The sequence below is a fragment of the Nocardia rhamnosiphila NBRC 108938 genome (assembly GCF_000720425.1).
GTDB classification, from domain to species: domain Bacteria; phylum Actinomycetota; class Actinomycetes; order Mycobacteriales; family Mycobacteriaceae; genus Nocardia; species Nocardia rhamnosiphila.
The window spans coordinates 339,977-455,319 of sequence record NZ_JOAJ01000001.1 but is presented as its reverse complement, the minus strand read 5'-3'; the positions used below and the strand labels follow the sequence as shown (position 1 = coordinate 455,319).

The following is a 115,343-nucleotide window of genomic DNA, read 5'->3' as shown; positions in this document are numbered from 1 at the left end:
CCTCGGGGCGCCACGACGATTCTCACCGGGTCCCAGGACACCGCCTCGGCGGTGGCCCGGCGCCTGCTGCACGGACTGCCTCCGGTCATCGTTCTGCAGCACAGCGATGTTCCCGACAGCGTTCTCGAGATCTTGGCAGATGGTGCTGCCGGAGACCGGCCCGTCCGCAACCTCGTACTGCACCACCTATTGGAGCTGGTTGTGGCCGGTGCGCTGCGCGCCCGGCTCGTCCACCACGACGCGCCTGCCTGGTATCACGCCTACAGCGATCCATTGGTGGGCAGAGCGCTGCGCCTGCTGCAGCACAATCCCGGGCATCGGTGGACCGTCGCGTCTCTGGCGGATGCGGTGGGTGTCTCGCGCGCCGCCATTGCACGGCGGTTCAATGCGCTCGTGGGCGAACCCCCGATGTCCTTCCTCACCGGGTGGAGACTGTCGCTGGCAGCCGACCTCTTCCGGGAAACCGATCACACCGTCGATGCCATCGCACGCCACGTCGGGTACAGCAACGCCTTCGCGCTGAGCGCGGCCTTCAAACGCCATTTCGGTGTGCCGCCGAGGGATTACCGGACCGGTATTCGCCGCGATCTCGCCTACGACACTCCGGCGCCGGGCAACCGCCGGGCCACGCGTCATTCGATTGTCGGTGACAGGCTGTTCCCGCACCCGAAGCCTTCCGGCGGGCACGCCGACCCGCATTCTCCCGCGCCGGGTATTCGATGACACGCTGAACAGCGGCAGTGAGGCCGCACAAGCAGCTGGACGCACCCGTGCAGCCCCCGGCTCGTGTCAGTGACGGACACGGTAGCGCACGTGCGTCACCGTGGGGGAGGCCGTGGTCTCCATCGGCCGAAGCTCGATTCCGGAGAGACCGGTGAAAAGGTTCTCTCCTGCGCCGAGTACGACAGGGACCACGTGCAGGACGAGTTCGTCGAGCAGGCCCGCAGCCAAGTACTGGCGAATCGTCGCCGCGCCGCCGGCAATCCCCACATCCTTTCCGTCCGCGGCCTCGTGTGCCTGGACCAGGGCCGCTTCGATACCTTCGGTGACGAATGTGAACGTGGTGCCACCCTCCATGGTCACCGGTTCGCGCTCGTAATGGGTGAGTACGAACGTCGGCGCGTGATAGGGCGGCTCGGTTCCCCACCAGCCATTCCAACCGAGGTCCCACGGCCCGCGACCGGGGCCGAACATGTTGCGGCCCATGATGTGCGCGCCGATACCGGCGTGGATGTCGGCCAGGATCTTTTTATCCGCTTCCCGTCCTGGCTGCTCGGTTTCGAACATCCAGGCAGTCAGCGCTTCTGCGCCGACACCGAAGGGGTGGTCGAGATCCTGCCCGGGTCCGGCAGCGAATCCGTCGAGAGAAACGGCGAGGTTGGCGGTAATCATGGTCATTCTCCTGAGTCGGATGAGATGAGCTCGAATCGACACGGACGAATCGTGTCGCTCGAGTAAGGGCGGTGTTCGGTCAGCCGATCGAAGTGGTACGCACGTGGGAGTGCGCACGTTGCGCGCCGGTAGGAAAGTCATTGCGGGGCCATGAGCCCATTACATAGGCGTCCGAAACAACCGAACATGGTTCACAGGCTCACCCTCATACGTGATCGTCTACACACCGGTACGACCGGACACCGGAGGTGATCGATCAGGGACCCGCCGATCGGTAGTCGTCGATTACGATCCAGCCGTCGGCAGTGGCCGGGTTCGACGACCGGTACAGCGATGATCTCGACAGTGTCGAAGACAAGCCCGTGGGTAATCCTGACGTCCCTCGCGGCCGCGAGCTTGAGTATGCCGCTACGGCACAGTGTTCGATCAGAGGCGCAAGTGTGAGCCGGAGCCGAACGAAGTGGAGACAGACCGTGACCGGAAAGCCGACCAATCAGCGCCCCGAGCTGATCGACATCGAGGCGTTCTTCGCCGACCCGCAGTTCGCGAATCCGTCGATCTCCCCCGACGGCACCCGTATCGCCTACCTCGCCCCGCATCGAGGCCGCCGCAACGTCTGGGTCCGCGGTATCGACGCGACCCATGACGACGCTGTTCCCGTCACTCACGACACCCGCCGCGGGATCACCACCTACTACTGGACCGACGACACCCGCTGGTTGCTCTACCTCCAGGACACCGACGGTAACGAGGACTGGCATCTGTACCGCGTCGACCTCGACGAACCCGACGCACCCGTTGCCGACCTCACGCCGATGGACCCGGGGTCACGTGTGGTGGGTGTGGAGCCGCTGCCGTCGGTCTCCGGCAGCGTGCTCGTCACGATGAACCGGCGCCCACTGTTCTTCGATACCTTCCGGATCGCCGTCGCGACCGGCGAGACGACCCTGCACCTCGAGCAGGACGATCCGACGTCCGCCGTCCTGCTCGACCACCGCGGCGAGCCCGCCTTCCGCACCGCCCTGGCCCAGGACGGCACCGTCGAGATCTCCGCGATCGACCCCGCCACCGGAGGGACGCGGCCGCTCCGCCGCCCCGGCGGGGCCGAGTACCCGATGAGCATTCAGCCCCAGCAGGTCACTGCCGACGGGAAAGGGCTGCTCGTCGGGTCCTACCAGGACGGCGACAACCTGCGGCTGGTCCGCATCGACCACGAGACCGGCGCCGAGACCGTCGTCGCCGCGGTCGACGGCCACGACCTCGACATCAGCGGTATGCTGCTGCCCGGTGTGCTCCCGCCCCCGGTCTACACCCATCGGAGCACCGGCGAGATCCTCGCCGCGCGCTTCGTGGGCGATCGCCCGCGTATCGAGGTTCTCGACCCGCACTTCGCCGAAATCCACGCCCGGCTGGAGAAACTGTCCGACGGCGTGCTCGGCACCCTGTCCTGCGACGACTCCGGGCAGCGCTGGGTCGCCACCTTCGTCCACGACCGCGATCCCGGTGTCACCTGGTTCTACGACCACACCACCGGCGATGCCCGCCTGCTGTTCCGGTCCTACCCGGACCGGGACCCGAACGCCATGGCCCCCATGCAGCCTGTCGGGTTTTCCGCCCGCGACGGGCTGCCTCTGCACGCCTACCTCACCCTGCCGGTCGGGGTGGAGCCGCGGAACCTCCCGCTGGTGCTGGTGGTGCACGGCGGGCCGTGGTACCACGACTCGTGGGGCTACAGCGACGACGCCCAGTTCCTCGCCAACCGCGGCTACGCGGTACTGCAGGTCAACTTCCGCGGCTCGCTCGGTTACGGGAAACGGCACGTCACCAGCGCGATCGGCGAGTTCGCCAAGGCGATGCACGACGATCTGATCGACGCCGTCGACTGGGCCGTCACCGAAGGTTACGCCGACCCCGATCGCCTCGGCATCTACGGCGGTTCCTACGGCGGGTACGCCGCACTCGTCGGTATCACTGTGACTCCGGACCGTTTCGCCGCCGCCGTCGACTACGTCGGCATCTCCGATCTCGCCAACTTCCTGCGCACCCTGCCGCCGTTCACTCGGGCCTACAACGTCAACAACTGGTACCGCTATGTCGGCGACCCCGAAATTCCCGAGCAGGAGGCCGATATGCTGACCCGCTCCCCGATCACCATGGTCGACAAGATCCGCACTCCGCTATTGGTCGCCCAGGGCGCCAACGATGTCCGCGTCGTCAAGGCCGAATCCGACAATATCGTCGCCCGGCTCCGCGAGCGCGGTGTGCCGGTCGAATACCTGGTCGCCGAGGACGAAGGCCACGGATTCGCGAATCCGGAGAACCGGGTCATGCTGTACCGCGCGATCGAGCGGCATTTCGCCCGCCACCTCGGCGGCCGCAGCATCGGTATGCCCGACTCCTCGAGTATGGGCTGACCGACCCCGGTGCACCAGTCGGCTCGAACGCCCCGAAAGCCCGGTTCGAACACCCTCCGCACGAAGCTGTGCCCTGGTCCGGGCACGGGTGCGCGGGCCCAGCGCGAGCAGGTGCCGGGCATGGAACGCGCACGCATTGATCTGCGACGCACGCAGCTTGATGAACTCGGACTCCTGGACCGAGAGTCCGCGCTGTAATGCCGCGTCTCGATTCGCCGACGCGAAGGCGCTCGCAGCCTTCCATGCCTCGGGCATCACCTTGTCCGAGGACGGACGCATCGTGTCTCCATTTCCGCGGCGACAACGCACACCCGTCTTCCGCTCCCGTCCGACGGTCCCGGATGACGCGGGCTGCTGCCCTGGGTCACCGTGCGCGCGAATTCAATGCTTGTTCGACGTCTCCGATGACGGTGACTCGGCCGCCATCGCCGGGATCGGGATCGGGCATGATCGATTCCGGGTCGACGAGGTAGACCTCATGACCGTCCAACGTGAGCCGGCGCGCGACCTCCAGCAGCATGCGCCGTGCCACGTCGTCGATCGAATAGACCATCGTGAGGTCCAGAGCCACCCCGGCTTCCGGGGGCGCAGTGTCCAGGGTTTCCCGGACAACTCTCTCGGCTCCGGCGAAGCCGATTCCACCTTGCAGTTGGATGACGCGGATCGCGTCGGATCCGTGGCCGGCGACATGATTGGATCGCACGACCGCGCGCGCGGCGGCCGGGACCTCCATCACATGCAAACCCATATCGGAGGAGAATCGTTCGAACAGCGACACCCCGCGCACGCTGTTTCCGTGAGAGTCCAATCGCGGTGAGAACGTGGCGATGCCGATCTGGCCGGGCAGTGCGCCGATCAGACCGCCGGCCACACCGCTCTTCGCCGGAATCCCGACCTGGGTCGCCCAGTCACCGGCCGCGTCATACATTCCGCAGGTGAGCATGACGCTCAGCACCTGACGCACTACCGGTTCGCGTATCACTTGCTCGCCCGACAGAGGATTCACCCCGCGGTTGGCCAGCGTCGCGGCCATCATGGCCAGATCTCGCGCGGTGACGAGCACAGAGCACTGGCGGGTGTAGCCGTCGACGACGGCCCGCGGATCCTCGGTGAGGATGTTGTGACTGCGGAGCATATGTGCGATGGCGAGGTTGCGGTGCGCGTGTTCCATTTCTGAAGCACACACCGCCTCATCTATTTTCAGCCGACGACCGGCAAACGCCGAAAGGCCCTGGACCACGCGCTCCACGCGCTCTGCCGGGTTCAGTTCCGCCGAGCCGGCCAGCGAGTGGGCGGTGATCGCACCGGCATTGATCATGGGATTGAGGGGGCGACCGGTGTCGCTTTCGAGGGAGATCTCGTTGAAGGCCTCGCCTGACGGCTCGACACCGACTCCGGCGAGCACCGGGCCGAAGCCACGATCGGCCAATGCCAGCGCGTACGTGAACGGTTTGGAGATCGATTGGATCGTGAACTCGGTATCGATATCGCCGGCGCCGTAGACTCGGCCGTCGACGGTGGCGAAGACCGCGCCGAGGCGCTCCGGGTCTGCTGCTGCGAGCTCGGGGATGTACCCCGCCGGCTCTCCGGAGTTGTCCGGCGCTACCGCTCCGAGTGCCTCGGTCAGATAGTCGGGAATGATCGACCGCATTCGTCCTCCTCTGCAGACGTGCAACTTCCGCGCTGTGCGCAGCGCCGAGGTCGGCGTAGTGGCGTGCCTTCGTGACGCCTCACCAGATCACAACGTCGATGCACCAGAGACCAGAGGTCATGCTCTGTTCCGTGTAGCACGTGTGACCAGTGCGATATCGGCAGCTGCCGACCGGCGGAACACACCGCCCTTCGCGGCGAATTCATCACCGTGCCTCCGCAGATGGCGAGCGAACAGCGGGCACACCGGCACGACGATGAGGTTCTTGCGAATTCTGTCCGCGAGCGCCGCACGCACCAGCAGCCCGGCCAGACCTCGTCCGCCGAACTCCTGATCGACTTCGGTGTGGAAAAAAATCCGCTCGGCGTCGACTCCGGAGTCGACGAAGTCGGCCCTGCCGACGGGCGATCCGTCGGCGAGTTTCACGGTGTACGAGCCGATCGGGCCGGCGATATCGAGCTCGACCGTCACGGACGCACCGGTGTCGTCGATCAACCCCTCGGTCATCCGGCTGCCCTTTCGTGGGACGGCGTCGCGGCGAGGGCAACCAGGTGCGTCAGCTGTTCGGCGGCGACTGCCGGGCGCACGGAGACGTCGCCGGCCTTCCCGGCCCTCAGGGTGGCGACCGGGGTGGTCATCGTGTCGTCCCCACCGTGACAGTGGGCTGTTCGGCCAGAATCTCGCGGACTCGAGGGATGACCGCGGTGCCGTACAGTTCGACCGAACGTAGCCGGGCGGTGGCGGAAACGGTGCCGGCGGCGGAGTAGACCATGTCGAATCGGCCCACATCCAGCACCCGGACCGCCTGGGCGATCTTGTTCGCGACCGTCTCGACCGAACCGACGTACAGCGACCCGTGTTCCACCTCGGCGTCGAATTCTTCCCGGCGCAGCGGTGGCCAGCCGCGCAACGCACCGATGCGGTCACGGATCTCCCGGTACCCGGGGTAGAACAGCTCTTTGGCCTCCTCGTCGGTGGCGGCCACGAAGCCGGGTGAGTGCATACCGACCGGGTGCGCGGGCGTGCCGAGCTCCTGATTCGCCCGCCGGTACAGATCCACATAGGGGGCGAAGCGACCGGGAGCGCCGCCGATGACGGCAAGCATGAGCCGGAACCCGTAGCGGGCCGTGCGGAGCACGGACTCAGGGGTACCGCCGACCCCGACCCAGGTAGCGAGACGTCCCGATTCGGTCTTCGGGTAGACATCCGCATCGCGCAGGGCGGGACGGGTGGTGCCCTCCCAGGTGACCGGCGTCTCGTCCAGGAGCCGATGGAACAGATCGATCTTCTCCTCGAACAGCACCTCGTAATCCTTCAGGTCGTACCCGAACAGTGGGAACGACTCGGTGAACGAACCCCGTCCGAGGATCACTTCGGCGCGGCCGCCGGAGAGCGCGTCGACGGTGGCAAAACGTTGGAACACCCGGACCGGGTCGTCCGAGGACAGCACCGTCACCCCTGAGGCGAGCCGGATACGCTTCGTGGCGGTGGCGATCCCCGCCAGCACCGTCTCCGGGCTGGAGATCGCGTACTCCGGCCGGTGGTGCTCCCCCAGCGCGATCACGTCGATGCCGGCCTGATCGGCCAGCACCGCCTCGGTCACCGCGGCGCGGATCGCCTGGGCGTGCGAGACGATCTCGCCCCGGTCGTTGCGGGGCCGGTCGCCGAAGCTGTCGATGCCGAACTCGATCTGCGAAGCATCCATCATGTGCTGTTCCTTCGAGGTTTGCCTCGTACGGTCACGGTGATGCGTGGCCTGGAAACGACCGTACGGTGGCCATCCGGCAGGCGTCCAAGACTTGTTCGGACGCGAAACGATAGGATTCTTCTATCGATATCAGCCCCCGCGTCCTCCGCTACTTCGTGGCCGTAGCCGAGGAACTCCACTTCGGCCGCGCAGCCACGCGTCTCTACATCGCCCAGCCGTCCCTGAGTCATCAGATCCGCAAGCTCGAAGAAGCTCTCGGGACCCCTCTGTTCGTGCGTTCCAGCCGTCAGGTGCAGCTCACCGCCGCAGGCCGGACGCTGGCTCGCGAGGCGCCGAGAGCGCTGGCTGCGCTGGAACACGCCGTGCAGCTCACCCGGCTGGCCGGGGCGGGGATCGCGACGACCATTCGGCTGGGCTACACCCCGGTCGCCGGGTTCGACACGCTCACTGCACTGCTGGATGCTCTGCGGGAAGACCACCCCGATCTGATGGTCGACGCTCGAGAGTTCTTCAGCGCCGAGATCCCCGAACGCCTCCGCGCCGGTGACCTGGATATCGGTCTCGCCCTCTCACCACAGCCCCTCGCCGGGGTAGGCGGCGAAATCCTGCGCGAAGAACCGGTTTCCGCACTCCTCAGCACTCGCCACCGCCTCGCCGACACACCGAGGATCCCGGTGCCGGCCCTCCGCGACGAGACGCTGCTGCTGTTCCCTCGCCATCTCGCCCCGGCGTACTACGACGGCATCGTCGCCGCGTGCCACGAAGCGGGCTTCTCACCCGCGATCTGCGCATTCGAGGAACCGCCGGTGAACGCCATGCTCGCCCGGCTCGCCGGCGGACGCGAGGTAAGCCTGGCCCCGGCATCGTTCGCCGAGCACACCGCGAAGGCCGGGGCCGGCATCATTGTTCGCGACCTCGTCGATCCGCCGATCCTGGCAGAACTCTCGATGCTGTGGCCCACGAACGATTCCTCGCCTGCCATTGCCAGCGCCCTCGCCACCGCCCGGCAATGCGCTGAACACAATAAATGGCTACGAAACCCATCACGTAGCGCGTGAAGCCACCACTGTGGCCTCGATCACCGAAAACCATTGTCGAACCGCCACCGGACCCGACGAACACCGGCCGGCACCCTGCCCCTGACCACCGAGCAGGCCAGTCCGAGGCTTATCGGCGTACGCGACCTTACATCGAATCCCACTGCGCCAGAGCCGTACGCACCGTCGCTACGAGAGGAAGCGGTTGGTCCATCATCGGGTGATGGCCCGCCTCGGCCAATTCGACAACTGCCGCCCGCCGCTTGAACGACCCCGCTATTGCCGATGCGGTCTCCGGCTCGACCAACCCGCGCTCACACCGGATGTACAGCGCGGGGGTGTCCACTGCCCGGAGTAGTCCGGGCATATCGATGGTCTCCTGTTCGAGCCGCTTCCGGAACATCTCGGGATCGAACTTCCAGACCCATCCGTCGTCGGTGCGGCGTACCGATTCCTCCGCCACATGCCGGGCCACGTAAGGCAGCACCGTAGCCTGGGCCGGCTCGGTACGAAACCGGCCGCAGATTTCTTCCTTGGTCCGGTAGGCCTTCGGCTTACGTTCGAGCTGCCGGATAATGGTCTCTTCCGGCGGCTCACGGAACATCGGCGAGTCGATGATCACCAGGCCCGCGACAGCATCCCGGTGCCGAGCACCCACGGCAGCGGTCACTCCTCCGCCCATACTGTGGCCGACAATGTACGGTCGAGCCGATATACCGCCGGCCTCGGCGGCCGCGATCACCTCGTCGGCCCAGCCGTCGAGCGGGTACCGGGATCGTACGGCGCTGTCTCCGTGGCCGGACAGATCGAGCGCCACCACGCGATATGTTGTCGCGAGCAATGGTGCAATATGGTCCCACCAGCCCGAATGCGCCGATCCGCCGTGTACAAGGACTACGCCGGGCGTGTCGGCCCGACCCCAGCACCGCAGATGGATGCGGCCCCCGGCCACCTCGACCTCACGATGTTCGGGCGACTCCGCGATGGCTTCCGTGAACCATCGCGGTGCCGCCACTGCAGACGTCACCGTCACTGTCACTGTCCACTCCTTCGCAGCAGTCCTACTCCATGGACCATATCCATCGGCACCACCGCCTATTCGTGCGGATTGCGCAGGACGGACGGGAGCCCGGGATATACCGGTGCAGCCGGCCGCGTAGGCGAGGATCGTGACACGCGCCGGCGCAGCAGGTAGTAGATCGGCCTCCTCGAGCGGAAAGCTCTCTGCCGCCGATTCGGCGAGCCCCGAACCCCGGCATCGCGACGTTGATCACAATCGTCACCCGGCGCTCGACTCGGGATGGTGAACACTGGTTCACTCATCGGGGTGAACAGACGTTCACCCCGATCGAAAGGTTCCCGTGTGAGCGCCCCGGATCGCGTCGCAACCGAAGGCTCACGGAGCTGGACCGTGATGGCGACCCTGGCGCTCACCGGCACCGTCGTCTCCCTCCAGCAAACGCTCGTCCTCCCACTTCTGCCCGAGCTTCCCGGCCTCCTGAACACCACCGCCGACAACGCGTCGTGGCTGGTGACCGCGACCCTGCTCTTCGGTGCGGTCTCGATTCCCACCGTCACCAGGCTCGCCGATATGTTCGGTAAGAAGCGGATGATGATGGTCGCACTCGCCATCATGGTGCTCGGCTCGGTCCTCGGCGCCGTCAGCACCGCCCTCATCCCGATAATCATCGCTCGCGCGCTGCAGGGTGTCGGGATGTCCCTCATACCCGTAGGTATCGCGATCCTCCGGGACGAGCTGCCGCGCGATCGCATGCCGCTCGGTGTCGCACTGATGAGTGCCAGCCTGGCGATCGGTTCCGGGGCGGGGCTCCCCCTGTCCGGTCTGATAGCAGCGCATTTGGACTGGCATGCCATCTTCTGGGTCACCGGCGTAGTGGGAGTGGTCGTCCTCGCCGCCGTCTGGCAAGTGATCCGCGAGTCACCGGTCAAGACCGGCGGATCGTTCGACTATCGGGGCGCGATCATCGGATCGGTCGCCCTGACTGCAGTGATGCTCGCATTGTCCAAAGGGGCACATTGGGGCTGGACCTCGGGTGTCACCCTGACCATTGTCGGCGCGGGCGCAGCCCTCCTGATCGCCTGGGTACCGCTCGAACTCCGGGTCCGGAACCCGCTTGTCAATGTGCGAATCGCGGCCCGCCCGGCTGTTCTGCTGGCGAACGCGGCCTCACTGCTGCTGGGCTTCGCCATGTTCGCGAATATGCTCGTCACCACGCAATTGCTCCAATTGCCGGTCAGTTCCGGTTACGGGCTCGGATACGACATATTGAACACCGGGCTGTGGATGGCGCCGATCGCGTTGGTCTTCGGCGCGATGGCGCCGGTATCCGCGAAGATCCTTCGCCGATACGGCCCGGTGGCGACACTGCTCACCGGAACACTCGTCATGGCGGGTTCCTATGTGGCTCGCGTGTATCTCAGCGCCGATCTCTGGCAGATAGTCGTGGGCTCGGTCCTGGTGGCCGCCGGAACATCCATGACCTACGCTGCCCTCCCCACGCTGATCATGCGTGCCGTTCCGCTGACGGAATCCGCGTCTGCCAATGGGCTCAACACCCTGTTGCGCTATATCGGCACGGCCTTGTCCAGCGCAGTCATGGCCGCGGTGGCCACCATGAGTACGACCCGGGTCGCCGGCGAGGTATTTCCCGCCTTCGAGGCCTTCGCCGTACTGTTCTGGATCTCCGCGGGCGCCTGCGCCGTCACCGCGATCATCGCGCTGGCCATGACCAGACTTCGCGAGAAACCGGACGAGAACACCGAAGAGCTCGACAAGTCCGAGCAGTCACATGAGGCGGTGGCCGGCGGAAAGGTGATCAGCCGGTCGAAACGCCCGATCGGTCACGCGGTCGTCACCGTGTTCACACCGTCCGCGGACCATGTCGACTGGAGTCAGGTGGACTCGACGGGCCACTTCTCGGTCGCCCTTCCCGGGCCCGGCCGCTATCTTCTGGTCACCGCAGCCGATGGATGGACACCGGACTCCCGTCTGGTGGACATCGACACCGGTGGCAGAATCGATGCGATCGTGCTGACGGAACGTTTGATGATGGCGGGCACTGTGGTCGATGCGACCGGACCGGTGAACGGTGCCCATGTGGTCCTCACCCGGCAAACAGGCGAAGCCGTCGGAACGACCCGGACCGGTGCGATCGGAGATTATCAGCTGCCCCTTCCGCAGAACGGGAGATACATCATCACCGCGTTCACACGTTCCTCGTCCACCGCACGCGCGATTACGATCTGGGGCTCGGCTCGCCGGTTCGATATCGAACTTCTCGAACCCTGCGCGCACATGCACGCCGACACGGTATCCACGCGGTGACCCGAGCCAGGGATGCCGCGCTGGCCGCGGCGTCGAAGTTGTTCGCGGAGCGCGGATACCGCCAAGTGACCATCCGCGACATCGCGCTGGCCGCAGGGCTGTCGCCCGCCATGGTGATGAAAGCGGTGGGAAGCAAGGAGAAACTCTTCCACGAGGTGGCCGAGGTGCAGCCACTCGAACTCGACGGAATACCTCACGAAGAACTCGGCCGGGCCCTGGTCGGGAACATCATCGACCGGATGCAGGCCGACGCGGTGGAACCCTTGGGACGCGCGATCATGCTGCGGCTCACCGCCCCCGATCCCGAGACGATTCAAGAGAAGTTCACCAGTGGCTACTTCGATGCGGTGGCCGAACGGCTCGGGGGCGGTGACGATGCCGAGCTGAGGTCCGAGTTGGCAGTCGGTGCGCTGATGGGCCTCGCCGCCGCGCTGCGCATTTTCGAAGCCCCCCACTCGGCCGCACGTTCCGAGCAGGTGGTGCGGCACTTCGGCGCTATCGTCCAGGACCTGCTGGACGGAGTCCACCGAGGCAGCACATCAGCGCAGGAGACCATCCACGACGGCAACGTCTCCGGCCCGTGACGACCGGCCGAAGAGCACGACGAAGGCAGCCGACGTAGCATGAGCCGAGACCCGGCACGTGCCGACGAACGCTTCCGTAGAGCCGTCGACCGGCGGTCGTCAGGGGCTACGCTCCGGCTCGGGTCGTCTCGGCTGCGCACTGCGACCTTGCGGACCGGCCGGGTGTAGGGGTGAGTCGTATCCCGACCCCATCGGCGCGAATCACCGGATCGAACCGGACAAAAACGGACAAAATCGGACCGCGGAACCTTTGCCGAAGTGCCGTCGCCGGAGGCTTACTGGATATGTAGCGATTGCCGCAGAAATGTCGGCATCCGTTGCAAGGCAACCCTTTTCATTCTATTTCGGCTTGGAGGCCGACCATGGCAGCTGTCCTCACCTCCCTCACACCCTCTTCCGGCCCTGCGACCACTTTCAACACTGTGGTGATCACCGGCTCCGGATTCAGCAATGTCGGTCCTTTGACCGTGCGGTTCGGTACCAAGGCGACCACATTCACCATCGATTCCGACACCCAGATCACGGCCATTTCCCCGACGGGGACAGGCACAGTGAACGTCACCGTCACCATAGAGCTGGACGGCACCAGCAACGCACTGCCCTACACCTATGTCTGACGGACCGATCGCGTTGCGGTCGTCGCCATGAGGGCCACCTGTCGATGTTCGAAGTCGCCGGCACGGCGCCCTCTCTGCGCCTGAGGCAGCGGCCGCGCGCCACGGCCTCGGTAGCACCCGACAACAACAGAAAAACCGGCAGCAGTGAGCCCCGGAAGTCTCCACCGACCGCCGGGGCACACCGCTTCTCCGGGTCGGGCACGGTTCTTCGTCGAATTAGGACGATAACTGTCCTGAATCCGCGGCACACTACGAATCATGAGCGAAACCAACTCGACTGTGGAACAGCCGGAGCAGACCGACATCACCGACTACGACGATCCGAACGCGCCGTGGAACCAGGCTTGGGACCAGGAGGGCGGCATCGCCGACTGGAACGATGATGTGATCAAAGAGTTCCGGGAGAACTCGGGCAAGGTGGGCGGTGCCTACGCGGGCGGGGACCTCATCCTGCTCACCACCACGGGCGCCAAGAGCGGCAAGCGGCACACGACTCCGCTGGGCCCCCTGTACCGGGACGACACCATGTACGTGAGCTCGTTCATCGAGGACAAGTACCCGGCCTGGTGGTACAACATCAAAGCGAATCCGCAGGTCACCATCGAGCTCCGGGACAAGACCTACCAGGCGACCGGCAAGGTGCTCGAAGGCGCGGATTACGACGAGTTCGCGGCCTGGGTACTGGCCAACAACCCCCTGCTGGCAGACTTCCAGTCCAAGATCGACCGGCCCATACCGCTGGTCGTGCTGACCTTCGACGACGAGGGCTGAGCGCTCCCAGGAACTTCCGGCCACGGTGCGTCGACTGGTGGGCACCGGGCTGCGCAGCAGAACCAGGATGCCGCCGGAGGTCACACTCCGTAGCCGCGTCCTGCACGCCTCGCATTTCGTTCACCAGGCCCCGAGAACGGTGCCGGGTGGGCGAAATGCTCTGGGAGAGAGACATATCGACTCGCATACCGAGAGCTCCGTCCACCCAACTCGCATACACTCGCCGGGTGAGCTCGCATCTCGATACATATCTACTCGACCTCCCGAAGACCCGCGCCTTGGTCGGATCCGGAGACGAACAACTCCTCGAGGTGGTCCACCGGCACTTCGGCGACCGGATGGCCGCCGCAGACGAACAATTCGCCTATCTGATCGAGGCCGGAGCGCCCACGGCGTACGAAGCACTTCGCGCCGTGATCAATGGTGGGCCGTACGGACACCATGCCTTCCAGTACCGCCTGGCCTATCAGCGCTTGTGCGAACTCACCGGCCTCGATCTGAGCGCCAACGTCTTCTCACATTTCCGCGGCGACTTCCTCGATGAGGTGGACAAGGGTCTGGCATCACTCAATGTGACTGCGACATCGCTGTTCTACTTCACACTGCCGCAAGTCCCAGTACCCGTAGAGCAGTCCCCAGAGGTCGGCTACGGAGAGTGGTCCACCGACGAGATCGCGCAGGCTCTACACCAATTCCGTACTTCCGTGTCGAACGGGACGGCACGGCAGGGCGACCCCGAGGTCACCGCGGCAGTAGCCGAATGCCTCTCGTGGATGCACATCGCAGAGTCGAAGCCGGGGTTGGGAATCGCCGGATTCTTTCACCTGGGCTGATGTCCGCTGCGAGCACAGGTGGAGGCGACCCGTGACGAGCACGGGAGCCGAAAGATTCCGACCAGCGCAGGTCCGCGGTGTTCGACCACCGACCGGTGCCTCCTCGGGGGCGGCCGCACCGTGATCAGGATATGCGCAGGGGCGACGACGCCGGGAAATCCACCCGCAACGAGGTCAGCGACCGATGGAACGGCCCGGGTCGCCAGGTCGGGGGTTCGGTCAACCGGATCTCGGGAAGAGCGTCGAGCAGTTGGTCGATAGCGTCCTGCGCGATCAGGTACGCCATGGACTGGGCGGGACAGGTGCGCGGGCCGACACCCCAGGCGAGATGGGAGCGGTTGCCGGTGCGATCACCACTGCGGACCCTCGGATCATCGTTGCAGGCCGCGATGCTGACGACGATCGGTTGATGGGCGGGCAGCCAGGCGTCGTCGATGAGGATCGGCTGCCGCGGGTAGGTGAGCAGATAGTTCGCCAAGGGGGGATCGTTGAAGAGAACATGGTCGAGTGCCTCCCGGGTCGACAGGCTCCCGCCCAGCACACCGCCACCCAGCCGGTCGTCGGTGAGGATGAACAGCAGCGTGTTGACGACGAAGTTCTGCTGGAATTCGATTCCCGCACCGTACTGACTGGCCAGCTGGTGGACCATCTCCAGATCGTCGAGCTCGGCCGGATGCCGCAGCAGCGCCGAGGTTATATCGTCGCCGGGTTCGGCCCGCTTCAGGGCCACCAGCTCCAGCATCGCCTCGCTGATCATCATATTCCCGTGATCGGCATCGATCCCCTCGACGATCGCCGCCATCCCGGCCGCCATCTTCTGGCCCACCTCCGGCGGGCAGCCGAACAGGACATTGAGCACTCCGAAGATCAGCGGAAAGGTGTATTGGCTGATCAGATCGGCGCTGCCGTCCTCGCAGAAGGCGTTGATCAGCGAGATGGCGATCTCTTCCACCGTGGTGTGCAGGGCGTAGAGATCGACCTCATCGACACTCTCGGTGGTGGCCCGACGAAAGCGTGCCGCTTCCGCCCCGGCGCTGCGGGTCGCCATCGGACGCCATTCCATCATCGGCAGGACGGGGCAATCGGCGGGCACACCCTGCTGCCAGGTGCGCGGATCGGCCGGGAAATGCTCAGGGTCGTTCAGGATCCGCACCGCGGTGCGGTAATCGATCACCAGCGTCGCGGGCACGCCGGGCGCCAGCTCCACCGGCATCAGAGACTGGTACTGCTTTCGCATTTCGCGGTAGTAGGCGTGGGGGTCGGCGGCGAATTCCGGTGCGAACAGCGGCATCCGCGGATCGTCGGAATCGAACGGCGAGATCGGGCGGGCGGGGCAGGACGGGGCAGGCGTTCCGGGTGGGACGTTGCTCAAGAAATGAACTCCAGACAGCGGTTGCGGACAACGAACGAGGGACCAGGTCTGCGGTGGCGCTCCCGGGCGCGGGAACAGTGGGCGCGAACCCTATGGGACGGCTTCCGGGCCACCGGAAAACGGACAGCTACACTCTGTCCGGTGCTGTCCGTGCGGAAGGTGTACCCGCCGCGAGTCGTCGCTCCAGGAGTTCGCCCGGGGCGGTGTGCCGGGCGGCGACAGCACCCGGGAAGCGGCCGACGAGAGGTAGCGCGGTGATGACCGGCCCGGCAGCGCGACCCCGTCGTGGCCGCGGGCGCCCGCCGGGATCGGATGGAGCGCAAACGCGGGACGCCATCTTGCGGGCGGCGCGTGAACTGTTCAGCGAAGTCGGCTACGACCGCGCGACATTCTCCGATATCGCGACCCGTGCCGGGGTGACCCGCACCAATGTCAACCACTACTTCCGGAGCAAGGACGAGCTCTACCGCACATTGTTCGAAGCCGATAAGGACAGTGTGATCACCGCCGGTATCGCCGACGCCGGGGTGGCGACCGACCTGGCCGACCGGATGGCCGCGTTCCTGCGCATCACCATGCGGGCCGATTCGGAGAACCGCACCTACGTAAGGTTTCTCGCGGCCTCGCTGTTCGACGCGCTGCGCAATCCGGAGCTCGCCGACTGGGCCGAGGGACAGATCGACAATGTGCGCGGCTTCATCCGGCCGGCACTCGAGGCCGCCGCGGCCGACGGGACCATCGGACCGGATGTCGATATCGCGACCGCCACCGAGGTGCTCATCGCCGTGGTGTGGGGAATGAGCATGTACGCGGGGTTCGTCGGAGCCGAGGACCGGCTCGAGCCGATGATCGACCAACTCACCGCCCTGCTGCGCGGCGCTCTCTGGTAGCCGCGGCCGGTGCGCACCGTACTCGCCCCGCCGGCCGCCGGGGCGGATCCGGTACCGCACCGTCCGGCTCATCCGAGGACGATGACAGTGCCCGCATCGCCGTCCAGGCGGATGTGCTGGCCGTCGCGGATCCGGTAGCTGCCGTTCTCGGTGCCACAGACACAGGGAATTCCGAGTTCGCGGGCCACGATCGGCCCGTGGCTGAGCAGGCCGCCGTAGTCGGTGACGACTCCGGCGGCGACGAGGAACAACGACACCCAGCTCGGGTCGGTCGTCTCGCAGACGAGGATATCGCCGTCGTCGAGTTCGGTGGTCGACGGATCGCGGACCACCCGGGCCCGGCCCTCCACCACACCACCACTGGCCGCCACGCCGGTCACGACGCCGGAGACATCCAGGGCCGGGGCCTCGGTCTCGCCGGACCTGATCAGCTGCGGTACACCGGCCCAGGCCTGCGGCAACCGGTAATCGCAACGCTGGTCGTACTGCGCCCGGCGAGCCGCGACCAATGCGCGCCGGTCACCGGTGACCCCTGCGCACACGTCGTCGTAGGACAGGTGGAAGACGTCGTCGACGTCGTCGAGCACGCCCGCTTCGACCAGCAGGGCACCCTGCCGCCGCATGGCGGCCCGGGCGATATCGAAGGTCAGCAGATACCCGGCCTTACCCTGCTCGCGTAGGGCGATCCAGCGGGCGGCCCACCGCACGTACCGGGCCGCGCCGCGGCGTTTGCGCCGGGGCAGAGCCGCCTGGAGTTCGGCCAGGGCACGCCGGCGGGTCTCGATCTGTTCCCGGCTCCGATTGCGCGGCGCCCGCGGGCTGTCCGCGGCGACAGCCCGGTAGTCGGCGAGCCGGTTGAGTACCGGGGTGGGGTCCTCGCGCCAGGTGACACCGGACAGCTGTCCCTCGTTGGTGCCGTGGTAACCGTGCCGGTCGGTGAACTCGCGCAACGGGATCTCGTCATGCGCCAGCGCCCACAGATCGTGCGCGATCTCGCTCTCGTCCGATCCGACCCCGGACAGCAGCGCCGGCGCGAGGTGGGCCAGGTCGAGTCCGGCCAGCATATCGGTGACCCGGTCCGCGAGCCCGGAGCTGACGAACGCGACGAGCATATGCGCGGTCAGCATGCGCTGGAAACGCTGTCGCGCGTCGTCGAGCAGTTCGACGCATCCTGCGTGGTCGAGCGTGTCGATACCGTCCAGATGGGCGAGCCGCCAGCGGCGCAGTCCGGCGAATTCGGCATCGTGGCGCCTGGGTAGCCGGAGCACCGCCGCCGGTGCTTTCACCATGATGACGGGGTAGCGCCGGGCGCTGTTCGCGTCGACCGTCTCCGGCCGCACATAGCCGAAGAGCTGCTGTTCCACCGCCGTCGCCGAGGTACCGGGGGTAATGTTCGCGATCTCCCGGAACTTGTCGATATTGGCCGCGGCCCGCCCGGCGAACAGTGTCCAGAACATATCCTCCGGCTGATCCGGAACATAGACCTGTTTCCCGGTGAGGACACCCAGATTCCGGAATGTCGTGCGGGTCGCCAGTTCCACCGACGCGTTGACGAAGGTGAAGCCCAAGGTGGTGAACACCCCCGGAAACGCCTCCGCGACATTGCCGGTGGTCCAGGTGACCGCGGGATCGATCGTCGTGTTGTCGAGCGTTTCCTCGACGATTTCGCGGGTGCTCATCGAACTCTCTCCATCGTGCGTCGCAGGAGCAGATCGGGTAGCGAACCCGGTGCGCCGTATGGGGATTCCGCACGTGCCCATCGGGTGAGCAGCGCGATATCGGGATCGTCGGCCGGGGCGCCGGGGATGACGGTGAGCTCGCCGGGATACACCGCTCCGGCCGTCGCGTCGACGGTGACCGTCTGTCCGGCCAGCACGGTGAGTGATCCGGTACCGCAACCGACCACGCACGGTACGGCCATCTCACGGCAGACCACCGCCGCGTGCGAGGTCGACCCGCCGAGTTCGGTGATCACCGCCGCGGCCACCGACATGGCCAGCACATCGTCGGGGTCGGTGGTGGGCCGGGCCAGGATCACCGCTTCGCCCCGGTCCGCGCGTTCCTCGGCTTCGCCGGAGTCGGTGACGACGCGACCGGTGGCAATACCCGGACACGCCGGTTTGCCGGTTGCCACCGCAGCGGTCGCGGCCGGCTCGGCGCGGTCGAGCCGTGGGTCCAGCACGGCGCGAGCCTGCTCGGGTGTCACCCGGTCGAGCGCTTCGCCGTCGGTGATCAGGCCGGCCTGCCGAAGGAGTACCGCATGCCGGATCGCGGCCTCCGGGGTGCGTTTGGCGACCCGTGACTGCAGCAGCCACAGCGTGCCGCTCTCCACCGTGAACTCGATATCCTGCACGTCGCGGGCGTCGGCCTCCAGCCGGGCCGCAGCGGCGAGCAGGTCGGCGTGTACCTCCGGCATGGTGGCGGCCAGCTCCGCGAGCGCGAGCGCGTCGGCGCGGCCGGACACCACATCCTCACCCTGGCCACGCGGCAGCCATTCACCGTAGGGTTCGGCATCGCCGGAGAGCGGGTTGCGGGTGAACAGCACGCCGGTCCCCGAACGGTCGTCGAGATTGCCGAATACCATCGCCTGCACGGTGACCGCTGTCCCGGCATCGTGTGACAGACCACGGCTCTCGCGATATCCGACAGCGCGCGGTGCACGCCAGGAATCGATCACCGCCTCGATCGCGCGACGTAACTGCTCCCACGGGTCCGCGACCGGAGGCCGGCCGACCACCTTTTCGAACTGTGCGCGGAATCGGCGATGGGTGTCGGCGGCGAATGCGGTATCCCCGAACCGTTCGGCCAGTGCCCGTTCGACCTCGTCGTTCGTTCCCAGGTTGAGGACGGTATCCATCATCCCGGGCATGCTGGTCGCCGCGCCCGAGCGCACCGAGACGAGAAGCGGCCGCGGCCCGGCGCCGAATCGGCGGCCGGTGGCCGTCTCCAGCTCCGCCACAGCGGCGGGCACCGCGTCCCATACTTCGGGAGGTAGCGACTCCCCCGCGCTGTGCATCCACCGGCACACCTCGGTGGTGATGACGAATGCCGGTGGGACCGGGATCCCGAGCGCCGACATCCGCTGCAGGCTCCAGGCTTTACCGCCCAGCAGATCCGGGCCCGCGGTGGTCGCGGGACCGAGCGGGAGAACCGACGGGTGTCCGGCAGTGCTCACTCGGCCCTCCCCGCGGCCTCTTCCCGCACCCGGGACATACCGCCGAGACCGATCAATTCCTCGTGCAGTTCGAACCACACGGTGTGATAGCTGTCGACCAGCGGCCGGGCCAGCCAGGCCGGATCGCCGGAGCGAATCCTCGCCAGGGCCCCGGCGAACCGGTCCGGGTACTGCGCCAGGCGCGGCGCGAGTTCGACGAACTCCGCGAGCAGTGGTGCGAACCGCTCGTGCAGCTCACCCAGCCGCGCCATGATCCGTGCGTCGTAGTCGGCGTCGGTGTGGTCGTTCGGACGCGTACCGTCGATCAACTGCCAATCGGTGACCAGCTGTTTGAGGTCGTCGTTCACTATGCCGAAGCCGAGGTACCGCTGTCGCAGCCGCGCCCGGTCGACAGTGGCTCGCTCGGCTGCCAGCATTTCGTCGAGTCGCGCCCGGCCCGCCGCGGTGATCTTGACACGGGTGCCCGCGCGCTGCAGTTCCCCCGCTGCCAGGAGCGGCTCCAGCACACTCGACAGCGCGGCATCGCTGAGGCCTGCCGCGGCGGCGAGATCGGACTCGGTGGGACGACCTTTGAAACGCGCAGCCTGAAGAACGCGCAGGACATATGGCATGGCGTATCCGCTCTCTCTCGTCGCCGATCAGGCGACCCGGTGCAGGATCGCCTGCTCGAAAATGCCCTCGCCGCCGCGGCCGTCGGTATCGAACGACAGGAAGTCGTCGTAGACCCCCAGCGCCGGTCCGTCGGTCTCGGCCGGTCCCGCCGGCACCCGGAATCCGCCGAGGCGTGCACCCAGCGATACCAGCCGGGTCGTATCGTCCTCGAGGTGGAGCCGGGCCCAGCGGAATCGGGCGGCCGCGTCCCGGGCAAAGGTGATCGCGGTGATCGCCGTCGAACCGGCACTGTCGATGACGAATCCATCCGCGGTCAGCGAATCGTCGGCGTGCCGGAACTTCATCGCCGTGACGAAAGCCGACTCGTCCACCGCGAACAGGGCGGCGAATTCGACCCATTGCGAGGACTCGTCCCGGAATCCCCAGGTGCGGTCGCGCATACCGCGGCCGGCGGTGGTCACCGTCGTCCCATCCACCGTGACATTGCCCGTGACGGTGCACGCCTGCTGGAAATGCTGAAGCGGCGCGGCGGCCCCCAGAGCCGGGATAGCGTTGTTGGCAGCGTAATCGGCGGCGGCGAACAGTGGGGCGTTGACCAGTTCGGCGGAGACGAGCGGGTGGTCGACCCGCACCCGGCCGTCCAGGCCGAAATGGATACTTTCGCTGCTGAAGGTCCCCACCTCGAGCGTTTCGACCACTTCGGTGACCCGGCCCGCCACGGACACGCTGAACCGGGCCCGGCGGGTATCGGGCGCGTTCGGTGATGTCGAAACATGCACCGTGCCGAAAACCGCTGCGTCGGAATCCCAGAACGAGAGATAGGCGTTGTCCTTCCACACCGGGTCATCGACGCCGGCAGCGTCGGAACGTATCGGCTCGGACAGCTTGCCCCAACTCTGTGCGGTCGGGGTGGCGATGGTCATCGGGGGTCCCTTCTGTTCAAGAGGCGCGAGGATCCGGATTCGGCCCGCGGCCGGGCCGACCGAACGTACATCGGCGCCCACCGGCTCTTTACCGGCGCGATATACGGTGCGCGGACGTGGACAGTGAACGACCGCACAGGACCGCGGCGGCGACACCCGGTCACGGCGCCGGATCACTGTGCAGATGATGAGGCTATACGAAATGACGGTCGTGTCAATTTATGCGACGGCGATCGATCGACAGACCGAGATGCGTTCGACGTCAGCGGGTTCCGACACCGCGTGTTGCCCTGTTGGCGATCCGCCTGATGAGCAGACCGGTCCCACGGGCGTCCGCCGAATAGATGGATCTGCCAGAATTCAGGCTCCTCCTGGGGACAGCGCGACAGCGCGCCCGAGCGAGGTCGGTTGTCCGTCGGGGGACATCATGCGGGTGACCTCGTGTGCGGACACTTCGCCGGTGTGGGTCGAGACCACGATCCGGCACCTGACTTCTCGGTGCCGGTCGATCCGCTCGACGTCGTTGCGACCGCGAGCGGCCTTGCCGCAGCCCCGGCCGACCTCGTGCGGACCGATGAACTGATCGACCGGCTCGCGCTCATCCGGCCTGCGTGATCCATAGGAATGTGGGGGCGGAGCGCAGCGCTTCGGGTCAGCGCAGCCCAGGGCCGATGGACGCGGTCATGGCGGCATTGCGGGCGACGTGGGCAAGGCATCTGATCGCCTATCGGGTCAGGTGTCACCGCCGGATGCGGCGGCCGCTGCCACGCTCCTGGAGCACCGAGCGAGCCCAGAACAGCTGCCGCGAGGATATCGGCAACTTCCTGCGCGCCGGAGTCCGCTCCGCCGTCGACCAGCGGCTACGACCACAGGGCCGCCGAAGCCGCTTTGATCGAGCACACCGATGGCGGCGACCTGATATCCAGCGCTGCCGCGTGTATTCTCTCACTGGGGCGGGTGGTACGGCACGAAGTGACTGTGGATGGGATCTGACCCTTTCGCAACGCAACGCAACGCGGATGTAGATGCGGTCGCGGAGCTGAGAGGCGTCGGGCTGGAGGGCGCCGAGGAGATCGGCCGAGGTGGGTCGGGGGTGGTGTACCGCTGCATCCAGCCCGTCCTCGACCGTCTGGTAGCCGTGAAGGTCCTGACCTTCGAGCTGAATGGTGATCGGGAACGATTTCTTCGCGAGCAGCAGGCGATGGGCCGGCTGACCGGGCATCCCAATATCGTCGAGGTGCTGGACGTCGGCGAGACGGAGTCCGGCCGGTTGTACCTGGTGATGCCTTTCCACCCGCAGGGCTCACTGGAGGCCCGGATTCGCCGCGATGGCCCGCTACACCTCGGCGAGCTGCTGCGGCTGGGGGTGAAGTTGGCGGGCGCGCTGGAAACCGCGCATCGTGCCGACATACTCCACCGAGACATCAAACCGGGCAATATCCTGCTCACCGACTACGGAGAACCGGCGCTGACGGATTTCGGCATCGCCCACCTCGCGGAAGGCTTCCGTACCGCCACCGGTGCGGTGACCGCTTCACCCGCGTTCACCGCACCCGAGGTCCTCGGTGGTACTCCATCGACCCGTGCTTCCGACGTGTACAGTCTCGGCGCCACACTGTTCTGTGCTCTGACCGGGCACGCCGCGTTCGAGCGCCGACGCGGAGAACAGATCATGGCGCAGTTCGTGCGGATCACCACCCAGCCGGTACCGGACCTGCGTGAGCAAGGGATTCCCGACGACCTGGCCGACGTCATCGAGACGGCGATGTCTCGCGACAGCGAGCAACGTCCCACCGCGGCGGCGCTCGGCGAGCAGCTGCAGCGCCTGCAAGCCGCCCATGGAACCGTCGTCGATCACATGGCCTTGCGTGGCGAGCCCGGCGAGCAACCCCGGCCGATGGCCACGACTGCACCCGTTCCGGCCCGCGGCCCGGACCCTGGAGGAACTGGGCTGCGGACTACTGCCGGGAACCTGCCGCAGGAACTGACCAGCTTTGTCGACCGGCGCAGCCAGGTCGCAGAGGTCAAGAACCTGCTGTCGCGGTCGTCTCTGGTCACGCTGACCGGGACCGGAGGGGTGGGCAAGTCGCGCCTCTCGCTACGGGCCGCCCACGCATTGCAGCGGAGCTACGCCGATGGTGTCTGGCTGGTCGAGCTGGCCGAGTTGCGCGACCCGTTGTTGTTGGTCGACGTGGTAACCACCACCTTCGGCCTACGACCGGTCGGTCGGCCGGCACTGGAAGCCCTGGTCGAACACCTGTCCGGCCGCGAAGTCCTCTTGGTCGTCGACAACTGCGAACATATGCTCGACGCGGTGGCGGAACTCGCAGAAATTCTCCTGCGATCGGCGCCGCGGCTGAAGATTCTGACCACCAGTCGCGAACCTCTGGGAATCGGTGGTGAAGCCGTCATCCTGGTACCGCCGTTGAGCTTCGCGGAACCGTCGGTTCGCGGCGCCACCGGTAACGAGGCCGTGACGCTCTTCGTCGAGCGTGCTGTCGCGGTAGTGCCGGATTTCCCTCTCGATGACGACAATCTGAGCACTGTGGCGACCATCTGTGCACGGTTGGACGGATTGCCCTTGGCGATCGAGCTGGCCGCAGCGCGACTGCGCACTTTGTCCGCAGACCAGATCTCGGAGCGGTTGTCCGACCAATTCGCCGTACTGACCCATGGCAGCCGCAGTGCCCCTACGCGACAACAGACGTTGCGCTGGTGCATCGACTGGAGCTACGACCTGTGTACCGCTACCGAACAACAGCTATGGGGCCGGATGACGGTGTTCACCGGAACCTTCGACCTCGCTGCCGCCGAGGATGTCTGCGGGACCGGCCTCAACGGACAGAGCTTTCTGGACGTTTTCTCCGGGCTGCTCGACAAGTCCATCCTCGTCCGCGAACAAACAGGTGCTGAGCTGCGTTTCCGCATGCTGGAAACATTGCAGGCATACGGCGCAGAGAAGCTCGCCGAATTCGGCGAACAGGCAGAACTGGATAAACGCCATCGCAGCTGGTACGACCGTCTGGTCTTGCGGGCAGAGACCGACTGGGTGAGTCCACGGCAACTCCAGTGGATCACCCTGCTCGAGCGGGACCTACCGAATCTCCGTAAGAGCATGGAGCACAGTGTCTCGGAAGGCGATACCGGCGGCTTACACACTGTTGCCCACCTCTTCAGTTTCTGGTTCTCGACCGGCCGGATCAATGAAGGGCGCCGATGGTGCGATCGCCTGCTCGACGCGGTATCCGGTGCACCGGCCGCCGACCGGGCCAGAGTGCTCAACACAGCAATCGTATTCGCCGGACAGGTAAACGATCTCACGTCCGCGACGGAGCGAGTCGCCGAGCTCGATGACCTCGCGGAACAGGCTGCCGACCCGTCGATCGATGCGCTACTCGCCTACGCGTCCGGATGCACCGCGCTCCACAGTGGCGATTCGGATCTCGCCTGTATAAGACTGAATGACGCGGTCGAAGCGTTCCGTGCCCGAGAAGATGTCCTGTTCGAATTGCGGGCACTGGTCGTCCTCGGCTGGGCTCTCGTACTCCGAGGCCGCATACCGAGCGGCATCGCCTGCCTCGAGCGACTACTGACCATTGCCGACGCTCATGGTGAGGCGGAAATCCGATCCCTGGCATTGCGGCCCTTGGCGCTCGCGGTCTGGCGCCAAGGGAACAGCGGACGAGCGATTCAGCTGTTGAAGGAGGCACTCGCCACCTCACGCCGCCTGGTCGACCCGCTCGTCGCCGTCGTCGCGCTCGAGGTCTTGGCCTGGGTCTCGATCGAGGACAATCAAGCCCAACGAACAGCCGTGTTACTCGGCGCAGCGCAGGGCCTCGGTCACTCCATCGGCACCAGTATCGTGTTTCCTGGCATGGCCGCGTTCCATACCGACTGTGAACGGAGAACCCGAGACTCTCTCGGAAGAAGGCGATTCGAGTCCGCCCACCGCAAAGGTTGTGCCATGACATTGGAATCGGCGGTCGACTTCGCACTGGAACAGCAGAGCCGGGACATGGCACCGGAACACAGCGAGGTGCCGCTCACCAAGCGCGAGCGGGAAGTCATGAACCTCATCGCCGAGGGAATGACCAATAAGGCGATAGCTGCCCGATTGGCGATTTCCCCGCGCACAGCACGGGGACATGTGGAGAACATACTCACCAAACTCGGATTCAACTCACGAGCCCAGATCGCGGCCTGGGTGGTGGAACACTCCGGCGACACACATTCTTGACGGCCTCGTCTATGTCGTAACGGATGAGTTCGATACCGATGCCGTCTGTGGACTGCGGAGTGCAGTCACCGGATTGCGTCGACCACCTGGGTGGCGACGGGCTGCCAACGATGGCTTCCCTGTTCGCTTACCACAACACGACCGAAAGTGACGTCGGCGAAATGTATTCCGAATCCCAGCGTGTTGTCCTGGACCAGGTGCTGGAGAATTGCGTGGCGGCTTCGAGTGCTCAGCACGGTATCCAGGTCCGGTTGCGCGGACCAGTGCGGGTTCTCGATCTGCACCGGTGAGTGGAACAGATCCCCGAAAGCGATAACGCGTCGGCCCTTCGAGGCGATCTCGTAGACCGCATGGCCGGCCGAATGCCCCGGAGCGAATATCAGCGTGATCCCGGGAAAGAATTCGCTGGCGTCCTCGACCAGCTCGAGCCGCGGTCGCAGCATTCTCATCGTCTCTTCGAAGGGACCGTGCACGTCGGAGGTACCGTGGTTCCATTCGGCGGCGGTCGTTACCGCTCGGGCGTGGGCGAACGGCGTGTGTCCGGTCGCGGGGTCGCGAGCGGAAACCCATCCGATGTGGTCGAGGTGCAGGTGGGTGAACGCCAGAACATCGACCTGATCAGGACTGACACCGAGCGCTGCCAGACTTGCGAGTAAGGAACCGCCCGTGGTGGCCCCGAGTCGAGGCACGGCCGGGTCGGCCGGTATCCGACGTGGCCCGAAGCCGGCGTCGATCAGCACAGTGCCGTCGGGTGTCTCCGCGAGCACCCCGCCCATTCCCGCCCGAAGGTAGCCCTCGTCGTCGAGGTACCGAGTGTGCTGGGCCCAGTATTCGGCCGAACTGTCCGGCAGCCACGATGTGGGGGCGAGCTGCACCCATCCGTCATGGACATAGCTGACCCGAATATCGCCGATATGGACTGAACGCAGCTTCGGCGTGCTGTGCAGGCGCGCCTCGCCGGGCGTGATGTCGTCGATGCCGTTCATAGCGTTGTTCCGCTATTCCCTCCGGAGAGGTTCGATGGCAGATCTTCTTCTTGCATCGGCCGGCCTTCGAGGCTACGGCATATCCCTCTGCTTTGTTCCGGCTTCGTCGACCGGCCACCCCTCCGGCAACCCGTCATTGTCCGGCCCCGATGCCACCCACCCGGCGGCCCTACCTGCCGATCGCCACGAGCGCGGCGCCGTACGCATGGGTCAACTTTACCGTCCCCGCCGGCTTCGAAGCAGAAGGTGACTCTCCATGCCCGCCCGCTCAGGCAACGCCGGTGGCCGGCCGACGGCGCCGTGCAAGAGCGATGCAAGCCTCGGGGGCGACAGTCGGTGACATGAAATCGGATCTATTCGCGTCGGCCAGCGGCAGGACAGTCTTGGTCACCGGCGCCAGCGCCGGCATCGGGTACTTCGTCGCCGAGCAGTTGGCCACTGCCGGCGCTGCGGTCGTGCTCGGCTGCCGCGATCCCGGCAAAGCCGAACTCGCCATGACATCGATCCGTTCCCGGGTGCCCGGGGCCGTCCTCCTGCCGGTGCCGCTCGACCTCGCGGATCTGTCATCGCTACCGGCGGCTGCCGCGGCGCTGAGCAGCGATCGACTCGATGGCGTCGTCCTCAACGCGGGTGTGCTCTCGAGCGGGCCGCAGCGATTCCTCAGTGCACAGGGCCATGAGTTGATGTTCGCGACAAACCATCTCGGACACTTCGCGCTCATCCATCATCTGGCCCCGGCGTTGTCGGCGACGGCAGGTAGCCGGGTCGTCACCGTCGGCAGCTACGCCGCCCGCTCCGAGCGCCTGGACCTTTCGGATCTGCAATCCGAGCGGGATTATCGGCCCAAACGCACCTATGGGCGATCGAAACCGGCTCAGATGCTGTTCGGATTCGAACTCGACCGGCGCCTGCGCGGGGCGGGCGCCGAGGTCATCAGCGTCGTGGCCCACCCGGGCGGTGCGCTGGATTCCCTGAGCCCGGCGCGGCCGCCGCTGTTCGCCCCGACCGACGCGGAGCGCCTGCGCGGGCTCCCCGCACGAGCTGTGCTCCACGGCAAACACGCCGGAGCACAGCCGATCGTGCGAGCACTCCTCGGCTCCGACGTTTCCGGCGGACAGCTGTGGGGGCCCAGGGTGGCCGGTCTCCGTGGGCACCCACATCCGGAATCACCCCATGCGCATATGACCGACCGCGATACTGCCGCTCGACTCTGGCGGGTCAGTGCCGCACTGGCCGGCCTCGGCCCGGGCCCGTGGGATCGCGGCCGCTGTGATCGTGCCCACACCCCGCCGGTGGGCACGATCACCGGATCGGAACGATGGTGATGGCGACAATCGCCGCACCATCCCCGGGGGATCGACGCGCCGCGATGCCCTCCGCATCCGATCCCGGTGGCTTCCCGTGCTCGAAACGCTCCACCGGTCAGCGGGCCACGGCACCCACCCGGAGCACCCCGGCCGGGTCGTGTTGAGCGCCGAGTGCGGCCAACCAGGCATAGGTGTCCTGGTCGTAACACCGGCGCAGACGGGCCGGGTCGGTCGACGTACCGAAGTTGGGAAGCTCGCCACCGGTCGCCCACGGTGACAGTGCGGCGATGAGACCTTCGGCATGCGCGGGTACCACGTCGGCGATGGGTGGGACCAGCGCCCCGATCACCATGACATTCGCCGCCGCCCCGCGATGGTCGAAGGCCGACGGCACCGACGGCGGGTCGGCCAGCGCACCGCCGAGCAGCCGCAACTCGACGACAACCTGCGGCGATCCCGAGTCCGGCCCGGCCTGCCGCAGGAGTTCGGCGATCAACTCGGGGGATACCTCGGAGAGGAGGGCGCTGCGCTCGAAAGTGGGCATCGGGTCGACCGGGTCGGCGTGCACCGCACCCATCGCCGCGTAGGGCAAGGTGCCGATCGCGTCGAGAAGCACCGGCCCTGCCGCACGGACCTCGTCGAGCAGCGCGGCCGCCGCGCCGGGATCGTCGAGGCTGGCCAGCCGCACGGACACCGTCGTCCGGCCGGCCAGCACCGGCGGCATACCCGGCTGGGCCGGAAGCTGGAGCAGCGCGATGGACGTAGTGGCCGAACGCGGCAGATCCGCCGCCAGACGCAGCCACGCCGCGTACACATCCGTTGCCGCAGCGCCGTCGAAATAGAGTGCACCGCCGTAGAATTCGGTGATCGGAAGCAGATCGATGACCACCTCGGTAACGATCCCGAGGGTGCCCTTGCCGCCGCGCAGCCCCCAGAACAGTTCGGCATTGGTCTCCGGCGTCACCTGGTGGATGGTGCCGTCACCGGTGACGACCTCGAACGAGCGGATGTAATCGGAGGACAGCCCGACCGTCCGGACGAACGGTCCGATCCCGGCACCGGTGAGATAGCCCATCACCCCGACAGCCGGCGCCGAACCCGCGAGGGGGGCCAGTCCGTGCGGTGCCGCGGCGTCGATCACCGTCTGCCAGCGCACACCCGCGCCCACCCTGGCCGTGCGGGTGGTGACATCGATCTCGCAGCGATCGAACCCCGAGGTGCGGACCAGCAGAGAGTTGCCGTCGATGTCGGAGGCGCCATGTCCGGAATTGTGCACCGCCACAGTGAAGGAGTTGTCGGCGGCGTAGCGCAGTGTCTCGGCGATATCGGCGGCATCGACCGGATCGATCACCGCCCACGGCCGCCGGGACACGGCGAGGTTGAATCCGGCTGTGGCATAAGCCGGCTCTGTCGGCCGCGAGACGACACCTCGGACACGGGAGCGCAGATCGGCGATGTCGGCACCGTCGAGGGAGAGCGTCATGGCGGAGACCTTTTCTGTGAGGAACTTCGACGGCTGGTTGCCGTGCCCTCACTGTCATCCGCGTTATTTGGGGAAACCTTGGCGATGACTTGGCGCGACACCGACGGCCTCGCGCGCACGCTCGGCGACCTGCGTCAGCCCCAGAGCAGCCGCCACCCGTTCCACATCCCGGAGCTCGGCGTCGCGCGCGGCGCCCCCGGGGGCCGGCACCGCGCGCAGGAGGCGGCACCGCACGGCAGCCGGCAGGCCTCCGGTCCTCGCCGCGAGCGCCGCGACATCGTCGAGGATCTGCCGGGCCGCCGCCGGGCGTCCGACGAGCGCCAGCAACTGCGCGATGGACAGCCCGACCGGACCGACACAACCCACCTGGCCCACCGTGGCCACCATCGCCTTGAACGGCATCAGATAGTCGATGAGCGGCTGTGCGTAGCCGACGAGGCCCAGATCGGCGACAACGTGACCGAGCAGCACCGCCTGCGCCAGGGATGTCCACACCATGGGTCGTTCGTCGGCGAGCCACGCCTCGACCATCGCGACGGCCAGCTCGGTATCGCCGGCGCGGCCCGCGATGGACGCCACCCCCGAGGCGAGGAGCATTGCGACATCGTTCAGACCGAACTCCGCGGCCATGGCCTTCGCCCAGGTGACCGGATCGAGGTCGCCGGTTTCCGCTGCGTCGTCGAGCAGTCCCTGTTCGGTGGCCAATGCCATCATCGCGATCGCGCCGCTGTCCGCGACGTACAGTTCGGTCTCCCGATGCACGGCCACCGCGATCTGATAATGCTCGGCGGCCAGTGCGAACTCCCCGCGCCACACCGCCAGCGTCAGCTCCATCCACCGCAGCTGCGCTCGCAGGATCGGCAACTTGAGCCGTTCGCTGCCGAGGATCCCGCGCCGCAGGTGCTCCTCGGTGGCCTCCATATCCCCGATCGCCATCAGCGCCATGGTGAGTACCGAGTCCGCGATCACCTGGTCGACCGGCGCCTGCGGGTGATGGAGGGCGGCGAGCCGCGCGGCCACCGCGATCGACTCCTCCACATGGTCGGCGACGCCGGAATAGGTGATCAGCCGAGCCAGTACGACATCGGCGGTGACCTCGGGATCGGACACAGCACCGGCCAGCGACTCGGCACGTTCGAGCAGTCCGGCCGGGACCGACGCGTCGGGGTGGTAGCAGTGCCCGATCGCGAGTGCGGCGAGCACCCGCGCCCGGCTGCCCGCATCGCCCTCGACCGCGCCCTCCGCGGCGGCCAGCACGGTATGCAGCCGTCCCGGACCGCCCCACGGCGCCATCCACGGCCACCCGCCACCCGATCGGACCAGTGCGCCGGCCAGTCGGCCGACGGTCGCCGTCGAACCGCGGCGCACCGCCTCGTCCAGTCGCGCCTCGACGGTCTCCAGCACCGACCGCGCGCGCCCTGCCCGCGACAGCGACTCCAGCAGATCGATCAGGATGCCGTCGCGGGCGGACACATCCTGTTCGGCGGGCACCATCGCCTCGTAGGTCCGCAGCGCGGACTCCAACCAGTAGGCGGCGTTCCCCGAGTCCCACTGCGCGGTGGCTTCGTCGGCCGCCGCGCGGCACGCCTCCACCACGACGACCGGATCGGTCACCGCGACCGCCGACAACAGGTGCGCGGCCCGTCGCCGGGTCGCGTCGGGGATGCCGAACCGCAGCAGGACCTCGGCCGCTCGCGCGTGCATCCGCGCCCGCCGCAACGGACGGATGGTGGCGAGCGCCTCCTCGCGGAGCAGCGCGTGCGCGAAGCCGGTATCGCCCCGGACAGGCGACGTGACCAGAATGCGCTCGTCGGCGGCCTCGTCGAGGCAATCCATGACGGTGTCCTCATCTCGTCCCATGACCTCGGCGAGGAGGGAGACATCGATCTCGTCGCCGAGGACCGCGGCATGCGCGACGACCGCGAGGACCTCCGGTTCGAGAGCCGCCAGGCGCCGGGCGAGCACCGATCGCACCGCCGACGGCACCACCTGCCCGAGCCGCTGGTCACGGGGCAGGCGCGCGTATTCGGAGACGAACAGCGGATTGCCATCGGTGCGATGCGCCAGCGTGCGCGCATCGGAGTCGGTGATCGCCTCACCCGCGATCGCCGCGACCAGCGTCGCGACCTCGGTAGTCGCCAGCCGGGGCACTTCGATGACCAGGCCGTGGGCGCGGACCAGCGCCGCCCGCAGCCGGTCCACGTCCGCGTCGACCTCGTCCTCGCGGACCGTGACGATCATGCACACCGGCGCGTTACGCAGCACGCCGGTGAGATAGGTCAGGAAGCCGAGTGACATCGCATCGGCCCATTGGGCGTCGTCGACGATCACGGTCAGGGGGCCGCGTGCGGCGGCCTCCTCCACGAGGTGCTGGAGCCGTTCGTAGACGACGAACCGAGCGGTGTCGGCATCGGCGCCGTCGGGCACCGACAACACCTCGGACGCGGTCGCGTCGAACGCACGGCACAGCTGCCGCATCGGCCACCATGCCGGGATGCCCTCGGCGTCGGGGCAGCGCACCCAGACGACCCGCTCCCCCGCGCCGTCGGCCAGCCGGGCGGCCTCCTCCGCGAGCCGGGTCTTGCCGATCCCCGCCGGTCCCTGGAGCAGCACCCAGCGACTGGTCGACGACGAGTCGGCGGCGAACTGTGCTGCCAGGGCTGCGCATTCGGACTCCCGGCCGACCAGTGGCCGGACGGGTACGCCGGCATCCCGCGGCGGCGACGGGTCGGCAGCCGGAGACTCGGGAGCCTCGACCGCGGTGGCCCCCGCCCAGTTCGGCGTCCGCGGCCAGGCCGCGATCACCGGGTCGTGACGCAGGATCGCCGAATGCAGTTCGCGCAGTTCGGGGCCCGGGTCGAGTCCGAGTTCCGCGCCGAGAGCCCGCACATGCCCGGCGTGGACATCGAGGGCCTCCGTGGTCCGGCCCGCCCGATGTAGCGCCACCATCTGAAGCCAGATCCCTCGATCACGCAACGGGTCGTCGCGGCGCAGCACACTGATCTCCGCGAGTGCGCCGGCCATGTCACCGTGGGCGAGCAGCGCACCGATGTGCGCGTCTCGGACCGCGGTCAGTGATTCGGCCAGTGCCACCGCCTCGACGACCACCCATTCCGTGTCGGCGAACTCCGCGAGCAGCGGGCCGCGCCAGAGTGCCAACGCGGCTTCGCTTTCGGCCAGCGCCACGGCCCAGTCCGAGTCCACGGTCGCACGTCGCGCCGCATGGGCGTGCGTGATGAACTCGATCAGATCCACCCGGTCACCGGTGACATCGAGCCGATAGCCGGGACTGACACGTTCGATCGGCGACCTGCCGGCGCCGCACCGCAGTGCCCGCCGCAGATTGGAGATGTAGGCCTGCAGGCTGGTCAGCGCGGCGGCGGGCGGCGTCGCACCCCACACCGCGTCGATGAGCCGGTCGGTGGACACCACCGCGCCCCTGGCGAGGAGCAGCGCGGCCAGGACGGCACGCTGCTTGGGTGATCCGAGATCACCCGGCACACCGTCCTGGCGAACATCCAAGGCCCCGAGGACGAGATACTCGCGCACCGGGCGACTCCTTCACCGGCTCCCGAGCAGCGCGGTGCTGCGACGGTCGATTGGTGCAACCCAGATGTTGCGATCATCAGAAGTGTAAGAGCACGGTACGTCCCGCGCTGGACATCACACCCGCGGCTGCCTCATGGTCACCGCGCAGACCGCGGCACCGGCCAGCGCGATCCCGACGCCGATCCACAACGCGGTGTGCAGTGACGAGACGAACTCGGTCCGCGACCCACCGTGGAGCACCGACTGCGCGGGGAAGACCGCGCCGAGAGCCGCGACGCCGAGCGCGATACCCGACTGCCGGAACACATCGTTGATACCGGCGGCCAGCCCGGCGTCGTCGTCGGAGCTCTCGGCCAGCACCAAGCCGCTGACCACGGGATTGAACACACCCGCGCCGACACAGGCCAGCAGGAAGCCGGGCAGCAGGCCCCAGCCCGACCCCTCCACCCCGCCGGTCGTCATCCAGGCCAGGCCACCCGCCACCGCGACCATCGACCCGGCGAGCAGCGCATTCGTCGGCACCCGTCGGATCAGTTGATCGGTCAGCCCCGCGACGACGAACATCGTTATCGTCCCGGGCAGATACACCAGCCCGGCGTCGATCGCGGACAAGCCGAGGACGCCCTGCAGGTAGATCGTTGTATAGACGAACAACGCGAACATCGACGCCGAGATCGCGAAGGTGGCCAGGTGCGCACCGGCGAACCGCGCGTTGCGCAACATCGACAGCGGCAACATCGGCTCGGCGACCCGGCTTTCCACCACGACGAACCCGACGGCGGCGACAATCGCCATGCCCAGCATGCCCACAGTGACCGCGTCGGTCCAGCCACGGTCGTTGGCTTCGATCAGGCCGAAGGTGAGCGCACCCAGAGCAACGATCACCAGCACCTGTCCGACCCGGTCACCTCGACGGGGCGACGTGCTCGCCGATTCCCGAAGCCATCGGGTCGCAAAGATCATCACCAGGCCGATCGGAAGGTTGAGCGCGAAGAGGGCACGCCAGTCGATGGCCTCGGTGAGAACGCCGCCGACCAGCGGCCCCACGGCGAAGGATGCGCCGATCGTCGCTCCGTAAGCGGCCAGCGCCTTCGTCCGCGCGGCCGGTTGGGGGAAGGCATCGGCCAGGACCGCCAGCGACGACGCGAACAGCAGCGCACCGCCCACCCCCTGCACAATGCGGCCGGCGATGAGCACACCCATCCCGCCGGCCATCGCACACACAATCGAAGACGCCGTGAATATCACCGCGCCGCAGCGGAACACGCGGCGCCTGCCGAACCTGTCGGCCCACCCTCCGGCACTGAGGACCAGCGCCGCCAGGGTGATGGTGTAGCCGTCGACGACCCACTTCAGCGCGGACATGCCGGCGTCGAACTCACGAGCCATGGCCGGAAGTGCGGTGTTGACGACGGCGATGTCGAGCATCAGCATCGCTGTCGCCAGACACACCACGGCCAGGGTGACGCGCCGCATGACCGGGCTCGGGGCCACGACCACCGGTGTCGCGGCCGGATCGGATGCGCGCAGCCATGGTGGCGGAGTCGAGGGCCGGGCCGGCGGGGAGAGCACGGGCGAAACGGACACAGCAGTACCGTCCTTCACGAGATCGTCGGGGCGGGCGACCGACAGGCCGCGCGAGACGAGGCCCACCGTCGCCGAGCCCGCTTGGCGACGACTTGCGATCCGCTTGGCCCGTGGCCCCCCCGTACCTCGATCAGCCCTCGGTTCCGCGACCACCGTTATCGAAGCCCCGAAGGAACTCCGAGGCCACGAGGACGTTCATATCGTTGTAGAAGTCGATGTCCCCCGCGCGCCGGGGACCCGGCGAGCTGCTTGGGAACGACGGCGTCACTTACCGCTGTATACCGGGAATACGCTGTGCTCGCCGTAGTCCTGGGCTCGCATGCTGCGCAGCACGTCCATATCGTCGTCGGTGATCACGAAGTCGACCCGGGCGTTGCTGCGCATATGCTCGGGGTTGGCGGTCTTCGGCAGCGACACCGTCCCCAGTTGCAGGGTGTAGCGGATGCAGAGCTGCGGCACGGTCACCCCGTACCGCTCGGCCAGCGCCCGGACATCCGGGTTCTTCAGGATCTCGCCGTGTGCGATGGGCGAATACGCCTGCACCAGGATTTCCTTGTTTCGGCAGTAGTCGATGAGCTCGGCCGGGGTGTTGCCCGCGTGGACGAGCAGCTGGTTCACCTGCGGTGCCACCGTACATGTCGAGAGGATGTTGTCGAGGTCGCGCTGCTCGAAGTTGGAGACACCGATCGAGCGGAGCTTACCTGCCCGGTAGGCGTCCTCCAGCGCACGCCAGGTGTCGCGGTTGCCCTCGGCGTAGTCCCCGCCCCGGAAGTCGTCCCAGGGTTGCGGGCTGTGGATCAGCATCAGATCGATGTGGTCCAGCCCGAGCGTAGCCAGCGAGCCGTCGATCGCGGCGGCCGCGCCGTCGTAGTTCTTGATCTCGGCCGCCACCTTGGTGGACACGAACAGTTCGTCGCGCGGGATTCCGCTCGCCCGGATTCCTTCGCCCACCCCTCGCTCGTTGCCGTAGGCCTGCGCGGTGTCGATGTTGCGATAGCCGATCGCGACGGCCTCGGTGACCGCGTCGGCGGCCTTGCCGTCATCGATGAACCAGGTGCCCAACCCCAGCTTCGGGATACGCACTCCGTTCGACAGCGTGTAGGTCTCGTTCAGGATCATGATCCGTGCGCTCCTTCGGCTTGGGTGTTTTCCCTGGTGTAGCACGGTCGCCGGCACCTGGAGCCCTGCCCAGCCGTGGCGTGTCTGCCGGGGCAGGACCGGCCTCGGCGCCGACGTCCGATCGGTGGTCACGCACCGCCTCTGCTGGTGACCGAGACGGCGTCTGCGCCCAGCCCCGGCGCCGCCCTCCGTGCGAGTTCGCGGATATCCTCCAGGTCCGCGGCGCCCGCCACGACAATCCGTACCGAAGTGGTGTGCAGAGTCGCGCCGACGACCGGATACTCGGCCCGCACCGCCTCATAGGCGGCGACGGCGTCGGTCGGAAGGCGACCGTCGGCGTCGGATCGCACGCTGATGGCGGGATTCGCCCCGGCACGTGTCACGACCTCGACCGATGTGAGGTCCGACGGGAGCCGGTGCGGGCCACTGTTGCCGACCATATCGTCGAACACCGCCATGGCGGCACCGGAGTCGACTGTGGTCACCTCGGCCCGCCAGTGGTGGACGTTCTTCGAGGTCCAGCTTTCGATATCGCCGTCCACGACACGTTCGTCGGCTGTCAGCGAACGCCACAGGTCCAGGATCTCGCGGGTCCGCCGCTCGTCCGGATCGACGGTGACAGTGATGCCGTCCGCTGTGATCCGGCCGGTGATCGCCCCGTTGCGCGCGACGTACTCCCGCAGATCGCACGCTCGCGCAATTACGCGCTCGGCCGACGTGCCGTCGTCGAAGACGAGTACCCCGATCGCTTTCCCGCCGAAGGGCAGGATGTTGTATCCATTGACGCGGACTTCCGCGATATCCGCGGTTCCGGCCCAGTCTTTTTCGAACTTCGCCGCCAGCGCGGTGCCCTTGTCGATCGCGCAGCCGGACAGTAGCGGCAGGGCCAGTACGAACGCGAGGATTCGACTCGGCCGCCGCGAGGCGTTGCTTCTCACTGCTGTCTCCTGGATAGCAGGTGAGCGGCCCGGAACGGATCGCCCCGGGTTCGGCCTGCAGTAATCGTGGCAGCTTACGGCGTCCTTCGCTGACGGGAATGCCCGCGCACCTACAGTTCACGGCGACAGCCGCCGAATTCGAACGGAAGTTCGTTGCGACCCGTACCCGGGTCGCGGAACCTCCTCCGCCCGCGCTTGTCTCCACGGTCGGCGCGCTCTCGACACTCGAACGCGCCCGCATCGACTGCGATCCGGTTCCCGGTGGTCGACCCCGATTCGCGGCCCGCGAGCCAGGCGACGATATCGGCCACCTGTTCGGGGGGCATGAAACCACGACCGGGAAGGCGCACAACAGACACTGGCCGACCCACCCGACCTGCCGGAATGACTCCCGGTCCGGGACATGCACCCGGATCGGGCCCGCTGTTCCGCTGGGCAGTACGACGGCAGAACCAGCAACGAGACCTCCACCCCACCGCCCTGCACAACCTTCTACAGAAAATTAACTTTAGATACTATAAGGTTAGTTTTTCGGCATTCAGGTAAACGGTGAGGAGCGTCCGTGGCGAAGTACGTGGACCGGTTGTGGCAGCCGTCGGACGAGGGCCTGCTCGCACGTAGGGACCGGCAGGCCGGAACTTACCGGGCCTACGTCCCCGACCCGCTGGGGGTCGACCTACCGCAGATCGGACCCCGCGCCCAGCAGGCCGCCGAAGACACGTTGGCGGTGCTGGCCCGGGCCGATGAACGCATCGGCCCCCGGGGCACCTACCTCAATCACCTGCTGATCCGATCCGAGTCGATCTCCTCATCCTGGATCGAAGGCAATCGCATCACCCCCAAAAAACTCGCCATCGCCGAATTGCTGCAATCGGGCACCCGCACCGCCCTGGACGTGGTGGCCACCGTGCACGCCACCGAGCAGGCCATCGATTCCCTGGCCGACCGATCCAAACCCATCACGACACAGGACATCGTGGACCTGCAGCACACCATCGAACCCCGGATACCTGCCGGCCTGCGGACCGAACAGAACTGGGTGGGCGGGCCCGGCTGGAGTCCGCTGCGGGCCGACTTCGTACCCCCACCCGAGTCCGAGGTCCCCGCCCTGGTCGCCGACGTGGCCGCATTCCTGACCGCCACCCACGGCAACCCGGTCGTGCGAGCCGCGATCGCCCACGCACAGTTCGAGACGATCCACCCGTTCATCGACGGCAACGGACGCACCGGCCGCGCCCTCATCCACACCGTACTGCGGCGCTGCGACGCCCTGCGGCACACCCTGATCCCGATCAGCACCGTGTTCGCCGCCCGCACCGATGCCTACCTGGCAGGCCTGACCTCCTACCGCGATATGAAACCGCACACCGACGAGTGGGTCATCGGATTCGCCCAGGCCGCCGAGCAAGCAGCACAGACCGGAGTGCGGCTGGCCCAGGACGCCGCCGCACTCGACGAGCAACTCCTGCAACGCCTGGTCGAGTACCGTCGCGGACAGGGCACCAGCCCCGCCCTACCCCGCCGGGACGCAGTCGCCATGAAGATCCTGGCCGACCTGTCCACCCACCCCGTACTCACCACCGAATCGGCCGCCACCCGGTATGGCGTCTCGACCGTCGCAGCCCACCGTGCCCTCGCCGAGCTTTCCGACGCCGGAATACTCGCCCGCTCGAAGAACCACAAAGGCAAAATCATGTGCTACACCGCCGACGCCCACCTCGCCCTTACCGCCCTCGCCGAGCGCGCGAACAGGGTCGGGTCCGGCGACACCGACCATCGGCGGCCCGACCAGGGACCACCGGTCCCCGACCCGGACCACCTCGGCCGACTCCGCCCCGATCCGCCAGAATGACACCGAGCTCGGTCAACGCCCGCACTGCAACCGGTGCGGCACCCGACAGCGAAGGCGACTTCGGCGGTGGTGGAGTGGTGCAGACGCTGCCGCGGCCGGGGTGACAGCCCCGCCGATGCCCGCCGGGAACTACCAGCGCACACCGGATCCGACGCGGTGACCGGCACCGCCTCGGGGCCGGAACAGAGCGCGACGTCCGACCGCGATGACATCGGCGGGCGGACCGGTCACGGCGCAGGTCGGCCGCGGTCGTCCCGGCCCGACGCTCCCGCGCCTGGACACTCATCTCGTAGCGACTGCCACCGCGCGGCCGCAATCCTCAGCGGCTCGCGCGCAGTATGCGGTTTGCGCGCAGTGCGCGGGGCGGTTCACCCCCGAATGCCGCGGATCCGTCGAGGTATCCGGCGACGAGATCGGGAGCGGAGTGGTCTTCGAGGTCGGTGAAGCCGAGGGCGCGCAACTGTGCGGCGAGATCGTCGGGTGCGAAGTAGCTGCGCACGGGTTCACCGGCGGCGGCCAGCCGATCGGCACGTACCCGCTGATACGCACGGTCCTCCTCGCCGACCGCAGGCTGCAGGTAGTCGAAGATCACCTCGACCCACCGGGCTTGGCCGGCAATGTATTCGAGGGTGGCATGGGCGGCGTCCGGGGTCAGATAGAACACGACGCCGAGCCACACGAAGACGGCCGGGTCCGTCCGTTCGAATCCGCTGGATTCCAGTTCTGTTGCCAGAGTATTTATTTCGAAGTCGACCGAGACGAAGGTCACCGTTTCAGGACGGTCGATTCCGGCTGCAGTGAGACGTTCACGCTTCCACGCTTGGGTGGCGGGATGGTCGACTTCGAAAACGCGCAAGTCCGGGCTCGGATTGCGATAGGCGAAAGTATCCAGGCCCGCGCCGAGGATCACGACCTGCCGCACACCAGTGGCGACGGCCGCGGCCACGGCGTCCTCGGCGAAGCGGGCGCGGGCGGCGAAGAACAGGCGGCGGGACCGATCGCTGACCGCGAGACCGAGGGAGTCGGTCGTGCCCGATTCGGTCAATTCCTCTGCGGTGACACCGAGCAGACGCGCTGCCAAAGGGTCGGGGAAGATCGGCGGGTGGTCAGCGATCTGATGATAGGCGCGGGCATACGCGGTGATGAGCGCAGTCCGGCTGGGTCCGTCGTGATCCATAGTAAAGAACCTAGGTGAGTCGACACCGAACACCTGGCGCGCATGTCGCCACGAACCGGGTTGCAGGGCATCCTGTGAGATGTCGACCGCATCGATCTCCTTATAGGGATGGCGCTCACGGTCGTCCTTGTCGTCCCGGCCCGGGTGGCGTCGAACACTGGGGTGCCCACAATCGCCGGTCCCCGCGGGGCCGGATCAGCGGCGCTGCCAGCGCCAGGCGAATTCGTTCGGCGCCGGAGGTGGGCCGGGAAGATCGCCGTCGGCGGACAGCCCGGCAACCAGTATCGCCAGGATTCGCCGACGTAACTGCGCGGTGCGTTCCGGATCCGGCAAGGTGATCGCCGCACACGATTCGAGAACCAGCCCGATGTCGTATGCGGTGACGTCCGCGCGAAGCCGGCCGCGGGCGTGCGCGCGCCGTACCAGTTCCGCGGTGACCTCGGCGGAATGTTCGACCTCGGGGAGTATCGACTCGTCCGGGGTGAAGGTGCCTGCCAGGTGCACGGTCAGCGAGTGCACATCGGTGTCGACGATTCGCCGCAGGAACCCGACGAGTCCGTCCCATCCATCCGAAGCCTCCAGTGCCGCATCGGCTTCCGCGTTATAGCTCCGCAGTCCCTCGTGACAGAGGGTGCGCAACAGCGCCTCCTTGCTCGGATAGCGGCGATACAGCGCGCTGATTCCCACTCCCGCACGTTCGGCGACGGCGGCGATCGGCGCGGTGGCGTCGGCGAGGAAAACCGCGCGGGCGGCCTCCAGAATAACCCCGTCGTTGTGGGCGGCCTGCGCCTTTCGCCCGGGTAGCCCCTTGCGTGCTGAGTATTCGGATGTCTTCGGCATGGCCCCAGACTACCACTTGAAACGGAATAGTCCGTTCTGTTAGATTCTGATCAGAACGAAGCATTCCGTTTCAATAGGAGGACACCGTGACCGCCGTTCGCCCCTTCCACATCGACATCCCCCAGACCCGGCTCGACGACCTGGCCGACCGGCTGCGTCGCGCGATCTGGCCGAACGAGTTGCGCGGCGTGGCCGATTCCTATGGTGTGCCGAACGACCGGGTGCGCGGGCTGGCCGAATACTGGCTGGAGCGATTCGACTGGCGTGCGCTGGAGGCGAAGCTGAACGCCTACCCACAGTTCGTCACCGAGATCGACGGCGAAGACATCCACTTCCTGCACATCGAGTCCTCGCGGGCGGATGCCCTTCCGGTGATCCTCAGCCACGGCTGGCCTGGCTCGATCCTGGAATATCTCGATGTGATCGCGCCGCTCACCGAGCCGGAATCGGTGGAAGAACCCGCCTTCCACCTGGTCATTCCCTCTCTGCCGGGGTTCGGGTTCTCCGGGCCGACCCGCAGTACCGGATGGGGTTGCCGCCGCACCGCCCGGGCGTGGGTGGAGCTGATGAGCCGACTGGGTTACGAGCGCTACGGCGCCATCGGCAACGACGGCGGCTCGATGATCTCCCCCGAGATCGGCCGAATCGACCCCGAGCGCGTCGTGGGAGTTCATGTGACCCAGCTTTTTTCGTTCCCGACGGATGATCCGTCGCAGTTCGAGGGAATGTCGGAGGCGGACCTGGCGGCACTGGCACATCTGCAGTGGTTCCATGAGAACAAGATGGCGTTCAACACCCTGCACAGCCAGCAGCCGCAGACCCTCGCCTTCGCGCTCAGCGACTCCCCACTCGGCCTACTCGGCTGGAACGCGCAGTTGTTCGGCGAAAGCCTCGACAAGGACTTCGTCATCGGCAATGTGGCGTTGTACTGGCTGACCGGCACCGGCGGTTCGTCCATCCGGTTCTACTACGAAGACGCGCACTCCGCGCAACAGCCGACCGGCCCGACCACCACACCGACCGCGCTGGCGATGTTCAAGGGCGACTTCCAATCGATCCGCCGATTCGCCGAACGCGATCACAGCAATATCGTCAGCTGGAACGCCTACGACATCGGCACAGCCCGAGGCGGCGCCAACGACGCCGCCGGCCACTACGCGGCACATGAGGCGCCTGCGGTACTCGTCGCCGATATCCAGAAATTTTTCGCCGGGATCAGCTGAGCTGTCCTCACCCCTGCCCTGCCCGCACACCGGCTCCGGAGCGCGGGTCGGCAGCCCGGGGGCCTTGCGCACGCCGCGTGTCGTCGACGCGCACGTAGTTACCGAGTGCGTGGCCCGAAGGGACGGCCGTCCGGGGCGCTCCGGTCATAGGATCGCTGATGACGACTCAGGGGCAGTACAGCCGGCACCACCCTGGGCAGCCGGAGCGCCCCCCTAGCTACTGGAGGCCCGTGCGGGCGGGTGGACGGCGCGCGTCTGTGGGTGTGTCGAACGCCTGCCGGGATCTCCGGAGCTGGGTGATGGCGTGATCGATCCGAGCGTGTTCCCGGGCCGAGAACAGCTGGCGAATCCGCCGGTACCACGCGGCACCTGCCCCGGCGCAGCTTTCGCTATGACCCGATCGCATGCCACCCGACCAGGAATATTCGCCCTGCGAATCGGCACTCCCGCGAGGGCCGCGCGCAGGAAGCCGTACGCCACCGGCTTTTTGCTGTGGCTGTAGCCGGGCGGTTGATTCTGGATCCCCCAGAGCTGTCGTGTCGTTGCCCGAAGAGATCTACGGTGGAGATATGACCGCCTTGGAGCGTCGGCATCTGCTGGTCGTGCGGGACGCCGACACGGTGCGCATCACCATGAACCGGCCGGAGCGGCGCAATGCTCTCTCGGGCGAGTATCTGGCCGAACTGCTTGCCGCATTCCGGGCCGCCGGCGAGACCGACGCCACCGGGATAGTCCTCGGGGCGCACGGTCCGGTGTTCTCCGCAGGACATGATTTCGCCGACGTCGCCGCGCGCGACCTGCTCGGCGTGCGGGAACTGCTCACCCTGTGCACCGAGCTCATGTCGACCATCGAGTCGGTGCCGCAGGTGGTGATCGCCCGGGTGCACGGTCTGGCTACAGCCGCCGGCTGCCAGCTGGTCGCCTCATGCGATCTGGCCGTCGCCGCCGAATCGGCCGGTTTCGCACTTCCCGGCGGCAAGGGCGGCTGGTTCTGTCACACCCCCGCGGTTCCCGTGGCCCGCGCCGTCGGCCGTAAACGCCTAATGGAACTGGCCCTCACCGGCGACCCGATCGATGCCCGCACCGCCGAACAGTGGGGCCTGATCAACCGAGCGGTGCCCGACGCCGAACTGGACACAGCCGTGGGCGAGTTACTCGCCCGCGCCACCCGGGGCAGCCGGGCCAGCAAGGCGCTCGGCAAACGGACTCTCTACAGCCAACTCGACCGCCCCGAAGCAGATGCCTATGTTCTCGCCCTGGAAGTCATGGCCGCCGCCGCTCAACTTCCCGGCGCCCGCGAAGGGATGGCGGCCTTCCTGGCGAAGCGCCCACCCGTCTGGCGCGATTAGCGCTGCCAGAAGAGCTCGAAAGGTGGTTGTCGCGGCGGCGGGTGATCGGTTGGCCGTTCCGCGCGCGCAGCAGTGGACCCGATGCAGGCGCTCCGCACTCCCTCCGCACATCGCCACCCGGAGCGGCGCGGCCCCGAAAACTCGACAGAATACCCTGTGGTAACGTCAACAGTGTCAGTTTCGGCAATATAGCGCACTGCGGAGGCTCTACAGCCTGGGCATATTCTGCAGCACGTCTTGCCGATATCGCACCAGCGAGGAAGTGGGTTCGAGATGGCGAAGCAGGGAACCGCGACGAAGCGCCCGAGACGCGAACGCGGCTCTCTCAACCCCGACGATATCGTCGCGGGCGCGTTCGAACTCGCGGAAGAGATCTCGATCGACAATCTGAGCATGCCGCTGCTGGGCAAGCATCTGGGTGTCGGCGTCACCAGCATCTATTGGTACTTCCGCAAGAAGGAAGAGCTGCTCAATGCCATGACGGACCGGGCACTACGGCAGTATGCCTTCGAGACGCCGTTCATCGAAGCCGGGGACTGGCGCGACACGCTGCGGAAGCACGCGCAGACCATGCGGCAGACCTTCCTCGGTAACCCCATCCTGTGCGATCTGATCCTGATCAGATCGGCGCTGAGCGAGAAGGCGGCACGGCTCGGCGGCAAGCAGACGGAGCGGGTGATCGCCAGCCTCGTCGAGGCGGGGTTCTCACTGGAGAACGCGGTGGAGACGTATTCCCGCGTCCAGTTGCACGTGCACGGTTTCGTTGTGCTGCAACGGCTCTCGGACAAGAATCGGGAGCTCAGCCCCGAGTCCACGGCGTACTACGAGAACGTGATCATCGACCCGGAGACCACTCCGCTGCTGGCCGAGGCCGCCGCCATGGGATACCACTCCGGGGCGCCCGACGACCGGAACTTCGAGCACGGTCTGGATTCCATTCTCGATCACGCCTCCCGGCTGCTCGAGGGCGGTGAGCAGGAGAGGAAGTCTTCGCCGGCCCGACGCGGGAGCCGTCCGACCGCCAAGAAGGCCGCTCCGACAGCCAAGAAGGCCGCCAAGCCGCGTACGCGCGCGGCCGCCGAGTAACTCGCCCGCAGCAGCGCGCCATGGTGTACCGATGGGCACACCGTGGCACGCTGCTCGCCGAGCCGGGCGACCCCCTTCGGCAGGCTCCACTCCGGCACCCGGGCTCGCGTTCGACCCCGGCAGAACGATATCGGCCGCTCAGCGGGGCTGGAAACGCTGCGCGCCGTCGATCCGCACGACCTCCCCGTTCATGTACGGGTTTTCCAGCAGATGCTGGGCCAGATTCGCGTATTCGTCCGGCGTACCCAGCCGTTTCGGGAACGGCACCGTCGACGCGAACTTCGCCAGGCCTTCCTCGCCGATCAGCTCCATGATCGGAGTGCGCATGGTACCGGGGGCGATACTGTTGAGCCGGATCCCGAGCGAGGCGAGGTCGCGGGCGCCGGTGAGCGTCAAGGCGATCACTCCACCTTTGGCCGCCGAGTAGGCCGACTGCCCGATCTGGCCCTCGTACCCCGCGATCGAACTCGTCATCACGATGGCGCCGCGTTCCCCGTTCGGCTTCGGCGCCAGCTTCCCCATCCGCGCCGCGGCCAGCCGCAGCACATTGTAGGTCCCGGTGAGATACAGGCCGATGGTGTCGGTGAAACCCTTCAGCGTGTGCGGGCTACCGTCGCGATTCACCACCTTCTCCAGGACCCCGAAACCGCCGTGGGCGATGACCGAGTACCGCAGTTCACCCAGCTCCGCCGCCGCGTCCAGCGCGGCGTTCACCGCGTCTCCGTCCAGTACGTCGGTCCGTACATAGACAGCCTTGTTGCCCAGCTCGTCGGCCAGCTCCTGCGCTTTCTCGTCGGCGACGTCGGCGATGACGACCGCCGCACCGGCGCCGTGCAGGCGGCGCACGGTGGCGGCACCGAGGCCGCCGGCGCCGCCGGTCACCAGAACGACTTCTCCCTCGAACGACACGGGGTTCTCCTTACTTTTCGTGATCAACAGGTCGGGATCCGGCGTACCGGGCGGGGAACACACCGGTCAGGTGCCGGTCCATTCGGGGGGTCGCTTCTCGGCGAACGCCTTGGCACCCTCTTGCGCGTCCTTCGAACCGAATACCGGCGCGAGCAGCTCCATCTGCTTCTGCCATATCTCGTCCTCGCTCCAATACCGGGACTTGACGAGAATCTCCTTGGTCACCGCGACCGCCAGCGGACCGTTGGCGGTGATCCGGTCGGCGAGCCGCAGGGCTTCGGTCAAAGCTTCACCGGGCTCGGCGAGCGCGTTGACGAAACCCAGCGTCGCGCCCTGGTCCGCAGTGAAGTTCTCTCCGGTGAGGGCCAGCTCGAGCGCCTTCTGATAGGGAATACGCTGCGGCAGGCGAAGCAGACCGCCTCCTCCGGCCACCAGCCCGCGCTTCACCTCGGGAATGCCGAACTGCGCGTTGCGCGAGGCGACCACCAGGTCCGTGGCGAGGACCAGTTCGGTGCCCCCGGCCAGGGCGAACCCCTCCACCGCGGAGATGACAGGCTTGCGCGGCGGCCGTTCGGTGAAACCCATGCCCCGGCCCGGGAGGTACGGATATTCACCGGCCGCGAAGGCCTTCAGATCCATACCGGCGCAGAAATTCCCGCCGCTACCGGTGAGGACGGCGACCGACAGCTCGGCGCTGTCGTCGAGTTCGTCCATGGCATCGGCCAGGCCCTGGCTCACCGCCAAATTCACGGCATTACGCGCGTCCGGTCGATTGATCGTGATCACCAGCGTGCGCCCGCGGCGCTCCACCAGAACTTCGTCCGACACCGGTCACCTACCAACTTTCGTGAATGAACAGGATTGTGTTGCCGGGTGCCCGATGCGCCCGGCATGGCGGTGGCGTGATCTCACACCTCGAGCACCAGAGCACCGCCCATACCGCCACCCGCGCACATAGCGGCGACCCCGATACCGCCGCCGCGGCGGCGCAACTCGTAGACCAGCGTGGTCACCATGCGGGCACCGCTGGCCGAGATCGGGTGTCCGAGACTGCATCCGCTGCCGGAGAAATTCACCCGATCCTCGTCCATCCCGTATTCCCGGCAGGCCGCGATCGGCGTCGAGGCGAAGGCTTCGTTGATCTCCCACAGCGCCACATCCGCCACGCTGATCCCGGCCCGTTCCAGTACTTTGCCGATCACCTGCACTGCGCCCAGGCCGGTGTCCCGGGGTGCCACCCCGACATTCGCCCAGGCACGCACGGTCGCCATCACCTCGAGCCCTTCGGCGTCGGCGTAATCATCGCCGACCAGAGCGACTGCGGCGCCCGCATCGTTGATCCCGCTACTGTTTCCGGCGGTGATCGAGAACCCTTCGATCTCAGGATGCAGCACCGGCAGCGCGGCCAGGCGCTCCAGCGTGGTGTCGCGGCGCGGGTGTTCGTCCACCGCGAAGTCGACCACGGCGCCGTCGGCCTGCGTGACCTTCAACGGGACGATCTCGTCCACGAACTTGCCGGCTTCGATGGCGTCACAGGCACGCTGATGTGAGCGCAATGCCCACGCGTCCATCTCCGCCCGGCTGATACCGACCGCTTTCGCGGTATTCCAGCCCACCGTGACCGACATATCCATGGTCGGGGCATCGGGGGTCTCCGGATGCGACGGCGGGATCCACGGCTCGATGAACTCCATTTCCGGTCCGGAATCCGGTGTGCGCCACTTCATCAGAGGGGCGGTGGACAACGATTGCACACCGCCCGCCACGAGTACCCGCTCCATACCGGAGCGGATATGCGCGGACGCGTTGGCGATCGCGGTGAGACTGCCCGCGCAGTGCCGGTTGACCGCTTGACCCGGGACGCTTTCCATACCGCTGGCCACGGCGGCATGCCGGGCGAGATCACCTCCGCCGTAGTTCAATTCGGCGAAAATCACATCGTCGACCGCGCCCGGGTCGACACCTGCCCGGCGGATCACCTCCGGCAGCACGGTGGTCGCGAGCGTCTCGGTCGGCACGTTCGCCAGCGCGCCCTTGAACGATCGCCCGATCGCCGTTCTGACGGCGCCGACGATGACGGGTTCGGCCATATCCCTCAACCTTCGTTCGAGCCACACGCCGGGAGGAGCGACGTGCCGCATACGAATTTTACAACAGTATTACATACAGTATTGCCGCACAGAACGCCTTCCCGCAGTTCGGCCGGCGGGCCGGCGACCGGCGACGGGGCGACCCGGATCCGCGGCCCAGGAGAACGACCGGGGCCGAAGCGGCGCCTTGACTTCACCGGGCACGCCGGACAGCAACTCTTTCGACACCATCGGACGCCGATACACAGATCACGCAGCGATAGAGCTTGTAGGCGGTGGTGGTGCTGTTCATCGGACTCCTGGCGGCTCGCGGCGGGGCGCCGAGGCGGCCGCACGCCCGTCGTCGATCTCGGAGAATACAATCTTGTGTCACCAACTGTAATTATTACCGTATAGTACTTCAAGGAAGTTGCTCGTTCAGGAAGGGAGCGCCGATGACCGGCCTGCTCAACGGCATCCGGGTGGTCGAACTGGCCTCGTGGACCTATGTACCCAGCGCGGGTGCGGCGTTGGCCGATTGGGGTGCCGACGTGCTCAAGATCGAGGACACCCGCGGGGGCGACCCGTGCCGGAATCTGGTCGTCGGCGGGCTGACCGTCGACGATTCGCCGGTGCAGGCGAGCTTCATGATGGAGATCGGCAATCACGGCAAGCGCAGCATCGGCGTGGATATCAAATCCGAGCTCGGCCGGGAGATCCTGGCGAAACTGCTCGCGCGGGCCGATGTCTTCCTCACCAATTGGCTACCGGGCCCGCTCGAGCGCGCGGGCCTCACCGTCGAGCGCCTGCGCGAGATCAATCCCGCCCTGATCATCGCCCGGGGCAGTGGCCACGGCAGTCGCGGCCCGGAGAAGGACCGTGGCGGCTTCGACGGTGCCAGCTACCTCGCGCGAGCCGGCGTCGCGTACGCGCTGAGCCCGCCGGACACCGAGTATCCGGTGGCCCAGGGACCGGCCTTCGGCGATCTGCAAGGGGGTATCACCCTGGCCGGCGGTGTGACGGCGGCACTGTTCCACCGCGAGCGAACCGGGCACGCGCCGATCGTGGACAGTTCACTGCTCGCCCAGGGTATGTGGGCCGTGGCCCCGGATATCTCGGCCGCCGACTACTACGGTATCGACCGGATTCCCGCCGGTCCGGCGGGTACGGCGCTGAATCCGGCCGTCAACCGCTACCGCACGCGCGACGGCCGCTGGGTGCAGCTGATGTTCCTGCAGACCGACCGTTACTGGAAAGGCTTCTGCGAGCGGATCGGACGGCCCGATCTCGGTACCGACGAACGGTTCGTTCCGCTGGCGAACCTGGTGCTGAACCAGGAAGCGGCCACCAACGAATTGCGCAAGATCTTCGCCGAACGCGACCTGGCCGAATGGCAGCAGGTCCTGGCCGACGAACCGGGCGTCTGGTCGACGATCGCCAGCCCCCAGGAAGTCCTCGACGACCCGCAGGTCACGGCGAACGGCTACCTGATGTCCGTGCATGACGACGCCGGTCACGAGTATCGCACCGTCGCCGCTCCGGTGCAGTTCGACGAGACTCCCGCCGCGCCGACCCGGGCCCCGGCCTACGGCGAGCACACCGAGACGCTCCTGCTGGAACTCGGGATGGACTGGGACGAGATCATCGCCGCCAAGGACGCCGGAGCCATTCTTTGACCGGACACCACTGCGTGGAGGTAGTGCGGTGAGTATCTCGATGTTGCTCGATATGGCGGCCGCCGGGGATCCCGGCCGGGCCGCCCTCGTCTCGGACGATCTCCGTGTCACCACCGCGGAGCTGTCCGATATGGCCGGTGTGGCGGCGGAGTCGATCGCCCGGTCGGGCGCCGGACATGTGGCCTACGTCGGTACCGGGGGAATCATGATGCCTCTGTTGTTGTTCGGGGCGGCACCGGCGGGCCGCGCATTCACCCCGCTCAACTACCGGCTCGGTGCCGCGGCCCTGCGCGAGCTGGGCGAACGGTTGCCGGCGCCACTGGTTATCGTCGACACTACCGATCCCCCGGTCAGTTGCCACCGGCCCGAACCTGTTAGTGGTCAGGCTTTCCAGATCTCGAGGAGATCCCGGGTCCTGGTGACCGTGGCCAGTAGCGACAGGGTGTTGTCGACCATCGCCGCGCCGTATTCCGCCGGCACCCCCGCCACCGCGTCGCGGGGCAGAACCACATCGTAGGCTGCGTTGACCGCGTCCATGACGAGGTTCGGGATGGCCACGTTCAGAGACACGCCCACGGCGACGATCGTCGAAACACCGAGGTTGCGCAGTACCGGATCGAGGTCCGTGCCGCCCATGGGCCCGAGGCCGTGGCCGCGGGTCAGCACCAGATCGGCTGGGTCGGGCCCGAATTCGGGGAGCAGCTGCGCCCCGGCACTGCCCGGTGTCACCGCGACCCCGCGGCGCCCGACCGCGAACAGTCTCGCGTTGCGGTTCGAGCCCAGGCCGTCGGCGCGGCGGGTGACCAGGCAGTGCACCACCCGGACCCCCGCCGCCCGGGCGGCCGGCAGCAGTGCGGCGATATTGGGTAGCGCCTCCCGGCGTGCCTCGTCGGCGAGCGCGGCCAAGCCCGCGTCGGGCCCCACCACCGCGCCCTGGCACTCCTGGGTGACCAGAGCGGTCCGTGACGGGTCGACCAGCTCGCTCAGCGTGCGCTCACCCACGAGCGGTCCTCGACCGTGCCCGGCGTTCATGCCGGGCTTCCTGCTTCAACGGGCGGGACATCGTAGAATTGCTTCGCCCATTTACGCAGCGACAGATAAGGTTTGGCGTCCTTGGGCGACAGCGGCGGATGTTCGACGTACTTCTGATACCGCCAGATGCTCAGGTCCTCCCACACTGTGACCAGGAACTGCCGCTCCACCCGTTCCCGCACCTCGGGCGGCGGGACGTCGGACTCGTCACCCGGTTTCTTGGGCCACCAGATCGAGTAGAACAGATCCGAGCATTCGTCGTCGACGGGTGTGGTCGCGAAGATGAGCCGATGGTTGGACGACCCCTCGAAAGCGCTGATAGAGCCGCCGAGACCGAACATCTGGGCGTGGATCTTCAATGCCATCTTGTCCGGATCGTCACTACGGGCGTCGGGCCAGCCGGTGAGGAACGACCAGGTGTGGCCCTCGGCGCTGTAGTCCAGCATCTGCGGGGTCACGGTGGCGCCGTGGACGTATTCGAAATGCAGACTGTCCGGGCCGTTCTCCAGGACGACCTGCGGATGCACCGGTTCCTGCTCGGTTTTGCGGGAGAATTCGGGGTAGGGGCGGTAGTAGCTGTCCGGACCGCTGCCGAGTTCGGGGAACATCCGCAGGATGTCCGGCATCCCCCACTGCGGTCCCTTCCCTTCGGGATGGTGCCACATGAACACGCAGCCGTTCTGCTCGTTCACCGGGTAGACCCGCAACCGCAGGCCCCGATTGACCCGGTCCTCGCCGGGAATCCTGCGGTTGCGCCCGTCCGGGCCCCACCGCCAGCCGTGGAACGGGCATTCGACGCAGTCGCCGACCACCTTGCCGCCGTGCCCGATATGGGCACCGAGGTGGCGGCAGTGGCCGGTGAGGATATGCAGCTCGCCGGCCTCGTCGCGGTACGCCACGAGGTCTTCGCCGAAGTAGCGCAGGGGACGCGCCTCGCCGAGGGGGAACTCGGCGGACCAGCCGACCATGAACCAGCCGGTGACTTTCCAGGTGAAGGGAACCTTCACTTGACACCTCCGATGTCTACGAGATACTCAGTGCCGAGAGAACGCCGTACCGAACAGGTCGATGAAGTGCGTGGCGGCCCCGGCATTCGAACCATCCACGTGCACGACCGCCGAGGTGGCGCCCCGACGTTCGAGATCAGCGAGCTAACGCGAGGGTCGGCGGCCATGTTCACCGCCAGATCGCAGCCTGCGGAATGGCCCATCAAGAAGATTCCCGCACCACGAGAATTCGCGCCGAGCAGCGCATCGATGGTGCGGTAGGTCATGTCGGCCCGTCGATCCGGTGCGTCGAACGCGCCCCCCGTACGACTCCGACGCATCGTATCCCGGACGGTCCAGGGCCAGCACGGTGAAACCGAGCCGCAACAGTGAAAGCCCCGGCAGACCGGGCAGGTCGAAGTATCGTGCGGTGGTCGCGCCGCCGTGCACGGCGACCACGACCGCCCGCGGCCGGTCCACCTCGGCGCACCGGGCCGACATCGGAATACCGTCGACCTCGACGATCCGTTCGACGACCGCCGCCGGACCCGCGAGCAGGCCCGCCTCTTCGGCCTTCACCGGTCCGCCCGCAACAACAGCACACCACTGGGTGTGAGCCCGCCGCTGCTCGCCACCGCGACCCGGGCATCGGCGACCTGGCGCGGTCCGGCGTCACCGCGCAACTGGACGATCGCCTCATGGATCAACCCCATGCCGTGCGTCCGGCCGTGCGACAGCTGCCCGCCGTGGGTGTTCAGGGGCAGCACACCGTCGCGGGCGATGTTCTTGCCGCCCCGCAGGAAGTCCTTGGCCTCCCCGATTCCGCAGAAGCCGAGCGCCTCGATCCAGGACAGGCAGTTGAAGGTGAAGCCGTCGTAGAGTTCGGCCACATCGACATCGCCGGGCCGCAGGTCGGTCCGCGACCACAGATGCGCCGCTTGGCCCAGTACCTGTGGTTCGTGGGTCGGCGTGCTCTGGTCCCATTCGAGCCGCTCGACGAGCTGTGTGCCCACGGCCTCGACGAGTACCGGCGGCCGCGCGAGGTCGCCCGCCGTCTCCCGGGCCGAGACGATCACCGCGACCGCGCCGTCGCACGGCACATCGCAGTCGTACAGACCGAACGGTGTGGTGATCGGCTGGGCGCCGAGGTAGTCGTCCATGGTGAGCGGGTCGCGATAGACGGCCGTCGGGTTCAGCGCGGCATTGGCGCGCTGGTTGAGCGCGATCCAGCCCAGGGTTTCCCGGTCGGTGCCGTAGCGGTGGAAATGTCGTTGCGCGGTCTGGGCCAGGGTGTGCGCCGCGGAGATCGCGCCGTAGGGCGCCAGCCACGGATCGGCGATACCGGGCGGCGGGTCGATCTTGCCGGCCTCGGCCAGCTCCGCGTAGGTCGATTCCCAGATGGTGCGGAAGCACAGCACATGCCGGGCGAGTCCACCGGCGACCGCGAGCATGGCCGCGATCAGTGAACCACCCGGACCGAAGGTTTCGGTACCGCCGTTGAACCAGGTCGGTCGCAGGCCCAGCGCGCTTTCCACCGCGGTGACACCGCCCTCGGTGAACGGGCCCAGGGCCGCGGCGCCGGGATAGGTGGACAGTCCGTCGATATCGCCGAGTCCCAGCCCGGCGTCGGCGACCGCCGCCCGGCACGCCTCGAGTGTCAAGGCCAGCGGGTCGACCATGAGCCGGCGCCCGATCCGCGACATGCCGATCCCGGTGAGCGCGACCTTGTCCTCGAATTTCTCCTGTTTCGGCATCGGCCGGACGTGCTCGTGCGCCGAGGCGGGCTCGAATTCACCCGGCGGCAGCCCGGCCGGTCCGTCCCCACCGCGGACCGGCCGGAAAAGCGGCAGCCATACCTCGCCGGTCTTTTCGAACACCGCTTCCATCCGCATTCCGAGCCGCAGATCGGCGGGGTCGCATCCGACCGGATTGGTGGTGAGCCGCACACGCGGGTCGTCCTCGAGCGCGACCTGCGCGACGACGTACGGCGGGGGCAGCCCGGGCACGGCGAACCGGTGGTTCACGGTGAAGCCCATGAGCACCGCGTAACCGGAAACCGCCCGCACACCCATCCGGTCCGCTCGGCAGTACCGGCACAACGGCTGCGGCGGGTGGATGAGTGCGGTGCAGGACAGGCATTCCTGGATACGGAGTTTCCCGTCGGCGCCCGAAGTCCAGTAGAACTCGGTCTGCGGGGTCATGGCGGGAGGTCGGCGGATTCCCGTTTCCGGCGCGGTGCCGGATTCACCGGATGCCATTGTCACCCTCGGTCTCCGGCGGTAGGGCCGGGGCCTACCGTCCGGTGGTGCCATCGGCATCGGTAGCCGTTGCGCCGACGCGGTTCCGAGGCATGTTCACACGCTCCTTGGTCTCGTCCTGGAGCCGTCAGGCGGCCTTCGGCTTGGCCGGCGAGTAATTGGGCCTGCCCAGTCCGAGTACGTGCTGGGCGATCATGTTGCGGAACACCTCGAGGGTGCCGCCGTAGATACCGCACAGCGGTGCCCAGCGGTAGATGTATTCCGCTCCCCCGTCGTCGGCTGCGCCCTCGGTCTCCACCGGCAGCGCCGACGCCGGCCCGAGCAGGTCCATCAGATCCGGGGAGATATCGCGCATCGCCTGCGCGATGGCCACCCGGCCGAACATATGCGGTGCGGCCAGCGCCGCCTCCATCCGGGCGACACTGCGACCCAGCCGGTACGCCACGGAGGCATCGTCGAGCAGACGGCTCCCGTCCGGACGCGGTTGCGCCGCCAGCGTGGCGATCCGGTCGACCGCCACCGCCATCATGGCGCCCTGGTGGGTCATGATCGATACGTCCTGCAGGCCGTCGCCCGCGGCGTCGACCACGCCGTGCTCGGTGTTGAGCGGGCCCATCAGCACCGACCAGCCCTCGTTCACCTCGCCGAGACGGTACTTGTCGTCGACCCGGACGTCGCTGTAGTAGACGATATTGGTGCGGTCGCCGTCGACGGTGCGGATGCCCTGGATCTCGATGCCGGGAGTGTCGAGCGGAACCAGGAACATGGTCAGGCTCTTGTGTTTCCGGGCCTCCGGGTCGGTATTGGTGATCAGGAAGACGTACTGGCAGTTGTGCGCGCCGGTGGTGAACATCTTCGAGCCGTTGATCACCCACTCGTCCCCGTCCCGTACCGCACGGGTCTTACAGGTCGCGACATCGGATCCGCCCTCGGGTTCGGTGTAGCCCAGGCACAGCCGCACCTCACCACTGGCCACCCCGGGCAGAACCTCCTCCCGTAGTTCGGGCGAACCGTAGTCGCGCACCGAACCGACCACGATCGCGGTGGTACCCCAGGTCACCCAGGGCACCCGGGCGCGCCGCTTCTCCAGGTCCCAGATACGGCGCCGCAGTCGGTTCAGCCCGCCTTCGCCCGGCTTGCTCAGTTCCGCCGTCAGCCAGCCCTCGGCACCCATCGCCAAGTGGACGCCTTCGTCGAAGTTGTCGCCGGTTTCGCGATCCCGGCGCCGGACCTCGTCGGTGACATGGGTGTCGAGGAACGACCGGGCACGGGAGCGGAAGGCCTGGTCCTCGTCGGACAGTTCGACCAGTGAGAAATCCATCGATGTACTCCGTTCTAGCTCTGGGCCGCGGCGAACAGTTCCGCGGTGCGTACCGCGGCGGCGGCGGCATCGCCGGCGGCCAGCGGCCAGCCCTTCGCGCGCAGCAGGTAGGCACTGGCCGCCGACTCCGCCGCGACACCGAGTCCGCCCTGGACATGGACGGCCATGGTGGCGGCCCGCGGCGCCTCCTCGGCCATGTACACGAACACGGCCGGCGCCAGAGCCGGTTGGACGTCGGGTTCGAATTCGAGGAACCAGGACGCGCGCCGGGCCAGGTTGCGTGCGCCCTGCACGGTGACGGCGATAGTGGCCAGCGGATGCGAAATACCCTGCAGTGTGGAGATCGGGACCCCCATCGTGTACCGGGTGGTGGCGAATTCCGCGGCGATGCGCAGTGTTTCCTCGATCAGGCCCACCAGGGCCGCCGCCGTCAGGACCCGCCATTCGTCGAGTGCCCGATCGTGCTGCGCGACTGCCTCCGCGCCGGTGGCCAGCACGGTGCGCCGGTCGGCCGCGGCCGGATCGATCCACGCCATCGGCAGCCGGCCGATATTGTCGACACGGGCCGGGCGGGTATCGAAATCCAGGCGCACGATCTCGTCGCCCTCGCGGATCACGATATGGTCGGCGACCGCCCCGGCGGGTATCAGCCGGGTGCCGGACACCGCCCCGATCCGTGGTTCCAGCCCGACGATCTCCCGTCCCGCCACGATCGCGGCCGCACCGTCGGCATCCAACCCGCCCAATCGGGCCAGCAACCGTGACGCGCAGATGTGGTCGATCCACGGCACCGGGGCGATGGCACGGCCGAGTTCCTCCGCGACGAGGGTCAGATCGACCAGGGTCGCGCCGTCACCGCCCGCGGATTCGGGCAGCGCCATCGTGGTCGCGCCGGTACCGCACAGCTGCTCCCACAGGTTCTTGTCGAAACCGGTGGTCTCGGCGGCCCGCACCGCCTCCAGCGGACAGCGGGTCTTGAAGAATTTCGCATAGGTGGCCTGCAATTCGGACTGGTCCTCGGAAAGGCTGTAGTCCTGCCGCCGCAATTCGTAACGATCCATTGTGCGTGCTCCTTGGTATGGCGCGCGACTCAGTCGCCGGCGGATCTGTCGCCGAAAAAGAATTCCTGCGCGTTGTGGTAGAGGTAGTTGTCGAGGACGTCGCCGGGCAGATCGAGAGCCTCGGCCTCCGGGATCACCCGGCGCATGGTCAGCACCGGCCAGTCCGAACCGAAGATCACCTTGTCCTTGCCCCGGGTCCGCATGAAATGGATCAGGCTCTCGGGCAGACGTTTCGGCGACCAGGCCGAAGTCATCAGCCGTAGATTCCGGTATTTCATGAGCAGCCGGATCGCGGTATCCCACCAGGGATCGGCGCCGTGGATCATGCACAGCCGGAGCTCGGGGAAGCGATAGCAGACCCGATCGAGGTAGATCGGGTTCTGGACTTCCCCGGGAATCGGCGGACCGGGCAGTCCGGTGTTCATGCACAGCGGCAGTTCCATTTCCGCGCATTTGTAATACAGCGGGTAATAGACGGCGTCCGTGGGCGGATACTGCCCGTCGCCCCAGAAGCTGGCCCCCACGGTGGTATAGGCGACGGGAAGATCTCGCACCAGCGCCTCGAGTTCCCGCAGGGCCGGCACCGGGTGTAGCAGATCCACACCGTTGACCGCGAGATGAAATCGTTCCGGATGGGCCTCGGCGAATTTCCGTGCGGTGGCCGACGGTTTCTTCATCGAATACATCAGAACGGCTTTTTCGACGCCCTGTTCGTCCATCTCCCCGAGCAGCGCCCCGAGTTCCACCTGCTGGTACAGGTTTTTCGGTCCTTTGAAGTAGTCGTCGCGTACCTTCAGCATCCACCCCGGCTGCTCCTGCTCACCGAAATGCACGTTGACCAGGCAGTCGATAACCTTGCGCATGAGGTCAGACCTCGCTTTCTTCCGCGACCGGTACGGTCACGCGCCGGGACGCCCAGCGGTAATCCGGTTTGCCATTTCCCAGCCGCCTGATCTCGGTGACGAAGATGATCTCCTTGGGCACTTTGAACCCGGCCAGCCGCGACTTGCAGGCTTCCCGCAGGACCAGCGCGGTGACCTCGAGGCCCTCCGAGATACACACGAGGGCCACGACCTCCTGCCCCCACCGTGGGCTCTGCCGCCCGACGACCAGCGCGTCGTACACGCCGGCCTGGGCCCGCAGCACCTCTTCGACCTCTTCGACGAACACCTTCTCGCCGCCGGTGTTGACCACCAGCGAATCCCGGCCCAGCAACCGCAGGTTCCCGTCGGGAGCGAGGGTGGCCCGGTCGCCGGGGATGGCCAGGCGACAGCCGTCGATCACCGGGAACGTGCGCATCGTCGACTCCCGATCGTCGAAGTACCCGAGCGGTACGCGGCCGGTGCGCGCCGCCCACCCGATCTCGGGGTCCCCGGGCTCCAGGAAGCGGGTGCGGTCCTGCGACACCGCGGTACCACCGGGCATGGGCGCGAACGTATCGACCTCCGCCCCTCTGCTACTGCGGCCGAAGCCCATGCCACCGGTTTCCGAGGAGCCGTACCCTTCGACCACGGTGGCGTGTGGAAGCAGTTCGAGCAGTTCGTGCCGGTAGGTCGGATTCGTTGCGGCGCCGCCGGTTCCGATGGCCATGAGCGAATCGAGGTCGTAGTGCCGTGCCCGCAGTTCGCGGACCAGCGGGCCGGCGTAGGCGTCGCCGACGATGGTCATCAGCGCGGCTCGTTCCCGCTGCGCCGCCGTCAGCGCGGTGCGCGCGTCGAACTTTTCCCGATCGTCGTAGAGCAGAATCGTCTGACCGGCGAGCAGGCCCGCGAAGGACGTCCAGATACCGGCGGCATGGGAGAGCGGGGAGACCGCGAACCATACGTAACCGGTCACCGCGACCAGTTGCGCCAGCGGTTCCAGCGACTCGTGGTCGGCGCCGTTCATCGACGAGACATACATATCGCCCTGCCGCCACAGCACGCCTTTCGGCCGCCCGGTCGTGCCGCCGGTGCACAGCATCACCACATCGTCCGGAGAGGTCTCGATGAACTCGTCGGCGTCCCCGGCGGCCACAGCGTCGGAGAAGCGCACCGCGCCCGGCTGCTCGTCGACATCGCTGCCGTCGTCGACAGAAACGAGCAGATCCACTCCGGGTGCGGCCGCGGCGACCACCGGCCCGAACGAGCGGTGGTAGACAACAGCGCTCGGCCGGATATACGCCAGCAGGTCGGCGATTTCGTGCTCGGTGTAGTGGTAGTTGACGTTGACCGGCACGGTGCGCGCCTTCATACAGCCGATCATCACGTCGAGATACCGGTCATTGCGCATGATGAGCGCGACCCGGTCCTGGCCGCACTTCCACCGATCCAACCCCTCGCGTGGCGTGTGCGCGCCGAGTCCACGGGAGGCCAGGAAGTTGCCGAACCGGCGGGTCAGCAGGGCCGATTCGGCAAAGGTCGTGCGGCGGTCGCCACAGATGGTCATGGCGCGGTCTCCGGACGCCTCCGCGACGGCGTCGAATACGGCCGCGATGCTCCATTCGGTCACCGGACGCCTCCGCGGACCGAGGCCGCGAGCCCCACGGAGGCGCCGGCAGCGCCGTCCACCGTCACCGGGCCTTCCCTGAAGACGCTCGTATGCGGTCCGCGGTGGCCGGAGCGATGGCGGCGGTGCCGCAACGCTGAGCCTTCCCGGAACCGATGACCCGCGGTCGTCGGCCGAAGCGTCGGTGGAGGTATCGCCTTCATCGGCAGGTCCTCTCAATTCGTCCGGGACAGCGCGCCGGCCGAGCCGGGGACGCGCGGGCACTGCCGCGCTACCTGTCACAACTGAATAGTTGCGCCTACTGTATATCTATCAGTACAGCTTGGTGCAAGCTTTACCGAAAACCCGACCGGATCATCCGTCGAACCACTCGGAAGCTCTGCCGCATCCCGCGGCGATGCCGAGCTCGGACCCCTTCCGGCGGAAACGACGCCAGCGGCGCCGGGCGGCAGCGGCGACCCGGCCCCGACGCCATCCGGCAGCCTGCCCCGATTGCATTACGGTATGATCAACGGTATTGCCGATGAACTCGGCGGAGACCCATAAAGATGCAGGGGAGAACAGTGAGCGCCCACACTCAGGACCTGCCCGCGGAGGGAGCAGTCCACCGCGACCAGGACGGTCCGGTACTGCATCTGACCATCGACCGACCGGCCCGGCGGAACTCGCTGGCGCCGGGGATGATCGCGGAGCTCGTCGACGCGCTCACCCGAGCGGCGACCGACGAAAGTCTGCGGGTGGTGCATATCGAGGGCGCCGACGCCGATTTCTGCTCCGGCGTGGACTGGGTGGCCACCAACACCGACAGCCACCGTCCCCGCACCGGTGACCTGGTACGCCGCATCCCCCATACCGCCAACCGGCTGATCGAGCTCGTGCACACCATCCACCTGCCCGTGGTGTGCACCGTGCGCGGGTGGGCCGCCGGTATGGGCTGCAACCTGGCTCTGGCCGCCGATTTCACCGTCGCCGCCACCGACGCCGTGTTCTGGGAGCCGTTCCTGAGCCGCGGTTTCAGCCCCGATACCGGCGCGACCTGGTTACTCCCCCGGCTCGTGGGGCCGGCCCGCGCCAAACGCATGCTGCTGCTCGGCGAGAAGGTCGGCGGCAGCGCAGCGGCGGAGTGGGGGCTGATTCACGAGGCCGTCGCACCGAGCGATCTCGAGCAGCACAGTGCCGCGCTGGTGAGCCGGCTCGCCGCGGCGCCGACCGTCGCGCTGGGGCTGGCCAAACAGGCCATCCACGACAACCAGGACGCAAGCCTGGCCCAGGCGTTGACACACGAACTGCTGACCCTTGAACTCGCTTGCCGCACCGCGGACTTCAAAGAGGGGCTGACCGCCTTTCGGGAGCGCAGGACGCCCGAATTTCGGGGACGCTGACCGTCCGGCGGCGGCACGCACCCCGTCCCGAAAGTGGAGAGCGCAGATATCAGCGACGCGGCCGGTTACGCGGCCGGAACGCGGCCGCGGTACCCGGGTGCCGCGCGGCAGCGCAGTCAGGTGAGCGAGTAGCGGATCGGCAGGTGTTTGAGCCCGCCGACGAACGTCGTCGCGATCAATTCGGGCTCGCCGGCCAGTTCGGCCGATTTCAGCCGCGGCAGCAGTTCGCCGAAGAACTTCCCGACCTCCATCCGGGCCAGCGCCGCACCCAGACAGAAATGGACGCCGAACCCGAAGGCCACATGTTTGTTGGGTTCGCGGTGGATATCGAACCGGAACGGGTCGTCGAAGACTTCTTCGTCCCGGTTCGCCGACGCATAGGACAGCAGTAGCGACTCACCCTCCGCGATCGGCACACCGTTGACCTCCGCGTCCTGAGCTGCCGTGCGCATGAACGCCTTCACCGGCGTGACCCAGCGAATCATCTCCTCGGTGGCCCGGGGCATCAGGCCGAGGTCGGCGGCCAGTTCTTCGCGCTGTGCCGGATGTTCGATCAGGGCGCGCATTCCGCCGGCGATCGTGGCGCTGGTGGTGTCGTGCCCGGCAGTGGCGATGATCGCGTAGTAGGACATGGTGTCGATATCCGACAGCGGTTCGCCGTCGATGGTCGCGTTGGCGATGGCCGAGGCGAGATCATCGGTCGGGTTCGCGCGCCGGGAATCGGTCAATGTCTTGAAGTAGGCGAACATTTCGGCCAGCGCGGTCATCGTCTCGGTCTCCGACATCGTGCGCTTGTACTCGTCGTCGTCGCTGCCGATCAGTTCCTGCGTGAGCTTGAGCATCAGCGGGAAATCGGCTTCGGGGACACCGAGCAGGGACATGATCACGTACAGCGGGTAGTTGACCGCGACCTCCTGGACGAAATCGCATTCCCCGCCCGCATCACGCATCCGATCGACATAGCGCACGGCGAGCTGCTCGATCCGCTCCCCCATGGCGCGCATGGATTTCGGGCTGAACCAGTCCGCGGCGATCGCCCGCACGATCCGGTGCTGGGGATCGTCCATGTGGATCAGCGTCCGGATGCCGACCGCGGCCTGCATCTCGTCCGAGGCGGCGGGCATCAGCACCGGCCGCGGCCAGTTCGTGAAGACCTGGTTCGCCCGTTCGACGGCCATCACGTCGGCATGTTTGGTGATCGCCCAGAACGGTTTGTAGGGCGGCACGTCCACCAGCGACACCGGGGCGTTCGCCCGCAACGAACTCAGTGCGGTGTGCAATCGCGCCTCATCGGCGTAGGCGGCCGGGTCCGCAAGTACCTTCGCGGCGTCGTCGACGATCGGCATGCTCATATGCGGTTCTTCCGTTCCGTATCTTCGTGTTACTCCTGGTCGGACCCGTCGCCCAGGCGCCGGCCCGGCGCGTTGTGTCGCCCCACCAGAGTGATTTATAGTCAGGCTTACTGTCAAGCATTCTATAAGTCGTACCGGGCATTGGAGCGGTGGTAGTCATGTCCTCTGAACAACGCAAGATCGTCGTCGTCGGCGCCGGATCGGGAATCGGCGCGGCGACCGCCGAGCACTACCACCGGCAGGGCGACTACGTCCTCGCGGTGGACCTGCACCCGAACGACACCCCGGCGTCCCGGCACGAACAGTGCGATCTGCGAGACGCCGCGGCGATCGACGGACTACTGGAACGCATCGGCTCGGAATGGGACGTCCTGGCCTACGTCGCGGGCGTGCCCGGCACCGCGCCGGCCCACGATGTGCTCGCGGTGAACTACCTCGGCATGCGATTGGTGACGGAGGGAATGCTCCCGCGCCTGCGTGAGGGCGGCGCGATCGTCACCATCGCGTCGGTCGCGGCACTCGGCTGGCAGCAGCGGGTCGAAGAACTCGCCGGCCTTCTCGACGCGACCGATCTCGAGACGGTCCGGGCCTGGCAGGACGTCCAGGATCCCGCCTATCCGGTGTACAGCACATCGAAGCAGGCCGCGATCATCCACGCCAAACGCCTGGCGCCGGCGGCGTGGCAGAAGTACGGGGTGCGGATCAACACGGTGAGCCCCGGGCCCACCGAGACGCCGATCCTCACCGATTTCGAGACCAGCATGGGCAAGGATGTCCTCGATATGGTCAAGGCCACGGTCGGGCGGCACGCGAGCGTCGACGATATCGTCCCGGTCATCACCTTCCTGGCTTCGCCTGCCGCGCGCTGGATCAACGGCCAGGACGTGCACGTGGACGGCGGATTCGTGGCGCCGATGGCAGCGGGTGCGCCGATCCAACTCTGATACCGGTGCCGGAACCGTGCCGCCCGCAGAGAATCTCGGCAGGCGGCGCGTTCCGGGCCCACCCCCGGCCGACGAGGAAAGCCCACGCACCACAGGAGATTGCCGTTGCGGGAAAAGCCTTTTACTGTATACATTACAGTAAGTTTAATAACGCGGATTCCGCAAGGTCCCGACGACGCTGGAGGTGGAGCTGTGAACAGCCCTGTTCAGGACGAATCGACACCGGCCGGGGACACCCTCGACCTACGTGACCCCTACCCGTACTTCGCCGCCCGGCGCGCCGAGAACGGGGTTTCGCACGGGACGGTGATGGACTACTCGAGAACCCCGGAATCACTGCGGCCCGAGGACAGCTACTCGGCGTTCTCCTACGACGCGGTCAACGCTGCCCTGCGCAACAGCCAGGTGTTCAGCACCGCCCTCTACGATTCCACGATCGGCGTGTTCATGGGGCCGACCATCCTCGCGATGAACGGCACCCGGCACAAAGCGCACCGGGGTCTGGTCTCGGCGGCGTTCAAACCGCAATCGCTGCTCACCTGGGAGCCCGAAATCGTCCGGCCGATCTGCGACGCGCTCATCGACGAATTCGCCGAACGCGGCAATGCCGATCTGGTCCGCGAGTTCACCTTCGAATTCCCCACCCGCGTCATCGCCCGGCTGCTCGGCCTGCCCGAGGAGGATCTGCCGTTCTTTCGCAAGGCGGCCGTGGCGATCATCAGCTACGCCGGGAACGTAGGGCGCGCACTGGAGGCGTCGAAGGACCTGCAGGAGTACTTCCTCGGGCATATCGAACAGCGCCGCAGCAACCCCACCGGCGATATCATCAGCGATCTGGTGACCGCCGAGATCGACGGCGAGAAGCTCACCGACGAGGCGATCTACTCGTTCCTGCGGCTGCTGTTGCCGGCCGGCCTGGAAACCACCTACCGGTCCTCCGGCAATCTGCTCTACCTGCTGCTGAAGCACCCGGACCAATTCGCGGCCGTGCAGGCCGATCGCCGCCTGCTCACCCCGGCCATCGAGGAGGGGTTGCGCTACGAAACCCCGCTCACCCTCGTACAACGGTATGTCACCGAGGACACCGAACTGGACGGCGTCGCGATCCCCCGGGGCGCGGTCCTCGATCTGTGCCTGGGCTCGGCCAACCGGGACGAGAACCGTTGGGAGCGCTCGGAGGAATTCGATATCCACCGCCGCCGCATCCCGCATATCAGCTTCACCGCCGGCGCCCATACCTGCCTCGGCCTGCACCTGGCACGGATGGAGACCCGGGTAGCGCTGGACCGCCTGCTCACCCGCCTGACCGGGTTCGAGCTGACAGACGAGGGCGATCCGCATATCTTCGGCCAGCCGTTCCGCTCGCCGAATGCGCTCCCGGTGACCTTCGATGTCGTCGCCTGAGCCACGACGCCACCCACCTCGGAAGGAGCCGACGATGGCCGGCCGGTACCTGTTCGACCTGTCGGGGCGCTCGGCGCTGGTCACCGGTGCCGCCGGGGGCATCGGCGCCGCGATCGCCGCGGCACTGGCCGCCCACGGCGCGGCGCTGGCGCGGATTCCCTCGCGGCGCTGGGCCGAACCCGAAGAACTCGCCGGTGCCTTCGTCTTCCTCGCCTCCGATGCCGCCTCCTTCGTAACCGGTCAGGTCCTGCCGGTCGACGGCGGCCTGGTGATGTGATGGCAGTGGAGTCCGTTCCCGGTCCGCTCAGCGGGGTCACCGTCATATCGCTGGAACAAGCGGTATCCGCCCCGATGTGCACGCGGGTCCTCGCCGATTTCGGGGCGCGGGTGATCAAGGTCGAGAAGCCGCGCGGTGGCGATTTCGCCCGCGAGTACGACCAGGTCGTGCAGGGGCTGGCCGCGCATTTCGTCTGGGCCGATCGCGGCAAGGAATCGGTCGCGCTGAATATCGAAGACCCCGACGGCTCCGCGGCCCTGCACCGCCTGCTCGACAGCGCGGACGTTTTCGTTTCCGACCTCGCCCCCGGAGCGGTCACCGCGCTCGGATTCGGCCCGGACGAGTTGGCCGCCCGGCATCCCGGCTTGATCTCGATATCGATCGACGGCTACGGCGCAGGCGGCACGCTCTCGCATAAGCGGGCCTACGACCTGCTGATACAAGCCGAATCCGGAGCCTGCGCGGTCACCGGCACGCCCGGCTCTCCGGCCAAACCCGGCCCGCCGATCGCCGATGTCTCGACGGGGATCTACGCGGCACTGTCGATCGTGACGATGCTCTACGCCCGGAACGCGCCCGGCCGGCCGGTCCCCGGCCCGACCTCCGGGTCGGTGAGTTTGTTCGACACGATGGCCGAGCTGATGGGGTATGCGCTGACCTGGTCCCGGCATACCGGAATCGACCAGGAACCGATCGGTATGAGGTCACCGGCGGTCGCGCCCTATGGTGCGTACCCCACCCGGGACGGGCAGATCGTGGTCCTCGGGACGACCAACGACCGGGAATGGCAACGCCTGGCGGGCGACCTGCTCGCTCGTCCCGATCTGGCCGGTGACCATCGGTTCGCGACCAACGCCGGCCGGGTCGGGCACCGCGCCGAACTCGACGCGGCGATCGCACAGTGGTGCGCCGGTCGCGATCTGGACGTCATCCAGCGGCAGGCGGACGCGGCCGGTATCGGCAACGCGCGGTACAACACTCCGACCGAAGTCCTCGCCCATCCCCATCTGACACAGCGGAAACGGTGGCGTGCCGTCGCGACGCCCGCCGGTCCGGTGACCGCACTGCTGCCGCCGCCGATCCTCACCGGCTACGACCCGCCGATGGGCGCGGTTCCCGCGCTGGGCCAGCACACCGACGCGGTGCTGACCGAGGCCGGATTCGACACCGACGCCCTCGCCGCACTGCGCGATCGAGGTGCGATAGGCCCCGCGGTTCCCGCCGGGGCGGTAGTGGAAAGGACCATACCGTGACCGATGAGCCCGTACTGCTCAGTCACCAGACCGGGCGGGTGCGAACGCTGACGTTCAACCGGCCGCACCGCAAGAACGCCATCACCCGCCCGATGTGGTCGGCCCTGCGCGACGAACTTCGTGACATCACCTACGGCGGCGAGGTGGGTGCGGTCGTTCTCACCGGTGCGGGCGGGGCCTTCTGTTCCGGCGCCGATATCGCGGATGCCTCCGGGATGGACGAGTTCCCGGATCCCGCCACGGAGATCCGTGCGATCAACGAGGCGGTCCTGCAATTGCACGATCTGCCGGTGCCGACGATCGCGAAGGTGCACGGGGTCGCGGTCGGCGCCGGGTGGAACCTCGCACTCGGCTGCGATTTCGTCGTCGCCACCCCGGACGCGACGTTCTGCCAGATCTTCACCCGCCGGGCGCTCTCACTGGATTGCGGCGGATCCTGGCTGCTGCCCAAATTGATCGGACTCCAGCAGGCCAAACGGCTCGCTCTGTTCGCCGACACCGTCGATGCCACGGAAGCCCGGTCGCTCGGCCTGGTCACCTGGATCCGGTCCCAGGACACCATCGACGATTTCGTCGCCGAGGCGGCGGCACGTCTGGCGGCGGGACCGCCCACCGCTCTCGCGCAGACCAAAGCCCTGTTGAACGACGGCGCCGACCGCACCATGCGCGAAGCGCTGCTCAGCGAAGGACACGCGCAGCGGATCAATCTGACCTGCCCCGACGTCCTCGAGGCGTTCGCGGCGTTCAGCGAGAAGCGCGATCCGGTGTACACCACCGGGCGCGGTGCGGGTGCCTGACAGGTGCGGAAGAAATGAGATCCGATGTGAACCGAAAAGCAACCGGGGTAAGGCGCCGCCGGCGGGAACGTGGCTCGCTGAATCCCGAGGACATCATCGACGGTGCCTTCGAACTCGCCGAACAGGTCTCGATCGACGGCTTGAGCATGCCGATGCTGGGCAAACACCTCGACGTGGGGGTCACCAGTATCTACTGGTATTTCCGCAAGAAGGACGATCTGCTCAACGCCATGACCGACCGGGCGCTGAGCCGGCACGTCTTCGACACCCCTTTCATCGATCCGGCCCACTGGCGTGATTCGCTGACCCATCACGCCCGGACGATGCGCTATGCCTTCCTCGGCAACCCGATCCTGTGCGATCTGGTCCTCATCCGGTCCTCGCTGAGCCCACCTGCCGCCCGCCTCGGGGCCCGCGGGATGGAACGCGCGGTGGCGGCGCTGGTCCAGGCGGGGCTGACCGTCGATCAGGCATTCGACACCTATTCGGCGGTGAACCTGCACATCCGGGGTTCGGTGGTACTGCAACGGCTCTACGACAAGAACTCCGAACTCGGCGATTCGGCCCGTGCCTACTACGAGGAGATCCGGATCGATCCGGAGAAGACTCCGCTGCTCTCCCAGGCGATGTCGAAGGGTCGCAAATCGGGTGCACCGGACGAGCACAACTTCGAATACGGCCTACGGTGCATCCTCGACCATGTGAGCCGGTTGATCGCGGAGAACCGGTAAGCGCATCGGCTCGTACAACGGTCCGCAACAGGGGAAGCTGTTGCGGACCGTCGCCTGTGTTGCTCAGGAGATATCGGGTTCGGGGACGTGGAAGTGCTCGTCCCGCAACCGGAAAGCCTCCCGGGTGCCGTGTTCGGCGCGGGTTTTGACGAAGTTGAATTCGCCCGGGGCGAACTGGAGGTTGGTGCCGAACGCGTGGAACAGATAACTGGCGACCTCTTCCCCCTGGTACGCCTGGCCCTGTTCGACCAGCCGGAACGCCTCCTTCGCGATGACCACGCCGTCGGCGGGCATTTTCGCCGCCTTCTCGGCCCAGTAGCGGGCCCGGGCCGTGACACTGGCCGGGTCGCAGGTTTCGGTGAACACACCAAGGTGTTCCACCTCGTCCGCTTGGAGGATATCGCCGGTCAGCAGCATGCGCCGTGCCAGTACCGGGCCGAGCCGGTGGAAAAACATGTGCAGGCTGCCCAGGGCCGGTCCGAGGAAGCGGGTGGCCGGCATGCCGATCCTGGTGTCGCGGGCGATCACCGAGATATCGGTCATCAGGGCCATTTCGAAGCCGCCGCCGAGCGCGTATCCGCTGATTTCGCCCACGGTGACCTTCGGATACCCCATCAGGTTGTGATAGAAGCCGAACGATTTCCGGTCCACGGCCAGCCGGCGGCGCTGGCTCGGGCGGCTTTTCACCGGTTTGCCGTCGGCGCCCGCGCGATCGCCGTACCAGCCGTAGGCGTTGTTCATATCGGCCCCGGTGCTGAATACGCCCTCGGTGCCGCGCAACAGGACGACGGTGATGTCGTCGTCCTCGGCGGCGCGATCGAGATGCCGGGCCAGCTCGTCACGCATGGCGGCGTTGTAGGAATTGCGCCGGACGGGGTTGTCGAGCGTGATGGTGACGATCCGGCCACCAGGGTCGACGTCGTAGTGCACTCGGCCTTCTGCGGCGGTGGAGCCGGTCATCGGCAGTCCTCTTCTCTTCACGGGTGGGGTCGCGGTGCCGGGGCGGGTCGGTCGGGCACGCGGCGCCGGCCGAAATGGGTGCCGGCCAGTTTCGCCGCGGTGGCCGCGACGGTCTCGACGTCCGCCGTGCACAGCAGGGCGTCGTCGCGCAAGAGCCGGGCGGTCGATCGGATTCCGGTCTCGTGTACGACGCGGTCGATCTCGAAACGGAGCTCCACCAGGATCGGCGTGGGCCGGCGGTAGGTGATGTTCATCGACCGGGTTTTCCCGGTGACGCCGACAGCGCAGCTGTGATGCTGGACCACCGCGTCGAAGAACACGCCGAGGAAGCCGCCGTGTACGAGCCCGGGTGGGCCCTCGTGCACCAAGGGGAAGGTGATCCGGCCGCCGGCGCGGTCGGGGCCGAGCACATCGAAGTGATACTCGGGAAAACATGGGTTGTACGCGCCGATGTCGAAGGCGTGATCCAGGTAGACACGCTGGGTATCGCTCGCGTGCGGCCCTACGCGAGGTGCGGAGTCCGGTGGCGCCGCGACGGCCAGTTCCCGCTCCCACCGCTCGAGGTTTTCGATCATCGTGCCGACTGCCGAATGGGGCTGCTCCAGGGAAATCAGCAATCCGGCGATGCGGCGCAATGCGCCGGCGGCGGCCACCGTCTGCGCGAGCGGTTGTTCGCCGAAGCGCAGGCCCGTCGTGGTTTCCTCCGCGGGCTCGGGGTCGGATATGTCGTTCGCGGCCATCGAAACCTTGCTTTCGTCACCGGTAGGTCTGCACAAACCTTGGCAGAAGATCAACGGTATTGTCTACTGTATCTATATCAGTATGCACTCCAGTCCCCCGCCCGCCCAGGAGGGAACCATGCCGTTCGACACCATCGACTATGTCGTCGACGGACACACGGCCACCATCACGCTGAATCGGCCCGACGCCCTCAACGCGCTCAGCCCGCATATGATCACCGAGCTGCGCGCCGCCTACGACGAGGCCGAGAACGACGATGCGGTGTGGTTGCTCATCGTCACCGGCGCGGGCCGCGCGTTCTGCACCGGCGCCGACGTCAAGGCCATCCCCGGCGACGGCAAGGTGATCAACGAACGGCCGTACCTGTCCACCTACGAACAGTGGGAGGCGCCCCAGGAAGGCACGCCCCCGTTCCGGACCATGACCAAACCGGTGCTCACCGCGGTCAACGGCGTCTGCTGCGGCGCCGGGCTGGACTGGGTGACCACGGGCGATATCGTCATCGCCTCGGACCGGGCGAGTTTCTTCGATCCGCACGTCAGTATCGGCCTGGTCGCCGGGCGTGAGGTCGTCCGTCTGGCCCGGGTGCTGCCACGCACGGTCGCGCTGCGGATGGCGCTGATGGGTAAACACGAGCGGATGAGCGCCCAGCGCGCCTACGAGCTGGGGATGGTCACCGAGGTCGTGGCACACGATCGGCTGCTCGAACGCGCCCACGAGCTCGCGGGAATCGTCAATTCCAATGCGCCGCTGGCGGTCCGGGGTACCCGCCTGGCGATCCTCAAAGGCTTGAACGTGCCGTTGCACGAGGCCGAAATGCTCGCCGAATCGTTCCGGGAACGCGTCACCCGCACCGAGGACGCGCTCGAGGGGCCCAAAGCGTTCATCGAGAAGCGCGCGCCCGATTGGCAATGCCGATGAGCCGCGCACCGAGGAACTCCGAGCCCCGGATACCCGCGCACCCCGGGCCGGCGAACGAGCACACCGAGCCATCCGGCAAGAGGGCCACCGAGGCGGCGGCGCGCGGCCACAGCGGCGAATTCGAGACGATTCTGCTCGATATCGATTCCGGCGACCGTATCGCGACACTCACCCTGAATCGGCCCGAGCGCTTGAACGCGTTCAACCGGACGATGTGCGAGGAAGTCCAGCACGCGTGGCGCACGATCAAACTCGACGATTCGGTCAACGCCGTCGTCGTTCGCGCGGCAGGCGACCGGGCCTTCAGCGCAGGACTCGATGTCAAAACCCCCTACGGACAACCGGCCGGTGTCTGGCATCACGAGGATCCCGGTGAATCGCTCAGCCCCAAATGGCAGAAGATGTGGAAGCCGGTGGTGTGCGCGGTGCACGGGATATGTACCGCGGGGGCGTTCTACTTCGTCAACGAATCCGATGTGGTGATCTGCTCGCACGAGGCGACCTTCTTCGACTCGCACGTCTCCGCGGGCCTGGTTTCCGCGTTGGAGCCGGTCGGGCTCATGCGCCGGATCGGGCTCGGGGAGACATTGCGGATGGCGCTGATGGGCAATGACGAACGGGTCTCGGCACAGACCGCGCTGCGGATCGGGCTGGTGTCGGAGGTCGTCGCCCGCGAACACCTTTGGGCCCGCGCCCACAGCATCGCGGCCGCCATCGCCGCCAAACCACCCGCGGCCACCCAGGGCACGGTCAAAGCGATCTGGGAATCACTCGACAAGCCCTACCGCGCGGCGCTCGACCACGGGCTCATCTACACCCGGCTCGGCAATCCGATCGGCAAGTCCGAACTGGCCGCCGGGTCGCCCACCGCGACCGAACCGAGGATCCGCTGATGACCGACACCGCAGTACATACCCACCCGCTGAGCCGGCGGATAGCCCATGTCCTGGCATTGCAACCGGATTCACCCGCACTGGAATTCGACGAGCATTGGTATTCGTGGGGACGTATAGGTGGGCTCACCCAGCGCATCGGGTCGATCATCGAGTCGGGCGGGGGGCCGCGTCCGGTCGGGATTCTCCTGCGGAACCGGCCCGAGCACGTGGCCGCGCTCCTGGCGGTGCTGCTCGCCGGCGATACGGTGGTGGTGATCAACCCGTCGCGTGGAGACGACCGGACCCGCGACGATATCGCCGCCTTACGGCTGCCGCTGCTCATCGGCGCACCCGGCGACCTAGATTCGCTGGTGGTAGCGGCACCGGAGACCACGGTCGTTTCGATCCCGGGTCCGGACGCCCTGCCGGAGGTCCGGAATACGGCGACCACGCAGAACACCGAAGCGGCGCGGCCTGGGGTGGCTGTCCGGATGTTGACCAGCGGCACCACCGGACCGCCGAAACGGGTGGACATCACCTACGACATGCTGGCCCGCAGCACCATGGGGACCGATCCGGCAACGGCCGACGCCCCGACGCGGCCCCGCAAAGGGGTCGCCGTCGTCAACGCACCACTGGTGCACATCGGCGGTGTCTTCCGGGTGTTGCAGTGCCTCACGGAGGCCCGGCCGTTCGTGCTGCTGCCCCGGTTCGCGCTGAAATCCTGGGTGCGCGCGGTGCGCGCGCACCGGCCGGGCGCGGTCTCGCTGGTACCGGCGGCATTGCGGATGGTGCTGCATTCCGAACTGCGCCGCGAGGACCTCGCCGGAATCCGCGTCGTCACCTCCGGGACGGCACCGCTGTCGGCCGATGACGCCGACGCCTTCTGCGAGAAATTCGGCATCCCGGTGCTGACCTCCTACGCTGCCACCGAATTCGGCGGCGGCGTGGCCGGCTGGACGTTGCCCGATCACGAACGGTACTGGACGACGAAGCGCGGCAGTGTGGGCCGGGCGACCGGCGGAGCCCGGCTGCGGGTGGTCGACGAACACGGCAGGGTGCTCGGCGCAGGCGAGGCGGGGTTGCTCGAGGTGATCCCGGGACAGCTCGGACCAGGAGCGGACTGGGTCCGCACCACCGATCTGGCACGGATCGACGACGACGGGTTCCTGTGGATACTGGGCCGGGCGGACCAGGCGATCATCCGGGGCGGTTTCAAGATCATGCCCGAGGATGTGCGCGGTGCCCTGGAAAGCCATCCGGCGGTGCGCGGTGCCGCGGTGGTCGGCCGGCCGGACCAGCGGCTCGGCGAGACACCGGTGGCGATGGTGGAACTGCACCCCGACGCGGACGCCTCGCACGGCGAGTTGACCACCTTCCTGCAGACCCGGCTGGCGCGCTACGAGATTCCTACGGAATTGGCTGTGGTGGAGGCGATTCCGCGTACCCCCTCGGGCAAGCCCGACCTCCGAGCGGTGCGGGGTCATTTCGAAACCACCGCGTCGCGGCACGCACAGGTTTCCCCGAGCGGAAACGCGACCGTTCCATCGGCGGGCACCGCGCCCGGCCACTCCGCCAGGGCCAGGTCTTCCGGCGCCACCGGGCACACGCCGGCCGCCCTCACCGGGCACGATCCCGCTGACACCACCGAGCACGCGACCCTCGGCCGCACCGAGCACGGATCCGCCGATCCCACCGACCACGAGGCTGCTGACGCCGCCCCTGGCGAGGGCGGGGATCTGCCGTACGCCACCGGGCGTGTGGTCGCCGATCACGTCTTGCCCGGGCACGACCGGGCCGACCACACGGCTCCCGGGTACGCCGATCCCTCCCCGGTACGGCAGGTAGATCTCGACGGTGGCAACCGTGCCGACCGATAGCGACACCATCGCCCCACTGCTTCGCTGGCAGGCGAGCATCCGTGGTGAGCATCCTTTGCTGATCTGTGATGGCGAACGGATCGGTTACGCCGGGGCGGAGGTCCGTTCCGCCCGGCTCGCCCGCGCGCTGATCGCGCTGGGCGCCGGTAAGGGCACGCATATCGGCTTGCTGTACCCCAATGGGGCGGATTTCATGATCGCCGCGTTCGCGGCCGCCCGGATCGGGGCCGTGGTGGTGCCCTTCTCCACCTTCGCCACCACGAGTGAACTGACCCGGCTGCTGGTGGACAGCGATATCCGGATACTCCTGTCGATCGACGGCTATCGCGGTCACGATTACGTGGCGCGGCTGGCCGAGGTGCTACCCGGTGCATTCGACCGGACGGCACCGCGCGTGCGGGACCGGCTGCTGTGCCCGGCCGTCCCACAACTGCGCCATATCGCGATAAGCCACCGCTCCGGCGCCGGACCGCGCGATATCGGCGAACTCGACCGGCTCGCCGACACCGTCGGCGAGGAACTCCTCGCGGCGGTGGAACGCGATATCGCCGCCGCCGATCCGCTGTCGATCATCTACACCTCCGGTTCGACCAGCGCACCGAAGGGCGTCGTACACACCCATGGCGCGCTACTGGGCCATCAGCGCAACCTCAACGAGATCCGCGGCCTCACCGCGGAAGACAGGCTGTTCTGCAATTCGCCGTTCTTCTGGATCGGTGGCTTCGGTTTCGCGCTGCTGGCGACCCTGCTGTCCGGTGCGACACTGCTGTGTTCCGACGCCACCGACGCGAGCGCCACCCTCGATCTGCTGGAAGCCGAGAAGCCGACGGTCACCAACGGTTTCGCGGCCGGGATCGCACACCTCGCCAGGCATCCGAGCTTCCCCGCGCGCGATCTGTCCTCGATGCGCCGCGGCAATCTGTACGCGATCATGCCCGCCGACGCACGGCACGCCGATCCGGAGTTGCGGCACAATATGCTCGGGATGACCGAGGCGGGCAGCGTGGTACTGCTCAGTGGCGACGACTCGGTCCAGCCGGAGCACCGGCGCGGTTCGTTCGGCAAGCCCGCACCCGGATTCGATACCCGGATCGTCGACCCCGCCACCGGTGCCGACGCCACCACCGGCGAACTGTACATCCGCGGACCGTATGTGATGCAGGGTTACCACGGCCGCAGCCGGGAGGAGTGTTTCGACGCCGACGGCTGGTTCCACACCGGTGATCTGGTGCGCGTAGACGACGAAGGCTTCGTCTACTTCCTCGGCAGACGCGGTGCCATGATCAAGACCGCGGGTGCCAATGTCTCGCCGGCCGAGGTCGAGAAGGCCATCGCGAAGGTCACCGGCACGCCCGCATATGTCCTCGGCCTGCCCGACCCGGACCGCGGGCAGATCGTGGCCGCCGTACTCGTCACCCCGGACGCCGCCGTCGACGCCACCGCGCTGCGCGAAAGCCTGCGGCGGGAGTTGTCGGCCTACAAAATCCCCCGGCGATTCGCCGCGCTGCCGCCCGGCGAGGTGCCGCTGCTGCCCGGCGGCAAAGTGGATATCCAGCGACTCGGAAAGATCTTCGATGCCTGAGCACACCGCGGCGACCGACACCATCGATACCCTGCTGCGCCGCCACGCCGCCGAGCGCGGACAGCATCCGGCGGTTATCGATCCCCATTCGCGGGCGACCTACGCCGACCTCGACGCCACGACCCGCCGGCTGGCCGCCGGGTTCGTGGAAGCCGGAATCACCAAGGGCACCCGGGTGGGGCTGGTGGCCCCCAACAGTGTCGGCTGGGTACGGATCGCGCTCGCGCTCACCCGGATCGGCGCGGTCCTCGTCCCGATGAGCACACTGCTGAAACCGCCGGAACTGATCGCCCAGCTACGCGCCGCCGCCGTGGAAGTACTCATCACCACCGTCGAATTCCGCGGCCACCGCTACCTCGACGGACTCCGCTCCGTCCTCGGCGAATCAATCGATACCGCACCGCTCCACCACCCTGAATTGCCCGCCCTCCGGCACATATTCACCGCCGAGGCCGCCACCGAACCGCTCGGGGCAACTCTCCCCGCCGAGCGCACCCCCGCCTCGGTGGACAGGCGATACGCCTCTTCGCCGGTACTCTCCGACGTTCGGCCTACGCCCGGATATGGCGATATCACCGGCGCCCCTGCGCAGCTCACGGCGACACCGGCGGCGAGCGCGGTCGCCGAAGCACTCGCCGCCACGGTCCGCCCGGCCGACCCGATGCTCATCATGTTCACCTCCGGCAGCCGTGGCCTGCCGAAAGGGGTGGTCCATTCGCACGGCAACGCGCTGGCCGCCGTGCGCTCCGGGCTCACCGCCCGCTGTATCGACGCCGAGACCCGACTCTACCTCCCGATGCCGTTCTTCTGGGTCGGCGGATTCGGCGGCGGCCTCCTTTCCGCGCTCGCGGCGGGCGCCACCCTGGTCACCGAGGAGATACCGCGGCCGGAATCGACCCTGGAGTTGCTCGAACGCGAACGGGTCACCCTGTTCCGGGGCTGGCCCGACCAGGCCGAAGCCCTCGCACGCCGGGCGGAAACCCTCGGCACGGATCTGTCCGCGCTGCGACCGGGCAGCCTAGAGGCCCTGTTACCACCCGGGCAGCGGGCGCGGCCCGGAGCCCGGGCGAACCTGTTCGGGATGACCGAATCCTTCGGCCCCTACTGCGGCTATCCCGCGGATACCGATATGCCCGAATCCGCACACGGCAGCTGCGGACGGCCGTTCGCCGGTATGCAGGTACGCATCGCCGATCCGGCCGGTAACCCGGTGCCCGCGGGCACCATCGGTGAGATCCAATTGCGCGGACCGCATATCCTGCGCGATATCTGCGGCCGCGCCCGCGGGGATCTGTTCACCCCCGACGGCTACTACCCCACCGGCGACCTCGGGCACCTCGACGACGCGGGCTTCCTCTTCTATCACGGCCGGCGCGACGATATGTTCAAGGTCAACGGCGCGACCGTCTACCCCGGTGAAGTCGAGAAAGCGCTGCGTTCGCTGGACGGCGTCACCGGCGCTTTCGTCACCGATATCGACTCCGGCGACACCGCGCGGGTGGCCGCGGCCGTGATCGTCACGGGCAGCCCCGGCGTCGAGCGGCTGCGCGCCGCGACCAAGGAGATCCTGAGTTCGTTCAAGGTGCCGTCCACCTGGCTGCTGCTCGACTCCGATACCGAGATCCCGCGTGGTACCACAGGCAAAGTGGATATCGCAGCGCTGCGAAAGTTGCTGTCCGAACGCGGTGCCGAGGTCGGCACGGCAACCGCGCCCCCGCACTGAGCACTCCTCCGTCGGTGCCGCATACGGCATCGCAATTCGACCCACGCTCCCGGAACGGGATGCGCTCGACGACAACTCGACAAGGACCGGCCATGACTTCCACTCAGGCGATCGGCGAACTACTCGACCACATCGGTTTCCGGAAGGAACCGGACGAATCAGGTGCGGTGACCTGGGAGCTGCCGGTGGCGCCCCATGTCGTCAACACCTCGGGCGGCCTGCAAGGCGGTCTCGTCGCCACCCTGGTCGATATCGCCGCGGGCACACTGGCGCTGGACAGTCTCCCGGCCGGCGGTGTGGTGACCTCGGACCTGAGCGTCCGCTATTTCCGCGCCGTCACCACCGGTACGGCCCGCGCGGTATCCACCATCGTGCACTCCGGGAAACGCTCGATTGTCGTACAGGTCGAGGTGCGGAACATGCCCGAGAATCACCTCGCCGCACTCGCCACGGTGAGCTTCGCGATCGTCGGGCACAACACACGGTAACGACCCGCCGGCCTGCTCATACCCTCCGCCGGGCGGACGGGGCACCAGGGCCACCGCCCTTCCTCGTGGCCGTGCCCGTCATACCTGAGACCCGCCGATCACGATTCGGCCGGCGCGGGCGGCCGGTAGAACAGCATCAGCCGACCGATACCGGCCACCAGGCCCACCCCGGCGGCAACGAGCAGACCCGGCCGGCCGTCGAAACCGCCGGGCTCGAACAGGAGCCGGTCGATGCCGAACCGGCCCGCGCCCACCATCGCCACCGCGATGGCCGCGACGGCGAGTACCAGGTTGTATTCCCAGCCGTTGCGCACGATGAAGAAGCCGTTACCACGGTGCGCCGTCCAGCCGGCCACCAGCATGAGCGCGACGAAACCGGCCGCGGCCACCGGGGTGAGCAGGCCGAGCGACAGCGCGAGCCCGAAACCTATTTCGCTGCCGGCCGCGATCCGCGCGTGCCACCGCCCCGGTTTCATACCCATACCGTCGAACCATGACGCTGTGCCCGACAGGCCGCCGGGTGCGGCGATTTTGTTGTAGCCGTGGGCGGCCATCGTCAGTCCGAGACACAGTCGCAGGACCAGCAGGCCGAGGTCATATGCGTTCATGGCACTCCGTCGCGAGTTACTGTCGTGGTCGGCACCGGGCATCGTAATTATATTTCCCGTATCACATACAGTTGTAGTTACAGTATCGTAGATCCGCGGATTCGTATCGCGGATCCGTGAACGCGCAGACGACACCGGCGCACACAGCCGGTACGAGGAGTCCCGTTATGACCAGCGAACCCGCCGCCGAATCGGTCACCGAGGAGGATTTCCGGGAAATCCTCGCCCAGACAAGGACCTTCGTTCGTGACGTGGTCATGAAACGCGAGCGCGATATCGCCGAACAGGACCGGATACCCGCCGAGATCGTCGAGCAGGCCAAGGCCATGGGCCTGTACGGCTACGCCATCCCGCAGGAATGGGGCGGGCTGGGCCTGGACCTCACCCAAGACGTGGAACTGGCCATGGAACTCGGCTACACCACACTCGCGCTGCGGTCGCAGTTCGGCACCAACAACGGTATCGCCGGACAGGTGCTGGTCGGTTTCGGGACCGACGAACAGAAAGCACGCTGGCTCGAACCCATCGCCTCGGGCGCCGTGGTCGCCTCGTTCGCACTCACCGAATCCGGGGCAGGATCCAACCCGGCGTCGTTGCGGACCACCGCACGACGCGACGGCACGGACTGGGTGCTCGACGGCGAGAAACGGTTCATCACGAATGCCCCCGTCGCGAACTTGTTCGTGGTGTTCGCCCGCACCCGTCCGGCCGACGAGCAGGGCGCGGGGATCGCCGTCTTCCTCGTTCCCGCCGAGTCTCCCGGCGTCGAGATCGGGCCGAAAGACCGCAAGATGGGGCAGGAGGGCGCGTGGACCGCGGAGGTCCGGTTCCAGGATGTCCGCGTCGGCTCCGACGCCCTCGTCGGCGGCAGCGAGGACATCGGCTACCGAGCGGCCATGACCTCGCTGGCCCGCGGCCGGGTCCATATCGCCGCGCTGGCCGTCGGCGCCGCCCAGCGCGCACTCGACGAATCGGTCGCCTACACCGCGACCGCCACCCAGGGCGGCACCCCGATCGGCGATTTCCAGCTCGTGCAGGCCATGCTCGCGGATATGCAGACCGGGGTGATGGCCGGCCGCGCCCTGGCGCGCGATGCCGCGCGGCGCTGGGTCACCGGCGAGGATCGGCGCACCGCCCCGTCGGTGGCGAAACTGTTCTGCACCGAAATGGTGGGAAATGTCGCCGATCTCGCGGTCCAAGTGCACGGTGGTACGGGATATATGCGCGATGTCCCGGTCGAGCGGATCTACCGCGATGTCCGGCTACTGCGACTCTACGAAGGCACCAGCGAGATCCAGCGGTTGATCATCGGCGGCGGCCTGGTCAAGGACGCGCGGCGGCAGGGCACACCGCCGGCCTGATCCCCTCGGCTCGGCCGCCGCCGGGACGCGCGGCGGCCGGGCCGACGGCCGCGGTCAGGCCTGGCCTGCCACCTGCTCGCGGGCCCAGCGGTAGTCGGCTTTACCCGCTGGACTGCGCGTGATCTCGGGCCGGAACACCACGGCTTTCGGAAGCTTGTACCGCGCGAGGGACCGCCCGGCATGGTCGATCAGCTCGTCGGAAGCGGTCGTGGCGCCCTCGACGAGTTCGACGACGGCCACCACTTCCTGGCCCCAGCGCTCGCTCGGGCGGCCCACCACCAGCACATCGGCCACGGCCGGATGCGAGGAGATCGCGATCTCCACCTCCTCGGCGAAGATCTTCTCGCCACCGGAGTTGATGGTCATGGAGTCGCGGCCCAGCAGTTCGACCGAACCGTCGGCGAGGAGACGGGCGCGGTCGCCGGGCAGGACGTAGCGCACCCCGTCGATCACCGGGAACGTCGCGGCGGTCTTGTTCGCATCACCCTTGTAGCCGAGCGGGGTGAAGCGGCGTTGCGCGAGCCAGCCGATCCCGTCGTGGCCGGGCTCGAGTACGGAGCCGAGATCCTCGGCGACCACCCGGGTATCGGCGCCCGCCGCAAACTTCCCGGTCGAGACGAATCCGGCGGCGGATACATGGTGCATCTGCGCGCCGGTCTCCGAGGAACCGACACCGTCGAGTACCGCGAGCCCCGGCACCGCCGCGATCCAGCGTTCTTTGACGGCCGGGCTGAGCACCGCGCCCCCGTTGGCGAGCGCCACCATCGAGGACACATCCGCGACAGCCGCTTCCACGGCGGCCAGCACCGGCCGCGCCATCGCATCCCCGACCACCATGGCGACCGATACTTTCTCCCGCTCGATGGTGCGCACGACCTCGTCGGCATCGATACGGTCGGTGACCGAGGGCAGCACGATCGTCTGGCCGGTGGTCATGGCCGTGAGCACGGCCCACTGCGCCGCTCCGTGGATCAGCGGCGGAATCACCATGAGTTTCATCCCGGGATTGGCGCGCGCCCGTTCCGCGATTTCGTCGTAGGAGGCGATCGTGGCGCCGCTGCCGGCATCGCGCCCACCGCAGGCTCCCATGTAGATATCGTGCTGGCGCCACAACACACCCTTCGGCATGCCGGTGGTGCCGCCGGTGTAGAGCACGTAGAGGTCGTCCGGGGAGGGGTCGACCGGTAGCGGTTCGGGTTCGGTGGCGGCGAGCACCGTTTCGTAGTCGACGGCGCCTGCGAGCAGATCGTTACCGGATGAGTCGGCGATCTGGATCAATACTCGTAGACCGGGTAGCTCCGGCAGTACTTCGGCGAGTGTCGGCGCGAACGCGGCGTGATAGACCAGTGCGGTGGCGCCCGAATCGGCCAGCAGATACCGCAATTCGTTCTTGACGTAGCGGTAGTTGACGTTGAACGGTGCCACTCGGGCCCGGAAGGCGCCGATCATGCTCTCGACGAATTCGGGCCCGTTGTAGGCGTAGATGCCCAGGAGATCCTGCCCGACCTCGTGATCGGGCAGATCCGGCCGTTCGGTACGGCATCCCAGCCCCTGGGCGTGCAGATAGGCCGCCAGGCGCCGGGAACGGTCGGTGACCTCCGCGTAGGTGCGCCTACGCTCGCCCTGCACGATCAGATCCCGGTCCGGGATCACCGCGGCGGCGGCATCGGTGGCGGATACGAGTGTGAACTGTGGTTCGGATCCGGTCGCGGAAGAAGGGGACAACGGTGACTCCTCGTTCGTCTGGTGCGCGCTGGCGGGATCACGCCCGGGGATTACTGGCCGGGCTGCCTGTAGCGGGCTCGGCCACCGGAGGTGCGGCGGGCGGCGTGAACTGGCCGTCGGTGGTGGGTGTCGCGAGAGGGTGGGTAGCCGATGCGGTGGGGTCGTCCGTCGTCGACGGGACCGGAGCTGTGCGCAGCCGACGGTGGACGCGTCGGCGCGCATGGCGTAGTGCGAGACCGATGAAACGCTCGGTCCACCGGCCGAATGGTGGTGCGGCCAAGCTGGTGATCGGTACGGGCAGATCGGTGCCGACCACCGTGCGGTGGTGACTGAAGGTGTCGAATCCGGCCTTACCGTGATAAGCCCCCATCCCGCTTTCGCCGACGCCACCGAACGGTGCGTCGTCGGGGAACATCTGGATGGCGAATTCGTTGCGGGCCACACCGCCGCTGCGGGTATTCGCCACGAACGTGCGGAAATCGGCCCGATCCGGCCCGTACCAGTACGCGACCAGCGGCGCGGGCCGCCGGTTGATGTAGTCGACGACCTCGTTCAGTTCCCGGTAGGGCAGCACGGACAGGACCGGGCCGAATACTTCTTCCGAGGCGATGGCCATCTCGTCGGTCACCTCCCGCACGATCGTCGGCGCGATCTTGCGCAGGGCCGGGTCGGGCAAGGTCTCGGCCGCGGGTGCGATCGGCTCGACGCGGGCGCCGCGCGCGCGGGCATCGTCTATCAGCCCGATGATGCGCTCGTAGTTCGCCGTATTCACCACGGCGGTGTAGTCGGCGTTGCCGAGTATTTCGGGGAACATCCGCCGCCAGGCTCCGGCCAGGGCGTCGACAAAGGGATCCATCCGGTCCTGCGGCACCAGCACGTAATCCGGGCAGACGCAGACCTGCCCGCCGTTGACCATCCGCGCCCGGGCGATCCGCTCCGCCGCCCGGGTGAGATCGGCGTCGGCGGAGATGACCACCGGGTTCTTTCCGCCGAGCTCCAGCGTCACCGGCACCAGATTCTGCGCCGCGGCGCGCTGCACGAGCCGGCCGACCCGAGTGGAGCCGGTGAAGAACAAGTGGTCGAACGGCAGTTCGGCGAAGGCCGCGCCTACCTCCGGCCCGCCGGTGACCACCGCCAGCTCGGATTCGTCGAAGTACTGCTCCGCCAGCCTCCGGGTGAGTTCCGCGGTGTGCGCGGTGATCTCCGACATCTTGATCATCACCCGGTTGCCGGCGGCGAACGCGGTCGCGGCGGGCAGGATCACCAGGTTGAGCGGGAAATTCCAGGGGCCGACGATCCCGACCACCCCGAGCGGGGACGGCCGGACCTCCGCGCGGATTCCGTACAGGCGGGCCGCCCGGTCCGGTCGCCGCGGTCGCATCCAGCGGGTGAGCTGGGAGCGGACGTATTCGATGGCCGAGAGCATGCCCATGATCTCGGCGAACAGGGTGCCGGTCCGGGAGCGGGTCCCGAAGTCCGCGACGAGCGCGTCGACGTAGGCATCGGTGTTGTCCAGGACCATGGCGACCAACCGGTCGATGCGGTCCCGGCGGACCGCCGCACTCGGCGGGCCCTCGCGCAGAAACGCCTGCCGCTGTCCCGCCAGCATCGCGGCCGGATCGCGGCGTTCGGCCGCCGGTACGGTCTCGGCCCCCGCCACGGATACCTCCGGGGTACTGCTGTTCATCGACACGCTCCGAGGTGACTCCCGCCGGCCGGGCGGTGATGAAGGGTTGACGTACGCACTGTCAGCCGCGCTCAGCCAAGGTCCAGGGGACCACCGTCGATCACGGCGCCGAGCGGGCCGATATCGATTCCCAGATCGGCCGTGGCCGCCCGGCAGGCCGCCACATCCTTGCGCAGGAAGGGGGCCACCACCTGTTCGAACGTCACCAGCCCGCCGGTCCGGCCGATCGAACCGGCCGCGAAGCTCCGGCCGCTGGATACCGCCAAGGCGGCCAGCAGCTGCTGCTCCCCGATACCGAGGCGGCTGCCCACTTCCACCGCGGCGGCGGCCATCTGGGCGTTCGCCGCGAACAGGGCGTTGTTCACCAGCTTGACGCTCAACGCGGTGCCGAGCGCACCGGTCGCGATCACGGTGCTCGCATACGATTCGAGCACCGGCCGGGCCCGCGCGACCGCCGCCGCGGCGCCACCGAGCAGTACGGTGAGCTTTCCGGCGGCGATATCGTCGGCCGAACCGCTCACCGGCCCGTCCAGCAGCGTCGGGCCGCCGGGATGGCCGGCGACCAGATCGGTCACGGTGCTCACCGTCCCGGTGGTATGCGAGACGACGACCGCGTCCCGCGGCGCCGCGGCGAGCACCCCGCCGGGCCCGGCGAGGACCTCGACGAGCTGAGCGTCGGAGAACAGGCAGGCGATCACGAGATCGGCCGACGACGCGGCCTCGGCGGCGGAATCGACCACCGTCGCCCCACCGGCCCGTAGCCGTTCCCGCACCGGGTCACGCCGGGCGTACACCTGCACCCGGTAGCCCGCGGCGACCAGCCGGTGCACCATCGGCTCCCCCATCCGGCCGGCTCCGACAAACCCGACGACCTGCGACATCGATACTCCTCACTCGCGATCGGCCCGAGCTCGCCGCCGCGCGGCCCGGCGGGGCGATATCCGGACAGAGATATATCCAGTAATAGCAACAGTAACACCGACCGAGCATGCCCCGGACCAGTTCGCGAATTCCACCCGGCCGTACCGCAACCCGAAGCCCGACCTAGCGAACGCGACCTTTTGCCGCGATACCGTTGCACTTACGATATTGACTACGATATCTATTTCCGGTCGGCTCCTCCCCGAACCCGCGCAGTCGGAGCGGCCGTGCGCGCGGTGCCGGGCATCCGCCCGACGAGAGTTAGGAAAACACGTGACGAGCCGACTTCGAGGCAAAGTAGCCTTCATCACCGGGGCAGCACGGGGTCAAGGCCGCGCGCACGCTGTCCGTTTGGCGACCGAGGGCGCCGATATCATCGCCGTCGATATCGCGGGGCCGCTCCCCGCGGCGGTCCCGTACGATTCCGCGACCCCGGAGGTTCTCGCGGAGACCGTCCGACTGGTCGAGGCGACCGGCCGCAAGATCATCGCCTCCGCCGTCGACACCCGGGACGCCGCCGGTTTGCGCACGGCGGTGGACGCGGGCGTCGAAGCCCTCGGCCGCCTCGACATCATCGTGGCCAATGCCGGTATCTGCGTCCCCGAGACCTGGGAGGCGATCACCTCCGAATCGTGGCGGGATGTCATCGATATCAATGTCACCGGCACCTGGAACACCGTCTCCGCCGGCGCACACCACATCGTCGACGGCGGTCGCGGCGGCTCCATCATCCTGATCAGCTCCGCCGCGGGCATGAAAATGCAGCCGTTCATGGTGCATTACACCGCGAGCAAACACGCCGTCACCGGGATGGCCCGGGCGCTGGCCGCCGAACTCGGCAAACACAATATCCGGGTGAACAGCCTGCACCCCGGCGCCGTGGCCACACCGATGGGCGGCGGCGATATGATCTCCGCCCTCACTGCCGCCACCGAGACCAATCCGCAGCTCGCCCATATGATCACCCCGCTGCTGCCGGCCTGGGTGGCCGAAGCCGACGATGTGGCCGATGCTGTGTCCTGGCTGGCCGGGGACGATTCCCGCTACGTCACCGCCGCGCAGATCCCGGTCGACCTCGGCGCGACCCAGTACTGATCGCAACGATAAGGAACACCATTCTCGCGGACCGGGTCGCCGTGGTCACCGGCGGCGCCCAAGGCATCGGCTACGCGGGCATCACCCGCGATGCCACCATGCGCAGGATGACCGAGCGCTGCGGGCTCCAGGTTGTCACCAGATTACGAGACAGTCGATGACGACCCAGAACAGCGGTGTACCCACCACTCCGGCCGGGCAGCGCAGCTGTCAGGTTTCGAAGTCGCCTTCAGTGATTTTCGAAGTCCTGTTCACCGGGGCGGGGGGTCGGTAAGGACCGCAAGTTTGTCGATGCGTTTCTGCATTGAGGGGATCCACTGCACGAGTGTCTGCAGGTCGGCGGTGGCGACGCGGACCTCTTCTCCGTGACGGATTCGCTTGGATCTGTCGGATGCCAGCGGCGGCAGGTCGTGGGTATCACCGTGTGGGGGTACTCCCAGCGCACTCTGTGGCAGCGAGACGGTGCCCACGATGTGAGATACGACTCGATGCGGGTTGTGGCGGACCCGGCAGGTTATCTGCTTGCTAATCTATGCAAATAGCAGGTTGGCCGAAAGGCGGGAAGATGCCGGGATCGAGCAGGCCCTTGTATCAGATGAAGGCGGAGTTCTTCAAGACGTTGGGGCATCCGGTGCGGATTCGGGTGCTGGAGTTGCTCAGTCAGCGGGAGCATGCGGTGTCGGAGATGCTGGCCGATATCGATGTCGAGGCGGCGAATTTGTCGCAACAGCTGGCAGTTTTGCGGCGGGCGGGGTTGATCACCAGTCGCCGGGAGGGTTTGTCGGTGACCTATGAGCTGACCTCGCCGCAGGTGGCGCAGCTGCTGACCGCGGCGCGGGCCATCCTGACCGGGGTGGTGGCGGGTCAGGCGGAGGTTCTGGAACAGCCCGCCTGACGGTTCGGGCTCTCGGCGATCCTCGCGGCGCGTATCGGGTGGGGAGAGTCGCGGGGTTGCTGTTTGCATATTTTCCTACATAGTCATCTAGTTGTTCACGGAGGAGACAGTGGTGGATACCGATCACATGCCCGCGCCGGCGATGGCGCCGGTGGCCGCGCACACTGATCATGCGCAGGTCTCGGCGTGGGTGGCCGAGGTCGCCGATCTGACCGCGCCCGAGGATGTGGTGTGGTGCGATGGGTCGCGCCAGGAGTGGGATCGGTTGACCGCTCGCTTGGTGGACAAGGGCACCTTTGTGGCGTTGTCGGGGAAGCCGAACTCGTTCTGGTGTGTCTCTGATCCCGAGGATGTGGCGCGGGTGGAGGACCGCACCTTCATCTGCTCACGAGACAAGCGGGATGCGGGACCGACGAACAACTGGGTCGATCCGGTCGATATGTGCACGGTGATGACCGAGCACTATCGCGGCGCGATGGCCGGGCGCACCATGTATGTGATCGCGTTCTGCATGGGTCCACTCGATGCCGAGGACCCGAAATATGGTGTGCAGATCACTGATTCGGAGTACGTGGCGGTGTCGATGCAGATCATGACTCGCTCGGGAGCCCCGGTGTGGAACAAGCTCGGCGACGACGCGGAATTCGTCCGGTGTCTGCACTCGGTCGGTGCGCCGCTGAGCCCGGGGCAGGCGGATGTGGCGTGGCCGTGTGACCACACGAAATATATTGCGCATTTCCCCGAAGACCGGACCATCTGGAGTTACGGCTCCGGCTACGGCGGCAACGCCCTGCTGGGCAAGAAGTGCTTCGCGCTGCGGATCGCCTCGGTTCTGGCCCGCGACGAGGGGTGGCTGGCCGAACACATGCTGATCCTCAAACTCACTTCCCCGCAGGGCCGTACCCATTATGTGGCGGCGGCGTTTCCGTCCTCCTGCGGCAAAACCAACCTCGCCATGCTCGAACCCGCCTTGGCGGGCTGGAGGGCCGAAACGGTCGGCGATGATATCGCCTGGTTGCGGTTCGGTCCTGACGGCCGGTTGTATGCGGTGAACCCGGAGGCCGGGTTCTTCGGTGTCGCCCCGGGCACCGGGGCGAAGACCAACCCGAACGCGATCGCCACCATCGAGCAGGGCAATTCGATCTTCACCAACACCGCTCTCACCGATGACGGGGATGTGTGGTGGGAAGGACTCACCGACACCCCACCGGAGCATCTCACCGATTGGCATGGCAACGACTGGACCCCAGAGACCACGACCGGGCCGGCCGCGCACCCGAACTCGCGGTATTGCACCCCGATCGAGCAGTGCCCGTCGGTGGCCCCGGAATGGGACGACCCGGCCGGGGTGCCGCTGTCGGCGATCTTCTTCGGCGGTCGCCGCGCCACCACGATCCCGTTGATTGCCGAATCCTTCGACTGGACTCACGGGGTGTTCATCGCCTCGGTGCTGTCTTCGGAAACCACTGCCGCCGCTGCGGGGCAGGTCGGTGTGGTGCGTCGGGACCCGATGGCGATGCTGCCGTTTCTCGGATATCACGTCGGTGACTACTTCGCGCACTGGCTGCGCCTCGGCGAAACAGCGGACCCGGGCAAGCTGCCGAAGATCTTCCAGGTCAACTGGTTCCGCCGCGACGCCGACGGGCGGTTCCTGTGGCCGGGATTCGGTGACAACGTGCGCGTGCTGAAATGGGCGCTGGAACGGATCGAGGGCACCGCGGCAGCCGACGCCACCGCGATCGGCTATGTCCCGGTGCCGAGCTCGCTGGACCTGTCCGGATTCTCCGAAGCCGGCAAACGCTCGGCACGGGCCGCGCTCGAAGTCCACCACGAGGAATGGGCCGACGAGGTCGTCTCCATCGAGGACTGGTATGCCGGCATCGGCGCCGACACGCTCCCTGGGCCGCTGTGTGATCAGCTCGCCGCGCTGAAGAACCGCCTGGCCCACACCCCGGCCCGCCCCGCCACCACCGCCGCGGGTGCGTCGTGACTCTGCGTGCGCTGCTGCCCACTCGGGCGGACTGGACGCAGGCGCTGCGCCGCCCGGGCCCGGACCTGCTCGCCGGTGTCATCGTCGCGCTGGTCGCGCTGCCGTTGGCACTCGGTTTCGGGATCAGTTCTGGCCTCGGCGCCGCTGCGGGTCTGGCCACCGCGATCATCGCCGGTGTGGTGGCCGCGGTGTTCGGTGGCTCCCGGTTCCAGGTGTCCGGTCCCACCGGAGCTATGACCGTGGTGTTGCTGCCGATCGTGGCCGAACACGGCGGTCCCGGCGTCCTCGCCGTCGGATTGATGGCCGGTGTGGTGCTGATTGTTCTCGCTGCGGCCGGTGTCGGTCGCGCGGTCCGCTATATGCCGGCGCCGGTGATCGAGGGATTCACCGCCGGTATCGCGGTGGTGATCGCGTTGCAGCAGTTCCCGTCTGCCCTCGGTGTCGGCGAGGCCGAGGGCGAGAAGATGTGGCAGCTGGCTTCCGACGCGGTCGGCCGCTACCTCGACCACCCCGACCCTGCCCCGCCGATCACCGCCCTGCTGGTCGCTGCCGCCGTGCTGATCGGTGGCCGCTACCTGCCCAAACTGCCTTTCGCGCTCCTAGCGGTCGCGGTCGCCACCGCTGTGGCCGGACTCGCCGGGCTCGACCTCACCCGTATCGGGGCCCTGCCCGCGGGGCTGCCCGCGCCCTCCCTCGGGTTCCTCGATCCCGGCCAGCTAGCCTCGCTGATTGCGCCCGCACTGGCTGTTGCCGCGCTCGCCGCCTTGGAATCACTGCTGTCGGCCACCGCCGCGGATTCGATGTCGGTGGGCACCCGCCACAATCCCGATCGCGAACTGTTCGGCCAGGGCCTGGCCAATATCGCCGCACCACTGTTCGGTGGCGTCCCCGCCACCGGCGCGATCGCCCGCACCGCCGTCAGCGTCCGCTCCGGCGCCCGCACCCGCCTCGCCGCCCTCACCCACGCAGTCATTCTGGCCGCCCTGCTCTACCTCGCCGCACCACTGGTCGCCCAGATACCGCTGGCCGCCCTCGCCGGTGTGCTGCTGGCCACCACAGTGCGGATGGTCGAAACCGCGTCCCTGGCCGCGATTGCCCGCGCCTCCCGCGGTGACACCGCGATCATGGTGATCACCTTCGCCGCCACTGTCGCCTTCGACCTGGTCACTGCTGTCGCTATTGGTGTCGGGATCGCGGTCCTGCTGGCCCTGCGCTCGGTGGCCCGCGAAGCCCGCCTGGACCAGGTCCCCCTCGACGAGGGAGATCACCTCACCGAAGAACACGACCTGCTGCGCGACCACATCGTCGCCTACCGGATCGAGGGCCCGCTGTTCTTCGCTGCCGCGCACCGGTTCCTGCTCGAACTGGCCGACGTCTCCGACGTGAAAGTCGTCATCCTGCGCATGTCCCGCATCACCGCCCTCGACACCACCGGCGCCCTCGTCCTCAAAGACGCCATCCGCAAGCTCGAACACCACCACATCACCGTGCTCATGTCCGGGCTCCGCGCCGATCACCTCCGCCGTCTCGCCGCGATCGGTGCGCTGCCCGCTGCGGGCGAGGAGGCGGTCTTCGGGAACACTGTCGACGCGATTGCCCACGCCCGGCGCGAGCTTCCCGAACCGGTCGGAGGAATTCGATGAGTGGTGAACCGGCCACGCCGACCTCGACCCAGCGCGTGCGCTACATCGCCGGTGCGACCCTGCCACCGTCGATGCACCAGTGGGTGATCGACGATCTCACCGGCCCCGGCGCGGCGCGGCGTTACCATCTCCGGATCCTGCTACCGATTATTGCACCGCTGTGCGTGTTCCTGCTCATTCCGGGACCGCTGTGGATGGGGCTGGCGATGATGGCGCTGCTGTACCTGCCATTGATCTACTTCACCACCGCGCTCATGTACGTCTACCGCCGCCACCGCCTCGCCAAGCACGGACTCGACCCGGCACTGGCCGATGCGCGAGAGCGCCAGAAACACGCCGCAGAACGCGAGGCCTACGAACGACGCCACGGGCGCTGAAGCGCTGTCGGCGCCGTCCGGTACAGTCCCGCATCCCCACGTCTCCGAAAACACCGTCCGGCATGTCCCCGCAGCCCGACACCTCGAAGACATGCCTCATTCGTCGTCACGAGAGTCGGGATCACGCAACAGCCGGTGTGTTCCACCGAGATCGGGTAGATGAAAGCTGTAGTGCCCGTCGATGCCGATGTGGGTCCGGACGAACGGCGAGAGCCCCACATCCGCATCCAGCACCGGGTAGCCCTGGCCGCGTAGCTCGGCCAGCGCGCGACCTGGGATGTCTAGCCGTGTGCGCTGACAGCCGCGCGGGATTCGTTGCCGGGCAACGGCTCTTCGGAATCGGGGAGCCCAGTGTGGGAGGTTCCCGGCTCCTGCGGCTGCTGTTCGCCGGACCCTGGAGTCGGTGTCTTGCGGTAGTCATCGGGCTGTGCCGCGGCGCCGGTGGGATTGTCCGGCGCGACAATATGAACCATTCGATCGCCTTCGGCTGGGTCGACTACGACACGGCCACATCGCCCGAATGGGACCGGGCGCAGGTGCTGCGGCGCGCGAAGCGACTCGGATACCACGTCGTATGGCCGGATGAGCGGTCGGTGCTGTGCGTAGCCGACCAGGCGCGGAACGCCGGAGCGGACGTGGTGATACTGCCCGCACCCGCCCACCTCGCCCGCTCGACCGCCATCGATGGGTCAGGGCAAGTAGACCCGGGAGGCGAGCCAGCGCCCGTCGACCAGTTCCATTGTCATCGCGACGCGGCTGCGGTCCACCCGCGGGTCGGGGGCGGCGGCGTTGGTGACGGTCTGGTCGATGAACAGCAGGACCTCGACCTTCGTCGGAGTGGCCGATTTGACCGCGGCGTCGAGAACGGTGCCTTCCCCGGTCGCCTTGTTGTCCATGAGTAGCTGGCGGAGCCGGCCGCTGGAGCGGGTGTACATATCCTTGAATTCGCCGGTGGCGCCGTCGAGGACCGCGGTGAAATCGTGGTCGAGGTTGTTGGAGTCGACGCTGGTCAGGGTGACAGCGTAAGTGCGGGCGGCGTCGGTGGCGGCGTGGGCAGCGGAGTCGAGAGCATTTTCCTTCTTCAGTTGCCGGCCGAGGAATCCGGCGAAGGCGAGTGCCGCGACGGCCAGGATGATGAGGGCTGGGACGGCGAACTTGCGGATCAGTGCCACGGCGACCATGCGCAGGACGGTCCACCGTGAGATCCCGGGCGCGGAGGCTGCGGGATCTGTTGCGGCAGCGCCTGTTTCAGCGTCGGGCCTCTCGGAGTCTTTCGTGAGCACCGGCCCCGAGCCCTCCGGGTCCGCCGCGTCCTTCGACGGCACGGAACCCTTCGTGGACTCCTGCCGGGTCGCCTCGGCCCCGACCTCCGCGGGCCCGGTGGCTTCCGGCTTGTCACCGGCCGCGCGTGCCGTGGCGTCGATATCGGATGTGGTGCTCATCAGATCATCTCCTCGAGGTCTTTTCGCTGGTGGTCACCGAGGCGGCGCCGGAACCGGTGTCCCCGGATCGGTCAATGGCAGGGGGATGGGCAGGGACATCGGGCCGACGGGTGCGGGAGTCGCCGTCCGATCGGCGGGGGCGCCGGGTGGCGGTCCGGTCGGTGCCCGCTCACCGGGTGGGCGGGGCGCGTTACCGGCACCGCGGACCAGGATGGATGGGTCGTTGTCGGGGCAGAAGGTGTACAGGTACGGTTCCCGGTAGTCGGCCTGGGACGGCGCGTGGCGGGGCAGGTCGTAATCGCAGCTCGGCCGCGGGTACAGGTTGACCAGGCCCCACAATCCGCCGTCGTGGATCACGGTGCCGATCGCTTCCAACGTCGATCCCTGGCGTTGGGTGGGGAAGAAGAACTCCTGGAACGCCGGTACCCGGGAATTGGTCAGCTGCGCGACCGAGCCCAGGTTGGCCAGCAGCCCGGGGACCACGCTCGCGTTGTCCGAGAGCACCGTGTCCATGGCGGCCAGCGTGCCCGGGGCGCGGTTGAGCAGTTCGACGTAACCGCCGGTTTTGGCCTCCACACCGCCCATGAGTGCGGAGGTGGCGTGGGCCAGGCGCTGGAGGCCGCCCGCACCGTCGGCGAGGGTGGTCAGCAGCATCTTGCTGTCGCGCAACAGTCCGACGGTTTGCGGGAGGACGGAATCCAGGGTGGAGGTCAGGAGGATACCGCCGTCGATGATGTCGCGCAGTTTCTGTGGTCCCTCCGGGCCTACCCCGAGTTCGTCGAGCACCGCGGCGAGCTGCGCCGAATCCACTTGTGCCAGCGTGCCGTCCAACTGTCCGAGCATCTGCCACAGCGGGGCCGGTGTGGTGGTGCGGTCGGGCGAGATCTCGGCGCCGTCGGCGAGGAATGGGCCGGAACGCCGGGTGGGACGGAAGTCGAGGAACTGTTCGCCTGCGGTGGAAAGGCTGGTGACGGCGACAGGGCCGTCATCGGGCACCGGCACGTCCGCGTCGATCTCGGCGACGGCGACCACCCCGCCGCGGGCCGGATCCACCGCGCGGACCTGACCGATCGGTACTCCGCGCAGCGTCACATCCTGCCCTGCCAGCAAACCACCGGATCGGGCGAGGTGCACCCGAACGGTGATGGTGGAGGCGGTGGGGTCGACGCCCAGCGCGCCGAACACCAGATAGCTCGCTCCGAACGCGAGCACCGCCAGCAGCGATACCGTGGTCAGCAACGGCCGGTGCGCGCGACCGTAGCGCACCGACGCGAGGAGCAGCCGGGCCGGCAGGTCGGCCACGGCCGCCGAGCGGGACTGTCCGGTGGGCGCGCTCATCGGGGCCCCAGCACACGGTCGCGCAGGGTGAACAGGGTGTAGGTCAGGCTGCCGACCATCGCGTGCCAATCGGCGGCGTTCGGGAGGTGGGTGCCCGGATCGGCTTGATGGTTGGGGTCGGGCATGGCGCCTATCGCGAAATCCGCGAGATCGACATTGCCGTGGGTGGAGGTGCCGCTGGTGAGCCTGATGATCGGGGCGAGCATGGCGTTCAGGGCCGCTAGACTGGCATCGGGGCTGGTGGCCGCGTTGTTCAGTTCGGCGGCGATACGGTTCAGGTTGGCGATCAGTCCCCCGGTCGGCCCGCTCTGCAGTACCGGGAACTTCCCGAGCTGGGTGGTGATCCGATCGATCTGGCGCACCAGGTCCAGGGCCTGCTGGGAGCTGTGGTCGACGGTCGCCGCGGTGGGTCCGGCAGCGGTGACGAAATCGTGGATTGTGCTCTGCTGCGCGGCCAATTGCGCGGCGAGCCGGTCGGTTTCCTGCAGCGCGACCTGGATCTCGCCGGATCGCGCCGACAGGGCGATGACAAGCTGGGTGGACTGGTCGAGCAGCGCGTCGACCCGGTCGCCCCGATTGCCGACGGCCCGGCCCATCCCGTTGACGACGGTGGTGAGGTTGCGGATGGCGCCACCGTTGACGAGCAGCGAGGCGGTGGTCAGCAGTTCCTCGACCGTCGCCGCCGCCGCGGTGGACTCCACCGGGATGCTGTCGCCGTCGTGCAGGGGCGCGGTCGCTGGTGTGGCGTCGGCCGGTGCGCTGAGCGAGACGAATACGTCACCCAGCGGTGTGGCTGTCCGTAGTTCCGCCCGGGTACCCACCGGCAGCCGGACTTCCGGCCGGATCCGCAGCGTGACAACGGCCGTGTAATCGCGCACCGTCATCGCCGAAACCGCACCGACCTCGGCACCGGCCAGCCGGACCTTCGCCTGCTCCGGAAGGTTCAGCGCATTGGCGAAGTTCGCGTGGATCGTATAGCCGGATTCGCCGCCGGCCCGCGGCGTCAGCGGGATGTCTTCCAGGCCCACCGAGCATGCGGTGGTGGTGGCCAGTGCGATCGCACATGCCAGGGTGGCTTTCAGATGCCTGCGTGCGCTCATCGGGGCAGCCTCGTCATCGCTTCGAGCATGTCGGTGATCCCGAAATCGGGACCGAAATCCTGCAACGTTCCGGTGCTGCAACCCAGTTGGCGCAGGCCCAGGATATTGCAGACCTCTTTGATCATCTGGCCGTCGAAGGCCACCTTGTCGAGCAGCGCGTGAATGCGCACGCCGCCGTTCTGCTGGTCCACCACCCGGTATCCGTTGTCGAGGAGCAGTGGGGTGACGTCGAGGAATTCGGCGAGCTGCGTGCGGTAGTCGGTCAGCGCCCGGGTCACGATGGTCGCGTCCGCCATCGTCGTCTGTAGTGCCGCGCGGTTGGTGGTGAGCAGGTCCTCGGCTTGCAGCATGAGCTGGTTGATCTGGGCCCCGGTGGTTCCGGCACCGATACCGAGTTCGGCGAGTGTCGTGCCCAGTTGTCCCGAGGCCGCGCCGAAGTCGCGGATGAGGGCATCGCTTGCGGCGGCCGCCGCGAGGAGTTTCGACAGCTCGTCCACCAGTTGGGTGACGGTATCGCGGGTTTGCGCGCCCGCGTCGTCACCGAGCCGTAAAGCCTTCGACAGTTCGTCCATCGTGGCGCGTAGATCGGCGCCGCTACCACTGGTGGCCGCCGCGGCGACCGACAGCAGTCGCGCGATGGGCCCCTCGTCCGGCGTTTCGCCCGCGAGGTCCCCGGACATCCGGTCGGCCATGGAGATCAACCGGTCGATTCCCACCGGGGTGCGGGTCCGCTCGATCGGCAGCCGGGCTCCGTCGCGCAGGGTGTCGCCGCCGCGGTACGCCGGAGAGAACTCGACGTGCCGGTCGGTGAGGACCGAGGTCGACAGGGTGACGGCGGTCGCGTCGGCGGGAATCGGCACCTCGCGATCGATCCGCATCGTCACCTCGACATGGGTGCCGGTGGGCGTGATGGCGGTGACCTCACCGACCGGCATACCCAGCACGGCTACCGCATTGCCGACGTACAGGCCGGCACCGCTGTCGAACCGGGCGACCACGGTGATATCGCCGGAGGTCAGCGGCCCGCCGGCGCAGCCCGCGATGCCGCCCAGCGCGAGAACGGTGAGAAGACGCAACGCCGTGATCAGTTTTCTCATGCACAGTCCTGGAAGTAGGGCGGCAGAGCGGCCTGGTCGGCGTGCCCGCTGAGCGCGCACATCCACGAGTCGACGAGCACCCCACCGGGCGCGTTGAAATCGACGGAATTACCCGAGCCGGAGGCGTTGGCCAGGTTGCGCACCGAAACGGGCAGGATCTCGAGCGTATTGCGCAGCAGGTCGTCGTGCCGGGCCAGACTGCCCAGCAGGCCTTGCAGCCCGTGCACCAGTTCGTCGACCTTCGGGCGATTGCCCACGATCCCCTGGATCTGCTCGACGAGCCGCACAGTGGCGCTCATGAGCACCTGGATCGCGCCGCGCCGGTTGTCGATGTCCTGGAGCAGGTCCCGACCGACCGTCACGATCGCGGCGACATCGTCACGCTGCCCGGCCACCACGCTGGTCAGGTCACGCACACCGGCCAGCAGTGCACCGAGTTCATCGCGCCGACTGCCGAGGATCGTCGCCAGCGACCGGATATTGCGCAACATATCCGGCAGCACGGCGGGCACACCCGCCAGTTGACCGGCCAGGGCGTCCAGCGAGGTGCCGAGCTGTCCCGCGTCGATCTCCTCGAACGTGGTGGTCGCGTTCTCCAGTGCGCGCTGCAAATCGTAGGGAACCTCGGTGTGCGCGAGATCGATGCGGTCGTCGGCGGGTTCACCGCCGCCTGCCGGGCGTAGTTCGACATAGCGCGCGCCGAGCAATGTGGTCAGTTTGATCGCGGCGATGGTTTCGGCCCCGAGCCGCACTCCGCGGTCGATATCCAGATCGACCAGCACGCGATCACCGGCGAGCTCCTGGTCGGCGACGGTCCCGACCTGCACGCCCGCGACCGTGACCCGGTCCCCCACCTTCAGCCCGGCCGCCTGCGCGAATTCCACCGTATAGCGGCGATCACCGAGATCGAGCGCGTTCACGCCGAGCGTGGCGACCAGGACCACGAGCAACACCAGCAGTGATACCCCTCCCAGGGCTCGTTTGTCGTAGCTTTCCAACGGGCGGCGCCGCAGCGCCCGGAGCCGTTGTGGCACTCGCAGCGATGATTTCGTCATTCCGCTCACCTACAGATCGGTGATTGCCGGGCGGTTCCCCCGGGGGTGGCCATCGCGACAACAGCCGGGATCAGATCCGACAGCGCGGGTACCGCGGTGAAACCGAGATTGCAGAGATACACGTTGAGATACGGGCCCTCCTGGCCGGCCCGGGCCATTCCTTTCATCAGCGCCGGGATGTTGAAGCCCAGGTAGGCGAACTGGTCTTTGTTCTCCTCGAAATGCCGGGTGAAACCCGGTTCGCGCGCGAGCATCTCGTCGAGCGCCGGCCGATCCTGCTCGAGCACCGTCGCCATCCGGTCGGCGACCACCGACGTGTCGGTCAGTGTGGTGAGTATTTCGTCGCGGTGGCGGGCCAGGCCGTCGACGATCGTCCGGGTCCGGGTGATCAAGGAGCTGAAATCGCCGCTGCGCGCCGCCAAACCGCCGATCACCTGATTCAGGTTCGCGATCACCGAACCCAGAACCTGGTCGGGGCCCGTGATCGTCTGCGCGAGCATCGATAGTTGCTGGACGAGTACGGCCAGCGAACCGGCGTCACCCTGCAGCGCCTTGATCAACGCGCCGGTGAGGTTGTCGACCTGGGCGGGGTCGAGCCCGCCGAACAACGGCTCGAAACCGTTGAGCAAGGTGGACAGATCGAACGACGGTTCGGTGCGGTCCACCGGGATCTCGGCCCCGTCGGATAATTCCGCGGCGGAATCCTCGCCCTTCCGGGACAAACCGAGATATCGCTGGCCGATCACGTTCTGGTAGGTGATCGCGGCGGCCGTATCACCGTAGAGGCGCTGATCGGATTGAACGCGGAAGCGGACGCGCGCCAGGGTGCCGTCCAGTTCGACCCCGTCCACGCGTCCCACCCGGATCCCGGCCATCCGCACATCGTCACCGACGCGCAAACCGGTGACGTCGGTGAAGATCGCCTCGTAGGATTTCGTCGACCCGTCGACCCCGCGATGCAGTGTTACGAAGGTCATCCAGATGAGGGCGAACGCGAGCACCAGGAACAGGCTCAGTCCGGCGATGGTCCGTCGAGCGGTCATCGGGCACCTCCAGCGGGTGGGGGGCCGTTGGTGAGCAGGTGCGACAGCACCAGTTCGGCGGCGTTCCCGTCGCCGCGCAGCACCCGGTCGATCACCGCCATCACCTCCGGTGGCAGGGCGGGCCGGGGCATGGACCGCGGGTCGAGTACCGGCGGGAGCGGCGCCACGGTGGGCTCGACCGGCGCGGTCGCGCAACTGGGTCCGGCGAGTTCGCCGTAGCGGGGGCAGTCGGCGCGGGTGTACGGGGTGTCCGGTGACAGGCGGATCTGGAATTTGCCCGTCCCGATCTGGGTCTGCTCGTTCCAGAACTCGGCGAACCAGATATCCGAAAGCCGTTTGATCCGTCCGACGATCGGCGTGAAGGCGGGACCGCCGGCGGCGAATACCTCGAGCACGGGAGTGAATTGGTCGGTGATGGTCACCAGCTGGTCGGTGTGGTTGTCGAATCCGTTGCCGATCCGGGTGAGTGTCTGCCCGCCCGCGGTCAGCAGCGCGATCAACCGGTCTTCCTGCTCCACGGCCGTGCGCAAGGGTGCGATGGCGTGGTTGAGGGCGTCCAGTAGTTCCGGTGCGGTGTTCGCGAGCCCGCGAACGGAATCGGCCAGCGCGGTCAGGGTGGAGGGCTGACCGGGCGGCGCGATGAGCGCCGACAGTTCCCTGGTGATCCGGTCCAGTTGCGCACCGGCCCGCACAATATCGCCGCCCCGCCGGTCGGTGGCCCCGGCCACCGCCGCGAGCACGCCGACGGTGTCACTGCTGCCGATCCGGGCGGACGCCGCCACGATATCGCGCAGTTTCGTCAACGCGGTCTGGAACTGGATCGTCGACAGGCTGCTGTCCTGCACTATCTCGGTCCCGGGGACCAGGCCCGGCGCGGGCCCGTTGTCGACCAACTGGACCGAGGACACAGCGAACAGGTTGCTCGGCACCACCCGGACGGTCACCGTCCGGGGGATGTCGGCGAGGTGGTGGGGGTCCAGTTCCAGCCGCACCCGCGTGGGCCCGCCGTCCACCGGCGGCGCCACATCGGCGACCGTACCCACCAGCACTCCCTGGTATTTCACGTCCGAGCGCGGTGGCAATCCGTCACCCACCTGATCGAGCAGCGCCACCACTTCGGCGCGGCTGTCGAAACGTCCGGCGGATTTCATGAGCACCCCACCGACGAAGAGCACCGCCAGCGCGATGAGCAGGATCCCGCGCAGGACCAAGGAGAACAGGGACGGCCCGCGGCCGTCTTTGTCGAACAGCATCGGCGCCCCTCACCCACCCAGCCGGGCGCTGGTTCCAATACCCCAGAAGGCGACGGTCAGCAGCAGATTCACCACGATCATCACCGATATCGAGGCACGCATTGCCCGGCCGGCAGCGATTCCGACTCCCTGCGGGCCCCCGGCGGCATAGAACCCGTAGTAGCACTGGACCGTGGTGGTGAGCGCGACGAAAACCACGGCCTTCAGCAGCGAGTAGACGATATCCGGGCCGGTGAGAACCAATTGGAAGTAATGCTGATAGGTACCACTCGACAGGCCGCCGGAGGCTGCCACCACCACTTCGACGGCGATGTAGTTCACCGCGAGACACACCAGGAAGAGCGGGACGATGGCGATCACCGCGGCAAATAATCTGGTGCTCACCAAATAGGCGATCGAGCGAATGGCCATCGACTCCATGGCGTCGATCTCCTCGGCGATACCCATGGCCCCGAGTTGCGCGGTGAACCGGCACCCGGCCTGCGATGCGAAGGCCAGCGACGCCATGATGGGTGCGAGTTCACGGGTGGAGGCGGTGGACGAGATCAGCCCGACGGCCGGCTCCATACCCAGTAGGTGCAGCGCGTTGTAGCCCTCGAGCCCGACGATGGCGCCACCGGCGGCGCCGAGCACGATGATCACTCCGGCCGTGCCGCCGCCGACGACTATCGAACCATTTCCCCAGACGATATCGGAGAGGACACGGGTGAATTCGCCACGGTAATACCGCAACATCACCGGAATCCCGGCAATCGCCCGGAAGAAGAAGGTGAGCATATGTCCGAGCCGGGCCACCACCCGCGCGAACTCGGTGGAACCCTTTATCAGACTGCGGGTTCCGGCCGGGTGATACCGTGACGCCATTACAGACCCTGCCTGGGAAACAACAGCATGGACAGCTGCGTGAAAACGACATTGACGATCATGAGCAGCAGAATCGAGCTGACCACGGTGGAATTCACCGCGTTCGCCACACCGGCGGGCCCACCCTGGGTGTTCAAACCTTTCTCACAGGCGACCACGGCGACGATCGCGCCGTAGACCACGGCCTTGATCAGTGTGAGCACGAGATCGCTCACGGTCGCGAAGGAGGCGAAGGTGGCCACGAAGCTGCCGGGCGCGCCGCCTTGCGCCACGACGTTGAAGATGAAGCCCGCGACATACCCCACGAAGCACACCACTCCGGTGAGCGATACCCCGATGAGAATGGCCGCGATGAACCGCGGCACCACCAACCGGCGGACCACCGAAACGCCCATGATCTCCATGGCATCCAGCTCCTCGCGGATCTTGCGGGAGCCGAGGTCGGCGCAGATGGCCGAGCCCACGGCGGCCGCCATCAGCAGCGCCGCGACCATGGGCGCGCCCTGCCTGATGACCGCCAGTCCGCTCGCCGCACCCGCCAGCGAGGTGGCACCCACCTGGCCGGCCAGCAAGCCGAACTGAATGGAGAGGGTGACACCGATCGGCAGCGAGACGAAGATCGTGGGCACCACGGCGGCCGACGCCATGAACGCGGACTGGCGAACGGTTTCCCCGAAGGCCAGCCGGCCCGCCACCAGATCCGCGAACAGGTACTGAATCGTCCGTACGCCGAGCAGGAATTGATTACCCACTGTCGCGAGCGCGGTCGCCGGATGCCGCTCGATATATCCGCGGGACCACGCGGCCACCTGCCGCGAGGCCGGCTCGGTACCGGGCACGGCACCGTCGGGTCGTCCTGCGGGACCGTCGGCCGGTGCCCGGAAACCCACGCGGATCATCATCTGCCGAACGTCTCCAATCAGCGCACCACGGCGGCGAACAAGACCTACTGTATGTTTTACAGTTACTGAGACTATAGAGTCTGCTCCGGAAACAGGAGAGCAAACGGCGCAAACGGCTCGACATCGAGCGGGCCCCGCATCGAATTCGCTGGTAGAGGAGCTTCCATCCTAGGAATCCGCCGAGGGGGACGCAACAAGGTGGCTATACCGTAATTAATACTGTTACTGATACGGTAAGAAAACTCGTCGGCGTTGGGTGCCGCGGGGCAGGAGGAAGATGTGAGCGAGGTCGACGGGCAGGACGCTGCCCCCAGTACGGCACTGGGTCGCCGGGCAGGCGAACGCCGCGAATTCCGTATGCTCATCGGGGCGGAGCTGGTCGCGGCCGCCTCGGGCGAAACATTCGACAATGTCAGTCCGGCCACCGGACAGGTCCTCGGCAGTACCGCCGCGGCGGGCGCCGCGGATATGCTGCGCGCGATCGCCGCGGCCCGGCATGCCTTCGACGAGACCGACTGGTCCACGAACCGGGCGCTGCGGCGGCGCTGCCTGGAACAACTACAGCAGGCGCTCGAGGCCGACAGCGAATTCCTGCGCGAGGAACTGGTGGCCGAGGTCGGCTGTCCGATCGCCACCACCCGGATCGCCCAATTGGACTGGCCGCTGGCCGAAGCACTGCGCTACCCGGCAGGCTTGATCGACGAATTCCACTGGGAACGTGAACTCTCCGGTGGTGGCCTGTTCGGCGACCGCAACGTACGCACGGTCGTCCAGGAGCCGGTGGGTGTGGTTGCCGCGATCTGCCCGTCGAACTTCCCGGTCGAGGTCGTACTCAACAAATTGGGCCCCGCGCTGGCCGCGGGCAATACGGTGGTGTTGAAACCGGACCCGAACACCCCATGGAACGCGACCCGGCTCGGGCGGCTCATCGCCGAGCGCACCGATTTCCCCGCCGGTGTGGTGAATGTCGTCCCCACCCCATCGAACGAGGTGGCCGAACTGCTGGCCACCGATCCGCGCGTCGATCTCATCTCGTTCACAGGTTCGACCGCGGTCGGCCGCATACTCATGCGCCGGGGCGCGGACACCATAAAGCGGACTTTCCTCGAGCTGGGCGGCAAATCCGCGCTCATCGTCTGCGCGGACGCCGATCCCCGGGCCGCGCTGCGCAGCGCGGCCGGTGTCTGCGTACACGCCGGGCAGGCCTGCGCCGCGACGAGCCGCATGCTGGTGCATCGGTCGATTTTCGACGAGATGATCAGCGGTGTCGCGGCGGCATTCCAGGCGGTACCCGTGGGCGATCCGGCGCTGCCGGAAACCATGGTCGGGCCGTTGATCAGCGCGGCGCAGCGCACCAAAGTGCTCGACGCCTACGACCGGGCGGTCCGCGACGGCGCCCGCCTGGTCGTCGGCGGCGGTACGCCGAAAGACCTGCCGCCCCATCTGGCCGACGGCCACTACGTCGAGCCGACCGTATTCGTCTGCGAGGACTCGAGCCTGCCCATCGCGCGGGCGGAGATCTTCGGTCCGGTGCTGGTGATGACCCCGTTCTCCGACGACGACGAGGCGGTACGCCTCGCCAACGACAGCGAATACGGTCTCGCCGGCGCGGTGCTGTCCGCCTCGGCCGACCGCGGGATGGGTATCGCGCGTCGGATCCGGGCCGGGGCCGTCGGGGTCAACGGCGGGATGTACTACGGCGCCGACGCCCCGTTCGGCGGCTACAAGAACAGCGGTGTGGGCCGGCAGTGCGGCCTGGAGGGCTTCCAGCAGTACCTCGAGACGAAGACCATCGGTCATCGGGTGGCGGCCCACGGCTGACCACTCGCACAGACGAACACACGCACAGAACAATCGGAAGGACGGTCCGGTGGGAAAACTGGATGGCAAGGTCGCGGTGGTTTCGGGCGCCGCGCGCGGGCAAGGGCGGTCACACGCGGTCGAACTCGCCGCGGCGGGCGCGAGCGTGATCGCGCTCGATATCTGCGCGGATCTCGAGGGGAATACCTATCCGCTGGCACGGCCGGAGGATCTCGAGGAAACCGCCCGGCTGATCGAAAAGGAGGGCGTCCGAGCGCATCCGATCATCGTCGATGTCCGTGAGCGCAGCGCGGTGTGGAGCGCGGTCGCGCAAGGGGTCGAGGCACTGGGACGGCTGGACATCGTGGTCGCCAATGCCGGAATCGCTCCCATGGGCGAAGTCCAGACGATCCGATCCTGGTCGGACACCATCGACACCGACCTCGTCGGTGTCTTCAACGTGGTGCAGGCGAGTCTGCCGCATCTCGAATCCGGGGCCTCGATCATCGCGACCGGATCGCTGGCGGCGCAGCTCGGCAGCTCCACGAAACAGGGGCCGGGCGGGTCCGCCTACAGCTTCGCCAAACAGGTCGTCGCGCACTATGTCAACGATCTGGCCAACCAGCTGGCCCGCAGGATGATCCGGGTCAACGCGGTGCATCCGACGAACGTGAACACCGATATGTTGCACAACGAAGGGATGTACAAGGTCTTCCGTCCCGACAAGGAGGCGCCCACCCGCGCGGAGGCGGAGGCGGCGTTCCCGGCGATGCAGGGGATGCCGGTACCCTATATCGAACCCCAGGACGTATCGAACCTGATCGTCTTCCTCGCCGGCGACGATTCCCGCTACATCACCGGAAGCCAGCTTCGCGTCGACGCCGGCGGGTACGTCAAAGCCGTTCCCTGGGGCAAGTAACCCTGTTCCCCGAAGGAGCCCGGTCCTCGGGGGGCACTGGCGCACCGTGCTCGTCGCGGGCGGTATCGCCATCGGCGTGAACGGCACGCCGGGTGTCGCGCAATGGTTCGGCGTCTACCTCGCCGGTAACAGGGAACTGCCTACGGCCACGGTCCTCATCACTTACGCGACGGCGATGGTGTTCGGCGCACTGTGGGTTCCGCTCGCCGGCGCACTGACGGACCGCTTCGGGCAACGCCGAATGCTCACCGTCGTACTCACACTGTTCATTGTGGGGTCGGTGCCCATCTTCTGGCTCCTGTCCGAAACCGAGCATCCCGTCCTGCTGTTCGCGGGCATGGGGACCTACCTCGTACTCACCAACATGATCATGGCGCCGGGGTTCGGCTTCATCGCCGAGCTCTTCCCACCCGCCATCCGCTACACCGCCTCGAATTTCGGCCAGGACATCGGCACCGTGCTCGGTGGCGGGACCGCCCCGCTGGTCTGCGGGACACTGCTACTCGCCACCGGGTCCGATTTCGGTCCCATCCTGTGGATCGTCGGTATGGGTCTCATCGGGTTGGGTGCGGTCGCGGCGGCCCACCGGGTCGCGAACAATCCGCGTGTGGCGGCCCCGGCGCCGACCGACCGCCGTACGGATCCCCTACCAGAGAGCACCTGACCGTACGCCTCGGGTGGTCCTGTGAAGGTGAATTCCTGAACCGCGGGCACCACGAGGCTTCGCGGATCGGTCGGCTCCGGTACCTCTTTCCCTACGTATTGCCGATATCGGAAGATGGCCGCCGGACGCCGCCGTGCAGGCAACAGCACGCCCAATCGTGGTGCTCTGCCTACCACCTCACCCGTCGACGGCGAGTTTCGGTGGCCAGATCCTCGTTGTTGTCCGCCCACGCCAAAGTAGGACCGGCAACCGGAACTGTCGCACGTGGACCCGCGCCTCGACACCATCCGGTCGACCGGGGCCATGAGCAAGGGCCCTACGATCGACCGCGCTTTCCGGGTGGTTGGCCGGAAAGCGCACCCGACTCACGGCACGATTGCCGCGCGCGTCACCGGTTCCGGCACCTCTTGGCGCGCGAAGATTCCGCGACGAAGGGCTGTGAGCAACACTTCGCGAGTTTCTTCGGGGCGGATGAGCTCGTCGAAACCCATGTGCTCGGCGGAGTGGTAGGACGCCAGGAGTTCCACTTCCCGCAACTGTGCGGCGATATCCTCGTCCGCGCCCGAAGCCAGGCCGAGGGCCGCCGCGCTCATCGCCCCCATGGTGGCGCCGGGGTAGGCGAAGGCCGCGGTCTGGTTGTCGAAGCCGATGAGCGACATGACCATCGAACCGAACCCGTACGCCTTACGCAGCGTCACGTGCAGTTTGATCGTGGTGGCCGTGGTCTGGGCGACGAACATCCGGGCGCCCGCACGCAGGACACCTTCGCGTTCGGATTCGCTGCCGGGGAGCATGCCCGGATTGTCGGCGAGGAACACCAGCGGCAGGTGGAAGGAATCCGCCACCGAGATGAAGTGGGCGGCCTTCTCGGCGGCGGCGGTGTCGATCGAGCCGGCGATCACCTGTGGCTGGTTGGCGACCACCGCCACCGGGTGCCCGCCGAGATGCGCCAGGGCGCAGACCATCGCGGTGCCGTACCCGGGTTGGACTTCGAACCAGTCGGGCGTATCGAAGACCACGTCGAGCACCGCCCGGACGTCGTAGGAGTTGCGGTTGTCCCGCGAGATGATGTCCAGCAGTTCCGGGGTAGGCCGCGGCTCGGTGGAATCGTCGGAGAGCAGTGCGGGCGGGTACGACCACGCGCTGGACGGGAAGTAGGAGAGATACCGCCGGATATCGTCGAGTGCCTCCTCGTCGTTGTCGGCGAGATTGTGGATCAGGCCGCTCGGCACCGCCACACCGGGGCCGCCGAGGTCCTCTTTGCTGATGTCCTCGCCGGTCGACTCCCGCACCACCGGCGGGCCCGCGGTGAAGATCGCGCCCTGCCTGCTCATGATCGCGAAATCCGATACCGGTGCGATGAGCGCGCCGTGGCCGGCCGAGGCACCGAGCACCCCGGTGACCACGGGCACCCGGCCCGAACACCGGGCCTGGGCGAGCAGATCGGTGGGGGTCCGCCCGTAGTGCGCGCCGGCGGGCCGGAACCCCGCGCCCTCCAGCAGCATCACCAGCGGGACCTTGTTTCGTACGGCCAGTTCGGCCAGGCGATAGCGTTTGGCGTTGCTGCCCGGCGCGATGGTTCCCGCCATGGTGGTGAAGTCCTCCGCGCCCACCATGACCGGTGTCCCATGGATCAGGCCCGAGCCGGTGACCACGGCGTCGGCGGCGACCTCACCGCCCACCAGGGCGCCGAATTCCTGGAACGTTCCCGGATCGAGCAGATAGGTGACCCGCTCCCGCGCGGTCAGCTTGCCCTTCGCCCGGTGTTTGGCGACCCGCTCGGGCCCGCCCATGGCCGCCGACCGCTCCCGGCGGCAGTCCAGGTCCTCGAGCGTTTCCTTCCAGCCTCGTGCGTTCGTCATCTCGTCCTCTCCGCGCAGTGGCCGGCTCGGCGGACCGCCCGCCGGCGACCGCAGCCACCGGTATCGATTCCCTGCGATCCACATGGCCGCATCGGCATCGTCCGGTAAAGTATACCGTTGGCATTACAGTTTCATTGCCGGAAGGAACGCGGATGGACCATGAGAATTCCCGGGCCGAGAGCCCGGCCATCCCGGGACGGCCGGACGCCCTCACCGCGGAGTGGCTCACCGCCGCACTCGGCGGCACCGGGACAGCGCCGGTCGAGCGGGTGGACGTGGAGCCGATCGGCACCGGTCAGACCGGTGCCACCTACCGGCTCACGGCGAGTTACCGGACACCGCCCACCACGCGGCTACCGGGCACTTTCGTGGTGAAACTCCCCGCTCAGGACGACGGTGTACGCGCCGGGGTCACCCTGGGTTACCGCAGCGAGGTGGAGTTCTACTCCGGAATCGCGCAGCAGACAATGGTCCCGGTACCGCGCTGCCACCACAGCGCCATGAACGACGACGCCTCCGAGTTCGTCCTGCTGCTCGACGATCTGGCTCCGGCGGCGCCCGGCGATCAGGTGGCAGGATGCGGCGAGGCGGTCGCACTACGAGCGGTGACGGCGCTGGCCGGTCTGCACGGCCCCTCGTGGTGCGATCCGGACTGGCTGACCCTTCCGGTGGGCGCGATGCCCAAGCCCGGTGACGCGGCGGCAGCCGACGGCCTCGGGCAGGTGGCCGCCATGGCGCTGCCCGCCACGCTGGAACGTATCGGTCCCGCACTGTCCGGCGAAGAGCGAGACACCCTGCGGGCCGCGCTGGAACTGATCACCCCGTGGCTGCTGGCCGATACCGGGCGATACGCGCTGATGCACGGCGACTACCGGCTGGACAACATGCTCTTCGACGATTCGCGGTTCTACGTGGTCGACTGGCAGACCCTCGGCGTCGGCCTACCCGCCCGCGATCTGGCCTACTTCACCGGCACCTGCCTGGAGCCGGGAATGCGGGCGGCGACAGAAACCGAACTGGTCGGGGCCTACCACGCGGCCCTGCTCCGGTACGGCGTACGCGACTACGACCTGGACACCTGCCTGCTCGACTACCGGCTCGGAATGCTGCAGGGCCCGTTGATCATCGCGCTCGGTACCGCATTCGCCGCCCCGACCGAACGCGGCGAGGAACTGTTCCGGGTGATGCTGCGCCGCAGCTGCCGCGCGATCCGTGAGCTCGGCACGCTCGACCTCGTACGCGCCGCCGGCGCGCACCTCTGAACGAACAGGAGACACCGACGATGGACCTGGGACTCACCGGCGCGACCGCGGTCGTGGTGGGCGGAAGCAGCGGCATGGGTCTGGCCACCGCGCGAAGCCTGGCCGGGGAAGGCGCCCGCGTGGCGGTCATCGGCCGCTCCGCGACCGGTGTCGCCGACGCGGCCCGCGACCTCGCCGAGCACGGCAGCCCGGACGCGGTCGGTTTGGCCACGGACGTCCGCGACCCCGCGGCAGTCGACGTACGCTTCGACGAACTCGCCGACCGGTGGGGTGGCGGGCTCAACGTCCTGATCAACGCGGTCGGGCCGGATGTCCAGGGCACCTTCGACACCCTCACCCCCGAACAATGGCGCGAGGCGATCGACCACGGGGCGATGACGATGGTCAACTGTGTCCAGGCCGCGCTACCGCTGCTGCGCCGCGCCGAATGGGCTCGTATCGTGAACTTCTCCGCGCACTCCACCCAGCGGCAGAGCACCGGCCTGGTGGCCTACACCGCCGCCAAGGCGATGGTCACCAGCATTTCCAAGAACCTGTCCCTGTTGCTGGCGCCGGAGGAGATCCTGGTCAACGTGGTCTCGCCGGGTACCTTCATGACACCGGCACTACAGAGCTGGGCCCGCTCGGTCGGCGTGGACAGTGCCGACCCCTACCGCCTCATGGCCGCCATCGGCGAGCATTTCGGCCATCCTGCCCAGCTGCCGCGCGCCGGGCTACCCGAGGAAATCGGCCCGGTGGTGGCCTTTCTCGCCTCCCGGCGCAACTCGTACATGACCGGCGCCAATGTGAATGTCGACGGCGGTTCGGATTTCACCTGACGAACCGGGTGCGGTCGGCGTGGACCGGGCTGCCGGGCACCATGCGCTCCCCGCGGCCCCGCGCCGGCCGTACACCGATCACGCGGGTGCTGCCGCGCGCCGGGCCCGCCGTCGGCCTTCGGGCAGTTCCCGGGTACGCAACTGTCGTTCGTAGTGGTAGAAATCGACCTGCTGGGTGTGCCGCGGCCGGTCCAGCACCTGCCCGAGGTAGAACTCCTCGTCGGCGGTGATGACCTGCTCCATCAGCGCCGGTGCGGGCGGGAGGTATGCACCGGCGGCGTAGGCGGCGATGAGGCGGGCCTGGCATTCGACGAACGGGAACAGGGTCGGCACCGATTGCGCGAAACCGGCGAATGCGAGGTCGGGCATACCGGGCCGGAAGATGCGTTTGTAGAGGCGGATCCGGTTGTCCGGCGCGCTGACGACTTCGGGCGCGAAGAACGGGAACGTGACGTTGTAACCGGTGGCGTAGACGATCACGTCGGTCTCGGCGCTGGTCCCGTCGGCGAACCGCACCGTGGGGCCGTCCAGCCGGTCGATATCCGGTTTCGGGATCACGTCACCGGACCCGAGCCGCAGCGGCAGTTCGACCGACTGGGTGCCGTGGGCGTCGAGGAACCGGTGCCGGGGCCGCGGCAGACCCAACCGGCCCGGATCGCCGGAGATGAACTCGGCGACGGTGTTGACCAGGGGACGGAACAGTGACCGCGGTACGTACTGCACATTCGCCGCGTACCGGTCGAGCGGGCGGCCCGCCATATACTTCGGCACGATCCAGGAGCCGGAGCGGGTGGACAGATAGACCGTATTGCGCAGGGCCCGCGAGGACAGCTCCACGGTGATATCGGCGGCGCTGTTGCCCAGGCCCACCACCAGGATGCGTTTACCCCGCAGCTCGAGCGGGTCGGCGGGATCGATATAGGCATGGGAGTGGATGACCTGTCCGTCGAAATGCCCGGGGAACTCCGGATAACGCGGATCCCAGTGGTGCCCGTTCGCGACGATCAGGAACTCGGTGTCGTACCGCTCGCCGGTGCCGAGCTGCAACGTCCACCCGCCGCCCGGCCGCGGCTCGGCGCGCACCACCGGGGTCTCGAACCGGATCCGGCCGAGCAGCCCGAACGATTCCGTGTAGTCGTCCAGGTATTGCTTGATCAGACTGTGGTGGGGGAAGTCCGGATACTCGTCGGGCATCGGGAAATTACGGAACGACAGCTGGTACTTCGAGGTGTCGATATGCAGAGATCGGTAGGCGCTGGAATGCCCATTCGGATTTCCGAACGCCCAGTTACCACCTATCCGGTCCGACGATTCGAAACAGAGGTAGGGCACCCCGTAGTCGGCGAGCATCTTGCCCGTGGTGAGACCGGCGATACCGGCCCCGATGATCGCCGTCGTGCCCGGCCGGAAAACACCCACGGCACTCTCCTGTCTGCCGGTCCGGGCCCGTTACCGATCCGGGCGCCGGACATTCCATTCGCCGCGGCGCGGACGGCGATGGCCGGCCCGATACCGCGGCTCCCGCCCGACATGAGCAGGGTGTGCCCGGCCAACGGCCGGGCACTGTCACCGGAGCCCATCAGGTGGTGACGATCGTGGCGCCGGCCGTGCCGGGCGCACCGTAGAGCAGCGCGAAGCCCGCCTTGGGATCGCCCGGCACCTGCCGCTCTCCCGCGGTGCCGCGCAGTTGCAACACCAGCTCGTGCAACTGCCGCAGCCCCGAGGCGCCGATCGGCTCGCCGTTGGCGATGAGTCCGCCATCGGTGTTCACCGGTATCGAGCCGGAGATCTCGGTGGCACCCTCGGCGATCAGCTTCTCCTGGTCGCCGTGCGCACACAGACCGGTTTCCGCCATATGGATCACTTCGGCACCGGCATCGGTGTCCTGTAGCTGGGCGACGTCGATATCGGACGGCGCGATACCGGCGGACTCGAACGCGGCGCGCGCGGCGTAGACCGACGGCGCGACATCCTCCTGCACCGGCGCATAGGTCGTGTTCACCTCGTAGGCACCGTATCTACGGGTCCGGATCTCGACCGCCCGCACGTACACCGGCTCGGCGGTGAACCGGTGCGCCAGATCCGCCCGGCACATGATCACGGCGGCCGCCCCCTCGTCCGGCGCACAGAACATGTAGTGCGTCAGCGGGTAGTTGAGCATCGGCGCAGCCAGGATGTCGTCCTCGGCGATCGGCCTACGCCGGAACGCGTTCGGGTTCAGCACGCCATTGCGGTAGTTCTTCGCCGCGACCTTGGCCAGAGTGCGCTGGGAGATGCCGTGGTCGTGCAGATACCGGTTGGCCTTCATACCGAAAAACTGGGTGGTCAGATACTGGCCGTTCTCGCCGTACCATTTCGGCATCCCGACGAGGGTGGGATCGACGGTGAACGCACCGCGCGGATGCTTGTCCAGGCCGATCGCGATCCCGATATCGTATTTGCCGAGCCGGATCGCGTCGGCGCAGGCCTCGGTGGCGCTCGCGGCGGTCGCACAGGCATTGAACACGTTGGTGAAGGGCAGGCCGGTGAGCCCCATCAGGCTCACGATCGCGTCCGGATTGGCCACTTCCCAGCTGCCGCCCACCGCGAACTGGATATCCTTCCACTCCAGCCCGGCGTCACCCAATGCGGCCCGGATGGCATCCGTGCCCATCTGCATCGCCGTTTTACCCTCGAAGCGACCGAACGGATGCAGGCCGACACCGATGATCGCGACATCGTTGCTCATCTGAAAACTCCTGGTCGTCTACAGCGGCTGGAAGGCGAAAGTGAGGACCTCGTTGCCGTCGGCGTCGGTGCCGAGCGGCACGGTGGTCAGCCCGACCCGCATCCCGAATTCCAGGTTGTGCGGATCGTTCTCGGTGAGCCTGCCCTCCACCCGGATGACGTCGCCGAGTTGCACCAGCCCGACACCGAACGGGACGAACGTCTTCGCGGTCTCGTCACCGAGGTAGGGCGGCCCGGGCAGAAATCCCTGAGTGGTCCAGGCCACCAGTACACCCTCGGTCGGCAGATGCACGGTGTCGACCGCCGGCCGGCTGCACCGCGGGCACAGTTCCTGGACCGGGAAGACCGTCGCCCCGCAGTCACCGCAGGCCCCGCCGACGAGCCGGAAGTCCCCGTCCGGCCAGGTCGATATGTCCGGTGCGATCATTCGCTGCATCGTGGTCGTCCTCGCTTCTACCGATAGCCTTACCGTATAGCCCGGCCGGGCAATGGGCCGCGCCGCGTCGGCCATGCCATGTTAGCTTACGGTAATATCGACGGTAACCCTTTCGGCCTGCTAGTTGCGAGGTGGATTCATGAGCTCGAAAATTCCCGGCCATCTCGAGGACCTGCTGCGCCGGCCCCTCGTGGGCGTTCTCGCGACCGTGCCGCCCGACGGGTCGCCGGAGCAGTCCCCCATGCGCTTCACCTGGGACGGCGCACATCTGCGCATGAGCCATACGATCCCGCGACGAAAGTTCACCAGCCTGCAGGCCAATCCGAACTACTCCTTCCTGCTCACCGATCCGGAAGCGCCGGCGCGCTGCCTGGAGGTTCGCGGCTGGCTGGTGACCGTGCAGGGCGACGAGGACGGAAAGTTCTACGCGGAGCTGGGCGAGCGCTACGGCGACACCGCTTGCGAGCCCCCCGCGGACGTGGACGACCGGGTCGTCCTGATTCTCGATACGACCAGATTCGTCGCCAAATAGCCGTTCAGGAGAAACCGATATGACTCGAGCCCCGAACATCCCGATCTTCGACGCCGACTCGCATATGTACGAGACGGCCGATGCCCTGACCAGGCACCTACCCGAGCGGTACCGGCAGGCGGTGCAGTACGTCCGGATCGGACGGCACACCCGGATCGCGATCAACGGCCGGATCACCGACTTCATCCCGAACCCGACCTTCGAACGGGTCGCCGCGCCCGGCGCGCACGAGAGGTTCTTCGCCGGCGAGAACACCGAGGGCCTGACCCTGCGCGAAATGCAGGGCGAGGCCATCGAGGCACCGGCCGCCACCCGCAACCCCGCGGACCGGATCGCCGAACTCGATCGCCAGGGCGTCCGGGAAACGCTCAACTACCCCACCCTCGCCAGCCTGGTCGAGCATTCCGCGGCCGACGACCCCGAGCTGACCATGGCCATCATCCACGCGCTGAACCGGTGGATGCTGGAGCACTGGAGCTACGTCTACGAGGACCGGATATTCAGTACTCCGGTCATCAACTGCGCCGAGGTCGACGGCGCCCGGCGCGAGCTGCGGTACGTCCTCGAAAACGGCGCGAAGGTCGCACTGATCAAACCGGCGCCGGTGAAAGGCGTGAACGGTTGGCGCTCCCCCGCCCTGCCCGAATTCGATCCGTTCTGGCACGACGTCGAGGACGCGGGCCTGCCGATCGTGCTGCACGCCAGCCAGCCACCGCTGGACGAATACGTCAACAAATGGGAACCGCCCGCCACAAAGAACTTCATGGCCATGAGCTCGTTCCGCTGGCTGGCACTCGGGCACCGGGAGATCTCGGACATGATCGGCAGCCTCATCTGCCACGGCACCCTCACCCGGTTCCCCCGGTTGCGGATCGCCAGCGTGGAGAACGGCAGCTCGTGGATCCACCCGCTGTTCCACGATCTGGCCGATCTGACCAAGAAGATGCCGCAGAACTTCCCCGAAGACCCGCTCGAGGTGTTCCGCCGCAATATCTGGGTGAGCCCGTTCTGGGAGGGCTCGGTCTCCGATGTGGTCGACACCGTCGGCTGGGACCGGGTGATGTTCGGCTCCGACTACCCGCACCCGGAGGGGCTGCCCGAACCGAGGGCGTACTGGAAATACGCCGAGGGCATGGACAACCGGCGGACCTGGGATTTCCTGGGCGACAACGCGCGCCGGTTCCTGGGCCTGCCCATCGAAAATTCGGACCCGACCGCCGCCGAACCACCGGCAACGGCCACACCGGCAGCGTTATAGTTTTACTTACAGTAACTGGCTCGAAGGGAGTACCTCCGTGGACAAGAACGATATGATCCTCATCAGCGTCGACGACCACATCATCGAACCGCCCGATATGTTCGCCAACCATCTGCCCGCGAAGTACGCCGACGACGCACCGCGCCTGGTACGGATGGAAAACGGCGCGGATATGTGGAAATTCCGGGACCGGGTGATCCCGAACGTAGCGCTCAACGCCGTCGCCGGCCGCCCGAAAGAGGAATACGGCCTGGAGCCGGAGGGCCTCGACGAGATCCGCCCCGGTTGCTACAACGTCGACGAACGGGTCAAGGATATGAACGCCGGCGGTGTACTGGCGCAGATGAACTTCCCGTCCTTCCCCGGTTTCGCCGCCCGCCTGTTCGCCACCGAGGATTCGGACTTCTCACTGGCCCTGGTGCGGGCCTACAACGACTGGCATATCGACGAATGGTGCGGTGCCTACCCGGGCCGTTTCATTCCCATGGCCCTTCCGGTGATCTGGGATGCCGAACTGTGCGCGCAGGAAGTGGGCCGGGTGTCGAAAAAGGGCGTGCACTCGCTCACCTTCACCGAGAACCCCGCCGTGCTCGGCTACCCGAGCTTCCACGACGAGTACTGGAACCCGCTGTGGAAAGCCCTGGTGGACACCGACACCGTACTCAACGTGCACATCGGCTCGTCCGGCAAACTCTCGATCCCCGCCACGGATTCCCCGCCGGATGTGATGATCACACTGCAGCCGATGAATATCGTGTCCGCGGCGGCCGACCTGCTCTGGTCACGCCCGGTGAAGGAGTACTCCGATCTCAAGATCGGGCTGTCCGAGGGCGGCACCGGCTGGATCCCCTACTTCCTGGAGCGCATCGACCGCACCTTCGATATGCACTCCACCTGGACGATGCAGGACTTCGGCGGCAAACTGCCCAGCGAGGTGTTCCGTGAGCACTTCCTGACCTGCTTCATCAGCGACCCGATCGGCGTCCGGCTGCGCCACGAGATCGGCATCGACAATATCGCCTGGGAAATGGACTATCCCCACAGCGATTCGATGTGGCCGGGCGCACCCGAGGAACTGAACTCGGTGTTCGAGGCCGAGAGGGTCACCGACGACGAGATTCAGAAGATGACCCACCTCAATGCCATGAAGTGGTACTCGTTCGACCCCTTCACCCACGTGCCGAGGGAGAAAGCGACCGTCGGCGCACTACGCGCGGCCTCGGCGGGTCACGACGTCGGCATCAAGGCGCGCAGCCACCGGCAGACCACTGCCGCGGAGAAACTGGCCGCCTTCCGCTCCCAGATCGAAGCGGCCACCGCCCACACAGCCACCGATTAGCGGCACCGGCGCTCGCACCCGACCGGTCGCACCGAAAGGATACGGAATATGACGACGCTGGATTATCTCGCCGTAGACGTCGACAACCACTACTACGAACCGCTGGACGCATTCACCCGCCATCTGCCCAAGGAGTTCAGGACCCGCGGCGTGCAGATGGTGACCAGCGGCAAACGCACGCTGGCGCTGATGGGCGAGAAGGTCAACCACTTCGTCCCCAACCCGACGTTCGACCCGATCGTCGAGCCGGGCTGCCTCGATCTGCTGTTCCGCGGCGAGATTCCCGAAGGGGTGGATCCGGGTTCACTGATGAAACTGGACCGGCTGCCGGATCACCCGGAGTACCAGAACCGCGACGCCCGGGTGAAGGTTCTGGACCGGCAGAAACTGGAAACCGTTTTCATGCTGCCGACCTTCGCCTGCGGCGTCGAGGAGGCCCTCAAGCACGATATCCCCGCCACCATGGCCTCTCTGCACGCGTTCAACCTGTGGTTGGACGAGGATTGGGGCTTCGATCGCCCCGACGGCCGGTTCGTCTCGGCGCCGATCATCTCGCTCGCCGATCCGGACGCGGCGGTCGAAGAGGTCGAATCCGTGCTCGCCCGCGGCGCGAAGCTCGTGCTGGTGCGCCCCGCGCCGGTCCCGGGCGTGAACGGACCGCGCTCGCTCGGCGATCCACTGCACGACCCGGTGTGGGCACGCCTGGCCGAAGCCGGCGTACCGGTGGGATTCCACCTGTCCGACAGCGGCTACCTCGCCATCGCCGCACTGTGGGGTGGTAAGGCGACATTCGAAGGATTCGGCAAGAAGGATCCGCTGGATCAACTCCTGCTCGACGACCGCGCGATCCACGACACGATGGCCTCGATGATCGTGCACCAGGTGTTCACCCGCCATCCGGCGCTCAAAGTGGTCAGCATCGAGAACGGCTCCTACTTCGTCTACCGGTTGATCAAACGACTGCAGAAGGCCGCGAACACGGCGCCGTACCACTTCAGGGAAGACCCGGTGGAGCAACTGAAGAACAATGTCTGGATCGCGCCCTACTACGAGGACGATGTCAAACTGCTCGCCGAGACCATCGGTGTGGAGAAGGTCCTGTTCGGCTCCGACTGGCCGCACGGTGAGGGGCTCGCCGATCCCACCACCTTCACCGCCGATATTCCGCAGTTCCCCGAGTTCTCCTACGAGGACACTCGGAAGGTGATGCGCGACAACGCTCTCGACCTGCTCGGCGTGAAGATCTCACTCGGCTCTTAGAGCTGATCATGAAACGCACACCAGCGTGAGATCATGCCCCGCCCGTGCTGCGGCTCGCGGAGTGGTGGATACACGGCGACAACACGAAAGCACCGGGCACCGCGCCGACGGACTGCCGGCGTTACGCCGTGACGTGATGGCGGAACCCGCGATCGCCTCCGACGGGGGCGGGTCAGGAGCCACCGGTTGGGGCGCGCCGGCCGGTTCGGCAGGGGTTCACGGTTCAGCCGTGCGGGCCATCCGGGGCTGCTCCGGGAACAGCCGTCCCCCGGCAGCCTGCCAATTGCCGGCCGCCCCACGGCGAGTATCTCCGCCCCGACGCTTCCGGCGCCCCGATCACTCCCCTACTTTTCCCTGATCGGTCTGCCGCCACTCGCCCGTCCCATCCGGATTGCGATGGTATTCCCAAGCCGAATAATCGCCCGTCGTTCTCCACCACGCTCAGCCGGTCGGCGTAGCCGTCGAGGTCGGTATCGGTCCAGACACTCATCGAATCGGGGCCGGTGGTGACGAAAGTGTCGAGTATGCCGTCAACGACGAGGTCCTGGGTGGGTGATTCCATTTCCACCGGACCCAGGCCGTCCATAGACGAGGTCGCTTCGAAACTCGGCATACCGATGCCGGGGAACTCTCCTGATGTAGGCATGGATTCTCCTGAGCTCCACTGGTCGACCGCGGGAATATACCGGTTCATCTTTCCATCCCCGACGGTACAGCGCACCCCCGTTCCGGGCAGGAACGACGCTGTTGACGCCGGGCGGCTGATCTTCGAGTTCCGCCGGACCCGCCCCGGCAGTTCGGCGGCGATCTTCTCCCGATCGGAGGTATCGCCTGGAGTACCCGTGCCGACGGCGACGCACGAGCACTGCACGCGGTACGGACCACCGCGCGCCGACCTCTCATCCCCCGAAGGTTGCCGTAGGCAGCCCCGCGACCGTCGTCGACGCGACCAGGGTGGCACCGTCGAACGGACCGGGCTCGGTCAGCCCATGCGTCGCGGTCGTGACCAAGATCTGTTGCGGTGCACGGGCACTGAACGCGATGCTCGTCGGCTGCGCCACCGGCACGGGCACCACGTCGATCAGCCTGCCGCCCGGGCTGTACCGGTGCAGTCGGTGGCCACCCCATAGCGCCGACCACACGCATCCGTCCGCGTCGACGGTCATCCCGTCGGGGCTCGCGTCGTCGACCGCGGCGAAGACCGTCGCGGGCTCGTCTATTCCGCCGTCCTCACCCACTCGGTACCGCAGGATCACCCCCCGGGCGCTGTCGGCGAGATACATGGTGGCGCCGTCGGGGCTGAACGCCGGACCGTTGGGGATGGTGAGCCCGTCGAGAACCACTTGGACGCTGCCGTCGGCTTCGACCCGCACCAGCCGCCCGCCGCCGGGGCTGCCGTCGTAGGGCATCGCACCGGCCCAGAACCGCCCGCGGGGATCGGCGACACCGTCGTTCATCCGTATCGGAACCGGGGCGTTGTCGAACGGCCGGGCCAGCCACTCGATCCCGATGGCGGCGGCGTCGGAGTCCGCACCGCTCGATACTTCGAGCAGCGCGATCCCGGTGCCGGCCGCGGCGATCCAGCCGCCGCCGGCACGCGGTGCGACGGCACCGAGAGGGACGTCGAGCCGCCGTCGTTCCCGTGCCGCATCCGCCGAATCGCTCTCGGACCCGACGGACGGCTCGCCGTCGGTCTCGAGCAGAACTCCCGCCAGCAGATCGACGAACACGAATCCGTCGTCCGTCGCTCGCGCGCCCTCGCCGAGTTCGTACCGCGCCGCGCCGAGTGCGGTCCAATCGCCCACCACGCTCATCGCAGTGCCGCCCCCGAGCCGGCCGCGATCAGGACCAGCTCGTCGCGACTGGGCAACCCTTCCCAGTCGCCGCGGCTCGACACCGCGAACGCACCGAGGGTGTTTCCGCGCGCGATCCGTTCGGCGACGCCGCCGCCGTCGAGGAGCGCGGACAGGTATCCCGCGGTGAAGGCATCGCCTGCGCCGATCGAGTCGACGACACTCACCCGGTGCCCCGCGGCGGTGGTCACCCCGGCGGCGGTGTGCACGGCGGCGCCGTGCGAGCCGAGTTTGATCACCACCTCCGATACCCCGCAGTCGATGAGCTCTGCGGGATCACGCGCTATGAGACCGAGTTCGTCCTCGGACGCGACCACCACGTCCGCGGCGCGGGCCAGCGGCCGCAGCGTGGCCGCGGCGGTGTCCATATCCCACAGCCGAGACCGGAAGTTCACGTCGAAGGAAATCAGCGCGCCGCCTTCGCGGGCGATGCGCACGGCCTCGGTCGTGGCCTCGGCGGCACTCGCGGACACTGCCGGTGTCACACCGGTGAGATGCAGGATCCGCGGCATCTCCGTAAGTGCCGCAACGGAATCCGCCGCGCAGAGCCGGGATCCCGCAGAATCGCGGCGGTGGTATTCGACGCGGGTGACGTCCGGCAGCCGCTGCTCGAACATCACCAAGCCGGTGGCGCGTTCGGTGTCGCGGGAGGCGGTGTCGACAAGGACGTTCTCCGCGCGCAGGGTGCGTAGCACCAGTTCACCGGACTCGTCGGCGCCCAGCCTGCCGCCCCACCGCACTCGGTGACCGAGGCGGGCCAGACCGATCGCCACATTGGACTCCGCACCCGCAACGGCCAACGTGGCATCGCCGCCGAACTGGATCCGGCCCGCGACGCGCACCGCGACCATCGTCTCGCCGAAGGTGACGACGTCGAGCGCCCGCTCGGATACCGCGCTCATGCCCGCACCCGCACGGCCTCCAGGAAGGACCGCGCCCGCAGGCGCAGCCCGTCCAGGTCGCCGCCGTCGGGGGCATCGCCGCACAGCGGGCTCGCGACACCGACCGCGATCGCGCCGTTGGTCAGATACGCGGGCACGGTGTCCGCGC

Annotated in this window: 96 protein-coding genes and 5 pseudogenes (2 of these 101 running past the window's edge); 47 read left to right on the top strand and 54 right to left on the bottom strand. The window is 67.5% G+C overall.

What is annotated here, in order from left to right; all coding sequences use genetic code 11:
• Together IG75_RS40580 and IG75_RS40575 are read left to right on the top strand one after the other, a co-directional pair.
• Positions 1 to 210, top strand: a pseudogene (locus IG75_RS40580) (cupin domain-containing protein); its annotated part reaches 297 nt to the left of the window's first position; the annotation flags it as partial.
• Positions 202 to 723: a helix-turn-helix transcriptional regulator gene (locus IG75_RS40575; protein WP_281630932.1), complete on the top strand. Its 522-nt coding sequence runs from the start codon at positions 202 to 204 to the stop codon at positions 721 to 723. The pseudogene IG75_RS40580 and the gene IG75_RS40575, both read left to right, overlap by 9 nt.
• Before the next feature lie 66 nt (positions 724 to 789).
• Here the strand turns inward: IG75_RS40575 and IG75_RS0102185 are convergent, their stop codons facing one another.
• A complete protein-coding gene (locus IG75_RS0102185) occupies positions 790 to 1,434 on the bottom strand; it encodes a dihydrofolate reductase family protein (protein ID WP_245713121.1) in 645 nt (214 codons plus the stop codon).
• 431 nt (positions 1,435 to 1,865) lie between these two features.
• Here IG75_RS0102185 and IG75_RS0102180 point away from each other — a divergent pair, with 431 nt between their 5' ends.
• A complete protein-coding gene (locus tag IG75_RS0102180; protein WP_030519423.1) occupies positions 1,866 to 3,806 on the top strand; it encodes a S9 family peptidase in 1,941 nt (646 codons plus the stop codon).
• Positions 3,807 to 4,170: 364 nt separating this feature from the next.
• Here IG75_RS0102180 and IG75_RS0102175 read toward each other — a convergent pair whose 3' ends face one another.
• From IG75_RS0102175 to IG75_RS0102160, 3 genes are all read right to left on the bottom strand, one after another.
• Positions 4,171 to 5,457, bottom strand: a complete 1,287-nt coding sequence (locus tag IG75_RS0102175; RefSeq protein ID WP_030519422.1) for a glutaminase — start codon at positions 5,455 to 5,457, stop codon at positions 4,171 to 4,173.
• Positions 5,458 to 5,574: 117 nt separating this feature from the next.
• Positions 5,575 to 5,964 carry a GNAT family N-acetyltransferase gene (locus IG75_RS0102170; RefSeq protein WP_030519421.1) on the bottom strand — a complete coding sequence of 130 codons (390 nt, stop codon included), beginning with the start codon at positions 5,962 to 5,964 and terminating at the stop codon, positions 5,575 to 5,577.
• Between the two features lie 127 nt (positions 5,965 to 6,091).
• Positions 6,092 to 7,165, bottom strand: coding sequence for an LLM class flavin-dependent oxidoreductase (locus IG75_RS0102160; protein WP_245713122.1), 1,074 nt, complete (start codon positions 7,163 to 7,165; stop codon positions 6,092 to 6,094).
• A gap of 122 nt (positions 7,166 to 7,287) precedes the next feature.
• Between IG75_RS0102160 and IG75_RS0102155 the strand changes: the two genes are divergently transcribed.
• Entirely contained in the window at positions 7,288 to 8,223 is a 936-nt protein-coding gene (locus tag IG75_RS0102155; protein WP_063834081.1) for a LysR substrate-binding domain-containing protein, read from the top strand.
• A gap of 127 nt (positions 8,224 to 8,350) precedes the next feature.
• Here IG75_RS0102155 and IG75_RS0102150 read toward each other — a convergent pair whose 3' ends face one another.
• On the bottom strand, positions 8,351 to 9,241 hold the full coding sequence (locus IG75_RS0102150) for an alpha/beta fold hydrolase (RefSeq protein ID WP_030519418.1): 891 nt from the start codon (positions 9,239 to 9,241) through the stop codon (positions 8,351 to 8,353).
• 324 nt (positions 9,242 to 9,565) lie between these two features.
• Between IG75_RS0102150 and IG75_RS0102145 the strand changes: the two genes are divergently transcribed.
• From IG75_RS0102145 to IG75_RS0102125, 5 genes are all read left to right on the top strand, one after another.
• A complete protein-coding gene (locus IG75_RS0102145; protein ID WP_162183768.1) occupies positions 9,566 to 11,548 on the top strand; it encodes an MFS transporter in 1,983 nt (660 codons plus the stop codon).
• The gene (locus IG75_RS39535) at positions 11,545 to 12,132 is read left to right on the top strand and encodes a TetR/AcrR family transcriptional regulator (protein WP_051714117.1); all 588 of its coding nucleotides are present in this window, start codon (positions 11,545 to 11,547) and stop codon (positions 12,130 to 12,132) included. Before IG75_RS0102145 ends, IG75_RS39535 begins: the two co-directional genes overlap by 4 nt.
• 362 nt (positions 12,133 to 12,494) lie before the next feature.
• Positions 12,495 to 12,749 (top strand): IPT/TIG domain-containing protein, encoded by a 255-nt coding sequence (locus tag IG75_RS0102135; RefSeq protein ID WP_081876578.1) that lies wholly within the window; start codon positions 12,495 to 12,497, stop codon positions 12,747 to 12,749.
• A gap of 258 nt (positions 12,750 to 13,007) precedes the next feature.
• Entirely contained in the window at positions 13,008 to 13,520 is a 513-nt protein-coding gene (locus IG75_RS35950; protein WP_030519414.1) for a nitroreductase/quinone reductase family protein, read from the top strand.
• Positions 13,521 to 13,747: 227 nt separating this feature from the next.
• Positions 13,748 to 14,353 carry a DUF7691 family protein gene (locus IG75_RS0102125; RefSeq protein WP_030519413.1) on the top strand — a complete coding sequence of 202 codons (606 nt, stop codon included), beginning with the start codon at positions 13,748 to 13,750 and terminating at the stop codon, positions 14,351 to 14,353.
• A 124-nt stretch (positions 14,354 to 14,477) separates the two neighbouring features.
• On the opposite strand, the gene IG75_RS0102120 is transcribed toward IG75_RS0102125, so the two are convergent.
• Entirely contained in the window at positions 14,478 to 15,725 is a 1,248-nt protein-coding gene (locus IG75_RS0102120; RefSeq protein WP_030519412.1) for a cytochrome P450 family protein, read from the bottom strand.
• A 338-nt stretch (positions 15,726 to 16,063) separates the two neighbouring features.
• Here IG75_RS0102120 and IG75_RS0102115 point away from each other — a divergent pair, with 338 nt between their 5' ends.
• On the top strand, positions 16,064 to 16,615 hold the full coding sequence (locus IG75_RS0102115; RefSeq protein WP_162183767.1) for a TetR/AcrR family transcriptional regulator: 552 nt from the start codon (positions 16,064 to 16,066) through the stop codon (positions 16,613 to 16,615).
• 68 nt (positions 16,616 to 16,683) lie between these two features.
• Here IG75_RS0102115 and IG75_RS0102110 read toward each other — a convergent pair whose 3' ends face one another.
• Genes IG75_RS0102110 through IG75_RS0102095 form a run of 4 tightly spaced genes read right to left on the bottom strand, consistent with a single transcriptional unit; the run spans position 16,684 to position 21,325 of the window.
• Positions 16,684 to 18,294: a PEP-utilizing enzyme gene (locus tag IG75_RS0102110; protein ID WP_030519410.1), complete on the bottom strand. Its 1,611-nt coding sequence runs from the start codon at positions 18,292 to 18,294 to the stop codon at positions 16,684 to 16,686.
• Complete coding sequence (locus IG75_RS0102105) at positions 18,291 to 19,790, bottom strand: pyruvate, phosphate dikinase (RefSeq protein WP_081876576.1); 1,500 nt, start codon at positions 19,788 to 19,790, stop codon at positions 18,291 to 18,293. Before IG75_RS0102105 ends, IG75_RS0102110 begins: the two co-directional genes overlap by 4 nt.
• Positions 19,787 to 20,401 carry a hypothetical protein gene (locus tag IG75_RS0102100; protein WP_030519408.1) on the bottom strand — a complete coding sequence of 205 codons (615 nt, stop codon included), beginning with the start codon at positions 20,399 to 20,401 and terminating at the stop codon, positions 19,787 to 19,789. Before IG75_RS0102100 ends, IG75_RS0102105 begins: the two co-directional genes overlap by 4 nt.
• 27 nt (positions 20,402 to 20,428) lie before the next feature.
• The gene (locus IG75_RS0102095) at positions 20,429 to 21,325 is read right to left on the bottom strand and encodes a DUF7065 domain-containing protein (protein ID WP_030519407.1); all 897 of its coding nucleotides are present in this window, start codon (positions 21,323 to 21,325) and stop codon (positions 20,429 to 20,431) included.
• Between the two features lie 462 nt (positions 21,326 to 21,787).
• Between IG75_RS0102095 and IG75_RS38875 the strand changes: the two genes are divergently transcribed.
• The gene (locus tag IG75_RS38875) at positions 21,788 to 21,940 is read left to right on the top strand and encodes a hypothetical protein (protein WP_156058586.1); all 153 of its coding nucleotides are present in this window, start codon (positions 21,788 to 21,790) and stop codon (positions 21,938 to 21,940) included.
• 367 nt (positions 21,941 to 22,307) lie between these two features.
• Positions 22,308 to 25,562, top strand: a complete 3,255-nt coding sequence (locus IG75_RS0102085) for a protein kinase domain-containing protein (protein ID WP_030519406.1) — start codon at positions 22,308 to 22,310, stop codon at positions 25,560 to 25,562.
• A gap of 65 nt (positions 25,563 to 25,627) precedes the next feature.
• Here IG75_RS0102085 and IG75_RS0102080 read toward each other — a convergent pair whose 3' ends face one another.
• Positions 25,628 to 26,548, bottom strand: coding sequence for an MBL fold metallo-hydrolase (locus IG75_RS0102080; protein ID WP_051714115.1), 921 nt, complete (start codon positions 26,546 to 26,548; stop codon positions 25,628 to 25,630).
• Positions 26,549 to 26,889: 341 nt separating this feature from the next.
• Here IG75_RS0102080 and IG75_RS0102075 point away from each other — a divergent pair, with 341 nt between their 5' ends.
• Positions 26,890 to 27,873: an SDR family NAD(P)-dependent oxidoreductase gene (locus tag IG75_RS0102075; protein WP_063834080.1), complete on the top strand. Its 984-nt coding sequence runs from the start codon at positions 26,890 to 26,892 to the stop codon at positions 27,871 to 27,873.
• Between the two features lie 97 nt (positions 27,874 to 27,970).
• Here the strand turns inward: IG75_RS0102075 and IG75_RS0102070 are convergent, their stop codons facing one another.
• The 5 genes from IG75_RS0102070 to IG75_RS0102050 all read right to left on the bottom strand — a co-directional run bounded on the left by IG75_RS0102070 (position 27,971) and on the right by IG75_RS0102050 (position 36,531).
• Positions 27,971 to 29,338: an FAD-binding oxidoreductase gene (locus tag IG75_RS0102070; RefSeq protein ID WP_030519403.1), complete on the bottom strand. Its 1,368-nt coding sequence runs from the start codon at positions 29,336 to 29,338 to the stop codon at positions 27,971 to 27,973.
• A gap of 63 nt (positions 29,339 to 29,401) precedes the next feature.
• Complete coding sequence (locus tag IG75_RS0102065) at positions 29,402 to 32,887, bottom strand: ATP-binding protein (protein ID WP_051714113.1); 3,486 nt, start codon at positions 32,885 to 32,887, stop codon at positions 29,402 to 29,404.
• A gap of 114 nt (positions 32,888 to 33,001) precedes the next feature.
• Positions 33,002 to 34,363: an MFS transporter gene (locus IG75_RS0102060; protein WP_081876716.1), complete on the bottom strand. Its 1,362-nt coding sequence runs from the start codon at positions 34,361 to 34,363 to the stop codon at positions 33,002 to 33,004.
• 375 nt (positions 34,364 to 34,738) lie between these two features.
• Positions 34,739 to 35,596, bottom strand: coding sequence for an aldo/keto reductase (locus IG75_RS0102055; RefSeq protein ID WP_030519400.1), 858 nt, complete (start codon positions 35,594 to 35,596; stop codon positions 34,739 to 34,741).
• 125 nt (positions 35,597 to 35,721) lie between these two features.
• Positions 35,722 to 36,531 (bottom strand): hypothetical protein, encoded by an 810-nt coding sequence (locus tag IG75_RS0102050; protein ID WP_030519399.1) that lies wholly within the window; start codon positions 36,529 to 36,531, stop codon positions 35,722 to 35,724.
• Positions 36,532 to 37,093: 562 nt separating this feature from the next.
• Here IG75_RS0102050 and IG75_RS0102040 point away from each other — a divergent pair.
• The gene (locus IG75_RS0102040; RefSeq protein ID WP_030519397.1) at positions 37,094 to 38,383 is read left to right on the top strand and encodes a Fic family protein; all 1,290 of its coding nucleotides are present in this window, start codon (positions 37,094 to 37,096) and stop codon (positions 38,381 to 38,383) included.
• Between the two features lie 319 nt (positions 38,384 to 38,702).
• Here IG75_RS0102040 and IG75_RS0102035 read toward each other — a convergent pair whose 3' ends face one another.
• Complete coding sequence (locus IG75_RS0102035) at positions 38,703 to 39,560, bottom strand: class I SAM-dependent methyltransferase (RefSeq protein WP_030519396.1); 858 nt, start codon at positions 39,558 to 39,560, stop codon at positions 38,703 to 38,705.
• Positions 39,561 to 39,755: 195 nt separating this feature from the next.
• Complete coding sequence (locus IG75_RS0102030) at positions 39,756 to 40,400, bottom strand: TetR/AcrR family transcriptional regulator (protein WP_030519395.1); 645 nt, start codon at positions 40,398 to 40,400, stop codon at positions 39,756 to 39,758.
• An 86-nt stretch (positions 40,401 to 40,486) separates the two neighbouring features.
• On the opposite strand from IG75_RS0102030, the gene IG75_RS0102025 reads away from it, so the two are divergent.
• The 3 genes from IG75_RS0102025 to IG75_RS0102015 all read left to right on the top strand — a co-directional run bounded on the left by IG75_RS0102025 (position 40,487) and on the right by IG75_RS0102015 (position 44,058).
• The gene (locus IG75_RS0102025; RefSeq protein WP_030519394.1) at positions 40,487 to 41,623 is read left to right on the top strand and encodes an epoxide hydrolase family protein; all 1,137 of its coding nucleotides are present in this window, start codon (positions 40,487 to 40,489) and stop codon (positions 41,621 to 41,623) included.
• A gap of 569 nt (positions 41,624 to 42,192) precedes the next feature.
• On the top strand, positions 42,193 to 42,972 hold the full coding sequence (locus IG75_RS0102020; protein WP_030519393.1) for an enoyl-CoA hydratase-related protein: 780 nt from the start codon (positions 42,193 to 42,195) through the stop codon (positions 42,970 to 42,972).
• Positions 42,973 to 43,245: 273 nt separating this feature from the next.
• Entirely contained in the window at positions 43,246 to 44,058 is an 813-nt protein-coding gene (locus IG75_RS0102015) for a TetR/AcrR family transcriptional regulator C-terminal domain-containing protein (protein ID WP_030519392.1), read from the top strand.
• A gap of 138 nt (positions 44,059 to 44,196) precedes the next feature.
• On the opposite strand, the gene IG75_RS0102010 is transcribed toward IG75_RS0102015, so the two are convergent.
• The 3 genes from IG75_RS0102010 to IG75_RS0102000 form a co-directional block, all read right to left on the bottom strand.
• Positions 44,197 to 44,967: an SDR family NAD(P)-dependent oxidoreductase gene (locus IG75_RS0102010; RefSeq protein WP_030519391.1), complete on the bottom strand. Its 771-nt coding sequence runs from the start codon at positions 44,965 to 44,967 to the stop codon at positions 44,197 to 44,199.
• 66 nt (positions 44,968 to 45,033) lie between these two features.
• Positions 45,034 to 45,795: a crotonase/enoyl-CoA hydratase family protein gene (locus IG75_RS0102005; protein WP_030519390.1), complete on the bottom strand. Its 762-nt coding sequence runs from the start codon at positions 45,793 to 45,795 to the stop codon at positions 45,034 to 45,036.
• Positions 45,796 to 45,875: 80 nt separating this feature from the next.
• A complete protein-coding gene (locus IG75_RS0102000) occupies positions 45,876 to 47,057 on the bottom strand; it encodes a thiolase family protein (protein ID WP_030519389.1) in 1,182 nt (393 codons plus the stop codon).
• Between the two features lie 434 nt (positions 47,058 to 47,491).
• On the opposite strand from IG75_RS0102000, the gene IG75_RS0101995 reads away from it, so the two are divergent.
• Positions 47,492 to 48,712 (top strand): CaiB/BaiF CoA transferase family protein, encoded by a 1,221-nt coding sequence (locus IG75_RS0101995; RefSeq protein ID WP_030519388.1) that lies wholly within the window; start codon positions 47,492 to 47,494, stop codon positions 48,710 to 48,712.
• 28 nt (positions 48,713 to 48,740) lie between these two features.
• Positions 48,741 to 49,046 (top strand): annotated as a pseudogene (locus IG75_RS40060) (long-chain fatty acid--CoA ligase); the annotation flags it as partial.
• A gap of 47 nt (positions 49,047 to 49,093) precedes the next feature.
• On the opposite strand, the gene IG75_RS0101990 reads toward IG75_RS40060, so the two are convergent.
• From IG75_RS0101990 to IG75_RS0101955, 7 genes are all read right to left on the bottom strand, one after another.
• Entirely contained in the window at positions 49,094 to 49,714 is a 621-nt protein-coding gene (locus tag IG75_RS0101990) for a cysteine hydrolase family protein (RefSeq protein WP_030519387.1), read from the bottom strand.
• Between the two features lie 26 nt (positions 49,715 to 49,740).
• On the bottom strand, positions 49,741 to 50,751 hold the full coding sequence (locus IG75_RS0101985; RefSeq protein WP_030519386.1) for an aromatic ring-hydroxylating oxygenase subunit alpha: 1,011 nt from the start codon (positions 50,749 to 50,751) through the stop codon (positions 49,741 to 49,743).
• A gap of 554 nt (positions 50,752 to 51,305) precedes the next feature.
• Positions 51,306 to 52,931: a thiolase C-terminal domain-containing protein gene (locus IG75_RS0101975; RefSeq protein WP_030519385.1), complete on the bottom strand. Its 1,626-nt coding sequence runs from the start codon at positions 52,929 to 52,931 to the stop codon at positions 51,306 to 51,308.
• A 184-nt stretch (positions 52,932 to 53,115) separates the two neighbouring features.
• Entirely contained in the window at positions 53,116 to 54,309 is a 1,194-nt protein-coding gene (locus IG75_RS0101970) for an acyl-CoA dehydrogenase family protein (protein ID WP_030519384.1), read from the bottom strand.
• A 14-nt stretch (positions 54,310 to 54,323) separates the two neighbouring features.
• Positions 54,324 to 55,370 carry an acyl-CoA dehydrogenase family protein gene (locus tag IG75_RS0101965; RefSeq protein ID WP_030519383.1) on the bottom strand — a complete coding sequence of 349 codons (1,047 nt, stop codon included), beginning with the start codon at positions 55,368 to 55,370 and terminating at the stop codon, positions 54,324 to 54,326.
• Positions 55,371 to 55,399: 29 nt separating this feature from the next.
• A complete protein-coding gene (locus tag IG75_RS0101960) occupies positions 55,400 to 56,233 on the bottom strand; it encodes an amidohydrolase family protein (RefSeq protein WP_030519382.1) in 834 nt (277 codons plus the stop codon).
• A 4-nt stretch (positions 56,234 to 56,237) separates the two neighbouring features.
• On the bottom strand, positions 56,238 to 57,860 hold the full coding sequence (locus tag IG75_RS0101955) for an AMP-binding protein (RefSeq protein ID WP_030519381.1): 1,623 nt from the start codon (positions 57,858 to 57,860) through the stop codon (positions 56,238 to 56,240).
• Positions 57,861 to 58,405: 545 nt separating this feature from the next.
• On the opposite strand from IG75_RS0101955, the gene IG75_RS0101950 reads away from it, so the two are divergent.
• Positions 58,406 to 59,239, top strand: a complete 834-nt coding sequence (locus tag IG75_RS0101950) for an enoyl-CoA hydratase/isomerase family protein (RefSeq protein ID WP_051714105.1) — start codon at positions 58,406 to 58,408, stop codon at positions 59,237 to 59,239.
• 116 nt (positions 59,240 to 59,355) lie between these two features.
• Here IG75_RS0101950 and IG75_RS0101945 read toward each other — a convergent pair whose 3' ends face one another.
• Positions 59,356 to 60,591: a cytochrome P450 gene (locus IG75_RS0101945; protein WP_030519379.1), complete on the bottom strand. Its 1,236-nt coding sequence runs from the start codon at positions 60,589 to 60,591 to the stop codon at positions 59,356 to 59,358.
• A 158-nt stretch (positions 60,592 to 60,749) separates the two neighbouring features.
• Here IG75_RS0101945 and IG75_RS0101940 point away from each other — a divergent pair, with 158 nt between their 5' ends.
• The 6 genes and pseudogenes from IG75_RS0101940 (at position 60,750) to IG75_RS0101915 (ending at position 65,997) form a co-directional block, all read left to right on the top strand.
• A complete protein-coding gene (locus tag IG75_RS0101940; RefSeq protein ID WP_030519378.1) occupies positions 60,750 to 61,535 on the top strand; it encodes a coniferyl-alcohol dehydrogenase in 786 nt (261 codons plus the stop codon).
• A 192-nt stretch (positions 61,536 to 61,727) separates the two neighbouring features.
• Positions 61,728 to 62,939: a cytochrome P450 gene (locus IG75_RS0101935; protein WP_030519377.1), complete on the top strand. Its 1,212-nt coding sequence runs from the start codon at positions 61,728 to 61,730 to the stop codon at positions 62,937 to 62,939.
• A 151-nt stretch (positions 62,940 to 63,090) separates the two neighbouring features.
• Positions 63,091 to 63,216, top strand: a pseudogene (locus IG75_RS38030) (SDR family oxidoreductase); the annotation flags it as partial.
• A complete protein-coding gene (locus IG75_RS0101925) occupies positions 63,216 to 64,469 on the top strand; it encodes a CaiB/BaiF CoA transferase family protein (protein WP_030519375.1) in 1,254 nt (417 codons plus the stop codon). The pseudogene IG75_RS38030 and the gene IG75_RS0101925, both read left to right, overlap by 1 nt.
• Positions 64,466 to 65,266: an enoyl-CoA hydratase/isomerase family protein gene (locus IG75_RS0101920; RefSeq protein WP_036512055.1), complete on the top strand. Its 801-nt coding sequence runs from the start codon at positions 64,466 to 64,468 to the stop codon at positions 65,264 to 65,266. The genes IG75_RS0101925 and IG75_RS0101920 overlap by 4 nt, the downstream gene beginning before the upstream one ends.
• 26 nt (positions 65,267 to 65,292) lie before the next feature.
• On the top strand, positions 65,293 to 65,997 hold the full coding sequence (locus tag IG75_RS0101915; protein WP_030519373.1) for a TetR/AcrR family transcriptional regulator: 705 nt from the start codon (positions 65,293 to 65,295) through the stop codon (positions 65,995 to 65,997).
• A 63-nt stretch (positions 65,998 to 66,060) separates the two neighbouring features.
• On the opposite strand, the gene IG75_RS0101910 is transcribed toward IG75_RS0101915, so the two are convergent.
• On the bottom strand, positions 66,061 to 66,957 hold the full coding sequence (locus IG75_RS0101910; RefSeq protein ID WP_030519372.1) for an enoyl-CoA hydratase/isomerase family protein: 897 nt from the start codon (positions 66,955 to 66,957) through the stop codon (positions 66,061 to 66,063).
• 17 nt (positions 66,958 to 66,974) lie between these two features.
• Positions 66,975 to 67,697, bottom strand: a complete 723-nt coding sequence (locus IG75_RS0101905; protein ID WP_051714103.1) for a hotdog family protein — start codon at positions 67,695 to 67,697, stop codon at positions 66,975 to 66,977.
• A 118-nt stretch (positions 67,698 to 67,815) separates the two neighbouring features.
• Here IG75_RS0101905 and IG75_RS0101900 point away from each other — a divergent pair, with 118 nt between their 5' ends.
• The 6 genes and pseudogenes from IG75_RS0101900 to IG75_RS0101875 all read left to right on the top strand — a co-directional run bounded on the left by IG75_RS0101900 (position 67,816) and on the right by IG75_RS0101875 (position 75,167).
• The gene (locus IG75_RS0101900) at positions 67,816 to 68,619 is read left to right on the top strand and encodes an enoyl-CoA hydratase/isomerase family protein (RefSeq protein WP_030519370.1); all 804 of its coding nucleotides are present in this window, start codon (positions 67,816 to 67,818) and stop codon (positions 68,617 to 68,619) included.
• Positions 68,616 to 69,512, top strand: a complete 897-nt coding sequence (locus IG75_RS0101895; protein ID WP_081876713.1) for an enoyl-CoA hydratase/isomerase family protein — start codon at positions 68,616 to 68,618, stop codon at positions 69,510 to 69,512. Before IG75_RS0101900 ends, IG75_RS0101895 begins: the two co-directional genes overlap by 4 nt.
• A pseudogene (locus tag IG75_RS0101890) lies at positions 69,512 to 70,993 on the top strand (class I adenylate-forming enzyme family protein); the annotation flags it as partial. The gene IG75_RS0101895 and the pseudogene IG75_RS0101890, both read left to right, overlap by 1 nt.
• A gap of 367 nt (positions 70,994 to 71,360) precedes the next feature.
• Positions 71,361 to 72,956 carry a class I adenylate-forming enzyme family protein gene (locus tag IG75_RS0101885; protein WP_030519367.1) on the top strand — a complete coding sequence of 532 codons (1,596 nt, stop codon included), beginning with the start codon at positions 71,361 to 71,363 and terminating at the stop codon, positions 72,954 to 72,956.
• Positions 72,949 to 74,679: an AMP-binding protein gene (locus IG75_RS0101880; protein ID WP_030519366.1), complete on the top strand. Its 1,731-nt coding sequence runs from the start codon at positions 72,949 to 72,951 to the stop codon at positions 74,677 to 74,679. Before IG75_RS0101885 ends, IG75_RS0101880 begins: the two co-directional genes overlap by 8 nt.
• Before the next feature lie 92 nt (positions 74,680 to 74,771).
• Positions 74,772 to 75,167: a PaaI family thioesterase gene (locus IG75_RS0101875; protein ID WP_030519365.1), complete on the top strand. Its 396-nt coding sequence runs from the start codon at positions 74,772 to 74,774 to the stop codon at positions 75,165 to 75,167.
• Between the two features lie 98 nt (positions 75,168 to 75,265).
• Here IG75_RS0101875 and IG75_RS0101870 read toward each other — a convergent pair whose 3' ends face one another.
• Positions 75,266 to 75,775 (bottom strand): DoxX family protein, encoded by a 510-nt coding sequence (locus tag IG75_RS0101870; RefSeq protein ID WP_030519364.1) that lies wholly within the window; start codon positions 75,773 to 75,775, stop codon positions 75,266 to 75,268.
• A gap of 167 nt (positions 75,776 to 75,942) precedes the next feature.
• Here IG75_RS0101870 and IG75_RS0101865 point away from each other — a divergent pair, with 167 nt between their 5' ends.
• Complete coding sequence (locus IG75_RS0101865) at positions 75,943 to 77,136, top strand: acyl-CoA dehydrogenase family protein (RefSeq protein ID WP_030519363.1); 1,194 nt, start codon at positions 75,943 to 75,945, stop codon at positions 77,134 to 77,136.
• Positions 77,137 to 77,190: 54 nt separating this feature from the next.
• On the opposite strand, the gene IG75_RS0101860 is transcribed toward IG75_RS0101865, so the two are convergent.
• The 3 genes from IG75_RS0101860 to IG75_RS0101850 all read right to left on the bottom strand — a co-directional run bounded on the left by IG75_RS0101860 (position 77,191) and on the right by IG75_RS0101850 (position 81,429).
• Positions 77,191 to 78,861 (bottom strand): acyl-CoA synthetase, encoded by a 1,671-nt coding sequence (locus tag IG75_RS0101860; protein ID WP_030519362.1) that lies wholly within the window; start codon positions 78,859 to 78,861, stop codon positions 77,191 to 77,193.
• A 37-nt stretch (positions 78,862 to 78,898) separates the two neighbouring features.
• Positions 78,899 to 80,470, bottom strand: a complete 1,572-nt coding sequence (locus IG75_RS0101855) for a coniferyl aldehyde dehydrogenase (RefSeq protein ID WP_245713138.1) — start codon at positions 80,468 to 80,470, stop codon at positions 78,899 to 78,901.
• A 149-nt stretch (positions 80,471 to 80,619) separates the two neighbouring features.
• Positions 80,620 to 81,429: an NAD(P)-dependent oxidoreductase gene (locus tag IG75_RS0101850; protein WP_030519360.1), complete on the bottom strand. Its 810-nt coding sequence runs from the start codon at positions 81,427 to 81,429 to the stop codon at positions 80,620 to 80,622.
• 313 nt (positions 81,430 to 81,742) lie between these two features.
• Between IG75_RS0101850 and IG75_RS0101845 the strand changes: the two genes are divergently transcribed.
• From IG75_RS0101845 to IG75_RS0101825, 5 genes are all read left to right on the top strand, one after another.
• Positions 81,743 to 82,564, top strand: coding sequence for a mycofactocin-coupled SDR family oxidoreductase (locus IG75_RS0101845; protein WP_030519359.1), 822 nt, complete (start codon positions 81,743 to 81,745; stop codon positions 82,562 to 82,564).
• A gap of 565 nt (positions 82,565 to 83,129) precedes the next feature.
• A complete protein-coding gene (locus IG75_RS0101840) occupies positions 83,130 to 83,459 on the top strand; it encodes an ArsR/SmtB family transcription factor (RefSeq protein ID WP_030519358.1) in 330 nt (109 codons plus the stop codon).
• 142 nt (positions 83,460 to 83,601) lie between these two features.
• A complete protein-coding gene (locus tag IG75_RS0101835; RefSeq protein ID WP_373863732.1) occupies positions 83,602 to 85,449 on the top strand; it encodes a phosphoenolpyruvate carboxykinase (GTP) in 1,848 nt (615 codons plus the stop codon).
• Entirely contained in the window at positions 85,446 to 87,092 is a 1,647-nt protein-coding gene (locus IG75_RS0101830; protein WP_373863726.1) for a SulP family inorganic anion transporter, read from the top strand. The genes IG75_RS0101835 and IG75_RS0101830 overlap by 4 nt, the downstream gene beginning before the upstream one ends.
• Positions 87,089 to 87,469, top strand: coding sequence for a DUF5313 family protein (locus tag IG75_RS0101825; protein WP_030519355.1), 381 nt, complete (start codon positions 87,089 to 87,091; stop codon positions 87,467 to 87,469). The genes IG75_RS0101830 and IG75_RS0101825 overlap by 4 nt, the downstream gene beginning before the upstream one ends.
• Before the next feature lie 96 nt (positions 87,470 to 87,565).
• Here the strand turns inward: IG75_RS0101825 and IG75_RS0101820 are convergent, their stop codons facing one another.
• The 10 genes from IG75_RS0101820 to IG75_RS0101770 form a co-directional block, all read right to left on the bottom strand.
• On the bottom strand, positions 87,566 to 87,703 hold the full coding sequence (locus IG75_RS0101820; protein ID WP_156058584.1) for a hypothetical protein: 138 nt from the start codon (positions 87,701 to 87,703) through the stop codon (positions 87,566 to 87,568).
• Positions 87,704 to 88,158: 455 nt separating this feature from the next.
• Positions 88,159 to 88,911, bottom strand: coding sequence for a hypothetical protein (locus tag IG75_RS0101810; protein ID WP_156058582.1), 753 nt, complete (start codon positions 88,909 to 88,911; stop codon positions 88,159 to 88,161).
• A 33-nt stretch (positions 88,912 to 88,944) separates the two neighbouring features.
• Positions 88,945 to 90,249, bottom strand: coding sequence for an MlaD family protein (locus IG75_RS0101805; RefSeq protein ID WP_051714101.1), 1,305 nt, complete (start codon positions 90,247 to 90,249; stop codon positions 88,945 to 88,947).
• Positions 90,246 to 91,349 carry an MlaD family protein gene (locus IG75_RS0101800; RefSeq protein ID WP_030519350.1) on the bottom strand — a complete coding sequence of 368 codons (1,104 nt, stop codon included), beginning with the start codon at positions 91,347 to 91,349 and terminating at the stop codon, positions 90,246 to 90,248. The genes IG75_RS0101805 and IG75_RS0101800 overlap by 4 nt, the downstream gene beginning before the upstream one ends.
• A complete protein-coding gene (locus tag IG75_RS0101795; protein WP_030519349.1) occupies positions 91,346 to 92,446 on the bottom strand; it encodes an MlaD family protein in 1,101 nt (366 codons plus the stop codon). The genes IG75_RS0101800 and IG75_RS0101795 overlap by 4 nt, the downstream gene beginning before the upstream one ends.
• Positions 92,443 to 93,501, bottom strand: a complete 1,059-nt coding sequence (locus IG75_RS0101790) for an MCE family protein (protein ID WP_063834079.1) — start codon at positions 93,499 to 93,501, stop codon at positions 92,443 to 92,445. Before IG75_RS0101790 ends, IG75_RS0101795 begins: the two co-directional genes overlap by 4 nt.
• A 5-nt stretch (positions 93,502 to 93,506) precedes the next feature.
• Complete coding sequence (locus IG75_RS0101785; RefSeq protein ID WP_030519347.1) at positions 93,507 to 94,544, bottom strand: MCE family protein; 1,038 nt, start codon at positions 94,542 to 94,544, stop codon at positions 93,507 to 93,509.
• Positions 94,541 to 95,797, bottom strand: coding sequence for an MlaD family protein (locus IG75_RS0101780; protein WP_030519346.1), 1,257 nt, complete (start codon positions 95,795 to 95,797; stop codon positions 94,541 to 94,543). Before IG75_RS0101780 ends, IG75_RS0101785 begins: the two co-directional genes overlap by 4 nt.
• A 9-nt stretch (positions 95,798 to 95,806) precedes the next feature.
• The gene (locus tag IG75_RS0101775) at positions 95,807 to 96,661 is read right to left on the bottom strand and encodes an ABC transporter permease (protein WP_030519345.1); all 855 of its coding nucleotides are present in this window, start codon (positions 96,659 to 96,661) and stop codon (positions 95,807 to 95,809) included.
• Positions 96,661 to 97,563 carry an MlaE family ABC transporter permease gene (locus IG75_RS0101770; RefSeq protein ID WP_245713123.1) on the bottom strand — a complete coding sequence of 301 codons (903 nt, stop codon included), beginning with the start codon at positions 97,561 to 97,563 and terminating at the stop codon, positions 96,661 to 96,663. Before IG75_RS0101770 ends, IG75_RS0101775 begins: the two co-directional genes overlap by 1 nt.
• A 357-nt stretch (positions 97,564 to 97,920) precedes the next feature.
• On the opposite strand from IG75_RS0101770, the gene IG75_RS0101765 reads away from it, so the two are divergent.
• Genes IG75_RS0101765 through IG75_RS0101755 form a run of 3 tightly spaced genes read left to right on the top strand, consistent with a single transcriptional unit; the run spans position 97,921 to position 100,946 of the window.
• Positions 97,921 to 99,384, top strand: coding sequence for an aldehyde dehydrogenase family protein (locus IG75_RS0101765; protein ID WP_174561163.1), 1,464 nt, complete (start codon positions 97,921 to 97,923; stop codon positions 99,382 to 99,384).
• 49 nt (positions 99,385 to 99,433) lie between these two features.
• Positions 99,434 to 100,282 (top strand): mycofactocin-coupled SDR family oxidoreductase, encoded by an 849-nt coding sequence (locus IG75_RS0101760; RefSeq protein WP_030519342.1) that lies wholly within the window; start codon positions 99,434 to 99,436, stop codon positions 100,280 to 100,282.
• Complete coding sequence (locus IG75_RS0101755) at positions 100,206 to 100,946, top strand: MFS transporter (RefSeq protein ID WP_345703655.1); 741 nt, start codon at positions 100,206 to 100,208, stop codon at positions 100,944 to 100,946. The genes IG75_RS0101760 and IG75_RS0101755 overlap by 77 nt, the downstream gene beginning before the upstream one ends.
• A 365-nt stretch (positions 100,947 to 101,311) precedes the next feature.
• On the opposite strand, the gene IG75_RS0101750 is transcribed toward IG75_RS0101755, so the two are convergent.
• Complete coding sequence (locus IG75_RS0101750) at positions 101,312 to 102,808, bottom strand: acyl-CoA carboxylase subunit beta (RefSeq protein ID WP_030519340.1); 1,497 nt, start codon at positions 102,806 to 102,808, stop codon at positions 101,312 to 101,314.
• Positions 102,809 to 102,960: 152 nt separating this feature from the next.
• On the opposite strand from IG75_RS0101750, the gene IG75_RS0101745 reads away from it, so the two are divergent.
• Positions 102,961 to 104,070 (top strand): phosphotransferase family protein, encoded by a 1,110-nt coding sequence (locus tag IG75_RS0101745; protein WP_030519339.1) that lies wholly within the window; start codon positions 102,961 to 102,963, stop codon positions 104,068 to 104,070.
• Positions 104,071 to 104,090: 20 nt separating this feature from the next.
• Positions 104,091 to 104,888: an SDR family NAD(P)-dependent oxidoreductase gene (locus IG75_RS0101740; protein WP_030519338.1), complete on the top strand. Its 798-nt coding sequence runs from the start codon at positions 104,091 to 104,093 to the stop codon at positions 104,886 to 104,888.
• A 78-nt stretch (positions 104,889 to 104,966) separates the two neighbouring features.
• On the opposite strand, the gene IG75_RS0101730 is transcribed toward IG75_RS0101740, so the two are convergent.
• The 4 genes and pseudogenes from IG75_RS0101730 to IG75_RS0101720 all read right to left on the bottom strand — a co-directional run bounded on the left by IG75_RS0101730 (position 104,967) and on the right by IG75_RS0101720 (position 108,051).
• Complete coding sequence (locus tag IG75_RS0101730; RefSeq protein ID WP_030519337.1) at positions 104,967 to 106,307, bottom strand: flavin-containing monooxygenase; 1,341 nt, start codon at positions 106,305 to 106,307, stop codon at positions 104,967 to 104,969.
• Between the two features lie 52 nt (positions 106,308 to 106,359).
• A pseudogene (locus IG75_RS40055) lies at positions 106,360 to 106,468 on the bottom strand (SDR family oxidoreductase); the annotation flags it as partial.
• Positions 106,468 to 107,616: a thiolase family protein gene (locus IG75_RS0101725; protein ID WP_030519336.1), complete on the bottom strand. Its 1,149-nt coding sequence runs from the start codon at positions 107,614 to 107,616 to the stop codon at positions 106,468 to 106,470. The gene IG75_RS0101725 and the pseudogene IG75_RS40055, both read right to left, overlap by 1 nt.
• A gap of 18 nt (positions 107,617 to 107,634) precedes the next feature.
• Entirely contained in the window at positions 107,635 to 108,051 is a 417-nt protein-coding gene (locus IG75_RS0101720) for a Zn-ribbon domain-containing OB-fold protein (protein ID WP_030519335.1), read from the bottom strand.
• A 139-nt stretch (positions 108,052 to 108,190) separates the two neighbouring features.
• Between IG75_RS0101720 and IG75_RS0101715 the strand changes: the two genes are divergently transcribed.
• The 4 genes from IG75_RS0101715 to IG75_RS0101700 are packed head-to-tail and all read left to right on the top strand — an operon-like array spanning position 108,191 to position 112,440.
• Positions 108,191 to 108,583: a pyridoxamine 5'-phosphate oxidase family protein gene (locus tag IG75_RS0101715; RefSeq protein ID WP_030519334.1), complete on the top strand. Its 393-nt coding sequence runs from the start codon at positions 108,191 to 108,193 to the stop codon at positions 108,581 to 108,583.
• 19 nt (positions 108,584 to 108,602) lie between these two features.
• Positions 108,603 to 109,841 (top strand): amidohydrolase family protein, encoded by a 1,239-nt coding sequence (locus tag IG75_RS0101710; RefSeq protein WP_030519333.1) that lies wholly within the window; start codon positions 108,603 to 108,605, stop codon positions 109,839 to 109,841.
• 37 nt (positions 109,842 to 109,878) lie between these two features.
• Positions 109,879 to 111,180, top strand: coding sequence for an amidohydrolase family protein (locus IG75_RS0101705; RefSeq protein WP_030519332.1), 1,302 nt, complete (start codon positions 109,879 to 109,881; stop codon positions 111,178 to 111,180).
• 48 nt (positions 111,181 to 111,228) lie between these two features.
• Positions 111,229 to 112,440 carry an amidohydrolase family protein gene (locus IG75_RS0101700; protein ID WP_030519331.1) on the top strand — a complete coding sequence of 404 codons (1,212 nt, stop codon included), beginning with the start codon at positions 111,229 to 111,231 and terminating at the stop codon, positions 112,438 to 112,440.
• Positions 112,441 to 112,663: 223 nt separating this feature from the next.
• On the opposite strand, the gene IG75_RS40840 is transcribed toward IG75_RS0101700, so the two are convergent.
• The 4 genes from IG75_RS40840 to IG75_RS0101685 form a co-directional block, all read right to left on the bottom strand.
• A complete protein-coding gene (locus IG75_RS40840) occupies positions 112,664 to 113,086 on the bottom strand; it encodes a DUF6802 family protein (RefSeq protein WP_245713124.1) in 423 nt (140 codons plus the stop codon).
• A 253-nt stretch (positions 113,087 to 113,339) separates the two neighbouring features.
• Positions 113,340 to 114,254 (bottom strand): SMP-30/gluconolactonase/LRE family protein, encoded by a 915-nt coding sequence (locus tag IG75_RS0101695; protein ID WP_051714100.1) that lies wholly within the window; start codon positions 114,252 to 114,254, stop codon positions 113,340 to 113,342.
• Entirely contained in the window at positions 114,251 to 115,195 is a 945-nt protein-coding gene (locus tag IG75_RS0101690) for a sugar kinase (protein WP_030519329.1), read from the bottom strand. Before IG75_RS0101690 ends, IG75_RS0101695 begins: the two co-directional genes overlap by 4 nt.
• Positions 115,192 to 115,343, bottom strand: partial view of a bifunctional 4-hydroxy-2-oxoglutarate aldolase/2-dehydro-3-deoxy-phosphogluconate aldolase gene (locus tag IG75_RS0101685; RefSeq protein ID WP_030519328.1) — the end only. Its footprint extends 475 nt past the window's final position; 152 of the gene's 627 nt are visible here — the last part of the coding sequence; its start codon lies beyond the right edge, outside the window; its stop codon occupies positions 115,192 to 115,194. Before IG75_RS0101685 ends, IG75_RS0101690 begins: the two co-directional genes overlap by 4 nt.

What these genes read in the sequence shown, in the direction of transcription:
- IG75_RS0102175 (WP_030519422.1), bottom strand. Translation starts at nt 5,457, where the DNA reads ATGCGGTCGATCATTCCCGACTATCTGACCGAGGCACTCGGAGCGGTA.
- IG75_RS0102170 (WP_030519421.1), bottom strand. Translation starts at nt 5,964, where the DNA reads ATGACCGAGGGGTTGATCGACGACACCGGTGCGTCCGTGACGGTCGAG.
- IG75_RS0102160 (WP_245713122.1), bottom strand. Translation starts at nt 7,165, where the DNA reads ATGATGGATGCTTCGCAGATCGAGTTCGGCATCGACAGCTTCGGCGAC.
- IG75_RS0102135 (WP_081876578.1), top strand. Translation starts at nt 12,495, where the DNA reads ATGGCAGCTGTCCTCACCTCCCTCACACCCTCTTCCGGCCCTGCGACC.
- IG75_RS35950 (WP_030519414.1), top strand. Translation starts at nt 13,008, where the DNA reads ATGAGCGAAACCAACTCGACTGTGGAACAGCCGGAGCAGACCGACATC.
- IG75_RS0102110 (WP_030519410.1), bottom strand. Translation starts at nt 18,294, where the DNA reads ATGAGCACCCGCGAAATCGTCGAGGAAACGCTCGACAACACGACGATC.
- IG75_RS0102100 (WP_030519408.1), bottom strand. Translation starts at nt 20,401, where the DNA reads ATGCCATATGTCCTGCGCGTTCTTCAGGCTGCGCGTTTCAAAGGTCGT.
- IG75_RS0102095 (WP_030519407.1), bottom strand. Translation starts at nt 21,325, where the DNA reads ATGACCATCGCCACCCCGACCGCACAGAGTTGGGGCAAGCTGTCCGAG.
- IG75_RS0102085 (WP_030519406.1), top strand. Translation starts at nt 22,308, where the DNA reads ATGGGATCTGACCCTTTCGCAACGCAACGCAACGCGGATGTAGATGCG.
- IG75_RS0102080 (WP_051714115.1), bottom strand. Translation starts at nt 26,548, where the DNA reads ATGAACGGCATCGACGACATCACGCCCGGCGAGGCGCGCCTGCACAGC.
- IG75_RS0102075 (WP_063834080.1), top strand. Translation starts at nt 26,890, where the DNA reads ATGAAATCGGATCTATTCGCGTCGGCCAGCGGCAGGACAGTCTTGGTC.
- IG75_RS0102070 (WP_030519403.1), bottom strand. Translation starts at nt 29,338, where the DNA reads ATGACGCTCTCCCTCGACGGTGCCGACATCGCCGATCTGCGCTCCCGT.
- IG75_RS0102060 (WP_081876716.1), bottom strand. Translation starts at nt 34,363, where the DNA reads ATGCGGCGCGTCACCCTGGCCGTGGTGTGTCTGGCGACAGCGATGCTG.
- IG75_RS0102035 (WP_030519396.1), bottom strand. Translation starts at nt 39,560, where the DNA reads ATGGATCACGACGGACCCAGCCGGACTGCGCTCATCACCGCGTATGCC.
- IG75_RS0102030 (WP_030519395.1), bottom strand. Translation starts at nt 40,400, where the DNA reads ATGCCGAAGACATCCGAATACTCAGCACGCAAGGGGCTACCCGGGCGA.
- IG75_RS0102020 (WP_030519393.1), top strand. Translation starts at nt 42,193, where the DNA reads ATGACCGCCTTGGAGCGTCGGCATCTGCTGGTCGTGCGGGACGCCGAC.
- IG75_RS0102015 (WP_030519392.1), top strand. Translation starts at nt 43,246, where the DNA reads ATGGCGAAGCAGGGAACCGCGACGAAGCGCCCGAGACGCGAACGCGGC.
- IG75_RS0102000 (WP_030519389.1), bottom strand. Translation starts at nt 47,057, where the DNA reads ATGGCCGAACCCGTCATCGTCGGCGCCGTCAGAACGGCGATCGGGCGA.
- IG75_RS0101995 (WP_030519388.1), top strand. Translation starts at nt 47,492, where the DNA reads ATGACCGGCCTGCTCAACGGCATCCGGGTGGTCGAACTGGCCTCGTGG.
- IG75_RS0101975 (WP_030519385.1), bottom strand. Translation starts at nt 52,931, where the DNA reads ATGACCCCGCAGACCGAGTTCTACTGGACTTCGGGCGCCGACGGGAAA.
- IG75_RS0101970 (WP_030519384.1), bottom strand. Translation starts at nt 54,309, where the DNA reads ATGGATTTCTCACTGGTCGAACTGTCCGACGAGGACCAGGCCTTCCGC.
- IG75_RS0101965 (WP_030519383.1), bottom strand. Translation starts at nt 55,370, where the DNA reads ATGGATCGTTACGAATTGCGGCGGCAGGACTACAGCCTTTCCGAGGAC.
- IG75_RS0101960 (WP_030519382.1), bottom strand. Translation starts at nt 56,233, where the DNA reads ATGCGCAAGGTTATCGACTGCCTGGTCAACGTGCATTTCGGTGAGCAG.
- IG75_RS0101950 (WP_051714105.1), top strand. Translation starts at nt 58,406, where the DNA reads ATGCAGGGGAGAACAGTGAGCGCCCACACTCAGGACCTGCCCGCGGAG.
- IG75_RS0101945 (WP_030519379.1), bottom strand. Translation starts at nt 60,591, where the DNA reads ATGAGCATGCCGATCGTCGACGACGCCGCGAAGGTACTTGCGGACCCG.
- IG75_RS0101940 (WP_030519378.1), top strand. Translation starts at nt 60,750, where the DNA reads ATGTCCTCTGAACAACGCAAGATCGTCGTCGTCGGCGCCGGATCGGGA.
- IG75_RS0101925 (WP_030519375.1), top strand. Translation starts at nt 63,216, where the DNA reads ATGGCAGTGGAGTCCGTTCCCGGTCCGCTCAGCGGGGTCACCGTCATA.
- IG75_RS0101910 (WP_030519372.1), bottom strand. Translation starts at nt 66,957, where the DNA reads ATGACCGGCTCCACCGCCGCAGAAGGCCGAGTGCACTACGACGTCGAC.
- IG75_RS0101905 (WP_051714103.1), bottom strand. Translation starts at nt 67,697, where the DNA reads ATGGCCGCGAACGACATATCCGACCCCGAGCCCGCGGAGGAAACCACG.
- IG75_RS0101900 (WP_030519370.1), top strand. Translation starts at nt 67,816, where the DNA reads ATGCCGTTCGACACCATCGACTATGTCGTCGACGGACACACGGCCACC.
- IG75_RS0101895 (WP_081876713.1), top strand. Translation starts at nt 68,616, where the DNA reads ATGAGCCGCGCACCGAGGAACTCCGAGCCCCGGATACCCGCGCACCCC.
- IG75_RS0101880 (WP_030519366.1), top strand. Translation starts at nt 72,949, where the DNA reads ATGCCTGAGCACACCGCGGCGACCGACACCATCGATACCCTGCTGCGC.
- IG75_RS0101875 (WP_030519365.1), top strand. Translation starts at nt 74,772, where the DNA reads ATGACTTCCACTCAGGCGATCGGCGAACTACTCGACCACATCGGTTTC.
- IG75_RS0101870 (WP_030519364.1), bottom strand. Translation starts at nt 75,775, where the DNA reads ATGAACGCATATGACCTCGGCCTGCTGGTCCTGCGACTGTGTCTCGGA.
- IG75_RS0101865 (WP_030519363.1), top strand. Translation starts at nt 75,943, where the DNA reads ATGACCAGCGAACCCGCCGCCGAATCGGTCACCGAGGAGGATTTCCGG.
- IG75_RS0101855 (WP_245713138.1), bottom strand. Translation starts at nt 80,470, where the DNA reads ATGCTGGCGGGACAGCGGCAGGCGTTTCTGCGCGAGGGCCCGCCGAGT.
- IG75_RS0101850 (WP_030519360.1), bottom strand. Translation starts at nt 81,429, where the DNA reads ATGTCGCAGGTCGTCGGGTTTGTCGGAGCCGGCCGGATGGGGGAGCCG.
- IG75_RS0101840 (WP_030519358.1), top strand. Translation starts at nt 83,130, where the DNA reads ATGCCGGGATCGAGCAGGCCCTTGTATCAGATGAAGGCGGAGTTCTTC.
- IG75_RS0101835 (WP_373863732.1), top strand. Translation starts at nt 83,602, where the DNA reads ATGGCGCCGGTGGCCGCGCACACTGATCATGCGCAGGTCTCGGCGTGG.
- IG75_RS0101825 (WP_030519355.1), top strand. Translation starts at nt 87,089, where the DNA reads ATGAGTGGTGAACCGGCCACGCCGACCTCGACCCAGCGCGTGCGCTAC.
- IG75_RS0101810 (WP_156058582.1), bottom strand. Translation starts at nt 88,911, where the DNA reads ATGAGCACCACATCCGATATCGACGCCACGGCACGCGCGGCCGGTGAC.
- IG75_RS0101805 (WP_051714101.1), bottom strand. Translation starts at nt 90,249, where the DNA reads ATGAGCGCGCCCACCGGACAGTCCCGCTCGGCGGCCGTGGCCGACCTG.
- IG75_RS0101800 (WP_030519350.1), bottom strand. Translation starts at nt 91,349, where the DNA reads ATGAGCGCACGCAGGCATCTGAAAGCCACCCTGGCATGTGCGATCGCA.
- IG75_RS0101795 (WP_030519349.1), bottom strand. Translation starts at nt 92,446, where the DNA reads ATGAGAAAACTGATCACGGCGTTGCGTCTTCTCACCGTTCTCGCGCTG.
- IG75_RS0101790 (WP_063834079.1), bottom strand. Translation starts at nt 93,501, where the DNA reads ATGACGAAATCATCGCTGCGAGTGCCACAACGGCTCCGGGCGCTGCGG.
- IG75_RS0101785 (WP_030519347.1), bottom strand. Translation starts at nt 94,544, where the DNA reads ATGACCGCTCGACGGACCATCGCCGGACTGAGCCTGTTCCTGGTGCTC.
- IG75_RS0101780 (WP_030519346.1), bottom strand. Translation starts at nt 95,797, where the DNA reads ATGCTGTTCGACAAAGACGGCCGCGGGCCGTCCCTGTTCTCCTTGGTC.
- IG75_RS0101775 (WP_030519345.1), bottom strand. Translation starts at nt 96,661, where the DNA reads ATGGCGTCACGGTATCACCCGGCCGGAACCCGCAGTCTGATAAAGGGT.
- IG75_RS0101770 (WP_245713123.1), bottom strand. Translation starts at nt 97,563, where the DNA reads ATGATGATCCGCGTGGGTTTCCGGGCACCGGCCGACGGTCCCGCAGGA.
- IG75_RS0101765 (WP_174561163.1), top strand. Translation starts at nt 97,921, where the DNA reads ATGCTCATCGGGGCGGAGCTGGTCGCGGCCGCCTCGGGCGAAACATTC.
- IG75_RS0101750 (WP_030519340.1), bottom strand. Translation starts at nt 102,808, where the DNA reads ATGACGAACGCACGAGGCTGGAAGGAAACGCTCGAGGACCTGGACTGC.
- IG75_RS0101745 (WP_030519339.1), top strand. Translation starts at nt 102,961, where the DNA reads ATGGACCATGAGAATTCCCGGGCCGAGAGCCCGGCCATCCCGGGACGG.
- IG75_RS0101740 (WP_030519338.1), top strand. Translation starts at nt 104,091, where the DNA reads ATGGACCTGGGACTCACCGGCGCGACCGCGGTCGTGGTGGGCGGAAGC.
- IG75_RS0101725 (WP_030519336.1), bottom strand. Translation starts at nt 107,616, where the DNA reads ATGAGCAACGATGTCGCGATCATCGGTGTCGGCCTGCATCCGTTCGGT.
- IG75_RS0101720 (WP_030519335.1), bottom strand. Translation starts at nt 108,051, where the DNA reads ATGCAGCGAATGATCGCACCGGACATATCGACCTGGCCGGACGGGGAC.
- IG75_RS0101715 (WP_030519334.1), top strand. Translation starts at nt 108,191, where the DNA reads ATGAGCTCGAAAATTCCCGGCCATCTCGAGGACCTGCTGCGCCGGCCC.
- IG75_RS0101710 (WP_030519333.1), top strand. Translation starts at nt 108,603, where the DNA reads ATGACTCGAGCCCCGAACATCCCGATCTTCGACGCCGACTCGCATATG.
- IG75_RS0101700 (WP_030519331.1), top strand. Translation starts at nt 111,229, where the DNA reads ATGACGACGCTGGATTATCTCGCCGTAGACGTCGACAACCACTACTAC.
- IG75_RS40840 (WP_245713124.1), bottom strand. Translation starts at nt 113,086, where the DNA reads ATGCCTACATCAGGAGAGTTCCCCGGCATCGGTATGCCGAGTTTCGAA.
- IG75_RS0101695 (WP_051714100.1), bottom strand. Translation starts at nt 114,254, where the DNA reads ATGAGCGTGGTGGGCGATTGGACCGCACTCGGCGCGGCGCGGTACGAA.
- IG75_RS0101690 (WP_030519329.1), bottom strand. Translation starts at nt 115,195, where the DNA reads ATGAGCGCGGTATCCGAGCGGGCGCTCGACGTCGTCACCTTCGGCGAG.